Source organism: Shinella agrisoli, assembly GCF_046557955.1.
In the GTDB taxonomy this organism is placed as follows: Bacteria; Pseudomonadota; Alphaproteobacteria; order Rhizobiales; family Rhizobiaceae; genus Shinella.
In genome coordinates this window covers 109867-224080 of the sequence record NZ_JBJIEP010000004.1, presented here as the reverse complement: position 1 = coordinate 224080, position 114214 = coordinate 109867, and the positions used below count along the sequence as shown (strand labels likewise).

The following is a 114214-nucleotide window of genomic DNA, read 5'->3' as shown; positions in this document are numbered from 1 at the left end:
CGGCTGGCAGCTGCTCATGTGGCCGTGCTTCTGGTCTGCGGCGCTCGCCGCCAATGTCGCGGCGGCGGCCGGCACCTTCGACTGGCTGCGCTTCCTCGCCCATCTCCTGCTGTTCCTCGTCGGCGCCGTCGCCATGCGCGGCGCCGGCTGCACCTATAACGACCTCGTCGATCACGACATCGACCAGGCGGTCGCGCGCACCCGCTCGCGTCCGCTGCCGTCCGGCCGCGTCACGAGGCGGCAGGCGAAGGTCTTCATGGCGCTGCAGGCGCTCGCCGGCCTCCTCGTCCTCCTGCAGTTCAACCTCTTCACCATAGGGCTCGGCGTCGCCTCGCTGCTGATCGTCGCGGTCTATCCCTTCGCCAAGCGCTTCACCGACTGGCCGCAGTTCTTCCTCGGCATGGCCTTCTCCTGGGGCGCGCTGATGGGCTGGGCCGCCGAGTTCGGCAACGTGTCGGCCGCGGCGGTCGCGCTCTATGCCGCCGCGATCGCCTGGACGATCGGTTATGATACGATCTACGCCCACCAGGACAAGGAAGACGATGCGCTGATCGGCGTGCGTTCCACCGCGCGGCTGTTCGGCGAGAGGACGGCACGGTGGCTCGTCGGCCTTTACGGGCTGGCGGTCGTGCTCATCGCGCTCGCCTTCCTTCTCGCCGGCGTCGGCCTCGTCGCCTGGTTCGGCCTTGCCGCCGCCGCGCTCATGCTCGCCTGGCAGGTGAGGACGCTCGATATCGACGATCCGGTCCAGTGCCTCGCCCTGTTCAAGTTCAACCATGTCGTCGGCTTCAGCATCTTCCTGGCGCTTGCCGTCGCCATCCCCTTCGCCTGAAGCCAGGGTCCGTATTTAGACCGGGCGCTCGCCGGTGCGCCGCAGCGTCGCCGGGTGCAGCGCAAGCTCGAACCCCCGGCGCGGCGGGCGTGTGCGCGCCACGATCGCCGCGTCGGCCTTGCGGATATGGATGAGGAGGGTGGTGAGGAGCTTCGTCATCGTGGTCGTGTCCCTGCGTTCGTTCCGGCCCGGCCGTTTGTCGAACGCTCTTTCCCACGCCGGAGGGCGCGGCGATGTTCCGCGGGGAACAGGAACACGGAAAAGCCGGCCGCAGGGAACGGCCGGCTTTGCTGAGGTCTCGCCGTCGCGGCCTCAGCCGCGGGCGATGATCTCCCGGCCGTCGATCTTCATCTGGATGCCGAGCTTGCCCGTCGTGCGGCGCACGAGGAAGCGCGGGCGGCGGTCCGCGAAATAGGAATGGCGGCGGCGCGGCTTGGGGGGGCGGCTGCCGACCGTCAGGTGGTCGTCGAGCGGGCGGGCGATGCCGTCGGCCTCTACCATCAGCATGGGAATGCGATAGGCCTCCGACCAGCTGCGCCAGTCGGCGGCGATGTCGCAGAGGTCGTGCGCCACGAGCAGCGGAATGCAGAGGTCGGGATCGTCGTGATGCAGCTCGAGGGTGACGGTCACGTCGCCGTTGCCGTGGTCGATGGCGCGGGCGGCGACGCCCTTGAACGCGCGGGCCGGGAGCGCGATGGAAAGCGGCAGGCCGCTCGACGGCAGGACCTTGCGCAGGACGGCGCCGCGCTCGTCGAGGGTGATGGTGGCGTCGGTTCCTTCCGTACGCAGCTCGAACGTCACCTGCTGCGGGAAGCGCTTGGGATCGAGCCGGAGCGTGGTGCCGGCCCAGGCCGGCTTGGAAACGGTATTCAGCATGTCTTTCGCCCTTGTTTTCCTTGAGAGCCGGTTCGCGGTCTTCTCATCGGGACTTTGCGTCCTCTGGGGCGCAGGATAGGCGCGCCCCCTTCCATGCCGCTTAAAAATCGCGGTTAAGAAAACTTTGCAGTTCCTGATGGTTAGCAAAACCGCACGGGCTAGGGTTTAGGAGACGTGAACGCGGCCGGCGGCATTCGAGCCGCCGCACCGACAGGCCGGGACAAGCCTCGCGCGCGAGAATGCCGCCGATCGGCCCGCCGATGACCAGAAGGAATTGTTCCCCGATGCTGTCGACCTATACGAGCTACAACCTCATCGCGAGCGACATGCTCAAATCGCTGAACCGCACGGCGGCGGACGCGATCAATGCGCGGGAGGCGGCCTACTACAGGGAGAACATCGGCAAGGTCGGCTCGGTCGAAGAGTTCCTCGACGACTACCAGCTCTACTCCTATGCCATGAAGGCCTATGGCCTGGAGGAGATGACCTACGCCAAGGCCTTCATGCGCCAGGTGCTGGAAAGCGACCTTGCCGACGCCAACAGCTTCGTGAACAGGCTGACGGATACGCGCTACCGCGATTTCGCCACCGCCTTCAGCTTCTCGGCCTCGACGGCTGTGGCGCAGACCGAGGTGCAGCTCGACGAGATCATCGGCCTCTATTCCGCCACCGCCGCCAATGCGGGCGCGGCGATCAACGAGGAGACCCGCTACTACAACATCGTCATCGATACGGTGACGGGCGTCGACCAGCTCCTCAACAACGAGCGCCTGCGCAACTACATGTTCACGGCCTTCGGCATCGATCCGGGCACCTATTCGCGCGCGGCGATCCGCGGCGTGCTGACGAGCGACCTCGACGATCCGGCGAGCTATTTCAACACCGAGTTCGGGGCCAGGGCGACGGCCGCGCAGGCGGCCATACAGGCGGCGAACGAGGAACTGGCCGGGCTCGAATCCAACGATGCCAATGCGGCCCGCATCGCCGAACTCAAGGCGGAGATCAGCCGGCAGGCCGCCGTCATCGCGAATGTCGAAAAATACCGCATGCTGGCCGAGGCCTACACGTTCGAGACCGACGGCACGGCGATGGCGGGCACCGTTCAGGACGCCGCGCAGAAGCAGGGTACGAACGAGCTCTACACGCTCTCCAACCCGCGCGTGACCAGCGCGGCGGCGCTGCTGAACCAGGCGCATTTCGAGGAGAAGATCGCGAGCGTGACGACGGCGGACGAGCTCGTGGCGGATGCGCGGGTCGTCTCCTACCTCAAGGTCGCCTTCGATCTCGACAAGCTCTCCGTCGGCAGCATCACCCTGCGCAACATCATCACGAGCGATCCCGACCCGGACAATCCGAGCAGCTACATCAACCTGTTCGGCGGGGCCGACAAGGAGAAGTACGTCGCGCTGCGCGCCGCCTTCAACTTCCAGGAGGACGGCACGCTCTCGGCCGGCGACGCGGTGCAGACGGCCGAACAGACGGCGGCGACGGCCAGCAGCTACATGACCCGCTACAACGACAAGGACGACGAAGCCGACGCGCTGGCCATCTCGCGCTTCAAGGGGCAGATCGGCGCGGTGAAGACCGTGCAGGACTTTCTGGGCGAGGCGACCATCTACGACTTCGCGTTGAAGGCCTTCGGCCTCGACCCGGCCAAGGTCTCAACCCTGACGATCAAGAACGTGCTGAAGAGCGACCTCAACGATCCGAAGAGCTATGTGTACCAGCTTAAGGACGAACGCTTCGTCGAGCTGGCCAAGGCGTTCAATTTCGGGCCGGACGGCAACATCACGGCGCCGAAGCTGGCACAATCGGAGGCCGAGATCCTCGTCATGTCACGCGCCTACGTGACGGCGAAGTCCCGTTTCGGAACGGAGGACGACCGCACGCTGGCGGAGGAGGAGGCGAAATATTACTCCGTCCAGATGCAGAAGGTCGAAACGGTCGAGGAATTCCTGAGCGATCCCCGCCTCGTCGCCTTCGTGCTCACCGCGAACGGCATCGAGCCGGAAAGCGTCGATGCGGAGTTCATGGCGAAGATCTTCACCTCCGACCTCGACGATCCGCAGAGCTTCGTGAACCAGCAGGCCGACCGCGCCTATCGCAAGATCGTCGCCGCTTTCAACTTCAACGCCGAAGGCCTGGTCGAGCGGCCGGACGACGCGCAGATCCAGTCCCGGCGCGGCATCTACGAGACCCTCGACAGCCATGTGCGCCAGAAGCTGGAAGAGGAGGCGGGCACCGACAATGCCGGCGTGCGCCTCGCGCTCTATTTCGAGCGCAAGGCGGAGACGATCTCGAGCCCCTACGACATCCTGGCCGACGATGCGCTCTTCGAGGTCTTCAAGGTGCTCTACCAGCTGCCGGACGAGATCGGCAGCGCCGACATCGACGCCCAGGCCGACATGATCGAACGCTATCTGGAACTGGAGGACCTGCAGGATCCGGAAAAGGTCTCCAAGATGATCGTGAAGTTCTCCGTCCTCTACGACCTCGACAACCAGGCGACGGCCGATCCGGCCCTGTCGGTGCTCAGCGGTTCCGGCTCGTCCGGCATCAGCGCCGACGTCATGATGTCGCTGGCGCAGTTGCGCACGGGCGGGCGATAGCCTCAGGCGCTGACCACCTTGCCGGGGTTCATGATGCCGGCCGGGTCGAAGGCCCGTTTGACCCGCCGCATCAGGTCCATCTCGATCGGCTCGCGCACGGCGGCAAGCTCATCGCGCTTCAGCTGGCCGATGCCGTGCTCGGCGGAAATCGAGCCGCCGTATTTCAGCACGATGCCGTGCACGAGGCGGTTGATCTCCCGCCAGCGGCCAAGGAAGGCCTTCGTGTCCGCGCCCACGGGCTGCGAGATGTTGTAGTGGATGTTGCCGTCGCCCATGTGGCCGAAGGAGCAGATGCGCGCACCGGGGATCGCGGCCGTCACCGCCGCGTCCGCCTCCGCCATGAAATCCGCGATCGCCGAGACCGGCACGGAGACGTCGTGCTTGATCGAGCCGCCCTCCGGCTTCTGCGCCGGCGACATGCTTTCGCGCATGTGCCAGAGCGCCCTGCGCTGCTCTTCGCTGGCCGCGATCACCGCGTTTTCGACGAGCCCCGCCTCGATGCCCTCGGCAAGCAGCGCCTCCATCATGCGCCTTGCCGTCTCGGCCGCGTCCGAGGTCGAGATGTCGGCCAGCACGTACCAGTCGTGCCGGGAGGGCAGGGGATCGCGCACGCCCGGAATGTGGCGCTGGGTGAACTCGACGCCGAGGCGCGGCATCAGCTCGAAGCCGGTCAGCGCGGTGCCGCAGCGGGCCGAGGCGCGTTCGAAGAGGGCGAGGGCGTCCGTCACGGATGCGAGGCCGGCAAAGGCGACCTCGTGGCCGAGGGGGCGGGGGAAGAGCTTCAGCACCGCGCCGGTGATGACGCCGAGCGTGCCCTCCGCGCCGATGAAGAGGTCGCGCAGGTCGTAACCCGTATTGTCCTTCTTGAGCCGGCGCAGGCCGTTCCAGACCTCGCCGGTCGGCAGGACGACCTCGAGGCCGAGGCAGAGCTGGCGCATGTTGCCGTAGGCGAGCACGGCGGTGCCGCCGGCATTGGTGGAAAGGTTGCCGCCGATCTGGCAGGAGCCTTCTGAGCCGAGCGACAGGGGGAAGAGCCGGCCGGCATCCTCGGCCGCCTTCTGGACCTGCGCCAGCACGCAGCCGCCGTCGGCGACGAGGACGTTGCCGACCGGATCGACGTCGCGGATGCGGTTGAGGCGGGAGAGCGACAGCACGACATCCGCCGCCCCCTCGCGCGGCGCGGCCCCGCCGACATGGCCGGTATTGCCGCCCTGCGGCACGATGGCCGTGCGCGTCTCGGTAGCGAGGGCCAGGATTTTGGACACGTCCTCCACCGATTCCGGCCGCAGCACCAGCGGCGAGGTGCCGTGATAGAGCCCGCGGCTCTCGACGAGGTAGGGGGCGATGTCGCTTTGCTCGATGAGGGCATGGGCGGGGCCGGTGATCGCCGCGAAACGGGCGATGAGATCGGGGGGAAGCGTCGCCTGGACCATCTGCATTTCTCCTAGCTGCGGGGGGCGGCGGCGCGCTGCAGCCGGTCGTTGATCGCCTCGCCGAGGCCGGTCGAGGGGATGGGCGAGAAGGCGATGGACCGGGCGCCCGCCGCATCCGCCCGTTTCATGTAGCCGAAGAGATTTGCGGCCGCCTCGGCAAGATCGCCGGAGGGGCTGAGGTCCAGCACGAGCGCCGCCTCCGCCTCGCCGGGCAGCGCCTTGCCGCCGAAGCGGATCAGCACCTCGCCCGGCCGCACGCTCCTGGCGTCGAGCCGGACCGGCGCATCGGGCGCATAGTGCGAGGCGAGCATGCCGGGCGCCTCGATCGCCGCGCCCGCCTTGCCGCTGCGCGTGACCGGGCGGCCGGTGACGCGCTCGACCTCGGCGGCGTCGAGCCCGCCGGGCCTGAGCAGCCGGATCATCCCGTCCTCGACCTTGAGGATGGTCGATTCGAGCCCCACGGTCGCCGGGCCTGCGTCGAGCACCAGTTCCAGCCTGTCGCCGAAATCCTCGGCGACGTGCCGGGCGGTGGTCGGGCTGATGCGGCCGGACGTGTTGGCGCTCGGGGCCGCGAGCGGGCGGCCGAAGGCGCAAAGCAGGCGGCTGGCGAAGCCGGTCGGCACGCGGATGCCGACCGTGTCGAGCCCGGCGCGCGCCAGCGGATGGATGGGGCTTTCCGGGCGGACCGGCAGCACGAGCGTCAGCGGGCCGGGCCAGAAGGCCTCGGCGATCCGTCGCGACAAGGGATCGAAGACCGCGTGCCGTTCCGCCATGGCAAGGTCGGCCATGTGGCAGATCAGCGGATTGAAGCGCGGACGGCCCTTCATTTCGTAGATGCGGGTGATCGCCAGCGGATTGGTGGCATCGGCGGCAAGGCCGTAGACCGTCTCGGTCGGGATGGCGACCGGCACGCCGCGGCCGAGGGCCTCGCAGGCGCGCGCCAGCGCCGCCTGCCCATCCGTCCGTGTGTCCACGATCTGCGCCATGCCGCTTCTTCCGTTGTCCGGCGCCTCCTTTACAGGGCTTTGACGGCAGATGCCAAGAGCGCGCGCCGCTTTGCCTGGATGCGAGCGAGCGGATCAGACCCGCCGAAAGAGCGGCCTGTTGCGGGAGGATGAAAATCCCGCGCCCATGGGCGCGTCAGAGCGCGCGGATGGCCTGGCGCAGGGCCTCGTTGCGCGTGCCGAGCATCAGCACGTTCTTCATGGCGAGCTTCGGGTCGTCCGTGCGGAAGATCACGCCGTTGCCGCGCACCTTGCGGTCGATCTGCAGCCGCCCCTCTTCCTGCGTCGGCGCGATGGCGACGGCGAAATACATGCGCCCGGGCCTCTGCGAGATGCCGGCGAAGAACTGCTCCTCGTCGCCGATCTCGGCGAGGAAGTTGGCCATGTAGAAGGCCCATTGCACGTTCTCGAATTCGGCAAAGCGGGAATTGGCCACCGTGATGTGGCAGTAGCCGAGATGCGGCGTGCGCGCGAGCGTGCGATGGAAGATCAGCTTCGGAAACCGGATGGAATGGTGGAAGCCGTTGATGCGCTCATGGGTGACGCTGCCCGCCCGCTCGAGCTTGCGGCCCGTGCGCTCGGCGACCTCCTGGTCGCTGAGGTAGCGCTTTTCGCTCGGGCTCCAGGTGAGGCTGCGGTCGATCCGCCCGGTGCGCAGGAACTCGGTGTGGACGGCGGATTTGGGCGGGTTCGCGCGCTTGTAGGCGACGGCGTCGTAGTATCGGAATTTCGTCTGCTGCACGCCTTGGCACTCCATCCTCGCGCCCGGATCGAAAAAAGCTTATGGAAACGTCGTTAAGCATTCCTTTCCGTTGCGCTCCCTATTCCCGAGGGCGTGTTTTGTGGTCGCAATATGACAAGAGGGCAATCGTTGGGATCCGCCTGCCGAAAAGGTAGGCGGCCCGCTATAAAGTCGAGCACATCGCATTGAGATGTATGATGAAATTGCTGAGGCCCGGCATAGGCCCCTTCCTGATCGACTGTCGTCAAATCATGAAGTCATGTCGTTTTCCGACATGCCGGCCGCACATTCTTGCGCTTAGATGGACACACTCGAGGTGCCGCCCCAGAGGAGGGGCGGAGAATTGGGAAGCCGGTTGAAATCCGGCGCTGCCCCCGCAACGGTGTTGGAGCAAGGTGCAGCAGGAAGCCACTGGACGGGAGGTCTGGGAAGGCGCTGCATCCGGTCCCGCAAGGCACGGCCCCGAAAAGTCGTCCGGCTTTTTGGACAAGGTCATGACCCGCAAGGACGCTCCTCAGCCCGGAAACCAGCCTGGAGGAACGATCGTGACTGGCTGCGGCGGGCGGCCGGGAAACGTGCAGTCCGTGCGGCTCGCCCGCCCGGAGGCCGTCTCCTTCCGTGCGCCTCATCCCCAACTTGGATACCGAGGATCCGGCATGGACATTCGCAGCGACGTGCTCCGCAAGCTCAAGAACCGGCGCGACGGCTACAGCCTCGAGCAGGCCTTCTACATCGACCCCGACTATTACAGGCTCGACCTCGAGACGATCTGGTACCGCGACTGGCTGTTCATCGGCCATGACTGCGAGATCCCGAAGGCCGGCAACTATTTCACCGTGCAGGTCGGCGATTATCCCGTCGTCGTCACCCGCGACCGCGCGGGCACCATCCGCGCCCTGCACAATTCCTGCCGCCACCGCGGCTCGCGCGTCTGCACGCAGCACAAGGGCACCTCGGCCAAGCTCGTCTGTCCCTACCACCAGTGGACCTACGAGCTCGACGGATCCCTGCTTTTCGCCCGCCACATGGCGGAAGACTTCGACAAGAGCCAGCATGGCCTGAAGAAGATCCATTGCGAGACCGTCGGCGGCTACATCTTCATCTGCCTTGCAGACGAGGCGCCGGACTTCTCCGCCTTCCGCGCCACCGTCGAGCCCTATCTCGCCCGCCACCGCCTCGGCGAGACGAAGGTCGCCTTCGAAAGCACGATCGTCGAGAAGGGCAACTGGAAGCTCGTCTGGGAAAACAACCGCGAATGCTACCACTGCGCGGCAAACCACCCGGAGCTCTGCCGCACCTATCCCGAAGCGCCCACCGCGACCGGCGTGCAGGGCGCAAAGAACGACCCGGTGATCGCCGCGCACTGGGAAAAATGCGAGGCCGCGGGCCTGCCGAGCGAGTTCAGGATCTCGCCGATCGGCCAGTTCCGCGCGGCGCGCATGCCGCTCATCCAGGACGCGGAGAGCTATACGATGTCGGGCGCGCGCGCCGTCGCCCGCCCGCTTTCCAGCGACATCCTGGAAAGCCATATCGGCACCCTGCTGCTCTTCCATTATCCGACGACGTGGAATCACGTGCTCGCCGACCACGCCATCACCTTCCGCGTGCTGCCGCTCGGCCCGGAGCTCACGCAGGTCACCACCAAGTGGCTCGTCAACAAGGATGCGGTGGAGGGCGTCGACTACCGCCTCGACGAGCTCACCCACGTCTGGACCGAGACCAACGACCAGGACCGCCGGATCGTCGAGGAAAACGCCTTCGGCATCCGCTCGCCCGCCTACCAGCCCGGTCCGTATTCGGTCGAGGACGAGGGCGGCGTCATGCAGTTCGTCGAATGGTACGCCAACTTCATGGTCGAGCGGCTCGACGGCGCCAAGCAGCCGCTCTCGCGAGTCGCCTGACATGACGGCCGCCAGCCACTTCCGCCACTTCGACGAGCTCCAGCCGTGGAACGACCGCCAGCATCTCCTGGAATGCGTCGCCGCCACGGTGGAAACGGCGGACGTGATGACGTTCGCCTTCCGCTCGGACGGCGACAACTGGTTCCGGTACCTGCCGGGCCAGTACGTCACGCTGGAACTGCCGGTTCGCGAGGACGAGCCGGTATTCCGCACCTACACGCTGTCCTCGACGCCGTCCCGGCCCTTCTCCGTCGCCGTGACGGTGAAGGCGCAGAAGAATTCGATCGGCACGCGCTGGATGTTCGACAACCTGCGCCCCGGCATGAAGCTCAAGGCGTTCGGCCCGCTCGGCGACTTCTCCTTCGTGCGCTATCCGGGGGAGAAGTACCTGTTCATCTCGGCCGGCTCCGGCATCACGCCGATGGTGTCGATGACGCGCTGGATGGCCGATTGCGCCCCGCAGTCGGATGTCGCCTTCGTCTCCTGCGCCCGCAAGCCGGAGGACCTCCTGTTCAAGGCGGAGCTCGAATGTCTCGCCGCGCAGATGCCGAACCTTTCGCTCGGTTTCGTCGTGGAAAGCCACAATCCGCGCGACGGCTGGCATGGCCTTCGCGGCCGCATCGACGCCGCCCGGCTCACGCTGCTCGCGCCGGATTTCCGCGACCGCACCGTCTTCTGCTGCGGCCCGGAGCCCTTCATGCGCGGCGTGAAGGACATGCTGAAGGTCTGCGGCTTCGCCATGGACCGCTACCACGAGGAAAGCTTCCAGCCGGCGGCGGCGCCCGCGCCGGAGGAGATCGCCGTCCGTGCCGGCCCCGGCGAGGCGGATGCCGACGCCGTCGCCACCGTCACCTTCACCATGGCCGGCAAGGATGCGAAATGCCCGCCCGGACAGACGATCCTGCAGACGGCGCGCGCCGCGGGCGTGCGCATCGGGGCCGCCTGCGAAGGCGGCCTGTGCGGCACCTGCCGGGTGATGAAGGTCTCGGGCGAGGTCGAGATGCACCACAACGGCGGCATCCTCGACGACGAGATCGAGGAAGGCTACATCCTCGCCTGCTGCTCGCGGCCGATCGGGGACGTATCGATCGAGGCGTAAGGCAGGCGGTTCGATCGCCTCGCTTTAACCTCGCAACAAAAAGCCCCCGCACCGGCCGGTGACGGGGGCTTCAATGTGTCCGTCGGCGCCGGCCTCCCCACCGGTCAGTCCGCTTTCGCCCGCCGCGCCGGGAAGAGGATGACGTCGCGGATCGAGGGGGCGTTGGTGAGCAGCATGATCAGGCGGTCGACGCCGATGCCGAGGCCGCCGGCGGGCGGCATGCCCTGGTCGATGGCGTCCAGGAACTCGTCGTCGAGCTGCTTGTCCTTCTCGCCGCGCGCGTGCGCCTGCTCCAGCTGCTCGACCATGCGGGCGCGCTGCTCCTCCGGATCGTTGAGCTCGGAGAAGGCGTTGCCGAGCTCCCAGGTGTTGCAATAGGTCTCGAAGCGCTCGACGAGGCGCGGCTCGCCCGGCACCTCCTTGGCGAAGGGCGAGATGTCCTTCGGGAAATGGGTGACATGCGCCGGCTGGATCAGCGTCGGCTCGACCTTCTCCTCGAAGAGGAAGGCAAGGCACTCGCCCCAGGTCCAGTCCTTCTCCACCTCGAAGCCGGCGGCGCGCGCGGCGGCGCGGGCTTCCTCGTCCGTCCTGATCGCGAGGAAGTCGATGCCGGTCGTCTCCTTCACGGCGTCGGGCATCGGCACGCGGCGGAACGGCCCCTTGAAGGAGATCTGCTTGTCGCCGTAGGCAAACTCGGTCGAGCCGTGGATCTTCATCGCAAGCTCGGCGAAGAGGCGTTCCACGAGGTCCATGATGTCCTCGTAGTCGGCATAGGCCCAGTAGCACTCCATCATGGTGAACTCGGGATTGTGCCTTGTCGACACGCCCTCGTTGCGGAAGTTGCGGTTGATCTCGAACACCTTGTCGGTGAGCCCGGAGACCAGCGTGCGCTTCAGGTAGAGTTCCGGCGCGATGCGCAGGTACATGTCGAGCTTGAGCGTGTTGTGGTGGGTCTTGAAGGGCTCGGCCGTCGCCCCGCCGTAGACGGAGTGCAGCATGGGCGTCTCGACTTCCATGAAGCCGTCGTTCTCCATGAAGCGGCGGATGCCCGAGATGATCTTCGAGCGCTGCTGGAAGCGGAGCTTGGATTCCTCGTTGGTCATGATGTCGAGGTGGCGCTTGCGGTAGCGGATCTCGACGTCCGACACGCCGTGCCATTTCTCCGGCATCGGCAGCAGGGTCTTCGTCAGCATGACGATCTCTCGCGCGTTGATCGTCAGCTCGCCGCGCTTGGTGCGGCGCACGACGCCGGTGACGCCGATGATGTCGCCGAGGTCGATCATCGGCAAGAGCGCGCGGGCTTCCTCCGGCGTCGTGTCCTTGTGCGAGAAGATCTGGATCTTTCCGGAGGCGTCATGGATGTCCATGAACATGCCGGAATTGCGCGAGGAATAGACGCGGCCGGCGACCGTCACCACGTCGCCGCTCTCCGTGTCGGGTGCGAGGTCCTCGTATTTCGCGGCGAGCTCCGCATTGGTCATCGTGCGGTGGAAATGCGCCGGATAGACGTCGCCGACCGTCTGGCGCAGCTGGCCCAGCTTCTGGCGGCGGACTTCCGTCGGGTCGGAGGAAAGGGCGGTTTCGGTCTTCGTGTCGTTCATCTTTCGAACCCTGTTTCGGCTCTCGCCGTGCAATTAATTGCAAAATTCCTGCCGTGGCCACCCCCTTCACCCTGGCCCTCTCCCCGAGGGGAGAGGGGATCGGAGTGTGTTGCAGGCGCCATATTCCCCTTCTCCCCTCGGGGAGAAGGTGCCAGCAGGCGGATTAGGGGGACCCCCTTACTTGCCGCTGCCGGCCATCGAGACCACGACCTGCGCGGCGACCTTGAGGCGCTGGCGCACGACGGAGCGGCCGAGGATCGCCATCGAATCGAAGAGCGGCAGCGAGCGCGAGGAGCCCGAGACGGCGACGAAGAGCGGCGCGACGACCACCTTCAGCTTCTTGGCCAACCGGTCGGCGCTCGAGCGCAGCTCCGCCTCGATGCTCTCGACGGTCCATTCCGGCATCTTTTCGAGGTCCGCCTGCACCTGGTTGAGGATTTCCAGGATCTCTTCCGGCGTCGACTTCACCTTCGCGAAGGACTCCGGCGTCAGCCCGAGGTCGGACTTCAGCAGGAAGCCGGCGAGGTCCGGCAATTCGCCGAGCTTCGAGATGCGCGACTGCGAGAGCTTCAGGCCCTGGCGGATGCGGTCGTTCTCCATCGCCCAGTCGAGGACGCGCTTCATGAAGTCCTCTTCGGAAAGCTGCTCGCGCAGCCAGCGGCCGTTCAGCCAGTCGAGCTTCTGGATGTCGAAGATCGCGCCGGCCTTGGACAGGTTCTCCGGATCGAACTTTTCGGCAAGCTCGTCCATGGTCAGCAGTTCCTCGCCCTCGGATATCTGGATGAAGAACAGGCCGAGGAAGTTCATCAAGGCTTCCGGCAGGTAGCCGAGCGCGGAATAGTAGGAGATCGAGGTCGGGTTCTTGCGTTTCGACAGCTTCGACTTGTCGGCGTTGCGCATCAGCGACAGGTGCATGAAGACCGGTTCCTGCCAGCCGAAATAGCGGTAGAGCAGGATGTGCTTGGGGACCGAGGCGAGCCATTCCTCGCCGCGCGCCACATGGGTGATCTTCATCAGGTGGTCGTCGACGACGTTGGCCATGTGGTAGGTCGGCATGCCGTCGGCCTTGATCAGCACCTGCATGTCGACGCTTTCCCACGGGATTGACACGTCGCCGTAGACCCCGTCATGGAAGTCGCAGGACCCCTCGGTCGGGATCTTCATGCGCACGACATGCGGCTCGCCGGCCGCAACGCGCGCCGTCACCTCCTCGGCGGAGAGGCTGAGGCAGTGGCCGTCATAGCCCGGCGGCTTGCCGGCGGCGCGCTGGGCCTCGCGCATCTTCTCCAGCCGCTCCGGCGTGCAGAAACAGCGGAAGGCATGGCCCTTTTCCAGAAGCTCCTCGGCATAGGGCCAGTACATCGCCTTGCGGTCGGACTGGCGGTAGGGGCCGTAGGGGCCGCCGACATCCGGGCCCTCGGACCATTCGAGGCCACACCATTTCAGCGCGTCGAGCACCTTCTGCTCGAATTCCGGCGTCGAGCGCGTGGCGTCCGTGTCCTCGATGCGCAGGATGAAGGTGCCGTTGTTCTTCTTGGCGAAGAGATAGTTGAAGAGCGCGATATAGGCGGTGCCGACATGCGGCTCGCCGGTCGGGGAGGGTGCGATGCGTACGCGAACGCCGGATGCGGTTCCGGAAGTGCTCATGATATGGCCCGTCTTGACATGGTCTTACGCCCCCGGCCGGGGCTGCCGGCGGCGAGGGCGTCGCTTTTGGGAGGGAGAGCCCGGTTTTGCGCCGGACATGCGGCGGGAAGGGGCTTTCCGTTGGGCTGGGTGAGACCATATTCAGCCCGGCCCGTCAAGGGAAAGTCGCCCGCTACCGCACCGGCCAGACATAGAGCAGCGCCGGCACGCTGACGAGCACGATCAGCAGCGAGAGCGGCAGGCCGACGCGCGGATAGTCGGCGAACCTGTAGCCGCCCGGCCCCATCACCAGCGTGTTGCACTGGTGCCCGACGGGAGTGAGGAAGTCGCAGCCCGCGCCGATCGCCACCGCCATCAGGAAGGCTTCCGGCCTGTAGCCGAGTGCGCCCGCGAAGCTGGCGGCGATCGGCGCCATGACGAGCACGGTTGCGGCATTGTTGAGGAAGGGCGTCACCGCCATCGCCGTGACCAGGATGAGCGCGAGCGCGCCGAAGGGCGGCAGGTGCGCGGCGACGTCGCCGAGCCAGCCGGCGATGAGTTCGCTGGCGCCCGTCGTGCGCAGGCTGTCGGAGACGGGTATGAGGGCGGCGAGCATGACGAGGATCGGGCCGTCGAGCGCCGCATAGGCCTCGCGCAGCGGTACGGCGCGGAAGACCACCATGGCGACGGCGGCGGCGAAGAAGCCGGTCGCGACCGGCACGAGGCCGAGCGCGGTGGAGGCCATGGCGGCGATCAGGATCAAGACGGGGATGATCGCGCGGCGCGGCGCGCCGAGCAGGATCTCGCGCTGGGCAAGCGGAAGCAGGCCGAGTTCCGGCAGGAGCGCCGGCAGCGTGCGGTTGTCGCCCTGGACGACGATCATGTCGCCGGGGCGCAGGCGCACCTCCGAGAGCTTTTCGCGCAGGCGCTGGCCCTGCCGGCTGACGGCTAGCAGGTTTATGCCGTAGGAATGGAAGAGGGCGATGCTGCGCGCGGAAATGTCGATGAGACGGGAATCGTTGCCGACGACCGCCTCGACCGCGCTGATCTCGCCCGCTTCGCCGCGCCCGGCGCGGATCGGCTTGCCGGACAGCGTGAGGCCGGCCGCCGAGACGACCTTGTCGAGCGCGCCTGCCGTGCCCTCCATCAGGATCGTGTCCTTGGCGGCAAGCCGCACGTCCGGCAGCGGCGCGAGGTGGACATGGCCGCGGATGACGGCGGTCGCGATCACCTCGCCGTCCCCGTTGCGCAGCACGTCGTTCAGCGACCTGCCGACGGAGGGCGAGCCTTCCTCCACCGTCGCGTCGGAGGAATAGGCGGCTGCCTCCAGCGATTCCTCGATGCTGGCGCTCCTGTTCGTGCGCTCCGGCACGATGCGGTTGAAGAACAGCATGAAAAGGATGCCGAAGACCGTCAGCGCCGCGCCGACGGGCGTGAAGTCGAACATGGTGAAGCTCTCGCCGGCGATCTCCTGGCGCAGCCGCGAGACGACGATGTTGGGCGAGGTGCCGATCTGGGTCATCAGGCCGCCGAGCAGCGCGGCGAAGGCCATCGGCATCAGGAACTTCGAGGCCGGCGTGCCGGATTTCCTCGCGAACTGGAAGGCGAGCGGCATCATGATGGCGAGCGCGCCGATATTCTTGATGAAGGCCGAGAGCACCGCGACGGAGACGAGCAGCAGCGCAAGCTGGGCGCGCCCGGCGGTGAGGTTCGGGAAGAAGCGCTTGACCGCGATATTGACGATGCCGGACCGCGCGACGGCGGCGCTCACCATCAGCGCGCTGCCGACGATGATGACGATGTCGTCGGAAAAGCCGGAGAAGGCCCTGTCGAAGGGCACGATGCCGAGGCAGAGCGCCAGCAGCAGCGAACAGCAGGCGACGAGGTCGTAGCGGAACCTTCCCCATATGAACGCCGCCATCATCAAGGTGATGACGACGAAGGCGAAGGTCTGGTCAAGGGTCATGCTGTGGTCCGTGCGGCGGGACGATGCCTGGCTTGAATTCCGTCCGGGCCGTTCGGTTCCCGGCAAGCGGGCAAACCGTTCCTGATCTTCCGCGGAAGACGTCATCCGCGCGGAGATTTGCCAAGGGAAGGCTTGCCGTGTCAACCGGAGGCGGCGGAGAACGAGAGCGCGGGGATTTCCGCTCCCCGCGCCTGTCTCCGGCGGCTCTCGGGAAAACCGGCGGGACGAAGGTCCCGCCGGCCTGTTCTAGTGGGCCGCGCCCTTGCCCTTCTGCCGCGCGCGGCGGGAGAACATGTTCAGCACCTCGACGAGCGCCGAGAAGGCCATGGCGGCGTAGATGTAGCCCTTCGGCACGTGGAAGCCCATGCCTTCGGCGATCAGCGTCGTGCCGATCATCAGAAGGAAGGCGAGCGCCAGCATGACGATCGTCGGGTTCTTCTCGATGAAGTTGGCGAGCGGCGTTGCGGCCAGCAGCATGACCGTGACGGCGACGAGGACGGCGACCACCATGATCGGCAGGTGCGGCGTCATGCCGACGGCGGTGATGATGCTGTCGATCGAGAAGACGAGGTCGAGCAGCAGGATCTGGCCGATGGCCGAGGCGAAGGTCGTCGACGCCGTGCCGCCGACCATGTCTTCTTTATGGTCGACCGGGTCCACGTTGTGGTGGATCTCCTTCGTCGCCTTCCAGACGAGGAAGAGGCCGCCGGCGATCAGGATCATGTCCTTCCAGGAGAAGCCGTGACCAAAGGCCTCGAAGACCGGGGTGGTGAGCTGGACGATCCAGGCGACGGTGCCGAGCAGCGCAAGGCGCATGATCAGCGCCAGGCCGATGCCGATGCGGCGGGCCCGCACCCGGTGCTCGGCGGGCAGCTTGTTGGTCAGGATCGAGATGAAGATAAGGTTGTCGATACCGAGAACGACCTCCATCACGATCAGCGTGATGAGCGCGATCCAGGCGGCCGGGTCTTGCATGAGCGCAAGAATGCTGTCCATCCGGTCTTCCTCTCCATGAATACGGGTTGAGAATGGCCTTCCGTATTTATGCAGAATTCAACCGCTGGCAAGCTGGCCGGCCCGCCCGGCATGCGCATTTCACGATTTCGTCATCTCATCGGCGAGCGGCAGCCAGATTTCGATGCGGCCGAGGCCGGTTTCCGGGTCGAAATCCTCGCCGTAGAATTCCAGCATGTCGGGGAAGGCGGCGGCGGTCCGGCCGGAGACCGGCAGCCAGGTGCGGAAGGCCGCGTCCACCGTCGAGGGAATGCCGTTGACATGGCCCTGGTGCAAGAACATCGCCCAGCTCTGCGCCGGCACGGCGATCGTTTCGAGCTCGGCCGGCAGATCGTCGCACTTCGGCGCGCGCACCCCGGCGACGTAGCGGAAGCCGGGTTTTCCCTCAAGCACGGCGCACAGGCCGAAGGCCGTGTTGCCGACCTGGCCGGGGATGTGGCCGAAATAGTCGTTGAACTTCTGCCAGAGCGCCGGGATGCCGGCGGCCTTGCCGGGTGCGAAATCGGCGCCGAGGCCGACGATGGTGAAGGCATCGAGCGTTTCGATGCGGGGCGTGGACAGGCTGCTTTTCTCGAGAGCGGACATGCGGATAGGCTCCTGAAGGGTGAGGCCGGAAAGATCGCGCCGTGCGCGCAGGGTCTCCGGCGTCAGGCCGAATTCCTCGCGGAAGGCGCGGGTGAATGCCTCATGGGAGCCGTAGCCGGCATCGAGTGCGACGGTCAGGATGTTCCCGGCCCCGCCGGCAAGCTGGCGGGCGGCTTCCGAAAGGCGGCGCGCGCGCAGGTAGCGGTTGAGCGTCTGGCCGGTCATCTCGCTGAAGCGCCGGGAGAGGTGGTGGCGCGACATGCCGGCCATGCCGGCGATCTCGGACAGCGCGATTGCGCGGCCGAAATGGCTTTCGATGTACCAGATGGCCTTGGCAACGGGATGCATGGCGTCGGGGCTCCTCATGGACAGCCATCTTATGGCGTCCTTTCCGGCCCGTCACTTGATCGCGGTTGCGCGCATGGCGCAATCCGCGCGCAAATCCTCAAGGTTCTGCGCCGTAAGCGGCAAGGAACATGCGGATCGCCGAGACGACGTTCTTCTCGATGGCGGCCCTGGAAGGCACCTCCTCCATCGCGCCGAAGATGCGCGGCTTGAAGAGGCCGACCGTGGTGAGCTCGATGAACTGCTTGGCGGCCTGGGCGGTGTCGTCGCAGACGATGATGCCGGCGGCGGCCTGCCGGTCGAGATAGTCCTGCAGCACCGAGACGGGATTGATCGGCGTGGCGGAGAAGAAGCGGCTGCAAAGGGTCGGGAGGCGGTGGTTGGCGGCGATCACCATGCGCATGGCGCGGATCGTGTGGTCTGCCGTCATGTGCGTGGCGAAGAGCGTGCCGAACTCGTTCAGCGTCTCGGCAATCGGCTTGCGGCCGTCGAGGGCGTGCCGCACCGTCTCGGTGATCCTCCCGCGCTCGCGCTCGATCATGGAGCCGAACAGGTCTTCCTTGTTCTCGAAATAGACGTAGATCGTGCCCTTAGAGACGCCGGCCGCGCGCGTGATGTCGTTCATGCTGGCGGCCTCGAAGCCCTGCTCCATGAACACGCGCTTCGCCCCGTCGAGGATCTGCTCGCGCTTGGCGGGGTCTTCCCCGGCGGCGCGGCGGCCCGTATGCGGGGCGGCCGGTCTGTCTTCCGTCGTCTGCATTCCTGGTCCGAAACCTAGCGTCAACTATTTCGAACCGAGCGGTTCGATTTCCACTTGATATGCGGGAGAAACAGGATTATGTCAAATCGAACCGAACGGTTCAGTTCGAATTATTCACCCACAGGAATGGTGGCAAGCGTATGTCGACTTCCCATGGCGCCGGCACGGCGAAGGTTCGTCCGGTCAACGACGATTTCGAGGCCGGGACCGCGGAGGCGCAGCCGGCGACCACCGGGGAGGCGGTGCCCGCCGCCGCCCGGCCGGAAGGGAAGAAGGGGCGGCGGCGCCTGACGCTGCCGATCCTGGTGGCCGTGCTCCTGGCCGCCGGCGCCTGGTACGGCCATCAATGGTGGACGCACGGCCGCTTCATGATCTCGACGGACGACGCCTATATCGAGGGCGACATCGCCTCCATCTCCCCGAAGGTCTCCGGCTATGTCGCCGCCGTCAACGTCGTCGCCAACCAGGAGGTCAAGGCCGGCGATCCGCTCGTCACGCTGGAAGACGGCGACTACCGGCTTGCCCGGGAGCAGGCCGAGGCGCAGATCGCCACGCAGAAGCTGGCGCTCGACCGCATCGACGCGCAGATCGAGGGCGCCCGGGCGAGCCTTGCCCAGGCCGAGGCCCAGAAGACGGCCTATCAGGCGGCCCTCAAGGGCGCCGAGGTGGCCGAGAAGCGCGCCAAGGAACTGAACGCCAAGGCTATCGGCACCGCCGCCTCGCTCGACAGCGCCGGCGTTGCGCTCGACCAGGCCAGGGCCAACCTCGTCGGCGCGGACGCCAACATCGTCGCCGCGAAGGCGAACATCACGGTGCTCCAGGCGCAGCGCGCGGAAGCCGAAAGCGGCATCCGCACGCTGGAACTCGCCCGCGACAAGGCGGCGCGCGACCTCGGCTTCACCGTGCTGAAGGCGCCCTATGACGGCGTCGTCGGCAATGTCTCCGTGCAGGTCGGCGACCTCGTCTCGGCCGGCCAGCGCCTTGCCGCGCTCGTTCCGGTCAAGGACCTCTATGTCGAGGCCAACTTCAAGGAAACGCAGATCGCCCATCTCGTGCCCGGCTCCAAGGTGCACCTGCATGTCGACGCCTACGAGGACGACGACATCGTCGGCACCGTGCAGTCGATCGCCCCGGCCTCCGGATCGGTCTTCTCGTTGCTGCCGGCGGAGAACGCCACGGGCAACTTCACCAAGGTCACGCAGCGCGTGCCTGTCCGCATCGCCATCCCCAAGGCAGCGCTCGACGCCGGCAGGCTCCGGGCGGGCCTCAGCGTCGTCGTCGACGTCGACAGCCGCACGGCGCCCGCCGGCACGGCCATGGCCGCGACGGTCGAATAGAAAGCGAAGGAGCGCGGGCCATGGCCGCGACCGCTCAACCGGCAGCAGGCGCCCTGACGGCGGCGCCCGCGCAATCCGACAAGGTCCCCGTCCGCCGCGTCGTCGCGTTCTTCGCGATGGTCTTCGGCATGTTCATGTCGATCCTCGACATCCAGATCGTCTCCGCCTCGCTCGCCGAGATCCAGGCCGGCCTCGGCGCGGGCGCCGACGAGATCGCCTGGGTGCAGACCTCTTATCTCATCGCGGAGGTCATCATGATCCCGCTGTCGGGCACGCTGGCGCGCATCGTCTCCACGCGCGTGCTCTTCGCCTTCTCCGCCGCCGGCTTCACCATGGCGAGCGCGCTCGCCGCGACCGCCACGAACATCGACCAGATGATCGTCTACCGCGCCATCCAGGGTTTCATCGGCGGCGGCATGATCCCCTCGGTCTTCGCCGCCGCCTTCACCATCTTCCCGCCTTCGAAGCGTAGCGTCGTCTCGCCGATGATCGGCCTCGTGGCCACGCTCGCCCCGACGATCGGCCCGACGGTCGGCGGCTATCTCAGCCACGCCTTCTCCTGGCACTGGCTGTTCCTCGTCAACATCATCCCCGGCATCATCGTCACGGTGCTCGCCTGGAACCTCATCGACTTCGACAAGCCGGAACTCGGCCTGATGAAGCGCTTCGACTGGTGGGGCCTCGCCTCGATGGCGGTCTTCCTCGGCTCGCTCGAATACGTGCTGGAAGAGGGCAACAACAAGGACTGGTTCTCCGACGAGCACATCGTGATGGGCACGGTGGCGGTGGGTATCGGCGCCCTCGTCTTCTTCTGGCGGGCCTTGCGGGTGCCGTTCCCGGTGGTGGACCTGCGCGCCTTCGTCGACCGAAACTTCGCCTTCGGCTCGATTTTCTCCTTCACCATGGGCATCGGCCTTTACGGCCTCACCTATCTCTACCCGCTCTATCTCGGCCGCATCCGCGGCTACGATTCGCTGATGATCGGCGAGACCATGTTCGTCTCGGGCCTCGCCATGTTCTGCACGGCGCCGATCGCCGGCATGATGTCCTCGCGGCTCGATCCGCGCGTCATGATGATGATGGGCTTTGCCGGCTTCGCGCTCGGCACCTGGACGATGACGCAGCTGACGGCCGATTGGGATTTCTACGAGCTGCTCGTGCCGCAGATATTGCGCGGCGTCTCCTTGATGATCTGCATGGTGCCGATCAACAACGTGGCGCTCGGGACCCTGCCGCCGGACCGCATCCGCAACGCCTCCGGCCTCTTCAACCTGACGCGCAACCTCGGCGGGGCGGTGGGCCTTGCCGTCATCAACACGATCCTCACCCAGCGCTCGCAGGAGCATTACCTGCGCCTGTCCGAACATGTGCAGTGGGGCAACCATGAGGCCGTCGACCGGATGCGCGACATGGCGTCGAACTTCACCGCCCACGGCCTCGACGGCCCCACCATCGCCGTCAAGCAGATGGCCGGCATGGTGCAGCAGCAGGCCTACATCCTGTCCTTCATCGACATCTTCCTGCTGCTCACCTGCCTCTTCGCCTCGCTCGTCGTCTGCGTGCTGGCGATCCGCAAGCCGCAATCCGGCGTTGGCGGCGGCGGAGGGCACTGAGCCGGGCAGCCCTATACGGTCACGGTTCCGCTCATCACCGGCACGCAGGCGCCGCTGATCCGCGCGACATGCCGCTCGTCGATCCCGATGGAAATCAGGCTCGGCCGCTGCATGTCGATGCCCTGCGCCACCTTGAAGCACCGCGGCGCATCTTTCTCCAGCGCGGCGAGGAGGGCGCAGGTCGCGGCGGTGGCGCTGCCGGTTGCCGGATCCTCCGGCAGGCCATCGAAGGGCGCGAACATCCGGGCGGTGAAATCGACAGCGCCGTCGCCCTCCTGCAGTTCGCGGCAGTAGAGATAGATCGCGTCGGCACCGTCGGCCGGCAGGATGGCGGAAAACGCCGCCATGTCGGGCTTGGCGCGCCGCAGGGCCGCCCGGGTTGCGATTTCGACGACGATGAACGGCAGGCCGACCGAGGCGATGCACGGCTGATGGACGCCAAGCGCGATATCCGCCTCCGAGAGGGAAAGGCACGCGCCAATGCCTGCCGGCGGGAAGCTGCGGCCGGTGGAAAGGGCCTGCGGAGCCGTCAATTGAATCTGGTCGACCCGCCCGTGCTCGCGCAGGATCTTCGCATGCACCAGTCCGGCCGCCTCCTCGAAGACAAGTTCCTCGGCCGGTTCGGCGCCTTCCGCCGTTGCCAGAACATAGGCCGTGCCGACATTGGGGTGCCCGGCAAAGGGCACTTCCACGGCCGGCGTGAAGATGCGCACATGCGCCGTGTGCCGGTCGTCCTCGGGGGATAGGACAAAGGTCGTCTCGGAATAGTTGAACTCGCGGGCGATGGCCTGCATCTGCGCGTCGGTGAGGTGGTCGGCATCCAGCACGACCGCAAGCGGATTGCCGCCGAAGCGGGTCCGCGTGAAGACATCGAGCGTGTGGAAGGGCAGCTTCATCGTCCGTCTCCAAAGGCTTGGTGGTAGCAAGTTCGCCGGGACCGCTCAAGGCGGGGACCCGTTCGCGAATTTTTGATTTACGTACATCAAGAATTGCTCTAAGGGTCTCGCAAGGGAGGAGCGATGAGACCCACGGTTCACGACATTGCCGACAAGGCGGGCGTCAGCCTCGCCACCGTCGACCGGGTGCTCAACGGCCGGCCGGGCGTGCGCGGCGTCACGCGTGCCAGGGTCGAGGCGGCGATCGCCGCGCTCGGCTATGTGCGCGACGTGGCGGCGGCGAACCTTGCCAAGAGCCGCGTCTATCCCCTCGTCTTCATCCTGCCCGAGGGCGACAATCCCTTCATGCGCGGGCTGGAGGCGGAGGTACGCCGCGCCGGCCGGCATTCGGCGGCCGAGCGCACCCGCCTTTCCGTCGTCACGGTGCCGGCCTTCGATGCCGCCGCACTGGCGGCCGCCATCGACGCGGCCATTGCCGAGGCCGTTTCCGGCATCGCCGCCGTCGCGGTCGACGCGCCGGAGGTCTGGGCGGCGATCGGCCGGGCGCGCCAGGCCGGCATTCCCTTCGTCACGCTGGTGTCGGACCTCGAAGGCTCCGGCCGCGACCACTTCGTCGGCGTCGACAACATCGCCGCCGGCCGCACCGCCGGCAGCCTGATGGGCCGCTTCCTCGGCAGCCGGCAGGGGCCTGTCGCGGTGCTGGCCGGCTCGATGCGCGTGCGCGACCACGGCGAGCGCCTCGAAGGCTTCCTCGCCGCCATGTCGGCCATGCCCGCCGCCCGCGCCATCCTGCCCGTCCTGGAGGGGCAGGACGATCCGGACCTCTCCTTCTCTCTGATCGCCGATTGCCTGGCCTCGGTGCCGGACCTTGCTGGCATCTACAGCCTCGGCGCGGGCAACCGCGGCCTCATCGCGGCGCTCGCCGCCCACGGCGGCAGGGACATCTGCGTGATCGCGCACGAGCTGACGGCCGATACCCGCGCAGCGCTCGAAACCGGCATCATCGACGTGGTGCTCAACCAGGATGCCGGCCACGAGGTGCGCAGCGCCATCCGCGTGCTGCGTGCCAAGGCCGACGGCCTGCCGGTGATCGCCGCGCAGGAGCGCATCCGCCTCGACATCTTCATCAAGGACAACCTCCCGGCCGGCCCGGACGAGGACGAACAGCCCGGCAAGGGCGGCAACTAGGGAGACGCGCATGTATCTCGGGATCGACCTCGGCACCTCGGGCGTCAAGGCCATGCTGATCGATGACGGCCAGAGGGTCGTCGGCTCGGCGTCGAGCGGCGACGTCGGGACCGCCCGCCTCCATCCCGGCTGGTCCGAGCAGGATCCGGCCGACTGGATCCGGGCGAGCGAGGAGGCGGTCGCCGGCCTTCGCGCCGCCCATCCCGCCGAGTTTTCCGCCGTGCGCGGCATCGGCCTGTCCGGCCATATGCACGGTGCAACCCTCCTTGATGCGGACGACGCGGTGCTGCGTCCCTGCATCATGTGGAACGACACGCGCAGCCACCGCGAGGCCGCCGCGCTCGACGCCGACCCGCGCTTCCGCAGAATCACCGGCAACATCGTCTTTCCCGGCTTCACCGCGCCGAAGCTCGCCTGGGTGAGGAACAACGAGCCGGATGTCTTCGCCAGGGTCCGCCGGGTGCTGCTGCCGAAGGACTACCTGCGCCTCTGGCTCACCGGCGAGCACCTGTCGGAAATGTCGGATTCGGCCGGCACGTCCTGGCTCGACACCGGCGCGCGCAAATGGTCCGCCGAGCTTCTTGCCGCGACCGGCCTCGAAGAACGCCAGATGCCGGGCCTCGTGGAGGGCACGGAAGCCGCCGGCATCCTGCGGGCGGAACTCGCCGCCCGGTGGGGCCTTGGCGAGGGCGTCGTTGTCGCCGGCGGAGCGGGCGACAATGCGGCCTCGGCCTGCGGCATGGGCACGGTGCGGGAAGGCACGGCCTTCGTTTCGCTCGGCACGTCCGGCGTGCTCTTCGCCGCCAATGCCAGCTACCTGCCGAACCCGGAAAGCGCCGTGCATGCCTTCTGCCACGCGCTGCCCGGCACCTGGCATCAGATGGGCGTCATCCTTTCGGCGACCGATGCGCTCAACTGGCATTCGCGCGTCACCGGCGCCTCGGCCGCCGATCTTGCGGCAGAGCTCGGCGGGACGCTGAAGGCGCCATCCGGCGTCACCTTCCTGCCCTATCTTTCCGGCGAGCGCACACCGCACAACGACGCGGCCATCCGCGGCGCCTTCCTCGGCCTCGGCCACGAAAGCGGGCGCGCGGCGCTGACGCAGGCGGTGCTGGAAGGCGTGTCCTTCGCCATCCGCGACAGCCTGGAGGCGCTGAAATCCGCCGGCACGACGCTCTCGCGCGTCACCGCCATCGGCGGCGGCTCGCGCTCGCGCTACTGGCTAAAGTCGATCGCCACCGCGCTTTCCCTTCCCGTCGACCTGCCGGCGGACGGCGATTTCGGCGCGGCCTTCGGCGCCGCCCGGCTCGGCCTCATCGCCGCGACCGGGGTAAACCCGACGGACGTCCTCACCGCGCCCGCCACCGCCGAAACCGTCGAACCGGAGGCGGCGCTCGCCGCCGCCTACGAGGATGCCTACCAGCGCTACCGCCGCCTCTACCCGGCGATCCGCGCCGCCTACTGATCAAAAACACGCAAGAGGAGACACCCAATGGCCACCGGCTTCTTCGGCGATACGCCCAAGATAAGATATGAAGGTCCCGAGAGCACCAATCCGCTCGCCTTCCGCCACTACAACCCCGACGAGATCGTCATGGGCAAGCGCATGGAGGACCACCTGCGCTTCGCCGTCGCCTACTGGCACACCTTCGTCTGGCCGGGCGGCGACCCCTTCGGCGGGCAGACCTTCGAGCGTCCCTGGTTCGAGGATTCGATGCAGGCGGCGAAACTCAAGGCCGATGTCGCCTTCGAGTTCTTCCAACTGCTCGGCGTGCCCTTCTACTGCTTCCACGACGCGGACGTGCGCCCGGAGGGCCGGGACTTCGCCGAGAACACGAAGAACCTCAACGAGATCGTCGACTATTTCGAGAAGAAGCAGGCCGAGACGGGCGTGAAGCTGCTCTGGGGCACGGCGAACCTCTTCTCCAACCGCCGCTACATGGGCGGTGCCGCGACCAATCCGGATCCGGACGTCTTCGCCTTCGCCGCCGCGACCGTGAAGACCTGCATCGACGCGACGCAGCGCCTCGGCGGCCAGAACTACGTGCTGTGGGGCGGCCGCGAGGGCTACGAGACCCTGCTCAACACGAATATCGGCCAGGAGCTCGACCAGCTCGGCCGTTTCGTCAACATGGTCGTCGAATACAAGCACAAGATCGGCTTCAAGGGCGCCATCCTCATCGAGCCCAAGCCGCAGGAGCCGACCAAGCACCAGTACGACTACGATGTGGCGACCGTCTACGGCTTCCTCAGGAAGTACGGCCTGGAGAACGAGGTGAAGGTCAATATCGAGCAGGGCCACGCGATCCTCGCCGGCCATTCCTTCGAGCACGAGCTGGCGCTCGCCAACGCGCTCGGCATCTTCGGCTCGATCGACATGAACCGCAACGACTACCAGTCCGGCTGGGACACCGACCAGTTCCCCAACAACGTGCCGGAAATGGCGCTCGCCTTCTACCAGGTCCTTGCCGGCGGCGGTTTCACGACCGGCGGCACGAACTTCGACGCCAAGCTGCGCCGCCAGTCGATCGATCCGGAAGACCTGCTGATCGGCCATATCGGCGGCATGGACTGCTGCGCGCGCGGCCTGAAGGCCGCGGCGAGGATGATCGAGGACAAGGCGCTCTCCGGCCCGCTCGCCGAGCGCTATGCCGGCTGGCAGAAGCCCGAGGCGCAGAAGATCCTTTCCGGCGGCTCGTCGCTGGAGGACCTGGAGGCCTATGTGCGGAACGCCGGCATCAACCCGCAGCCGCGCTCCGGCAAGCAGGAGCTCCTGGAGAACGTGGTCAACCGCTACGTCTGAGCCCCGCGGACCATCGAGGCACGACGGGGCGCCTGCGAGGGCGCCCCCGACCGCTGTCGAAAAACCGTGCTCCTCCGCCATGGCCGAGCAGGGCGGCGGAAGGTTTTCGGGACTGCCTCAGCAGTCCGGGTGCACCGGTCAAGATGCGCCGTTTTTTCGCAAGTCCGCGCTCCCCGCCGCCGCCGTGGTGCGGCTCTGCGCGAAGATGACGACGCGGGCGGGCGAGATTTGCCGGCAAGCCGCCGTGCCTTTGCTTCCGGCGGCTTTTGGCTGTACTTCTCCTTACGTAGCGTAAGATATATTTCAGGATGTGCCGGGTAGTATTGTATCGGAGTTGTATTTAATGCTATATTTTATAACAATGAGCGGATACCGGACATAAATTCAACAGAAGCTTGATTTTTATCAATTTTGAAAAAGTAATCGGCCGCCATCTATATTGTTTGTTTACTCTCCCCTGCGAAAAAACTCCTCGGTCCGGCAGATGGAGACCTGATTCGGGGTTTCGTGTCGGCCGCCGTTGCAAGCACACGAGGATTTGCCCGATGTCAGCGCAGGATGCCAAGACCCAGCAGTTGAACGAACGCCTCCAGTTCGTCGATCTCGATACGGACCAGCGCGCCGCGCTGAAGCGGGCATTGCCGGCCATTTCCGCCTCGCTCGACGGCGCGCTGGACACCTTCTACCGCAAGGCGCGCGCGACGCCCGAGACGGCCCGCTTCTTCTCCTCGGAGGCGCATATCGAGAGCGCCAAGGGCCGGCAGGTCAAGCACTGGGAACTGATCGGGTCGGGCCGCTTCGACACGCAATATGTCGACGCCGTCACCATGATCGGGCGGACCCATGCCCGTCTCGGCCTGGAGCCGCGCTGGTATATCGGCGGCTATGCGCTGATCCTGGAGGCGATCGTCGAGAGCGTCATCACGAAGCATCTCGAAGGCTTCCTCTACCGCAAGAAGGCGGCGGCGCTGGGCGAGGAGATCACGGCCATCGTCAAGGCCGCGCTGGTCGACATGGACTATGCGATCTCGGTCTACCTCGAGGCGCTCCAGGAAGAGCGCGAGAAGGCGGAGGCCGCGCGGCAGGCGCTGAATGCCGAGCAGGAAGAGGCGCTCGGCGCCCTCGACGCTTCGCTCAACCGCCTTGCCGGCGGCGACCTGACCGCCGCCATCACCAGGCCGCTCGCCCCGCAGTTCGAGCGGCTGCGCTCCAACTTCAACGCCGCGATCGAGAAGCTCGACGACACGCTCGGCGCGATCGTCACCGCGGCGGAGGATGCGGCCGGCAATTCCGGCGAACTGGTGAACGCCACGGACGACATGGCGCGGCGCACCGAGCAGCAGGCGGCTTCGCTGGAGGAGACGGCGGCGGCCGTCGAGGAGATCACCACGATTTCCCGCGAGGCGGCCAGCCGCGCGGAAGAGGCGCGCCGCGTCGTCGGCAGCGCGACCGAGGAGGCGAGGCGCTCCGGCGCGGTCGTCGAGCAGGCGGTCTCGGCGATGAGCGCCATCGAGGACTCGTCGCGCAGGATCACCCAGATCATCGGCGTCATCGACCAGATCTCGTTCCAGACCAACCTGCTGGCGCTCAATGCCGGCGTCGAGGCGGCACGGGCCGGCGAGGCCGGCAAGGGCTTTGCGGTCGTGGCGCAGGAGGTGCGCGAGCTCGCGCAGAAATCCGCGGAGGCCGCCAAGGAGATCAAGGCGCTGATCGACAAGTCCTTCGAGGACGTGCTGCTCGGCGTTTCGCTGGTCAACAAGACCGGCGAGGCGCTGCACCATATCGGCGAGCAGGTCGTCAACATCAACGGGCATATCGACGCCATCGCCAATTCCGCCCGCGAGCAGTCGGCCGGCATCTCCGAGATCAACACCGCCGTCGGCAGCATGGACCAGATGACCCAGCAGAACGCCGCGATGGTCGAAGAAACCAACGCCGCCACGCACAATCTCATGCAGATCAGCACGACGCTGAAGAGCCTCGTCGACCGCTTCACCGTCTCGGCAACACGCGACCAGCGTGCGGCGAAGCCGGCGCAGCGGCGGTATGGGTGAGGGGCTATTCCCTCCCATCGACTTCTTCTCGCTGCAGGTTTGCCCCTCATCCTAACCCGCTCCCCGCAGGCGGGGAGAGGGGACGTGCCCACATAAACGCCGATAATTCGGGAAACCGGTCCGGCATGTTCCCTTCGCCCCGCCTGCGGGGAGAAGGTGGCCGGCAGGCCGGATGAGGGGCAGATGTATCGCGAGGCCATGCTTGGAAGAAGCGCGCCGCCTCCTCCGCCAATGACCTTACCGCTTCAAGAACCGCCGCGCCGGCGCGGACACCGAGTTGCGCACGATCAGGTCCGGCCGGAGCAGGATTTCCGTCTCGGCCGGTTCGCTGCCGGAAAGCAGTTCCAGGAGAAGCGCCATGGCGCTCTTGCCGATGGCGGTGCGGGGCTGGCGGATCGTGGTGAGCGAGGGCGTCATGAAGGTCGCCTGCGGCACGTCGTCGAAGCCCGTCACGGAAAAGTCGGCCGGAATGTCGTAGCCGCGCGCGCCGAGGCCGATCATCACGCCGATCGCGGTCTGGTCGTTGACGCACATGAACGCGCTCGGCAGCGTGTCGCGCATGAAGAGCTGTTCGAGCGCCAGCCGCCCGCTCTCGATCGTGCCGTCGCCCTCGACGACGATGCGCTCGCCGGGCGGCACGCCGGCCGCGTCGAGCCCCTCGTCATAGCCCTGGCGGCGGCGGCTGTAGGCGAGCCGCGTGCGCGAATCGCCGATGAAGGCGATCTTGCGGTGCCCCTCGGCGATCAGCAGGTCGACCGCCTTGCGCGCGCCCTCGATGTCGTCGACGCCGACATAGGCGATGCCGCCGTTGTAGACCGGCTCGAAGACGCCGACGCTCGGCGGCAGGCGCGCGGTCATGGTCTGGTGGCCGAAGGGCAGGATGCCGGTGAACAGGATCAGCCCCGCCGCCTGGTTGGAGTTCAGGAACTTCAGGTATTCGAGCCCGCGCTGCGGGTCGTTCTGCGTGTGGCCGATCAGGATGCCGTAGCCGTGCGCGCGCGCCTCGTTCTCAAGGCCGACGAGGATGTTGGAGAAGTTCGGGTCGCCGATGTCGGGGGCCACGACCAGGATCATGTTCGACCGGCCGAGACGCAGGCTGCGCGCCATCGCATTGGTCGTATATCCGGTGATGGCGATCGCCTGGTTGACCTTCAGCCGCGTCGAGTTCGCCACCTTCTCCGGCGTGTGGATCGCCCGCGAGACGGTCGCGATCGAGACCTGCGCGATGCGCGCGACGTCCTCGATCGTGGCAGGGCTGGGCGTCGACAAACTGGCTCTCACTCGGCGGTGGCAGTTCCGGCAGGGATGCCAAGCGGCTGCGTCCGGAATTGCTTGAAACAAACGAATTGCGGGGACACTACACAGACTGGCCCGAGGGTCAAACAGCGCTTGATAAAAATTGCTGACATCCAACAATGTAAACCTTTACATCAGCACTGTAAAGGTTTACATCATGCTCAAGCGGTCGAGGAGCCGCAGGGAGGAAATCATGAATCCGGACGCTGCCGACGGGGCTCCCGTCGTTCTTGCCGCCCGCCGCATCAGCAAGTCTTTCAGCGGCGTGCAGGTGCTGTTCAGCGTCAATTTCGAGCTGCGCGCCGGCGAGATCCACGCTCTCATGGGTGAGAACGGCGCCGGCAAGTCGACGCTCGTCAAGATCCTCTCCGGCTTCGAGCAGCCGACGTCCGGCGAGATCGTTCTCGACGGCCAGCCGGTGAAGCTGCCGCCGAACGGCCAGGCCGAGCAGCTCGGCATCGTCATCATCCACCAGGAATTCAACCTCGCCGAACACCTCACCGTCACCGAGAGCCTGTTCCTCGGCCGGGAAGTGACGCGCTACGGCGTGCTCGACCGCAAGTTCATGCGCGCCGAGACGCGCCGCGTGCTCGACCAGCTCGGCTCCCACGTCGACGAGAACGCGCTGATCAGCTCGCTGTCCATCGCCGACAAGCAGATGGTGGAGATCGCCAAGGCGATCAGCCGCGATGCGCGCATCATCTTCATGGACGAGCCGACCGCCGTCCTCTCCCGCGAGGAGACCAACTACCTCTTCCGCCAGGTGCGCAAGCTGCGCGAGAAGGGCACGTCCTTCGTCTTCGTCTCGCACAAGCTGGACGAGGTGATGGAGCTGACCGACCGCGTCACCGTGCTGCGCGACGGGCAATGGGTGAAGACCGCGCCGACCGGCATCCTCGACGGCGAGTCGATCGCCCAGCTCATGGTCGGGCGCGAACTGTCCAGCCTCTATCCCGCCAAGCAGGAGCCGAGCGTCGACGAGGAGGTGACGCTTTCGGTCGAGGGCCTTTCGACGCATTATGTGAAGGATGCGAGCTTCGAGGTCCGCAAGGGCGAGATCCTCGGCTTTTCCGGCCTGATCGGCTCGGGCCGCACGGAGCTGATGGAGGCGGTCGCCGGGCTGCGCCCGCGCACGGCGGGCGAGGTCTCGGTGCGCGGCGAGAGCGTGCCCTCCGGCGACGTGCATGCCGCCAACCGCGTCGGCATCGCCTACATGACCAAGGACCGCAAGCACAAGGGCCTGCTGCTCAACTCCCGCATGACGGCGAACCTCACGCTGCAATCGCTGGAGAAGCACGGAAGATACGGCTATCTCAGCCCGAAGAGCGAGGCGACCGCGCTGGAGCGCGCACGCCGGCGCTTCGACATCCGCGTGCGCGACGGGCGCGTCGTCGCCGGCCGTATGTCGGGCGGCAACCAGCAGAAGCTGCTGCTCGCCAAGGTCATGGAGACCGAGCCGGACGTCATCATCATCGACGAGCCGACGCGCGGCATCGATGTCGGCACCAAGCAGCAGATCTACCACTTCATCTCGGCGCTCGCCCGCGACGGCAAGTCGATCGTCGTCGTCTCCTCGGAGATGCCGGAGATCATCGGGCTGTGCACGCGCGTCGCCGTCATGCGGGAAGGGCGGATCGTCGGCATCCTCGAGGGCGAGGAGATCACCGAGCAGGAGATCATGCGCTATTCGGCGGGCCTGAAGAAGAAGACCGCCGCCTGAGCGCGACGCCGGGCGGCATTCGCAACGAATTCACGTCGGGGAAGAACATGACGGCAAGCGAAGACCTGGGCGAAACGAAGGCGAAGGGCCGGAGCTGGCGGGACGTCGACCTGAGGGCGGTCGCGCCCTTTGCGGCGCTCGCCCTGCTGCTCATCGTCGGGGCGCTGATAAACCCCAACTTCATCGGCCTCAACAACCTGGCGAACGTGGCGACGCGCAGCGCCTTCATCGCGATCATCGCGGTCGGGGCGACCTTCGTCATCTCCTCCGGCGACCTCGACCTTTCCGTCGGCTCCATGGTCGCCTTCGTCGCCTCGATCATGATCCTGTTCATGAATTCCGGCGCGATCGCCGATCCCTCGCTCATGCTGACCGCCGCCGTGGTGCTGACGGTCATCATCGGCGCCGGCTGCGGCCTTGCCAACGGCCTCATCACCACGGTCGGCAAGATCGAGCCCTTCATCGCCACGCTCGGCACGATGGGCATATACCGCGGCCTGACGACGTGGCTTTCCCAGGGCGGCGCGATCACGCTGCGCGAGCCGGAACTGCAGGCGCTCTACCGCCCGGCCTATTTCGGCCACCTCTTCGGCGTGCCGGTGCCGATCGTCGTCATCCTCGTCGTCACCGCCATTGCCGCCTTCGTCCTTTACCGCATGCGCTACGGCCGCCATGTCGTCGCCGTCGGCTCGAACCGGGACGTGGCGCGCTATTCGGGCATCCCCGTCGACCGGGTGCGCACCATCGCCTTCGTCATCCAGGGCCTGTGCGTCGCCATCGCCGTGCTGCTCTACGTGCCGCGCCTCGGCTCCACCTCCGCCACCACCGGCATTCTCTGGGAGTTGCAGGCGATCACCGCGGTCGTCGTCGGCGGCACGGCGCTGAAGGGCGGGGCGGGCCGCGTCTGGGGCACGATCTGTGGCGCCTTCATTCTCGAACTGGTCGGCAACATAATGCTGCTGTCCAACTTCATCAGCGAATATCTGATCGGGGCCATCCAGGGCGCGATCATCATCATTGCGATGCTCGTCCAGCGCTCGCTGGTGCGGAAGTCGTAAGTACAGCCGGGTTCACGGGTCCCCGGCCATGAAGGAAGACCTGCTTTTGGGAGGAAACTCATGCGCAAGAAACTACTGGGCCTGACGGTTGCGGCGCTCGCCGCCTTCACCGGCCTCGGCCACGCACAAGAACAGAAGAACGTGACGATCGGCGTCTCCATCCCGGCCGCCAGCCACGGCTGGACGGCGGGCGTGGTCTACCACGCCGAGCGCGTCGCCAAGCTCCTCATGGAGCGCCACGAGGGCCTCAACGTCATCGTCAAGACCTCGCCGGACCCGGCAAGCCAGGCCAACGCCGTGCAGGACCTCCAGACGCAGGGCATCGACGCGCTCGTCATCCTGCCGACCGACCCCGATCCGCTGGTCAACGCGATCAAGGAGATCAAGGACGGCGGCACCTTCGTCGCCCTCGTCGACCGCGCGCCGAGCGTCAACGACAACACGGTGCGCGACCTTTACGTCGCCGGCAACAACTTCGCGCTCGGCCAGACGGCGGGCGAATACATCAAGGCCACGACGCCGGACGCCGAGGTCGTCGTCATCCGCGGCATGCCGATCCCGATCGACCAGGAACGCCAGAACGGCTTCGACAAGGGCATCGAAGGCTCGAACGTCAAGGTCCTCGACCGCCAGTACGGCAACTGGAACCGCGACGACGCCTTCAAGGTCATGCAGGACTACCTGACCAAGTACCAGAAGATCGACGTCGTCTGGTGCCAGGACGACGACATGGCCGTCGGCGTCCTCCAGGCCATCGAGCAGGCCGGCCGCACGGACATCCAGTATGTCGTGGCCGGCGCCGGCTCGAAGGAGATGATCAAGAAGGTCATGGACGGCGACAAGATGATCCCGGTCGACGTGCTCTATCCGCCGGCGATGGTCGGCACCGCGCTCGAAATGACCGCCGCCAACTTCTACGGCCAGGTCCCGGTCCGTGGCGTCTACACCATCGACGCCACGCTGGTGACGAAGGACAACGCGAAGGACTTCTACTTCCCGGATTCCCCGTTCTGATCCGAAGACGAAGCGATCCGCCCGGGTTCTGCCCGGGCGGTTCGACGACGAAGCCCGCGCACCGCGCCTCCGTCGACAAGCCCGCGCACCTCAATTCCACCAATCCCGCATTTCCGCATTGCCCATCCTGCCAAAGGCCGTTAGCCTGCCACGCGCTGTGGTACGTACCGCAAAACTATCTTCGACTGGCCGCAGGAACGGCCGGATGCATGGGAGGAAGCCAAAGATGAAGACGATCAAGGGCCCCGGCCTGTTTCTCGCCCAGTTCGCCGGCGATGCCGCACCGTTCAACTCCTGGGACGCGATCACAAAATGGGCCGCCGACATCGGCTACAAGGGCGTGCAGGTGCCGACCTGGGACACCCGCCTCATCGACCTGAAGAAGGCGGCCGAGTCCAAGGCCTATTGCGACGAGTTCGCCGGCAAGGCGCGCGAGAACGGCGTCGAGGTCACCGAGCTTTCCACCCATCTCCAGGGCCAGCTCGTCGCCGTGCATCCCGCCTATGACGAGGCCTTCGACGGCTTTGCGGCGCCCGAAGTGCGCGGCAATCCCAAGGCGCGGCAGGAATGGGCGGTGGACCAGGTGAAGATGGCGCTGACGGCTTCGAGGAACCTCGGCCTTGATGCCATGGCGAGCTTTTCCGGCGCGCTCGCCTGGCCCTTCGTCTATCCCTGGCCGCAGCGCCCGGCCGGCCTCGTCGAGACGGCCTTCGACGAGCTCGCAAGGCGCTGGAAGCCGATCCTCGACCATGCCGAGGAGAACGGCGTCGACGTCTGCTACGAGATCCATCCCGGCGAGGACCTGCACGACGGCATCACCTACGAGATGTTCCTGGAGCGCACCGGCAACCATGCCCGCGCCTGCATGCTCTACGATCCCTCGCACTACGTCCTGCAGTGCCTCGACTATCTCGACAACATCGACATCTACAAGGACCGCATCCGCATGTTCCATGTGAAGGATGCCGAGTTCAACCCGACCGGCCGGCAGGGCGTCTACGGCGGCTACCAGGGCTGGGTGGACCGCGCCGGCCGCTTCCGCTCGCTCGGCGACGGCCAGGTCGATTTCGGCGCCGTCTTCTCCAAGATGGCCGCCAACGATTTCGCCGGCTGGGCCGTGGTCGAATGGGAATGCGCGCTCAAGCACCCGGAGGACGGCGCCCGCGAGGGGGCCGAGTTCGTCAAGGCGCACATCATCCGCGTGACGGAGAAGGCCTTCGACGATTTCGCCGATGCGGGTACGGACGAGGCGGCGAACCGGCGCATGCTGGGGCTGTGAGGGCTGCCCCGCACCCTGGCCCTCTCCCCGCAAGCGGGGAGAGGGGACTTGCCCCACGAACGGGCGTTGTTTGAGGAAAACCGTGCGTCCTATCCCCTTCGCCCCGCAGCCAAGGAGAAGGTGGCCGGCAGGCCGGATGAGGGGCATTTGCCCCACGATGAACTTTCAGGAGGAACACATATGGCAATCGAAGGAAGCACCAGCGAGACGCGGGAGCGCCGCATCCGGCTCGGCATGGTCGGCGGCGGCTCGGGCGCCTTCATCGGCGCGGTGCACCGCATCGCGGCCCGGCTGGACGACCATTACGAGCTTGTCGCCGGCGCGCTCTCGTCCTCGCCGGAAAAGGCCGCGCAGTCGGCGCGCGAGCTTGGTCTCGACCCCGCGCGCAGCTACGGCAGCTTCAAGGAGATGGCGATCCGCGAGGTCAAGCTGAAGAACGGCATCGAGGCGGTGGCGATCGTCACGCCGAACCACGTGCACTACGAGGCCGCGAAGGAGTTTTTGAAGCGCGGCATCCATGTCATCTGCGACAAGCCGCTGACCTCGACGCTTTCCGACGCCCGTAAGCTGAAGAAGCTGGCGGAGGAGAGCGACGCGCTCTTCGTGCTCACCCACAACTACACCGGCTATCCCATGGTCCGCCAGGCCCGCGAGATGGTCGCCAGCGGCGAGCTCGGCGCCATCCGCCTCGTGCAGATGGAATATCCGCAGGACTGGCTGACGGAGGACATCGAGAGCAGCGGCCAGAAGCAGGCCGCCTGGCGCACGGACCCGTCGAAGTCGGGCGCGGGCGGCTCGACCGGCGACATCGGCACCCATGCCTATAATCTCGGCTGCTTCGTTTCCGGCCTCGAGCTCGAGGAGCTCTCCGCCGATCTCGACAGCTTCGTGCCGGGCCGCCGGCTCGACGACAACGCCCATGTGATGCTGCGCTTCAAGGAGAAAGACGGGGTGCGCGCCAAGGGCACGCTCTGGTGCAGCCAGGTCGCGCCCGGCCACGAGAACGGCCTGAAGGTGCGCGTCTACGGCACCAAGGGGGGCCTGGAATGGGTGCAGGCTGACCCGAACTATCTCTGGTACACGCCGTTCGGCGAGCCGAAGCGGCTGATCACCCGCAACGGCGCGGGCGCCGGTGCGGCCGCCGGCCGCGTCAGCCGCGTGCCCTCCGGCCATCCGGAAGGCTATCTGGAAGGTTTTGCCAACATCTATTCGGAGGCCGCCCGCGCCATCTACGCCAAGCGCAACGGCGCCGAGGTCGATCCCGCCGTCACTTATCCGACGGTCGACGACGGCCTGAAAGGCATGCTCTTCGTCGATGCCTGCGTGCAGTCGTCGAAAAGGAACGGCGCCTGGGTGAAGGTCTGATTGTCGTAAAGGCGACCGGGTACCCGCCCCGGCGCGGCGGCCGGCTACCGCCTCAGGCGAAGATGCCGCCGAGGCGGATGACCAGTTTCTTGTCGAACAGCTGGCCGCGGCTGAACATCCAGCTCAGCGCATCCCGTGCGGTCCACGGCTGCTTGTAGGGGCGGGCGCTCGTCAGTGCCTCGAAGACGTCGCAGACGGTGGCGAGGCGGATTTCCTGGCTGAGCTCGCCGGCCGCAAGGCCGAGCGGATAGCCGCTGCCGTCCAGGGTTTCGTGATGGTACCGGCAGATGTCGAGGACGAGGTGGGACATGCCGCCCTGTTCCTTCAGCAGGCGATAGCCGACCTCGGGATGGTTGCGCACGAGGCGCCGTTCCTCCGCCTCCAGCCGGCCGGCCTTGTTGAGGATGGCGTTCGGCACCATGAGCTTGCCGACATCGTGCAAGAGGCCGGCGACGCCGAGTTCGCGCACCATGTCGTCCGCATAGCCGAGAGACCGTGCGAGCCGCATCATCAGTGCGCTCACCGCCAGCGAATGCACATAGGTTCCCTCGTCCTTCGTCTTGAGGCGCGTGACCTCCAGGAAGATTTCGGGCGAGGCGTCGATCCGGCTGGAGATTTCATCCGCGACGGGGTTGAGCGTGTCGGCCTGCAGCTGCCCGCGGCGCACCGCATCGAAGCTGCCGCGCAAGGCGCTCGTCGCCTGCACGACCGTCTCGGCGGTGCGCTTGCGCTCCTGCGCGCCGGCCGCCGGGCCGCCGGCCGCGTCGATGTCCATCATGCTCTTTTGCGGATTGACCAACGCGTAGGCCGCGGAGGTGGCGAGGATGGCGCGTATGGTCTCGTCGGACTGGACGAGGAAACGGCGCCCGGAAAATTCGGCGTCCGGGCATTCGACCGATTCGACGAACATGCCCTTGCGAACGAGATGCTTCGGAATTCGTCGTACCACGCGCCTGTCTCCTCCCAGGACGCGGGCATTCTACGGAACGATTTCCTAAGCTTTTGTTTAAGCAGGCGCTGCTTTAAGCTCTGCCCTGCGCGGGCAAGGCACGATGCGGCACGCGGAACCATCGCGATAGCCCTCGGCACCCTCTCTTCTGTCGTCATCCTCGGGCCTGACCCGAGGATCCACCCACCGGAAAACCCTCGCTTTCCAGCAAACCGCCCCGCGGTTTTCCCCGCCCCCGCAACCCGCCGCGGATACGCTGCCAGGCGTGGCAGTGAAGCGGAGTCGGCGCGGGGGGTGGGGAAAGGACGCGGACCCTCACGCGCCGGGCGTGCCTGTGCGGCACACCCCGTCCGAATGCCCTTCGAAAAACCACGGACGCAAATGCCGCGTGAACGATACTGCATGCCGCAGGCGTTGACTTTTCGCGCGGCCGCATTACTGCAACGTTGCAGAAGCGCCTGCGACGGCGCGCAGCACGTAAGGACCGGAAGCGCCCGATGATCGACCCCAAGACCCTTGCCGACCGTTTTCCCGGCGACTTCGTGTTCGGCGTGGCGACCGCCGCCTTCCAGGTCGAGGGCGCCTCGAAGGCGGACGGGCGCAAGCCGTCGATCTGGGACGCCTTCTCCAACATGCCGGGCCGCGTCCATGGCCGGCACAACGGCGATGTCGCCTGCGACCACTACAACCGCCTGGAGGAGGACCTCGACCTCATCGCCTCGCTCGGCGTTGCGGCCTATCGTTTCTCCATCGCCTGGCCGCGCATCGTTCCGGAAGGCACCGGCCCGGTGAACGAGAAGGGGCTGGATTTCTACGACCGCCTCGTCGACGGCCTCAAGGCGCGGGGCATCAAGGCCTTCGCCACGCTCTACCATTGGGATCTTCCGCTGATGCTCATGGGCGACGGCGGCTGGACGGCGCGGCAGACGGCCTATGCCTTCCAGCGCTATGCCAGGGCGGTGACCGCCCGGCTCGGCGACCGGCTGGATGCGGTGGCGACCTTCAACGAGCCCTGGTGCTCCGTCTGGCTGAGCCACCTCTACGGCATCCACGCGCCGGGCGAGCGCGACATGGACGCAGCGCTTCATGCGCTCCACTTCACCAATCTGGCACATGGTCTCGGCGTCGCCGCCGTCCGCTCCGAGCGGCCGTCGCTGCCGGTCGGCCTGGTGCTGAACGCCCATGCGATCTATCCGGGCAGCGACAGCCCGGCCGACCGGGCAGCCGCTGCCCGCGCCTTCGATTTCCACAACGGCGTCTTCTTCGGCCCCGTCTTCAAGGGCGAATATCCCGAAAGCTTCCTTGCCGCCCTCGGCCACCGCATGCCGGCGATCGAGCCCGGCGACATGGAGACGATCTCCCAGCCGCTCGACTGGTGGGGCCTCAACTACTACACGCCGATGCGCGTATCCCACGACCCGGCCGACGGTGCGGAATTTCCCGCCACCGTGCCCGCGCCGCCGGTCGCCGAGGCCAGGACCGACATCGGCTGGGAGGTTTTCGCCCCCGCGCTCGGCGACCTCGTCCGCAGGCTCAACGCCGACTACCCGCTGCCCCCGTGCTACATCACCGAGAACGGCGCCTGCTACAACATGGGCGTGGAGGGCGGGACGGTCGACGACCAGCCGCGGCTCGACTACATCGCCGACCACCTCGCCGTCACCGCCGGCCTCATCGCCGAGGGCTATCCGATGCGCGGCTATTTCGCCTGGAGCCTCATGGACAATTTCGAGTGGGCGGAAGGCTACAGGATGCGCTTCGGCATCGTGCACGTGGATTACGAGACGCAGGTGCGCACGGTGAAGAAGAGCGGCCATTGGTATGCGGCGCTCGCGGGCGAGTTCCCGAAGGGGAATCATCGGGCGGGGTGACCCCTTGGAAAATCGGAAGGAAAAGCGAGCCGCCGGCGTTTCGGAGCTTGCCCCTCACCCTGATCCTCTCCCCGCAAGCTCCGCCACCAGGATGCGTGATCCGGAAGGGGCACTATGGCCGGACTACTTTCCCAGATGCCGCTCCCCGCGCTTGCGGGCGAGGTTCATCTGCCTCTGCCGCTCGCGGAAGCGCCGGCGGTCCGCCTCGCTGCGCGTTGCGTGGCAATGCGGACAGGAGACGCCGGCCTCGTAGAGCGGCGAGGCAATCTCCTCTGCCGTCAGCGGGTGCCGGCAGGCGCGGCAGAGCTTGTGCTCGCCCTCTTCGAGGCCGTGGGTGACGGAGACGCGTTCGTCGAAGACGAAGCAGGCGCCTTCCCAAAGGCTCTCCTGCGGCGGCACCTCTTCCAAGTATTTCAGGATGCCGCCCTTGAGGTGGTAGACCTCCTCGAAGCCCTGTTCCTTCATGAAGGCGGTCGCCTTCTCGCAGCGGATGCCGCCGGTGCAGTACATGGCGATCTTCGGCTTGTTGTGCAGGCCGGTGTTCCGGCGCACCCAGTCCGGGAACTCGCGGAAGGTCTTCGTGTTCGGATCGACCGCGCCCTTGAACATGCCGATCGCCGTCTCGTAGTCGTTGCGCGTGTCGATGACGATGGTGTCGGGGTCCGAGATCAGCGCGTTCCAGTCCGCGGGCGCCACATAGGTGCCGACCGAGCGCGTGGGGTCGATGTCCTCGACGCCCATGGTGACGATCTCCTTCTTGAGCCGCACCTTCATGCGCAGGAAGGGCATCTCGCTCGCATGGCTCTCCTTGTGCTCCAGCCCCGAAAATTCCGGCTGGCTGCGCAGGAAGGAAAGCACGGCGCGCACGCCGGCGTCCGGCCCGGCGATCGTGCCGTTGATGCCCTCATGGGCGAGAAGCAGCGTGCCGCGCACGCCGTTGTCCTCGCAAAGCGCCTGCAAGGGCGCACGCAGGTCCGCAAAACGCGGAACCGAGACGAAATGGTAGAGCGCGGCGACGAGGAAGCCGCTGTCCTGTACTGGCGCCCGTGCTGGCGAAGGAATCTCGTTTGTCATGGCCGCCACATACAGCTTCGGCACATTTCAGGCAATGCGGCGCATGGTCCGGCCGCGGGCCGCTCAGGCAAGCTGGCGCAGGCTCGCGCCGCTGCTCATGCCGAGCGCCATCGACTGGTTGGAATACTGGCTTTCGCCGGTCACTTCCCGGCCCACCCAGTTCGGCAGCCGCGGCTCGTCGTGGATCGAGGAAAGCTCGACCTCGGCGATCACCAGGCCGCGATGGGTGCCCTCATAGACATCGACCTCCCAGACATGGCCCTCGTGCGGCACCCGGTAGCGCACCTTTTCGATCACGTTGCCGATCGCATGGCGCAGCATGTCCTCGGCCTCGTCGCGGTCGATATCGAACTCGTATTCGTCGCGAACGAGGGCCGTATGGCCGACTTTCAGGGTGATGCGCGCGTGTCCGTCGCCATAGATGCGAACCCGGAGAGACCGATCGTCCTGGGCCACCACGTAGGCCTGCCGTATGGCGATGCCTTCATCTGCGAAGGTGCGCCAGCGCTGGCCCGACACCAGGAACTTCCGCTCGATCTCTTTCGCCATAGGCACGCTTTCGCTGTTGGAGATGGGCTTGGGCGAGGGCAGACTACACACGATAAGTGTGTCATGACAAGTGCACGCATCATGCTTTAGGCTCGACACGATGGCGCGGACGCGGTATGCCGATCTCAATTCAATCGTTTTAAAAAGGTGGTGCCATGAGCGAGAAGAACGCCAAGCTCCTTTCCGTCCTGAAGCTGCAGCCGGTGGTGCCGGTGCTGATCGTCGAAGACGTCAAGACGGCCGTTCCGCTGGCGCGCGCGCTCGTGGCCGGCGGGCTGAAGGCGATCGAGATCACGCTGCGCACGACCGCCGCGCTGGAGGCGATCCGGGCGGTGGCGAACGAAGTCGAGGGCGCCGTCGCCGGTGCCGGCACGATCCTCAATGCCGCGCAGTTCGAGGCGGCGGCCGAGGCGGGCTCGCAGTTCATCGTCAGCCCCGGCACGACGCAGGAGCTGATCGAGGCGGCGGCCGATTCCGAAATCCCGCTTCTGCCGGGCGCGGCCACCGCGAGCGAGGTCATGGGCCTTCGCGAGGAGGGCTACGAGGTGCTGAAGTTCTTCCCGGCCGAGCAGGCGGGAGGCGCGGCCTATATCAAGGCGCTGTCCTCGCCGCTCGCCGGCACGCTGTTCTGCCCGACGGGCGGCATCTCGCTCGCCAATGCCCGCGATTACCTCTCGCTGCCCAACGTCGTCTGCGTCGGCGGCTCGTGGGTCGCGCCGAAGGACCTCGTCGCCAGGGGCGACTGGGCGGGCATCGAGAAGCTTGCCGCCGAAGCCGCCGCCCTGAAAGGCTGAGAAGGCCGACGTAATTGTCCGGCCCGCCGCCGGTCGCGGCGTCGCCGTCCGCGGCCGTTCTCCCCGTTATGCGTTTGTAATTTAGAATGGGCATTCCTATCTTGCCTTGCAGTCGGCAGGAGAAACGGAGACCGCCCATGTTTGACGCCAAGAAGTTGCTTGACCAGTTCCTCGGTTCCCAGGTGCCCGGCGCCGGCGGAACCGTGCGCGACCGCGCGGGCCAGGTCACCCAGCTCGCCAAGGACAACCCTCTTGCCACCATCGCCATCGCCGGCGTGCTGCTCGGCACGGGCGGCGGCCGCAAGGTCGCGGGTTCGGCGCTGAAGCTCGGCAGCCTCGCCGCCATCGCCGGCCTCGGCTACCAGGCCTACAAGAACTACAAGGCCGGCCAGAACCCGCAGGAGACCGCTCAGGCCGGCACGCCGGAGCTCCTGCCGCCGCCGGCCGATTCCGGCTTCAACCCGGAGGCCGTCAGCACCGACTTCGCCCTCGTCCTCGTGCGCGCCATGATCGCCGCCTCCCGCGCGGACGGCCATATCGACGATGCCGAGCGCGCCCGCATCGTGGACAAGCTGAAGGTTTCCGGCCTCGGCGAGGATGCCGCGCAGTTCCTCGAGGAGGAGCTCGCCAATCCGGTCGATCTCGACGCGATCATCGCGGCGGCGAAGACCGAGGAGCAGCGCGTGGAGCTCTACACCGCCTCGCGCCTCGCCATCGAGCCGGAGTCGCGCGCCGAGCGCGGTTACCTCGACCTGCTCGCCGGCCGCCTCGGCCTGCCGGATGCGCTGGTCGACCATATCGAGGCGACGGTCTCCGCGGCCAAGGTCCCGGCGTAGCGGGGGAGCGGCCGGCCGCCGCTTTCCGCATTGCCTGGAACCGCCCGCTGTTCTATGCCTTCGGCGGGACCGAAGGAGGAATTGATGCGCGATCTCAAAGACTGGAAGGGTTGTCCGCCGCCTGCGCCCGTCACGCTGGAAGGGCGCACCGTGCACATCGAGCCCTATGATCGCGCAAGGCATCTCCAGGCTCTCTGGAATGCCTTCGGCGGGCTGCAGATCAATGCGCTGCTGCGCTATTTCTCGCAGGACGATTTTGCCGGCATCGAGGATTTCGACGCCTGGTCGGAGGCGGTGATCAAGTCCGGCTGGGTGCGCGAGGTCATCGTCGACAAGGCCAGCGGCAAGGTCGTCGGCATGGCGCATTACATGCGCCCGGATCCGGCGAACGGCGTGGTCGAGATCGGCGGCATCGCCCACGGGAGCGGCATGTCCCGCTCGCCGCTCTCCACTGAGGCGCAGTATCTCCTGGCAAAGCATGTCTTCGAGGATCTCGGCTACCGCCGCTACGAGTGGAAGTGCCACGACGGCAACGAGGCGAGCAAGCGCACCGCCGCCCGCCTCGGCTTTACCTTCGAGGGCGTCTTCCGCCAGCACATGCTCTCCAAGGGCGAGAACCGCGACACCGCCTGGTTCTCGATCATCGACGGCGAATGGCCGGTCCTCGCCAAGGCGTTCGAGGCCTGGCTGTCTCCGGCGAACTTCGATGCGGCCGGCCGGCAGAAGCGCAAGCTGGAAGACATCCGTGCCGAGATCGCCAAGGCGGACCCGGCATGAGCGGGGCACCCGAACGCAAGGCGAAATCGCCGGCGCTGGCGGCGCTCCTCATCCTCATCGGCACGGGCGTGGCGTTCTACTTCCTGCCGCGCGTCATGATCGCGCTCGGCGACGTCTCGCCGTGGCTGGCAGGCATGTTCGGCACGCTGCTTGTACTCGGCTTCTTCCTGCTCTTCTGGCTGCGCTCGCGCTACCAGCGCAATCGCGAAGGTTAGCATTCAGCCGAATGCCCCGATGAACCGGATTTTGCCGGGATTTCTCTAGGCCTGCAGCGCGGCTCCGAGCAGGACCAGCCCCAGGACCATCACCAGCGCCGCGCCGCCGATCTCGATGGCGGTGCCGACGCGCACGGCCGCAGACCCGTTGCCGGCGAAGCGCACGGCCGCGCCCTTGGCGGTGACGGCGAGGGTGGCGAGGATGGAGACGGTGATGGCCGTGCCGATCGACATGGCGAGCACGGCGAGCATGCCGCCGAGATAGAGGCCGTTCAGGAGCGCGAAGCTCAACACGATGAGCGCGCCGGAGCAGGGACGCAGCCCCACGGCGACGATCGCCGACCAGGCCTCCCTGAGCGCGAAGCGCTCGCCCTTCAAAAGCGAGGGATCCGGCGCATGGGCATGGCCGCAGGTGGCGCAGACTTCACCGGCATGATGGTGATGATGATGGTGCGCGTGGTGGTGATGATGGTGATCGTCGCGGACCTCGACGGCCTGCGCGCCGAGCGCGGAGGCGCGGCGCTCGGCCGGCCGGAGCTTGCGGAAAAGCAACCAGGCGCCGAACAGTGCGATGAGGGCGTAGCTGCCGATCTCGAGCGCGCGGGTGGCGTCGGTCATCGAGATCGTCGTGCCGCGCAGGAACAGGTAGGCCGCGCCGACGAGCAGGATGGCGACGATGCCCTGGAGGATCGAGGAGAGGAATGAGAGGAGCACGCCGCGCTTCAGCTCCACCTCGTTCGCCAGCATGTAGGAGGAGATCACGGCCTTGCCGTGGCCGGGGCCGGCGGCGTGGAAGACGCCATAGGCGAAGGACAGCGCGACGAGCGTCGAGGCCGCCCACGGGTTCTCGCGCATTTCCTTCAGGGCGCCCGTCATCAGCCGGTAGAAGCCCTGCTGCTGGGCGTTGATCCAGGCGAACAGGCCGCCGAAGACGCCGGACGTGTTGAAACCCGGCTCCGCCGAGCCGATGCCGAGCGGCGACTGGGCATGGGCGAGGCCTGCGGTGAGAATGAAAGCAAGGGCGAGGACGAGTGCGAGGAGCACGCCTCTTTGCTTCAGGGCATCGGCATGGAACGCGCGGGTCAGCATGTCAGCTCCAGACGGGTGGCGAAGAGTTTCGACATGTCGGTGCCTGCCGGGTCGTTGAAGAAGGCTTCCGTCAGGCTGTCCTGGTTCTGGGCGAGCACCTCGTCCGGGTCGGGCCTGACGACCGCGCGCTTGCAGGCGGCGAACTTGTCGCCGACGGTGACGAGGTCGTCGTCCGAGGCGAAATCCATCGCCGCATACATGGTGGGGTCGTAGACGCCGAACGTCAGCTTGCCCTTGAGCGGCATGACCTCGCCCGGCTTGACGGTGAAGAACATCAGCAGCTGGCCGTCCTTGTAGTCGACGTTTATCGCGTCGGGCTTGGCGACCTTGATGGTTTTGCCGTCCTCGGTGATCGTCGTGTAGTAGCTGAACTCCTCCAGCGATTCGAGGACGGTCTTGCCGACCTCGGCGAGCTCGTCGGGGTCGAGCTCGGCATTGCTGTTCTTGTCGAAGTCCATGACGACGCTTGCGGAGAACATCTCGTCGAAACGCCAGACATTGCGCAGTTCGTTGACCGTGCCGTCCTCGCTCGCGACCACTTCGAGCCGCGCTTCCGCGAAGATATGCGGATGGGCGAAGGCCGCAGCCGGCGCGAGGAGGGCTGCTCCGGCAACGAGAAGGGGGAGGGCGCGCATCGGTTTCTATCCTCTCGGAGCGGCGTGGCGGTCTCGGGATTCGTCCGGTTCAATGTAACGCAAATGGGTCGGAATTGGGACTTTACTACGCCTCGATGCCGGGATTGCGACGGAACCAGCCGTGCAGGAAATCGACGAAGGTGCGGACCTTCGCCGGCAGGTAGCGGCGATGCGGGTAGATCGCGTAGATGCCGCGGTCGGTCGGCAGGTAGTCCTCGAGGATCGAGACGATCCGGCCGGAATCGAGGCAGGGGCGGGCGATGAAGGCCGGCACCTGCGCGACGCCGAGGCCGCTTGCCGCCGCGCGCACGGCCGCCGTCGGGCTGTTGACCTCGATATGGCCGCCGACCGGCACGCTGAAGCCGGCGCCCTTCTCGTCGACGAAGCGCCAGTTGCTGTGCGACTTGCCGTTGGTGTCGATGATGCAGGGCAGGCGGGCGAGATCGCTCGGATGGTTGATGGGGCCGGCGCGCTCCAGGAATTCCTCGGTCACGCAGATCTTCAGGAAGAAGTCGCCGAGCTTGCGGGCGATGAGGGCGGAATCCTCGAGCCGCGTGATGCGGATCGCCACATCGAACCCTTCCTCCACCAGGTCGACGAACCGGTCGTCGGAGACGATCTCCAGCGAGAGTTCCGGGTGCTGCCGGCCGAAGTCGATGAGCGACTGGCCGATGTCGGCGTCCACGAAGGTGCGCGGAGCGGAGACCTTCAGCTTGCCGCGCAGGTCCGTGTTCTTCTCGCGAACGAGATCGGCCAGGTTGTCGATCTCCTTCAGGATGTCGGAGGCGGTGCGGTAGTAGGTGTGGCCGGCCTCGGTCATCGAGAACTGGCGGGTCGTGCGGTTGAGCAGCAGCGTGCCCAGCTCGTCCTCCAGCTCCCGCACGTATTTGGACAGAAGCGCCTTCGAGCGGCCGGTCCTGCGCGAGGCGGCGGAAAAGCCTTCTGCATCGACGACGTCGATGAAGGCCCGAATTCGGGTCAATGTATCCATGTGTCCCCACTTGAACGATACGCCGCCGTGTCGCGGCGCGGGGTCCGGCGCCTGGGCCGCCGGACGCGGAAAGGATGCGTCAAAACCAGTTCCGCGAATGTCGTGGCTCGATGAATATTTTCAATAGTCGAACGCAAAAAACCTCTTGATTACGACAGCGATTCTTCTTATCTCCAGCCTTGCCCAAAGTCGCACGTGCCTGTGGGTGTCCGCCGACCCTCGATTTGGTGAGGATCATCGGTAAGGTACCTGGACCTAACCGCTCCAGTCGCTATCCCGGCCAACCGGGAAATGCGAGGACATCTTGAAGCAACGACGGTGCGGGCCTTTCTGGTGTCTCCCGGCTTTCCATCAGCCGGGGTTACTGAAGAGGCACACCTTCATTGCCGGACGTGCGGTCGGGTTCTCCCAACCAATCCAAGGCAGACAAAGCCGAATTGAAGCCTAGGCGGGCTTCGGTTCACCGTTCGCGCACGATGCGCATGCTTGGTTCCGGGGTCTCCACCGGCTGGTTCCAGAGCGTTGCCGCATCTGCCCTTTGTCCTCCGGGTTTTCCCGGAGCAACCTGGATATGGGGAATACCGAGATGGCATCTGCACGTATTATCGACTTCCTGAACACCCGACGTCCCGACGGCCCCTGCCTCGTGGTCGACCTCGATGTCGTGCGCGACAACTTCAAGGCCTTCCGCCATGCGCTGCCGGACAGCGCGATCTACTATGCCGTCAAGGCCAACCCGGCGCCGGAGATCCTGCGCCTTCTCGCCAGCATGGGCTCCAACTTCGATTGCGCGTCCGTCGCCGAAATCGAGATGGCGCTCGACGCCGGCGCGACCGCTTCGCGCATCTCCTTCGGCAACACGATCAAGAAGGAGCGCGACATCGCCCGTGCCCATGCGCTCGGCGTCTCGCTCTTCGCCGTCGACAGCCATGAGGAAGTCGAGAAGATCTCCCGCGCCGCACCCGGCGCGCGCGTGTTCTGCCGCGTGCTGACGGACGGCGAGGGCGCCGAATGGCCGCTGTCGCGCAAGTTCGGCTGCGTGCCGCAGATGGCCGTCGACGTGCTCGTCTACGCCCACCAGCTCGGCCTGACGTCCTACGGCGTGTCCTTCCATGTCGGCTCGCAGATGACGAAGCTCGACGCCTGGGATTCGGCGCTCGCCGATGCCAAGCGCGTCTTCGTCTCGCTTGCCAAGCAGGGCATCGAGCTGAAGATGGTCAACATGGGCGGCGGTTTCCCGACGAAGTACCTGCGCGACGTTCCGTCCGCTGAAGCCTATGGTCAGGCGATCTTCGGCGCGCTGAAGAAGCACTTCGGCAACCAGATCCCGGAGACCATCATCGAGCCGGGCCGCGGCATGGTCGGCAATGCGGGCGTGATCAAGGCGGAGGTCGTCCTCGTCTCGAAGAAGTCGGACAACGACAACCACCGCTGGGTCTTCCTCGACATCGGCAAGTTCGGCGGCCTTGCCGAGACCATGGACGAGGCGATCCGCTATCCGATCCGCACGCCGCGCGACGAGGACCGGATGGAGCCCTGCGTGCTCGCCGGCCCGACCTGCGATTCGGCCGACGTGCTCTACGAGAAGAACATGTATCCGCTGCCGGTCTCGCTGACGATCGGCGACGAGGTCCTGATCGAGGGCACGGGCGCTTACACGACGACCTACTCGGCGGTCGCCTTCAACGGCTTCGAGCCGCTCAAGGCCTACGTCATCTGACCGCCACGGCGCTCCCGTCCCTGCGGGAGCGCCACCCTCACACTTCATTCCGGATACCGTCTGAAACGGTTTTGAGTTCGGGAGGCCCAGAGATGGCCACTGTTCTTGATTCTGTCCGCGCGTTCTTCGCGCATGCCGCCTTCACCATCGACCGGGAGAACGCCGGCGACGTCGTCGCGCGCGAGCGCCTGCTCGACAGCGTCATGGGCGAGGCCCGCTTCCGCAAGTCCTCCGAAAAGCTGCGCCGCGGCCGCATGCCGGCGGAGGGCCTCGCGCTCGTCGCGCGCGATCCGGACGGCCACGTCATCGGCACGGTTCGCCTGTGGAATGTCGAGGCAGGGGTCGATTCGGACGGCAATGCCGTGCCGGCGCTGCTGCTCGGCCCGCTCGCCGTCGATTGCGCGCACGAGGGCAAGGGCATCGGCGGCGCGCTGATGCGGGCCGCGGTGACCGAGGCGCGCGACCGCGGCCACGGCGCGGTGCTGCTCGTCGGCGATCCGGAATATTACGAGCGTTTCGGCTTCTTCGCCGACAAGGCGCAGCATCTCGTCATGCCCGGCCCGTTCGCGCGCCGCCGGTTCCTCGCTTTGGAACTGAAGGACGGCTGGCTCGACGGCGCCGCCGGCGTGCTCGTCGCCAGCGGCCGCCGCCGCATGCCGGCCGGGCTGCCCAAGGCCGCCTGAAAGGGGCGCCGGCTACGGCCGGCTCCTCGTTCTTGATGCCTGTCATTGTTTTTATTAGGCAATCGTCAACATCTGTACGAATTCTGCGCCAATCCCGGTGCCGTTCCGCCTTCGTTTGATCCATCTCAAAGGAGGTCGTTTGCCCGTGGCTTCATAGTCGCCGCGCAAAGAGTCGCGACCGATGGAGAGACGACATGAACGGAAATGGGATGACGAAGCTTGCCGCCCTTGCGGCCGGCCTTATGCTGCTCGGCGGCCAGGCGCCGGCGGCGGACCTCGAAGAGCGCATGGCGCCGCCGGAGGCGACGACCGACTTCGCGGCGCAGAGCCCCTGGCAGATCCGCGTGCGCGGCCTCGGCGTCCTGACCAACGATTCCGGTTTCGTCGACGGGATTGCCGGCTCCGACCTTTCCTATTCGGACACGCTCGTCCCGGAACTCGACATTTCCTACTTCTTCACCGACAACATCGCCGCCGAGCTCATCCTCGGCACGACCTATGCGAATGTGAATGCGGACGGCTCTATCGCCGGCCTCGGCAAGGTGGGCAAGACGTGGCTCCTGCCGCCGACGCTGACCCTGCAATATCACTTCACCGATTTCGGCGCCTTCAAGCCCTATGTCGGCGCGGGCGTGAACTACACGCTCTTCTACAACCAGTCCGGCTCGGGCGCCTTCAGCGGCCTCGACGTCAAGAACAAGCTGGGTGCGGCGCTGCAGGTCGGCTTCGACTACATGCTGGACGAGCACTGGGGCGTGAACTTCGACGTGAAGAAGCTCTTCCTCGAGCCCGAATGGAAGGTGGACTTCAACGGCGCGCCGCTGACCGGCAAGGCCAAGCTGGATCCCTGGCTGGTCGGCGCCGGCATCACCTACCGCTTCTGAGGTCCGGCGCGGGGAAACCGCCCCGTCGTCCGCGGGGGACGGGGCGGGCCCTCCGGCAAGACCACGCTTCCGGTGGCGATGCGCCGCCACCGGAGCATTTGACAGACGGGCGGTGAATGCCTATGTGCGGGGCAGGGTGAGAGCCCCTGCCGTCCGCGAGCGCAAGCTTTGGTGAAGTCTCTCGATCAGACAATCGGTCTTCCAGCATCACGCATGCGAACCGGTGGCAATGCGGGCTCCCTCCGACAGATGCATGCAGATATTGGAGATCCGACATGCGTCCCTCATCGACGCCGCTTCCTTCCCTCGATGCCCTGAAAGATCAGGCAAGACGCCTGCGCAACCGGTTTGCGGACGACGGGCAGCCCGTTTCCCATTCCCGTGCGCTCGAACTCATCGCCGCGCAATACGGCTTTCGCGACTGGAATACGCTCCATGCCGCCGCGGGCAACCGGCCGCCGTTCAATCCGTGGATGCTCGGCTCGCGCGTGCGCGGCCACTACCTTGGACAGCCCTTCGACGCGGAGGTCATCGGTGTGCAGGCGTTGCCGAACCAGCCGGGCCGCTACCGCATGACGCTGCACTTCGACGAGCCGGTGGACGTGGTGACCTTCGAAAGCTTCTCCGCCTTCCGCCAGCGCGTCAGCTGCACGGTCGACGAGACGGGGCGGACGAGGGAGAAGACCTCGAACGGCCGGCCGCACCTCGAACTCGAATGGTAGGCTTCAGAACGAGCCGGAAAACCGCGCCGCGAGGCCGCCGACCCTGAAGCCGGCGGCCTCGTCCGTTTCGCGGCGTACGAGGTGGCTGTATTCGAGCGCCACCGTCGCGCCTTTGGCCAGCGTGTAGCTCAGCGTCGCCGTCGCTCCCGTCGTGCGGGTCTGGTAGTCGTAGTAGAGCCAGTCGCTGCGGGCCTGCTCATAGGCAAGGGCGAGCTTCAGCTTTTCCGTCAGCGCGGTCTCCAGGGCGAGGCCGACCGTGCGCACGTCCTCGCCGAGCGGGTCATCGATGTCGTCGAGCCGGATGTCGCGCGCAAACCTTGCCTTCAGCGCGGTGTCCCGCGACAGCTGCCAGCCGAGCTCCGCCTTCAGGAAGGGGCGCGTGCGGTCGACCGTCCCGCCGAGCCCGGGACTGTCCACGCCGACGATGCCGGCCTCCGCCATGAGCGTGACGCCGCCGGCGAGGGCGCGGCCATAAGCGAGCGAGCCGCGCAGCGTGCGGGCGGGAAGGCGCTCGAACCGCTCACGGTCGTCGGCGGGGATGCGGTTCGTGCGGTATTGCAGGGTGGCGCCCACCTCGCCACCGAGAAGCGGGCGGATATGGCCGCCCGTCAGCTCGAAGAGCCGGTTGCCGGCCTCCAGCCGCAGGCGCGGCAGGCCCCGCAGCGTGAAATCCGCCTTGCCGCGGTCAAGGTTCGACAGCGCGGCGGTCAGGCGGCTCTTGCCGTCCCAATGTTCCACGGCGAGGCCGGCGCTTGCCGCCGCGGCGATGTCGGCCTTGCGGTATCCGATCAGGAGGCCGGGCAGGGCAAGGAAGAGATCGCCGTCCCGCCGGTGCTCGATGCCGGCCTTGAGGGTGAGCTCGACGGCTTCGCCGAGGTCGCGCGCATAGCCGATCTCGACACCGGCCTTCCGCTCGTCCGCGAAACGGTAGCGGGCGATGCGCCGGACGCTCGCCGTCAACCCGTAGGCAAAGCGGGAATCCTCAAGGGCGAGGCTGCCGCGCAGGGCGATCTTCCCCTCGCTGAAAGGGGAGGCGAGGCCGGTCGTATCCCTAAAGACGTTCGATGTCCGGCCGCCGCCGAGGCTGTAATCAAGGGTTGAATCGGCATTTGCCGGGTTGCAGGCGGCAAGGGCGAAGAGGGCGCAAAGCAAGCCATGAAGGGGGCGCATCGGCATCTGATCCTGTCCGTTTCCGAAACAGAATCCTAGGGTTGCATGGTTAAAAATTCTCTCAATGGTTGATAATATCCCCAGTATTGCAATTTATTATATCTAAAGTTGTATCGGATTGAGGATTTGTTAAACTTGTCTACGTTATGGTTAACTCTTTGCTATGATTGGCAGATTTGGTTGAGTAAATCATGGCTTATATTACCTTTGATTGTGTACCGATAAGGTGCGCAACCAAAGGAGAGAGACCATGAACAAGACCCGCATCATTGCCATTGCAACCGTCATCGCATTCGCCGGCACCGGCCAGGCCTCGGCCGGCGGCCTGCTCGGCGGCATCGGCATCCTCAACGGCAACAAGACCAGGACAGGCGGCATCGTGATCGCCCCGAGCGTGGGTGTCGGCAACATCCTCAGCGACAACGACGGCAACAAGGTGCTGAACGGCGTGCTCAACGGCACCCTGTCAGGCATCCTCAACGGCAGCACCGTCGGCATCCTCGGCGGCGATTGCGGCTGCAAGAAGCGCAAGCACTGACCGCATTCCCTGCCCCTGCGGCCAGTGGCCCGGGAGAGCCTGGCTCTCCCGGGTTTTCGTGTTCAGGCGAGATTGAGCTGCCAGGAAACGCCGAAACGATCGTTGAGCCAGGCGAAGGCGCGGCTGAACCCATAGTCGTCGAGCGGCATCAGTTCACCGCCGCCATCGCCGAGCACGGCATGCAGCTCCCGGATGCGCGTTTCGGATTCGCATTCGACGAAGAAGGAGAAGGACGGCGTGAAGCTGAAGGCGTGCGATACGGGGCTGTCGATGCACATCACCGACTGGCGGCCGAGGCTGAAGCGGGCGCGCCGGACCGAGCCTTCCCTGCCGGCCTCGCCCGGCCCGTAGCGCTCCATCTCCTCGATGCGGCTTTCGGGGAAGAGGCCGACATAGAAGGTCATCGCCTCCTCGGCGCGGCCCTCGAACATCAGGCATGGGGTGATCGACGAAACCATGGCTGCCTCCCTCTCCGGTCGGCATTATCCGGCAAGGTCGATGACACCGCAATCGCCGGCTTCGCTGCCGAAGGCAAGGAGCTTGCCGTTGCGGCTCCAGGCCATGGAGGTGACGGCGCCCTTGCCGGGGCGGCGCAGCAGCGCCTCGCGGCCGTCGGCAAAGCGGGCGGCGAGCACCATGCCGTCCGAATAGCCGATCGCGACGACCTCTTCGGCCGGATGGCAGGCGACGGCCGTGACCATCACGTCGGCGCGGGTGCCGAGCTCCAGCGGCGGCTTGCCCATCGGGCCGTCCTTCGAGGCGAAGGGCCAGACGATGGCGGCCGGCGCACCGGAGGAGGCGAGCCACTTGCCCCTGGCGGACCAGGAGAGCGACTTCACCTTGGCGGGATAGCCGGTCATGCGCATGTGGCGGGTCTCCGCCCCGGGCTTGGTGTCGAGCTTCCAGCCGTGCAGGGCGTTTTCCTGCATGCTGGTGACGACGAAGCGGCCATCCGGCGAGAAGGTGACGCCGGTATGGGCGCCCTTCCATTCGAGATCGACGGGCGGGGCGGCCATGGCCGCCCAATGCAGCGAGACGCCGTTGTAGCGCGCCACGCCGAGACGCAGGCCCTTCGGCGCGAAGGCGATGCCCTCGGCGGAGCGCGCCTCGGAAAATTCCTTGATCGTGCCGTCCGCAAGCCGGACGCGCGCCGTGCGGCCTTCCGCAAAGCCGACCGCGCCCTGCGGGCCGGCGGCGACCACGGAGATCCACTTGCGCGGCACTTCGGCAAGAAGCGCCGCGGCGCCGTCGGCGACGATCCTGAGCACCTTGCCGTCCTCGCCGCCGGTGATCAGCGTATCGTTCGCCTCGTCGCGCACGCAGGCGAGCAGGCCGTCATGCGCTTCGGTGACCTTGTGGCCGTGATCGAGGCGATGGACGGCGCCGGAGGCGGAGGCGAAGAACGGCACGTCGCCGAGAAAGGCGGCCGCGACGACGTGGCCGTCGAGATCGAGGGGCGCGACCGTCGGCATTATCGGGTCTTTTCCATGCGCATGACGTCGTCCGAAAACCGCTTCGCACTTTTCGGCGTCATGCCTGCGCCTCGCACGCCTTGAAGGTGCGCTCGATCTTCTCGCGGTCGAGGTCGCGGCCGATGAAGACGAGGCGGCTTTCGCGCTTCTCGCCGTCCTTCCAGGCGCGCTGGTGGTCGCCCTCGACGATCATGTGCACGCCCTGCACGACATAGCGGTCGTCATCGCCGGCAAAGGCGATGATGCCCTTGAGGCGCAGGATGTTCGGGCCGTCCGTCTGGGTGATCTTCTGGATCCAGGGGAAGAAGCGGTCGGGGTTCATCTCCCCGCCGCGCAGCGAGATCGACTGCACCGTCACGTCATGGATCGGCGAGACGCCGTGGTCGTGGTGATGGTGGTCATGATCGTGATCGTGGTGGTGATGGTCGTGATCATGGTGATCGTGGCCATGATGGTGATGATGATGGTCGTGGTCGCAATCCGGTCCGCAGACATGGTCCGGATGGTCGTGGTCGAGGAAGTGCGGGTCGTTTTCCAGCGCCCGTTCCAGGTTGAACGCGCCCTGGTCGAGAACCTTGGTGAGGTCGATCTGCGAGCGGGTCGTGCGGTGGATGCGGGCGGAGGGGTTGATGACGCGCACCGTCGCCTCCACCTTGGCCAGCTCTTCCGGGCTGACGAGATCGGTCTTGTTGATGAGCACGACGTCGGCAAACGCGATCTGGTCCTCGGCCTCGCGGCTGTCCTTGAGGCGCAGCGGCAGGTGCTTGGCGTCGACGAGAGCGACGACGGCATCGAGCTCGGTCTTCTGGCGCACGTCGTCGTCCATGAAGAACGTCTGGGCGACCGGCACCGGATCGGCAAGGCCGGTGGTCTCGACGATGATGGCGTCGAAGCGGCCGGGGCGGCGCATCAGGCCTTCGACGACGCGGATGAGGTCGCCGCGCACGGTGCAGCAGATGCAGCCGTTGTTCATCTCGTAGATTTCCTCGTCCGATTCGACGATCAGGTCGTTGTCGATGCCGATCTCGCCGAACTCGTTGACGATGACGGCGTATTTCTTGCCGTGGTTGCCGGTGAGGATGCGGTTGAGCAGCGTCGTCTTGCCGGCGCCGAGATAGCCGGTGAGCACGGTGACGGGGATGGGCTTGGGGAGAGCTGTTTCGGTCATGGGAGCCTCGAAGGATGATCGGACCCAAGGTCCGTCGTTGCGACTGATATAGGAGATCGGACGGGTCAGCGCAAATGTCGATCGGCCCTAGCGAAGCGTATCCGCATCGAACGCGGCGACATCCTCGAGGAGGGCGACGAGGCCGCGCAGGACATGGGCCAGCAGCCGCTCGCCCTTTTCCGCCGTCGCGGCGGCGGCATCGCCCGCCACGCCCTTCGGGTTGAGGTCGGACATCTTCCAGCCGAAGGCGTGCGGGCCATAGGCGCGCAGATGGGCGAAGCGGGCGGCGAACTCCGCCTGCCGCGAGCCGAAGCGTTCCGCCTTGTCCATGCGCACGAGACCGGGATGAAGGGCGAGCATCACGGAGGTTTCGATGTCGCCGCCGTGGATGTCGATCGCCTTGTCCTGCGGGTCGATCCAGCCGGCCGGCTGGCCGAAGCGGGTCCAGGCGGTCGCAACGACGAGCATGCCGAAGCGCACGCGCGCCTCGGTCGCGACGATCGTCATCAGGGGCGAATTGCCGCCGTGGGCGTTGAGCAGCACGAGCTTGCGGATGCCGAAACGGTGCAGGTCCCCGGCGATGCGCAGCCAGCGTTCGATCGCCTGCGCATAGCCGAGCGAACGGGTGCCCGGCACGTCGAGGTGCTCGGGCGAATAGCCGACGGGCTCGGCGGGCAGGAAGGTGACGGGAAGGTGGGCCGGCAGGACCGCCATCAGCCGTTCGGCGATGCCCTCGGCGATCAGCGTGTCTGTTTCCAGCGGCAGGTGCGGGCCGTGCCCCTCGTGGGCGCCGAGCGGCAGGACGGCGATCCAGTCCGCGCGGTCCTCCGGCCCCAGCATGGGGTTGTTTTCGGTCCATCGCATCTTGGGATGCGCCATGGCGTGTCTCCGATCCTTACTTGCCGCCAGCCTCGATCCTCTGTCATACAAGGCCGCGCCCGCGATGCAAGGGCGGTCCAGGAGGCAGCGGATGGGCAAGAAGCACAAGGACGGCAAGGACGGGAAAAAGGCCAAGAAGAAGAAGTCGCACGAGGAGGTCTCGGGCGCGGGCCTTGCCGCCGCCGTCGTCAATGCGGCGCGCTCCATGCGCACGGTGCTTTCCCGCAACCTGCTCGCCACCGGCCTTTATGCCGGGCAGGACGGTGTGATCCTCGCGCTCGCGCAGGAGGGCGGGCTGACGGCCGGCGCGCTCGCCGCCCGCCTCGGCGTCAAGGCGCCGACCATGACGCGTACGATCGGGCGGCTGGAGGCGCAGGGCTTCGTCGAGCGCCGGCCGGACGAGGCGGACGGGCGCCTTACCGTCGTGCACCTCACCGAGGCCGGCCGCGCCTCCGTCGGCCACATCACCGAGGCCGGCCGGCTGAGCGAGCGGCAGGCGGCCGAAGGCCTCAGCGAGAAGGACGTGCGCCATCTCCTGAAGCTTCTGCGCACCGTGGACGAGAACCTGCACGCCGCGATGCCGGACGCGCCGCGCGGCAGCGAAAAGGCAGTTGCCGACGACATTTAAACTGTTTAAATAAACGGTTTTAAAGCCGCGTTGCTGCGCGTTGGCCGGGGAGGGGTCGTGGCACAGAAAATCAAGCTTTCCACCATCGCGGAGACGCTCGGCGTTTCCACGGCGACGGTATCGCTTGCGCTGAGGGACAGCCCGCTCGTGGCTGTCGCGACCCGCGACAGGATCAAGGAACAGGCGCGCGCGCTCGGCTATATCTACAACCGCCGCGCGGCGAGCCTCAGGACCTCCCGCTCCGGCATCATCGGCGTCGTCGTGCACGACATCATGAACCCGTTCTACGCGGAAATCCTCAAGGCCATCGAAAGCGAGCTGGATCGGGACCGGCAGACCTTCATCCTCTCCAACCACTACGATTCGGTCGAGAAGCAGCGCAATTTCGTCGAGACGCTGCTGCAGCTCGGCGGCGACGGCGTGATCATGTCGCCGGCGATCGGCACGCCGCCGGAGGACATCCGGCTCGCGGAGGACAACGGCATGCCGGCGATCCTGATCGCCCGCTCCATCGAGGGGCTGGACGTGCCGATCTTCCGCGGCGACGACAGCTACGGCATCTCGCTCGCCACCAACCACCTGATCGGCCTCGGCCACCGGGTCATCGCCATGGTGGGCGGCACGGACCAGACGTCGACCGGACGGGACCGCTACCAGGGCTATGTCAACGCGCTGCGCAAGGCGAACATCGAGGTGGACCCGGGCCTTCGCATCCCCGGTCCGCGCACCAAGCAGGGCGGCTTCGAGGCGGCGGTGCACTTCCTCTCGCTGCCGCAGAAGCCGACGGCGGCGGTCTGTTGGAACGACCTCGTGGCGATCGGCCTGATGAACGGCATCGCCCGCGCCGGCCTCGTGCCCGGCCGCGACGTCTCCGTCACCGGCTACGACGACCTCGAAGAGGCGGCGATCGCCACGCCCGCGCTCACCACCGTCTGGAACGGCCAGTCCGAGGTCGGGCGCAACGCCGCCCGCGCGCTGCTCGACAAGCTTTCGGGCAGCCACGAGCCGGACGGCATCCATCTCATCAAGCCCGAAATGCGCATCCGGCAATCCACCGGACCGCTGAAGCCGCATCCGGAAGGGTGAGGCATTTCCCAGAGCAGGAGGTTTCACCATGTCAGCCAAGACACGCATCCTCGTGCCGGGCACCATCCGCGAACGGGTGCTCGACCGTCTAGGAGAGGCATTCGACGTCGTGCGCATCGACAGGGCGGATCCGTCGCTTCTCGCCCGGTCGGAGGCGGCGAGCATCGCCGGCGCCGCCGTCTCCGGCGCCTTCGGCGCGGCGATGATCGAGCACCTGCCGGCGCTGGAGATCATCGCGAGCTTCGGTGTCGGCTATGACGAGGTGGACGTCGCCGCCGCCGCGGCGCGGGGCATAGCCGTCACCAATACGCCGGACGTCCTGAACGACGAGGTGGCCGATACCGCGATCGGCCTTCTCATCAATACCGTGCGCCGCTTCCCGCAGGCGGAGGCCTGGCTGCGCGAAGGACGCTGGAAGCGCGACGGCGCCTTTCCGCTGACGCCGCTCAGCCTGCGCGGCCGCAAGGCCGGCATCTACGGGCTCGGGCGTATCGGCCTTGCGATCGCCGAACGGCTGAAGGGGTTCGGCGTCGAGATCGCCTATCATACGCGCCGCCCCCGCGAGGGCGTGCCCTACGCGTACTACCCCTCGCTGATGGCGCTGGCGGAGGCTGTGGACACCCTGATCGCCATCGTGCCGAAGACGGACCAAACGCACAGGACGATCGATGCGGCGGTCCTGCGGGCGCTCGGGGCGAACGGCGTGCTGATCAATGTCGGGCGCGGCTGGACGGTCGACGAGGAGGCGCTGGCCGCGGCGCTGAGGGACGGGGTGATCGCCGCCGCCGGCCTCGACGTGTTCTATGACGAGCCGAACGTCCCGCAGGCGCTCATCGACCTGCCGAACGTCTCGCTGCTGCCGCATGTCGCTTCCGCGTCGGTCGCCACGCGCGACGCCATGGCCGACCTCGTGGCGGACAATCTTTTCGCCTGGTTCGGGCAGGGGGCGGCGCTGACGCCGGTGCCGGAGACGCCCTTTACGCGAAAAGCCGGCTAGGGGCCGGAAAGCCTTCGTTAACCCTTCGGCAAGCTTGCGGGCGCATGCTTCTTCCATCGAGTCGCTGACGAAGGAGAGCCCCATGAAGACGCTGACGATCGCCGTTCTCGCCGGTGCGGTGTCGCTGGGCCTCTGGAGCCTTGCCGCGCAGGAGGTTCCGGACGTCGATCCGGTGGTGTCCAACTCCATCCCCGCGCGGGCGGCAGGCCACAGCTATACGGTCTCCAACGTAGTGGCGAACACGGCCTGCCTTGCCGAACGGGGCAATCCCATTTCGAGCCGCAGCGCGCGGTTTGACGCCGGGGCCGATTGCGATGCCGTCTGGCCCGGCCTTTCCAAGGCGCGGACCTGGACCAGCAACGGCGACGGCACGGTCGTCGTCGCCGATGCGCAGGGCGAGGCGATCCTGACGGTCGTCGACGGCGACGGGCTCGCCTACGAGGCGGTCGAACCCGCCGACGCCATGATCACGATGATTTCCGCGGATTGACGGGTTACTCGGCCGCCGTGCGGTGCATCGCGCCCTGCTTGGCGGCGGCATAATCCCGCACGGCCTGGCCGAAGGCGGCGAAGAGCTTGTCGGAGGGCTGGTCGGAGCCGACCCAGTATTCCGGGTGCCACTGCACGCCGACCGCGAAGGCCTTGGCGCCGATGACGGACACGGCCTCGATCGTGCCGTCTTCCGCGACGGCTTCGACGGCAAGGCGCGGCGCGGTTTCGGCGATGGCCTGGCGGTGCAGCGAGTTCACCTGCACCTCGCCTGCGCCGAGCACCGAGGCAAGGCAGCTTCCCTCCTTGACGATGACCTTCTGGCGGATGCCGTAGGCGACGTCGAGCACCGGCGTGTCCGGCTTGCGGTGGTCCCAGATGCCAGGCTGTTCCTGGATCTCGTTGGCGAGCGTGCCGCCGAGCGCGACATTGAGCTCCTGGATGCCGCGGCAGATGGCGAGCAGCGGAATGCCGCGCTCCAGCGCCCGCTTGATGAGCGGCAGGCTGGTCGCGTCGCGCGCCGTGTCGTAGGGACCTTCCGCCTCAGTCGCTTCCTTGCCGTAGAGGGCAGGGTGAACGTTCGTGCGCGAGCCGCTGACCAGGAGCCCGTCGACCCGGTCGAGGATGCCGTCGAAATCGTTGTCGGCCTCGAGCGCCGGCACGAGGAAGACCGTGACGTCCGCGCCCTTGACGGCGGCGCGCACATACTGGTTCGGGGTGGCCTGCCAGACGTTGCCTTCGATCTCCCGGATATCGGCGGGAATGGCGACGACGGGTTTGGACATGATGGGCTCCGGAAAAGAAATAACAAATGAGGATTTGCTATCAAATCTGCCGCCAGTCAATTCCCCCTTTCCGGCCAAATGACGACGGAACGGCGGGTTCGGGCGGTATGGGCCGGCTTGCGACGGCAGGAGGGCTCACCAGTTTTCACGGGTCGGCAAGAGGCAAGCCGTTAACCATAAGACTGCAAACAGCGATTGCAACCCGCGATTTTCCTTGTCCAACGGCTGCGCAATACTCTGTCGCCTTCGAGTCAGGAAGTTGCGTGCCGAGGGTATGAAAGGTTGAGTCGCCCTCGCTCGGGACGCTTCTCCTGCAATATTGGGTTGAGCGCACCTTCCCTTGGTTGCGCAAGCGTGCGATAATGCGGGATCGTCCCCTTGTTATTGGGTAATTTCCCGAAATCATTCATTAAATTTTGGCCGGTAACCCTCGAACGTCATAGGGAGTGCCGAGTCCATGAGGGATAAGGGTCAGAACACACTGCCGGCCGATGTGTACCTGTCGTTCGTCAGTTCGCTGTATGGGAACCGCCAGACCCTTTTCGTGGGCATGATCTCGCATGTCATCACGTTCTCCTTCGTCTATGCCAAGACCAATGATCCGTTCTTCCTCGTCTGGAGCGCGCTCGTCGTCCTCATCTGGTCGCTGCGCGCCCACGGCATGCGCCGCTTCGACCGCACGGACAAGGGCGCGCTCGATACGGACGGCATCCGCTATTGGGAGAACTGGTACAATCTCGGCGCCGTCGGCACGACGCTCGCGCTGGGCACGGCCTGCTGCTACAGCCTGATCGTCAGCCGCGATGCGTTTGCGGAGATCGCCTGCATCTCGGTGACGCTCGCTACCATGGTTTCCGTCGTCGGCCGCAACTACGGCTCGCCGCGGGCCGTCAACTACATGGTCTTCTCCGCCTGCTTTCCGATCGTGGTCGGGTTTCTCGGCCTGCAGGACTTCTATCACGCGGTGCTCGCCTCCCTCGTCCTGCCCTTCGCGATGACGACGCGGTCGATGGCGAACGGCGTGCGCACCTTCCTCTACGAGAACGTGCTGGCCGCACGCGAGCTCGCGACCATCGCCGACCGCTTCGACACGGCGCTCAACAACATGCCGCACGGCCTGTTCATGCTGGACGCGGACCAGCGCATCCTCGTGGCGAACCGCCGGGCCTGCGAGCTGCTGCATCTCGGCAGCCAGGAGCGGCTGAAGGATTGTCATCTCGACGTGGTCCTGCGCTTCGGCGTGCGCAACACCTTCTTCAATGCCGAGCAGAGCCGGACGATCCTTCGCCGGCTCGAAGAGCTTCTGAAGGGCGAGCGCTCGCGCGCGCTGGTGCAGGTGACGGACGGGCTCTACCTCGAATTCACCGCCGCGCCCCGCGACAATGGCGGCGCCGTCCTCATCTTCGAGGACGTGACGGCACGCGTGCGGGCGGAGAAGAAGATCCTGCACATGGTGCGCTACGACAGCCTCACCGGCCTGCCGAACCGCACCTATTTCGCCGATCTCGTGCAGGAGGCGCTCGGCGAGCGCAGGAAGCCGGGTACGGTCGGCTTCATGGTGCTCGACGTCGACGACTTCAAGCATGTCAACGACATGAAGGGCCATGTCACCGGCGACCGGCTGCTTTGCGCCGTCGCCGAACGGCTGCGCCAGATTGCCGGCGACCAGGCGATCGCCGGCCGCCTGATGGGCGACGAGTTCATCCTGTTCTTCCCGAATGAGACGAACCGGCGCGACCTCGAAGTGCGCATGCGGCGGCTCCACGAGCAATTGCGCGGCACCTACGAATTCGACGGCATGACCCTCTTCGTCTCCTTCAGCGCGGGCTGCGTGACGGTGGCGAGCGACGATTTCCGGCTGGAGGAGATGCAGATCCGCGCCGATCTCGCGCTGTTCGAGACGAAGTCGCGCGTCAAGGGCGGCTTCACCGTCTTCGAGCAGGAGATGGATGCACGCTACATGGATCGCCAGAAGCTCAAGGACGACCTGCGCGAGGCGCTCGCCAACGATGCGCTGGCGGTCGCCTACCAGCCGATGTTCGTGCCGGACGGCTCACGCATCGAATGCTGCGAGGCGCTGTCGCGCTGGACGCATCCGGAGCGCGGTCCGGTGGCGCCGAACGTCTTCATCAGGATCGCCGAGGAGATGGGCATCGTCTCCGAGATCACGCGGTTCATGATCAACCGCGCCTGCGCCGACTGCTCGACCTGGCCGGCGCACATGAACGTGTCCGTGAACCTCTCCGTGCAGGACCTGCGCGGCACGGGCATCATCGAGATCGTTTCCGGGGCGCTGGAGGCGGCAGGGCTGGCGCCGCACCGCCTGCATCTCGAAGTCACCGAGAGCTGCCTCATGGAGGAACCGGTCAAGGTGCAGGCGATCCTGCAGGAGCTTCGCGCCCGCGGCATCACCATCGCCATCGACGATTTCGGCACCGGGTATTCGAGCCTCAGCTATCTCGATCAGCTTCCGCTCGACGTCATCAAGATCGACCGGTCCTTCGTGCGCAACATCGGAGAGGACCCGCGCCGCTTCAAGCTGCTGCGCGGCACCGTCAACCTGTCGCGCGAGCTCGGCCTGCGCATCGTCATCGAGGGCGTGGAGACGGAGGAGCAGCTCGCCCTCATCAACAAGTACCATTGCGCGGATCTCGTGCAGGGCTATGTGTTCGCGGCGCCCATGTCGCCCGATGCGCTGCGCGACCGCTACGAAAGCCTGGGCGGCAAACCGGACGAACCCCGCCGCCGCGGGCGCCGCGTCGCCTGACGCTTCATTTCCCGCTTTGTTCGACGGATGTATAAGTCCACACGATGTATCAGTTTATTCAAAATTAGCGTTAACCATATATTAAGGTTAATGAATGGTATTTTACACAAATTGTCTTATATCGATGATTATGAAGTCGGCGGCGGGGTGCGGCCGGCTTTTTCGATCAGGGGTATGGGGCAATGGCCAACGTGGAAACGGCGAACAATCGCTTTTCCGAAAAGCTTCTTGGGCTGCTCGACAAGGTGGAATACCGCCGTGTCGAAACAAGCGAGGACATGGAAGACATCGCTCGCATCCGCTACAAGGCCTACAAGGCCGGCAGCGTGATGCATCTGGCGGACGACTCGCCGCTTCTCATCGACGAGGTCGATTTCGACAGCCATGCCTATGTCTTCGGCATCTACTACGAGGAGCGTCTGATCTCGACGGTGCGCCTGCACCATGTGACGCCGGAGCATCGGGTCACGTCGTCGGGCAAGGTGTTCCCCGATGAGATCAAGGCTTTCCTGGATGCGGGCATGTCGCTGATCGATCCGGTTCGCCTTGCCGCCGATCCGGAAGTCTGGAGCGAGATGCCGGCGATCCCGTACCTGACGCTGCGCCTTGCGACGATGGCGGCGGACTATTTCGATGCCGACCGCGTCCTCCAGATGGTCAAGCCTGCCCATGCGGCCTTCTACAGGCGCGTCTTCGACGGCGATTTCGTCGCCTCGCCGAAAAGCAACCAGGGCAAGTTCATCATCGACCTGATGCTGATGGCGACGCGTTGCAGGGACGTGCGGTCCTCGCTCTATGCGCGCTTCCCGTTCTTCCAGTCGGAACCTTTCGAGCGGCGGATGCTGTTCGCCCGCGGCGACGAGATGCCGTTCAGCCCGCTGACGGTGCGGCCCACCGCCCGTCTCGCGGACACCCATCGCCGCGTGCAGATCTCCGGCGGCGCCTACGCCGGGTAGCCTTGCGTTTCGATGTCGCACGACGGGCCGGTTTCCCGCGAAACCGGCCCGTTCCGCTTGGGAAACGATACGGGGTGAAATCCGCGTTCCGCCTTGCCGTTGCGCTTTGCCGATCCATTGTGTATGGCCAGAAAGACGCGCTTTCGCGCTTGAGGGAATCGCCGGGCCGTTCTGGTCCCGGCCTGTTTTAGGCGCTCATCGGGTGGAGCTTTCCGGCTGGCGGGTGCGGCTGCTTAGGAGAAGGTGACTATGGCTGAACATCATGACGGACCGGTCGAGCTGGGCGCTCCGATGGACTATCGCGAGCACGAGAAGACCTACAACCTCTTCGTCAACGGCGCAAAATACGGCACGCTGTTCTGTGTGGCGCTGCTGATCGCCATGGCCGCCGGCTTCTTCACCAGCGCCGGCTTCTTCTCGAGCCTCCTGCTGCTCATCATTCTCAACGTCGCCGGATACTTCCTCCTGCGTTGACCTGAAAGCCGCATCTGCGGTTCGCTGCGACGCCGCCCGGCGTCGTGATCCAACACGGCCAGTCTCGGGGGGAGGACCACGGTTTGAGTCAGTGTGTTTTTGTCGCGCGGGAAAGCGATCCGGCCGAAGGCCGCGTCGCCGGTTCCGTCGAAACAGTCAAGAAAATGAAGGCATTGGGGCTCGACGTGCTGGTGGAGGCCGGCGCGGGCCTTGCCTCGCGTATCCTGGATGGCGACTACGAGGCCGCCGGTGCCCGCATCGTCGGCCCGCAGGAGGCGAATGCGGCGGACGTGATCCTCAAGGTCCGCCGTCCGACCCCGGCAGAGATCGCGACCTACAAGCCGGGCGCGATCGTCATCGCCACGATGGATCCCTACGGCAACGAGACGGCCATCGCCGAGATGGCCAAAGCCGGGCTGACGGCCTTCGCCATGGAACTGATGCCGCGCATCACGCGCGCCCAGTCGATGGACATCCTCTCCTCGCAGGCGAACCTTGCCGGCTATCAGGCCGTCATCGACGCCGCCCATGAATTCGACCGCGCCATGCCGATGATGATGACCGCCGCCGGCACCGTGCCGGCCGCCAAGGTCTTCGTCATGGGCGCGGGCGTCGCCGGCCTCCAGGCCATCGCCACGGCCCGCCGCCTCGGCGCGGCCGTCTCGGCGACGGACGTGCGCCCCGCCGCCAAGGAGCAGGTCGCCTCGCTCGGCGCCAAGTTCATCGCCGTCGAGGACGAGGAGTTCAAGGCGGCCGAGACCGCCGGCGGCTACGCCAAGGAAATGTCCGCCGCCTACCAGGCCAAGCAGGCGGCGCTCGTCGCCGACCATATCGCCAAGCAGGACATCGTCATCACGACGGCGCTGATCCCCGGCCGTCCGGCGCCGCGCCTTGTGACGCGCCAGATGCTGGCTTCGATGCGCACCGGTTCCGTCGCCGTCGACCTCGCGGTCGAGCGCGGCGGCAATATCGAGGGGTCCGAGGCGGGCAAGGTCGTCGAGGTCGAGGGCGTCAGGGTCATCGGCTATCTCAACGTGCCGGGCCGCATCGCGGCTTCCGCCTCGGCGCTCTACGCCAAGAACCTTCTCACCTTCCTGGAGACCATGGTCGACAAGGAGACGAAGTCGGTCTCGGTCAATGCCGAGGACGAACTGGTCAAGGCGACGATGCTGACCCATGGCGGGGCCGTGGTGCATCCGAACTTCGGCGGTGCCGCCGCTCATGAAGGGGAGGGCAAGTGATGGCGAACGAACTTCTGGACAAGGCGATCACCGATCTCGAACGCGCCGTCGAAGCCGTGCGCGCCGCATCGGAATATGTGCCGGACGCGGCCGCCGCCGCGGCGCACGGCGTTTCCGGCGGGGCGATCGATCCCTTCGTCTTCCGCCTGGCGATCTTCGTGCTGTCGATCTTCGTCGGCTACTACGTCGTCTGGTCGGTGACGCCGGCGCTGCACACGCCGCTGATGGCCGTCACCAACGCGATCTCCTCGGTCATCGTCGTCGGCGCGCTGCTCGCCGTCGGCATCTCGCTTTCGGGCGTTGCGACCGGCTTCGGCTTCGTCGCGCTGATCCTCGCCTCCGTTAACATCTTCGGCGGCTTCCTCGTCACCCAGCGCATGCTGGCGATGTACAAGAAAAAAGACAAGTGAGGCCGGCCCGATGAACGCAAACTTCGCAGCCTTCCTCTATCTCGTCTCGGGTGTCCTCTTCATCATGGCGCTGCGCGGCCTGTCGCATCCGACGACCAGCCGGCGCGGCAACATGCTCGGCATGATCGGCATGGGGATCGCCATCGGCACGACGCTGCTGCTGGCGACGCCCTCCTTCGGCGGCCTCGTGCTCATCGTGCTCGGCCTTGCCATCGGCGGCGGTGCGGGCGCCTATATCGCCCGCTCCATCCCGATGACCTCGATGCCGCAGCTCGTCGCCGGCTTCCACTCGCTCGTCGGCCTTGCCGCCGTGCTGGTGGCCGCGGCCGCGCTCTATTCGCCGGTCTCCTTCGGTATCGGCGAGGTGGGCGGCATCCACGGCCAGGCGCTCGTAGAAATGGCGCTCGGCGCGGCGATCGGCGCGATCACCTTCACCGGCTCGATCATAGCCTTCCTCAAGCTCGATGGGCGCATGTCCGGCAAGCCGATCATGCTGCCCTACCGGCACGTCATCAACATCGTGCTGGTGGCGCTGATCGTCTTCTTCATCGTCGGCCTGACGCTGTCGGAAAGCCATATGGACTTCTGGCTGATCGTCGTGCTCTCGCTGGCGCTCGGCGTCCTCATCATCGTGCCGATCGGCGGGGCGGACATGCCAGTGGTCGTCTCGATGCTCAACTCCTATTCGGGCTGGGCAGCGGCCGGCATCGGCTTCACGCTCGGCAACCTCGCGCTCATCATCACCGGCGCGCTGGTCGGCTCCTCGGGCGCGATCCTCTCCTACATCATGTGCAAGGGCATGAACCGCTCGTTCGTCTCCGTCATCCTCGGCGGCTTCGGCGGCGAGACGGCGGCAGCGGCGGACGACGGCATCCAGCGCACGGTCAAGCAGGGCTCGGCCGACGATGCGGCCTTCCTGATGGCCAACGCCTCCAAGGTCATCATCGTGCCGGGCTACGGCATGGCGGTGGCGCAGGCCCAGCACGCGCTGCGCGAGCTTGCCGACAAGCTGAAGGAACAGGGCGTCGAGGTGAAATACGCGATCCACCCGGTCGCGGGCCGCATGCCCGGCCACATGAACGTGCTGCTTGCCGAAGCGAACGTGCCCTATGACGAGGTGTTCGAACTGGAGGACATCAACTCGGAATTCGCCCAGGCGGACGTCGCCTATGTCATCGGCGCCAACGACGTGACGAACCCGGCCGCGCGCGACGACAAGTCCTCGCCGATCTACGGCATGCCGATCCTCGACGTCGACAAGGCCAAGACCTGCCTCTTCGTCAAGCGTTCGCTCGGCTCCGGCTATGCCGGCATCGACAACACGCTGTTCTACAAGGACGGCACGATGATGCTGCTGGGCGACGCCAAGAAGATGACGGAAGACATCGTCAAGGCGATGAACCACTGAGGCGAGGCCGGCCGGACAGCGCGTCGATAAAGAAAAGCCCGCGAGACGATCGCGGGCTTTTTGCATTCCGGGGCTTGCTGCCGGTCAGGCCGGCTGTGCGGTGCCGGCCCCGCGGGTGCGGGCGAGGCCCGACTTTGCCGGTGCGTAGTTCGGGTCGAGGCGCAGCGCCTGCGAATAGGACCGCGCGGCGCGCGTCATGTCGCCGCGGCGCTCGTAGATCAGCGCCTGGTTCGCCCAGGATTCGGCCAGCTTGCCGTCGAGGTTGATCGCGGTGTTGAAATCCTGGAAGGCGTTGTCGTCGTCGCCTTGCGCGGCGTAGGAGATGCCGCGGCCGTTATAGGGCTCGGCCGAGTTCGGCGAGAGCGAGATGGCCTTGGAGAAGTCCTCGATCGCCTTGTCGTGCTGGCGGCGTGCCTGGTAGATCAGGCCGCGGTTGTGATAGGCGCGCGGGTCGGTCGTATCGAGCTCGATGGCGCGGTTGAAGTCGCGGAACGCGTCGTCGAGGCGGCCGGCCTGGCGATAGAGGTTGCCGCGGCCGATATAGGCGACGTCATAATTCGGGTTGATCTGCAGCGCCATGTTGTAGTCGGCGGCCGCCTGCGCCTGGTCGCCCAGGCTGCGCTGGACGAGCGCGCGGTTGGCGTAAGCCTGGTAGAAGCGCGGGTTGAGCTCGATGGCGCGGTTGAAGTCGTCGAGCGCGCGGCGGTGCTGACCGGCGCGGCCATAGGCCGAGCCGCGGACGTTGTAGCCTTCCGGATCCTGCGGGTTGGCGGCGATCACCGCGGAGAGCGACGAGATGTTCTCCTCCGAGCCCTGGGCGCGCTCGACCTTCAGGACGTCCGTCGAGGTGGTCGACTGGCAGCCGGCGAGCAGCAGGGCGAGCGACGTGGCGGCGACGGCGGCCATCAGGGGGCGGCGAATGCGGGCGGACGGGGAGGAGGGACGATCGGTCGGGAACGCGATAGATGCAGCCATGTCCAAGTGCGGATCCTCAAAATGGGCTCGTCGCGCGTCATGCGCGAAGAATACGCTACGGCCTTGAAGGCAACTCCGGCGGAAGTGCGTAGCGGTTGCGCCCGAAGTTGCACGGGAAGCGTTTCACAAGAGTGAAAATCTTCCGGTCACGTCAAAAAAGGCGGCGGCGAATTCATCGCCCCCGCCCGGTCTTGCATCCGAAAACGTCGAAAAAACGACCGATCAGCGGGCGCCAGGACGGCCGCCGATGAGGCCTTCGCGCTGGGCGCGCTTGCGGGCCAGCTTGCGGACGCGACGAACAGCTTCTGCCTTTTCACGCGCACGCTTCTGCGACGGCTTTTCATAGTAGTCGCGCATCTTCATTTCACGGAAAATGCCTTCGCGCTGCATCTTCTTCTTGAGAGCGCGGAGAGCCTGATCAACGTTGTTGTCGCGGACAAGTACCTGCACGAGAATCCCGTTCCTTTGTTTGTTGCGCGCCCGGCGATTCCTTGAGGTCGTCAGGCAAAGAGATGACGTTCGCGCAGCCCGGAAGGCTGACGATTGGGGCGTCGGATACCAGATCGCTCGGAAGAAGTCCAGCCTGAAGCGCCCGGATGTTGAGGATATTTGCGTGGAAGCCTCGTAAAACCATCGCAAAACGCCGATGGGGATCATGTCGCATGTGGTACAAGGTACGCCTGAATGCGTCGCAAAGGATACGGCGCGCGGCGCCAAGATTTGCTTTCTATCGGGGCAGGAAACAGCCGGCGGCGCCGGCGAGACATCGAGGACTGGGAATGCGCAAATATTCGGTTTTCGCCGTCGCCCGCGAGGCGATGCGCGGCCACAAGGGGTGGGAGGCGCAATGGACCTCGCCCGAGCCGCGCAAGGAATACGACGTGATCATCGTCGGCGGCGGCGGCCACGGCCTGGGCGCGGCCTACTATCTTGCCAAGGAACACGGCATCACCAATGTCGCCGTGATCGAGAAGGGCTGGCTCGGCGGCGGCAATACCGGCCGCAACACCACGATCATCCGCTCGAACTATCTCTATGACGAGAGCATGGACATCTACGAGCACTCGCTGAAGCTCTGGGAGGGCCTCAGCCAGGACCTCAACTACAACGTCATGTATTCGCCGCGCGGCGTGATGATGCTGTCGCACAATGTCCACGACAAGCAGTCCTTCCAGCGGCACGTCCACGCCAACCGCCTCTACGGCATCGACAACGAATGGCTGACGCCGCAGCAGGCGAAGGAATACTGCCCGCCGCTCGACATCTCCGCGACCGCCCGCTACCCGATCAACGGCGCGGCCCTCCAGCGGCGCGGCGGCACCGCCCGCCACGACGCCGTCGCCTGGGGCTATGCCCGTGCGGCCTCGGACCGCGGCGTGCACATCATCCAGAACTGCGAGGTCAAGGGCATCCGCCGCGGGCCGGACGGGGCGGTGACGGGCGTCGAGACGTCGAGGGGCTTCATCGGCGCCAAGAAGATCGCCGTGTCGGCCTCCGGCCACAACTCGGTCATCCTGGCGATGGCCGACGTCAAGCTGCCGCTGCATTCCGTGCCGCTCCAGGCGCTCGTCTCCGAGCCGCTGAAGCCGATTTTCCCCTGCGTCGTCATGTCCAATTCGGTGCATGCCTATATCTCGCAGTCGGACAAGGGCGAGCTCGTCATCGGCGCGGGCACTGACCAGTACAATTCCTACTCCCAGACCGGGGGCCTGCAGATCATCACGCATACGCTGGACGCGATCTGCGAGCTCTTCCCGATGTTCCGCCGCGTCAAGATGATGCGCCAGTGGGGCGGCATCACCGACAATACGCCGGACCGCTCGGCGATCCAGGGCGTGACGCCGGTCCCGAACCTCTTCGTCAACTGCGGCTGGGGCACCGGCGGCTTCAAGGCGACACCGGGTTCGGCGCATCTCTTCGCCTACCTCATCGCCAAGGGCGAGCCGCACAGGCTGGCGGCCGGCCTGACGCTCGACCGCTTCCGCACCGGCCGCCTCATCGACGAGGCGGCGGCGGCGGCCGTGGCCCACTGATGAACGGCGCGCTCGTCGCCGGATTGCTGATGACGGCCGGCCTCGTGCCGGCCGGCGACATGATCCCCGGCGCAGGGGACTTTCGCTTTCAGACGATCCGCAAGGCGGCGGGCGAGGAGAATTGGCCCTTCATCGCCGAGAGCGGGATGCTGGGATGTGCGAAAGTGCTCGGCGAGCCGACGGTCTACTTCATTCCGGACGAAGCGGACCTCACCCGCGCTTTCCACATCGACGTCAACCTCTTTGCGATGAGCATCACCAATCTCGGCGTGCCAGACGTGCTGGCCCCCTACGACGACAACGCACAGCTGCTCCGTCGGCTTGTGCCCTTCGTCACCATGGGCCAGCGACTTTGCGACCAGGACCCGGGCACGCATGTGACGGGCCCAGAGCTTTAAACAGGTAGGAAACAATGCTGCTGATCTACTGCCCCTACTGCGAGGAAGAGCGCTCGGAGCTCGAGTTCCGCCACGGCGGCGACGCGCATATCGCCCGGCCGGCGAACATCGCGGACATCACCGACGAGGAATTCGAGGACTATTTCTTCCTGCGCGACAACCCCAAGGGCCTGATCTTCGAACGCTGGCGTCATATCCACGGCTGCGGGCGCTTCTTCAACGCGGCGCGCGACACGGTGAGCGACAAGTTCGTCATGAGCTACAAGGCCGGCGAGCCGAAACCCGACCTGCCGGGTGTCGCTCCCGCCACCGAAAAGACCGTCGAAACCTATGAAGCCACGGAAGGAACCGCGAAATGAGCGGCGCTAATCGCATTGCCGGTCAGGGCCGCCTGACGCCTGCCAGGACGGCGCGTTTCACATTCGACGGAAAGACCTACGAGGCGCTGGAGGGCGACACCGTCGCTTCCGCGCTCATCGCCAACGGCGTGCACCTCGTCGGCCGCTCGTTCAAGTACCATCGCCCGCGCGGCATCCTTTCCGCCGGGGCGGAGGAGCCGAACGCGCTGGTCGACGTCGCGCGCGATGCCGCCCGCCGCCAGCCGAACGTGCGCGCCACGGTGCAGGAAGTCTTCGACGGCATGAAGGTCTCCTCGCAGAACCGCTGGCCGTCGCTCGCCTTCGACGTCGGCGGCGTCAACAACCTCCTGTCGCCCTTCTTCGCCGCCGGCTTCTACTACAAGACCTTCATGTGGCCGAAGGCGGCCTGGGAGAAGCTCTACGAGCCCTTCATCCGCAGGGCCGCCGGCCTCGGCGTCACGCCGACGGAAGAGGATCCGGATCACTACGCCAACCGCTATGCCCACTGCGACGTGCTGGTGGCCGGAGCGGGCATCGCCGGTCTTTCCGCCGCGCTGGCCGCGGCCGAAGCCGGCGCGCGCGTCATCCTCGTCGACGAGCAGCCGGAAGCCGGCGGCGCGCTGCATTTCGATACGTCGGTCAGGATCGACGGCCAGAACGGCTACGACTGGGCGCAGGCGACGGCGGCGAAGCTGAAGGCGATGGAGAACGTCACCGTGCTCACCCGCACGACGGCCTTCGGCTACTACAACCACAACTTCGTCGGCCTCGTGGAGCGCGTGACGGATCACCTCGCCAGGCCGGACAGGAAGCTGCCGCGCGAGCGGCTGTGGCAGGTCCGCGCCAAGCGCGTCATCCTCGCCACCGGCTCCATCGAGCGGCACATGGTGTTCGCCAACAACGACCGGCCGGGCATCATGCTCGCCTCTGCCGCGCGCACCTATCTCAACCATTTCGGCGTCGCCGTCGGCCGCAAGGTGGGCGTCTACACGGCGAACGATTCGGCCTATGAGGCCGCCTTCGACCTGAAGCGCGCCGGCATCACCGTCGCCGCCATCGTCGACAGCCGTGAAAAGCCCGGCGAGGCGGTTCTGGCGGAAGCCCGCAAACTCGGCATCGAGGTGCTGGCCGGCCATTCGGTCGTCGACACCAAGGGCAAGCTCCGCGTCTCCTCCATGTCGGTCGCCCGCAACGGCGGCGGCTCCGCGCGATCTATCCCCGTCGATGCGCTATTGATGTCGGCCGGCTGGACGCCGTCCGTGCACCTCTTCTCGCAGTCGCGCGGCAAGGTCGCCTATGACGCGGCTACCGGCCGCTTCCTGCCGGGCACCTATGCGCAGGACTGCCTTTCGGTCGGCGCGTGCAACGGCACGGACGGGCTCCAGGCGACCATCGAGGAATCGCTTGCCGCAGGCGAGCTGATGGCGCGCGCCACCGGCCACGAGGGCGGCTCCAAGGTCGAGCTTTCCGGCGAGAACGCCTTCGAGTGGACCGGCGGCATGGCCGGCAGCGGCGAGGGCGCCGGCATCGACACGACGGTCAAGGCCTTCGTCGACTTCCAGAACGACGTCTGCGCCAAGGACATCCGCCTTGCCGTGCGCGAGGGCATGCACTCGATCGAGCACATCAAGCGCTTCACCACCAACGGCATGGCGACGGACCAGGGCAAGCTCTCCAACATCCACGGCCTTGCCATCGCCTCGGAAGTCTTGAACCGCGAGATTCCGAAGATCGGCCTCACCACCTTCCGCGCGCCCTATACGCCGGTGACCTTCGGCGCGCTGATCAGCCATTCGCGCGGCGAGCTGTTCGACCCGGCGCGCAAGACGCCGATGCACGGCTGGGAGGAGGCGCACGGCGCCGTCTTCGAGGATGTCGGCAACTGGAAGCGCGCCTGGTACTATCCGCGCGCGGGCGAGACCATGCACGACGCGGTCAACCGCGAATGCCGCACGGTGCGCAGCGCCGCCGGCCTCTTTGACGCCTCGACGCTCGGCAAGATCGAGGTCGTCGGCCCGGATGCGGCCACCTTCCTCAACCTCATGTACACGAATGCCTGGGACACGCTGAAGCCCGGCCGCTGCCGCTACGGCATCATGCTGCGCGAGGACGGCTTCGTCTACGACGACGGCGTCGTCGGGCGGCTGGCGGAAGACCGCTTCCACGTCACCACCACGACGGGCGGCGCGCCGCGCGTCATGCACCACATGGAGGACTACCTCCAGACGGAGTTCCCGCACCTCAAGGTCTGGCTGACCTCGACCACCGAGCAATGGGCGGTCATCGCCGTGCAGGGGCCGAAGGCGCGCGAGATCCTCGAACCGCTCGTCCAGGGCATCGACATCTCGAACGAGGCCTTCCCGCACATGAGCGTGCGCGAGGGGAAAATCTGCGGCGTGCCGACGCGGCTCTTCCGCATGTCGTTCACCGGCGAGGCGGGCTACGAGGTCAACGTGCCGGCCGACTACGGCGAGGCCGTCTGGGAGGCCATCTGGGCGCGCGCCGAACCGCTCGGCGCCTGCGCCTACGGCACCGAGACCATGCACGTGCTGCGCGCCGAGAAGGGCTACATCATCGTCGGCCAGGATACGGACGGCACGGTGACGCCCTACGATGCCGGCCTCGGCTGGGCCGTCTCCAAGAAGAAGACCGACTTCGTGGGCATCCGCGGCCTGAAGCGGCCGGATATCGTCAAGGAAGGCCGCAAGCAGCTCGTCGGCCTCCTCACCAAGGATCCGAAGGTGGTTCTGGAGGAGGGCGCGCAGATCGTCGCCGATCCGAACGAGCCGAAACCCATGAAGATGCTCGGCCACGTGACCTCGTCCTACTGGTCGGAAAACTGCGGCCGCTCGATCGCCCTGGCGCTCGTCGCCGGCGGACAGGCGCGCATGGGCCAGACGCTCTACGTGCCGATGCCCGACCGCACGATCGCGGTCGAGGTGAGCGACATGGTCTTCATCGACAAGGAAGGAGGACGCCTCAATGGCTGATCAAGCTCTTCGCAAGCCGGCGCTTGCCGGCCGCCACGGCGGCTCCGCCGGCGCGCGCGTCACGCCCGCCGCCCCCGCAACCCGCCTGTCGCTGCGTGCGGGCGAGGATGCCCTCGGCACGCTTTCGCTGGCCTTCGGCCTCGAATTGCCGCGCAGGCCCAAGACCTCGGCCTCCGTCAGCGGCCGCCACGCGCTCTGGCTCGGCCCGGACGAGTGGCTGCTGATCGACGAGAACGGGGCGGACCTGATGGGGATGGCCTCGGGCGTTTCGGCGCTGCATTCGGCGACGGACGTTTCCCACCGCAACACGGCGATCCTCGTTTCCGGGCCGGATGCGGCCGGGGCGATTTCCAGCGCCTGCCCGCTCGACCTCGGCAATGCGGCCTTCCCCGTCGGGGCCGCCGCGCGCACCGTGCTCGGCAAGATCGAGATCGTGCTGTTCCGTACTGGCGAGGAGGATTACCGGGTCGAGTGCTGGCGCTCCTTCTCGCCCTACGCCTTTGGCCTTCTCGTGGAAGGCGCGGAGGATGCCGGACTCTGATTTTGCTCAGAGAAAGCGGTAGAAGAACAAGGCTGCCTCCCGCGTGCCGGGGGACAGCCCTTCGTACAGGTGCCGGTCGTAGCCGCCGAGCACGAAACCCTGGCGCAGGTAGAACCGGCAGGCCGCGACATTGTTCGTCTGGGTCTCAAGCCGGATGCCGGGAAGGCCCTTCTGTCCCGCCCAGCTGAACGCCTGCTGCATGAGGCGTTGCGCGGCGCCGGTGCCGCGCCATTCCGCATCGACGGCGATGTCGTCGACAAAGGCGAAGTTGTTCCAGCCGGCGGAGAGCGAGATGTAGCCGACGGGCGTCTCGTCGCCGATGACGACGAAGAGCGCCTTGTCGTCGTCCGCGACATAGGCCTCCATCTCTTCCGGATCGAAGCCGTAGCCTTTGGGATAGGGCTCGACCGGGCGTGCGTGCGTCAGCCAGTCGCCCTCGAAGGGCGGGACGGCCTCGCGGGTCACGAGGAAGGAGAAGTCGCAGGCGGCGAGCACCGGCACGTCCTCCCGCGTGGCGGGACGGATCCTCATACGTTTTCCGGCCGGTCCTTGGGATCGAACTGGACGATGGTGATCCATTCGGCGGTCAGCGCGGGCTTGCGCTCGTCCTCGATCTCGACGGCGACGTTGTAGCGGATGGCCACCATGCCGGCGCCGCGGAAGCGGGCCTCGTCCAGCACGAAGCGGCCGCGCACGCGCGCGCCGCTCTTCACCGGCGTCATGAAGCGCACTTTCTCGAAACCGTAGTTGATGCCCATCGTCTGCTCGATGATGCGCGGCACGCAATCGAAGTTCATCGCCGAAAGCAGCGAGAGGGTGAGGAAACCATGGGCGATCGTGCCGCCGAACGGCGTTTCCGCCGCCGCGCGCTCTGGATCCGTATGGATGAACTGGTGATCCTGCGTCGCATCGGCAAAGCGGTCGATCATCGTTTGGTCGACGGTGAACCAGCGCGATACGCCGAGTTCGCTTCCGACAAGGGCTGGAACGTCTTTCAAATGGATGTTGGCTGGCATCTGGCTTTCCCGCCCGATCGGCGTCTCTTCTCAAGCAATTCCGGAGGCAGACCGCTTCGCATTTTTGCTGGAATTGCTCCAGAGGAAGGGAATGCCGGGGCAATGAACATCAGTACTTTTCGACAAAAATCTCCACCGTGCGCCCATGGAGCATGCCGGCCGCCGGGCGATTGACGGATAGCAGGCTCGTCCAGTCTTTTCCATCCGAAGGGGGCAGGACGAGGGCCTGCTCCCCGTGGGTGCGGTTTATGGCGATGGCAAGGCGGACGGTGCGCTGCTGCTGCAGGTCGGACGTTTTCAGGAGGACGAGCAGGGTTCCGGCGAGGGGAGCCTGCCAATCGGCGACCGTCATCGGGCTGCCATCCGGCGTCAGCCATTCGACATCGCCCGCGCCGCTGAGGAATGACGTTTCGCCGAGCGCGGGGAAGCGCTTGCGGATCGCCGAGAGCATGGACGCATGCTCGACCAGGCCTTCGTCCAGCGCATCCCAATGCATCCACGTGCTGGCGTTGTCCTGGCAGTAGGCATTGTTGTTGCCCCTCTGGCTGCGCCCGCCCTCGTCGCCCGCCGTCAGCATGATGGTGCCGCGGGACAGGAAGAGGCTCGAAAGCAGCGCTTTCACGTCGGCGCGGCGGGCCGAAAGCACCGCGCCGTCCGTCGTTTCTCCTTCCGCGCCGTTGTTCCAGGAATGGTTCTCGTCGTGGCCGTCGCGGTTGTCCTCGCCGTTCGCCTCGTTGTGCTTTACCGTGTGCGAGACGAGGTCCATCAGCGTGAAGCCGTCATGGGCAGCGAGGAAATTGACCGTGCGCGTCACCTCTCCGCCGTGGCGGGAGAAGATGTCGGAGGAGCCGGTGAAGGCGGTGGCGAAGGAGCCGAGCCGGTGGCTGTCGCCGCGCCAGAACATGCGCGTATCGTCGCGGAAACGGTCGTTCCACTCCAGGAAGGGAGGCGGGAAATTGCCGAGCTGGTAGCCGCCGGGCCCGATGTCCCAGGGCTCGGCGATGAGCACGCGGTCCTTCAGGAGCGGATCGTCGCAGATTTCGGAAAGCAGCGCGGCGCGGGCAGAAAAGCCGTCCGCGCCGCGGCCGAGGATCGTGGCGAGGTCGAAGCGGAAGCCGTCGACACCCGCATGGCGCACGAAATGGCGCAGGCTGTCGAGCACGAGCTGGCGGACGACCGGGTGCTCGCCGTCGATCGTGTTGCCGCAGCCGGTATCGTTGATCAGCTCGCCCGGCCGGTCCGGCACGTGGCGATAATAGCTGAGGTTGTCGAGGCCGCGCATGGAAAGCGTCGCGCCGTGGCGGTCGCTTTCCCCGGAATGGTTGAAGACGAGGTCGAGGATGACGCCGATGCCTTCCGCGCGCAGCGCGGCGACCGTGTCCGCCAGCTCCGCCATGCCGCCCGGCGCAAGGCGCGGGTCGAGCGCCATCAGCGCGATCGGGTTGTAGCCCCAGCTGTTGGAAAGGCCGAGCGGTGGCAGGTGGCGCTCGTCGATCCAGGCGACGATGGGCATCAGCTCGACCGCATCGACGCCGAGGCGCCCGAGGTGCGAAAGCACCGCGGGATGGGCGAGCGCGCCGATCGTACCGCGCATCGCTTCCGGTACGTCCGGATGCAGCATGGTGAATGCGCGGACAGCGATCTCGTAGATGAAGCCGCCGGGGCGAAAGAGCGGCGGCTTCACAACGACCGGCCGGTCGCGGGTGACGATGGCCTTCGGCACGATGTCCGCCGTCTCCGCGCCGAAACGGGCAAGGCGGCCGTCATGCACGAAGCGCCGGTCGAGCTCCCTGGCATAGGGATCGACGAGCAGCTTGGCGGGATCGAACCAGAGGCCGTGATCGGGCGAGTAGACGCCGTCGGCGCGAAAGCCGTAGCGCGTGCCGGCCGTCGCGCCTTCGACGAAGACGCGGTGGAAGCCGTTCTCGTCCCGCCCCATGGTGAGGCGGCAGAGCTCCTTGTCGCCCCCGTTGTCGAACAGGCAGAGTTCCACGCGGGAAGCATCGCGCGAATAGACCGCAAACTCCACCCCGTCCCCGGAGAGCGTGGCGCCCGGCGCGAAGGAAGGAGCGGTCAGCGCCATGTCAGGTGATCACGCTCGGTTCGGTCCGGCCGGTGCGGCTCCTGATGCCGGCGATCTCGTCGGCGACCGCGATGAGATCGGCAAGTGCCTCCTGCGTGTCGAGGTCGTGGCGGGCGGCGTCCGGCTCGAAACGCTCGATGTAGACGCGCAGCGTCGCGCCGGACGTGCCGGTGCCGGAGAGGCGGAAGACCACGCGCGAGCCGCCCTCGAAGAGGATGCGCACGCCCTGGTTCCTGCTGACGGACTGGTCGACCGGGTCGTTGTAGGCGAAATCGTCGGCGGTCTCGACCTTGAGGGCGCCGAAACTCTTGCCGGGAAGCGTTGCGAGCCGGTCGCGCAGGTTCGCCATCAGGCCGTTCGCTGCCTCGGTATCGACCTCCTCGTAGTCATGGCGGGAATAGTAGTTACGGCCGTAGGTCGCCCAGTGCTGCCGGACGATGTCGATGACGCTCTCCTTGCGCACGGCGAGGATGTTGAGCCAGAGCAGCACCGCCCACAGGCCGTCCTTCTCGCGCACATGGTTGGAGCCGGTGCCGGCGCTTTCCTCGCCGCAGATCGTGGCAAGGCCGGCGTCGAGCAGGTTGCCGAAGAACTTCCAGCCGGTCGGCGTCTCGTAGATGCCGATGCCGAGCTTTTCGGCCACCCGGTCGGCCGCCCCGCTCGTCGGCATGGAGCGGGCGATGCCGGCAAGGCCGGCGGAATAGCCGGGGGCGAGATGCGCATTGGCGGCAAGCAGGGCGAGGCTGTCGGAGGGGGTGACGAAGATGCCCTTGCCGATGATGAGGTTGCGGTCGCCGTCGCCGTCCGAGGCGGCGCCGAAGTCGGGGGCATCCTCGGCCATCATCGTCTCGTAGAGCGCGCGGGCATGGACGAGGTTCGGGTCGGGATGGTGGCCGCCGAAATCGGGCAGGGGCATGAAGTTCAGCACCGAGCCCTTGACGGCGCCGAGACGGTTTTCGAGGATTTCCTTGGCATAGGGGCCGGTGACGGCGCTCATCGCGTCGAAGACGATGCGGAAGCCGCCGGCAAGCAGGGCGCGGATGGCGGAAAAGTCGAAAAGCTCCTCCATCAGTTCGGCATAGTCGGCGACCGGGTCGATGACGGTGACCGTCATGCCCTCGACGTCCTGCGTGCCCTCGTGGTCGAGATTGACGTCCGGAACGTCGGCGATCCTGTAGCTGTCGATCGACTTGGTGCGGGCGAAGATTGCATCGGTGATCTTCTCCGGCGCCGGGCCGCCATTGCCGATATTGTACTTGATGCCGAAATCTTCCGTCGGGCCGCCGGGATTGTGGCTGGCCGACAGCACGATGCCGCCGAAGGCCTTGTACTTGCGGATGACGTTGGAGGCGGCGGGGGTGGAGAGGATGCCGCCGCGGCCGACGAGCACGCGGCCGAAGCCGTTGGCGGCGGCCATCTTGATGGCGAGCTGGATGACCTCGCGGTTGTAGAAGCGGCCATCGCCGCCGATCACCAGCGTCTCGCCCTCAAACCCTTCCAGCGAATCGAAGATCGACTGGATGAAATTCTCCGCATAGTTCTTCTGCTGGAAGACGGGGACCTTCTTGCGCAGGCCGGACGTGCCCGGCTTCTGGTCGGCATAGGGCGTGGTCGATACGGTGGTTATGGTCATCGGCTCATACTCGTCAAGAAAGATTGGCTCGCGAAAGCAGGCTGGAATAGAGGTCGGCGTAGCGCGCGGCGCTGTTTTCCCAGGAAACATCCGACTTCATGCCCTGGTTCTGGATGCGCGCCCAGACTTTCGGCTCGCGCCATGCCTTGAAGACGCGGCGCAACGCCTGGCGCAGGCCCTCGGCATCGATCGGCGTGAACTGGAAGCCCGTGGCGACGCGGGCGGAAAGGGCGGCTTCGTTGGCGTCGATTACCGTGTCGGCAAGGCCGCCGGTGCGCGCCACGATCGGAATGCAGCCGTAGCGCAGGCCGTAGAGCTGGGTGAGGCCGCAGGGCTCGAAACGGGACGGGATGAGGATCGCGTCGGCACCGGCCTGCATGAGATGCGACAGCGGCTCGTTGTAGCCGATGACGATGCCGATGCGGCCGCGATGGCGCGAGGCGGCGGCCAGCAGCGCGCCTTCCAGCCCCTGGTCGCCGGAGCCGAGCACCGCGAGCTTGCCGCCCTGCTGTACGATCCAGTCGGCGACCTCGGCGATGATGTCGATGCCCTTCTGCCAGGTGAGGCGGCTGATCACGCAGAAGACCGGCCCGTCATCCTGTTCGAGGTTGAAACGCTCTGCGACGGCCTTGCGGTTGACCGCGCGCTGCCTGAGCGAGCCGGCGGCGTAGGTGCGGACGATGTGCGTGTCGGTCTCGGGATTCCACACGGCGGTGTCGATGCCGTTGACGATGCCGGTGAGATCGGCGGCGCGGGCATTGATCAGCCCTTCGAGGCCCATGCCGTATTCGGGCGTCATGATCTCATGCGCGTAGGTGGGGCTGACCGTGGTGATCGACCAGGCGGTGCGCAGGCCGCCCTTCAGGAAGCCGACGTCGCCGTAATATTCGAGCCCGTCGACGGTGAAGGCCTCCGGCGGCAGGCCGAGCCCGTCGAAGATCTCCGCGCCGAACTGGCCCTGGAAGGCGAGGTTGTGGACGGTGACGATGGAGGGAATGTGCTGGAGGCCGGTGTAGCGCATGTAGACGGCCGTCATCGCCGCCTGCCAGTCATGGGCATGCACGATGTCCGGCCGCCAGTCCGGCAGGAGGCCGCGGGCGATTTCGGCGCCCGCGAAGGAAAGAGCGGCGAAGCGCTGCCAGTTGTCAGGGAAGTCCTTGCCGGTGGCATCGGTATACGGTCCGCCCGAACGGTCGAAGAAGCCCGGCGCATCCAGGACGAGGATATCGAGGCCCTGCGCGGCGGCGAGGATGCGGGCCGGCTCCCCGAGCAGGTCGTCGAAGGTGGCGACCGGCTCGACCTGCGCCAGACGCTGCATGACCGCGGGATAGCCGGGCATGAGCGTGCGCATGTGCACGCCATGCCCGGCGAGCGCGGTCGGCAATGCGCCGGCGACGTCGGCGAGGCCTCCCGTCTTGATGAGCGGGAATACTTCGGATGCCACCGAAAGGATCTTCATTTCCTGGCTAGAGCTCCAGCTTGTCGATCATGGACTGGGTGATGAGGCAGATTCCGTTCTCGGACCGGCGGAAGCGCCGGGCGTCGAGTTCCGGATCCTCCCCGACGACAAGGCCTTCCGGAATGATGACGCCGCGGTCGATGACGACGTTCCTCAGCTGGGCGCGCCGGCCGACCTTGACGTCCGGAAGGACTACGGCACCTTCAAGACGTGCATATGAATTGGCGCGCACGCCGGTGAACAGCAGGCTGCGGTACAGCGTCGAGCCGGAGATGATGCAGTCGCCGGAGACGAGCGAGGAGATCGCCGAGCCGCGGCGGTTCTCGTCGTCGTGCACGAACTTGGCCGGCGGCTTGATCTCGGCGAAGGTCCAGATCGGCCAGGAGCCGTCGTAGATGTCGAGCTCGGGGGTGATGTCCGTCAGGTCGATATTGGCCTGCCAGTAGGCGTCCACCGTCCCGACGTCGCGCCAGTAGGCCTCGCGCTCGAAGTCGGAGCGCACGCAGGAGGCGGTGAAGCGGTGGGCGACGGCTTTGCCGTGCTGGACGATATAGGGGATGATGTCCTTGCCGAAGTCGCGGCTGGACGTCGGGTCGGCCGCGTCGCGGCGCAGGAGGTCCATCAGGAACTTCGTGTGGAAGACGTAGATGCCCATGGACGCGAGCGCCATCTCGGGATTGCCCGGAATGCCCGGCGGATCGGCCGGCTTTTCCACGAAGGCGATGATCTCATCCTTCTCGTCCACATGCATGACGCCGAAGCCGGTCGCCTCCATGCGCGGGACCTCCAGGCAGCCGATCGTCACCTGGGCGCCGGAATCCACGTGCTGCTGGAGCATCAGCTCGTAGTCCATCTTGTAGATATGGTCGCCGGCGAGGATGACCATGTATTCGACGCCGTAGTCCTCGATGATGTCGATGTTCTGGTAGACGGCGTCGGCGGTGCCCTCGTACCACTGCGTTTCGGAGACGCGCTGGCTTGCCGGCAGGATGTCGAAGCTCTCGTTGCGTTCCGGGCGGAAGAAGTTCCAGCCGCGCTGCAGGTGCCGGATCAGGGAATGCGCCTTGTACTGGGTGGCGACGCCGATGCGGCGGATGCCGGAATTCAGCGCGTTGGAGAGGGCGAAATCGATGATGCGCGCCTTGCCGCCGAAATAGACGGCCGGCTTGGCGCGCCGGTCGGTCAGTTCCTTGAGGCGGCTGCCGCGGCCGCCGGCCAGAACGTAGGCCATCGCGTCACGGGCAAGGGGTTGATTGCGCTTCTGCTCCATTGGTGTCTCCTCCCGACTTTCCGATTATGCGTCCAGCTCGAGCATCAGCGTCGCCAGCGGCGGCAGCGTGATCATGGCTGCGATTCTTCCGTTTGCGTGTTTCGTGGCCTGGACCGCGCCGCCGTTCCCCTTGCCGCTGCCGCCGTAGATCTCGGCGTCGGTGTTGAGGATTTCCCGCCACCGCCCCTCCACCGGCAGCGGCACCCCGTAGTTCTCGCGGTAGACGGGGGTGAAATTGGTGACGACGGCGATCGGCTTTTCGCCCGGCGCCTTGCGCAGCCAGGCGAAGACAGAGTTGTCGCGGTCGTCGGCGATCAGCCACTCGAAGCCGTCGCCCTCGCAATCGCGGCCATGCAGCGCGGCCTTGCGCCGATAGGTGCCGTTGAGGTCGCGCACGAGGCGGCGCATGCCCTCGTGCAGCGGATATTCGAGCAGGTTCCAGTCGAGCGAGCGGGCCTCGCTCCACTCCTGCCATTGCGCGAATTCCTGGCCCATGAACAGGAGCTTCTTGCCGGGATAGCCCCACATGAAGCCGTAATAGGCCCTGAGGTTCGCGAACTTCTGCCAGTCGTCGCCCGTCATCTTGGCGATCAGCGAGCCCTTTCCGTGCACCACCTCGTCGTGGCTGAGCGGCAGGACGAAGTTCTCCGTGAAGGCGTAGATGAGGCCGAAGGTCATGTCGTTGTGGTGGAACTTGCGGTGCACCGGCTCGCGCGAAAGATATTGCAGCGTGTCGTGCATGAAGCCCATGTTCCACTTGAAGCCGAAGCCGAGGCCGCCCTCATGGACGGGATGGGAAACCTTCGGCCAGGAGGTGGATTCCTCGGCGATCGTCAGGATGCCGGGATGGGCGCCATAGACATGGCGGTTCATGGACTGGAGGAAGCGGACCGCCTCCAGGTTCTCGTTGCCGCCGTATTCGTTCGGGATCCACTCGCCGTGCTTGCGCGAATAGTCGAGATAGAGCATCGAGGCGACCGCATCGACGCGAAGGCCGTCGAGGTGGAACTTCTCCGCCCAGTAGAGCGCGTTGTTGATGAGGTAGGCGAGGACCTCGGCGCGGCCGAAATTGTAGATCGCCGTGTTCCAGTCGGGATGGTAGCCCTTGCGCGGGTCCTCGTGCTCGTAAAGGGCCGTGCCGTCGAACCAGCGCAATCCATGCTCGTCCGTCGGAAAATGCGCCGGCACCCAGTCGAGGATGACGCCGATGCCGACCTTGTGGCAGCCGTTGACGAAGCGGGCGAAGCCCTCCGGTTCGCCGAAGCGGGCGGTCGGCGAATAAAGGCCGGTCGTCTGGTAGCCCCAGGAGGGATCGAAAGGATATTCGGAGATCGGCAGGAACTCGATATGGGTGAAGCCCATGTCGACGCAATAGGGGATCAGCCGGTCGGCAAGCTCGTCCCAGGTGAGAAACGCTCCGTCCTCATGCCGTTGCCAGGAGCCGGCATGCACCTCGTAGATCGAGATCGGCTGGCGGCGGGCGTCGACGGAGGCCCAATGGGCAAGGTGCGCCTCGTCCTCCCACACCTGCTCGATCGGCCCGGTCGTCATCGACGCCGTGTTGGGGCGCAGCTCCGAGCGGCGGGCGAAGGGGTCGGCCTTCAGCGGCAGCAGTTCCCCGTTGATGCCGACGATCTCGTATTTGTAGGCGTGGCCCTCGGTGATGCCTGGCAGGAAGATTTCCCAGATGCCGGTGTCACGGCGCAGCCGCATCGGGTTGCGCCGGCCGTCCCAATCGTTGAAATTGCCGACGATGGAGACTCGCCTCGCATTCGGGGCCCAGACGGCGAAGTGGAAGCCGTCGATGCCGTCGAGCGTCATGGGATGGGCGCCCATCTTGTCGAAGAGGCGCAGGTGCGAGCCCTCGCGGATGTAATAGTCGTCCATGGGGCCGAGCACGGGGCCGAAGCTGTAGGGGTCGACGACCACCCATTCGCCGCCTTCGTTGCGGGCGCGGTAGCGGATTGGCTGGAACTTCCTGACGGACACCTCCCCGGCGAAGACGCCGGCGGGATCGAGCTGTCCGAGCACGCCGATTTCCTTGCCCGCCAGGGTTTCGGCGACCACCTCCTTCGCGCCGGGCAGGAAGCAGCGGGCGACATAGCTATCGCCGGCCGCATGCAGGCCGAGCACCGAGAAGGGATCGGGGTGCCGGCTTTCCAAGATCGCGTCGATGTCCGCCTTCGCCAGAAGTTCTAACGGTTGCTCCGTCGTGCCTTTTTTTGGCGGTGCGGTCATCAGGCTCTCCAGATTTCCTTGGCATATTGCCGGATGGTCCGATCCGACGAGAACCAGCCCATGCGGGCGGTGTTGCGTATGGTCTTGGAGTACCAGGACGCCTTGTCGTTCCAGATGGCGTCGACATCGCGCTGGGCCTTGGAATAGGCGTCGAAATCGGCCGCCACCATGAACCAGTCGTGATTGTAGATGCCGTCGACGAGGCCGGCGAAGCGGCCGCGATCATCGGGCGAGAAGACGCCGGAGGAAATGGCGGCGAGCGCCTGGGACAGTTCCCTCGATTGCTCGATGATGGCGCGGGGATTGTGCCCCTCGGCGCGGACCTTTGCGACTTCTTCGGCGGTCATGCCGAAAATCATGATGTTCTCCTCGCCGACCCAGTCGCGCATTTCGACATTGGCCCCGTCGAGCGTGCCGATGGTGAGCGCACCGTTCAACGCGAACTTCATGTTGCCGGTTCCCGACGCCTCCATGCCGGCGGTGGAAATCTGCTCGGAGAGGTCCGCGGCGGGCACCATGATCTCGGCGAGCGAGACGTTGTAGTTCGGCACGAAGACGACCTTCAGCAGGCCGCGCACGGCCGGGTCGTTGTTGATCACCCGCGCCACGTCGTTGGCGAGCTTGATGATCAGCTTGGCGTTGTGATAGCTCGGCGCCGCCTTGCCCGCGAAGAGCTTGACGCGCGGGACCCAGTCGAGCTCGGGATGCGAGCGGATCTGGTCGTAGAGCGCGACCGCCTCGATGATGTTGAGGAGCTGGCGCTTGTATTCGTGGATGCGCTTGATCTGGATGTCGAACATGGCGGCCGGATCGATGCGCACGCCCATGCGGCTTCCGACGAGATTGGCGAGGCGGTTCTTGTTCTCGCGCTTGATCGCCGCGAAACGTTCCTGGAAATCCCTGTCGTCGGCGAAGGCGTCGAGCGCCTTCAGCGCCTCGGCATCGTCCATGAAGGCATCGCCGATCGCTTCGCGGATCAGCTCGAACAGGCCCGGATTGCATTGCATCAGCCAGCGGCGGGGCGTGATGCCGTTGGTCTTGTTGTTGATGCGGTCCGGATAGAGCTTGTGCAGGTCGGCGAAGACCGTTTCCTTCATCAGCTCGGTGTGCAGCGCCGACACGCCGTTGATCGAATGGGAGCCGACGAAGGCGAGGTTGCCCATGCGCACGCGCCGTTCGCCCGACTCCTCGATCAGCGAGATGTTGCGGATGCGCTGGTCCTCGAAACCCTTCTCCCTGCGGGCCTCGACGAGGATCTTCGCGTTGATCGCGTAGACGATCTGCATATGGCGCGGCAGCAGCCGCTCGAACAGCGGCACCGGCCAGCTTTCCAGCGCTTCGGGCAGAAGCGTGTGGTTGGTATAGGAGAACGTGCGGCGCGCGATGTCCCAGGCCGTGTCGAATTCGAGGCCGTGCACGTCGGTGAGGAGCCGCACGAGCTCGGCGACCGAGACGGCCGGGTGCGTGTCGTTGAGCTGGATGGCGACCGCATCGGGCAGGGACGTGAAGTCCGGATACTGCTGGAGATGGCGGCGCAGGATGTCCTGCAGCGAGGCGGAGGAGAAGAAGAACTCCTGGCGCAGGCGCAGCTCCTGGCCGGCGGGCGTGGCGTCGGCCGGATAGAGCACGCGCGTCAGGCTTTCGGCCTTGTTGCTCTCGCGCAGCGCGCCGATGTGATCGCCGGCGTTGAAGGCGTCGAGCAGGATGGGATCGATCGGATTCGCGGCCCACAGGCGCAGCGTGTTGACGCGTTTGGCCCGCCAGCCGACGGCCGGCGTGTCGTAGGCGGTGGCGATGACGCGTTCGGCCGGCTTCCAGACGAAGCGCTGCTTGTCCTCGCCGATGCTGATCGTCTCGACGGAACCGCCGAAGCCGATCTCGTAGGAGCTTTCGCGGCGCTCGAACTCCCACGGGTTGCCGTGGGCGAGCCAGGTTTCCGGCAGCTCCACCTGCCAGCCGTCCGCCATCTGCTGGCGGAAGAGGCCGTGCACGTAGCGGATGCCGTAGCCGTAGGCCGGCACGTCCACCGTCGCCATGCTTTCGATGAAACAGGCGGCAAGCCTGCCGAGGCCGCCGTTGCCGAGCGCGGCATCCGGCTCCAGCTCGGCGATGATGTCGAGGTCGACGCCGAGAGAGGCCAGCGCATGGCGCATCTCGTCGAGGATGCCGATATTCGTCATGGCGTCGCGCATCAGGCGGCCGATGAGGAATTCGAGCGAGAGATAGTAGACCCGCTTCGATCCCGTGGAATAGGTGCGGCGGGTGGAGTCCATCCACTTGTCGGTGATGCGGTCGCGGGCAACGAGGATCGCCGCCGTCAGCCAGTCATGCGGCTTGGCGACCTTCGGGTCCTTGCCGATGCGGTATTTGAGGCGTTCGAGGAGTTCGGTTGCAAGCTGTTCGCGGTCCGATGACCGGGGGGCGGGCGCGAGGTCGTTGTTGGTTACCCGGTTCATCATCGGTGAGCCTTGCCCCCTCGCATTTGCCTGCGTTCGTTCTGGCGAAAATCGCGTTTAAATCAATTTATGCATCTATCCGAAGCGCTTGCAATATGCCTTTTCGAGAAAGGAAGCGTGCATTTTCGGCATGGCTGATAAACCGGAACAATACAGAAAAACCCGCTGCACCAGGGTGCAGCGGGCGGATGGCGACGGGTGCGTTGCGCGCGCTTAATGGGTCAGACGGGACGCCACGTCGGCAGCGCTTTTGCCGATCGCCTCGAAGGCGGAGACGAGGGCTGCCATGTCGTCGGCCTCGTAGTAGTCCGAGGTGGAGGTGGCGCAGCTCTTCAGGAGCGTCTGGCCGCGCTCCGGGGCCATGAAGGCGACCGTATAGACCCGGACGCCGGCGTCCTTGGCCTCCTTGCAGGAAGCCAGGGTATCGTTATCGGACTTCTTGGCGTAGGCGTCGCTCGACTTACCGTCATAGTGGGTGTTTTCACCGTCCGTCATGAAGACGATGAACTTGAGCGGCGCCAGGCCACTCTTCCTGTTATGTGCGCCGATTTCGGTTTCCTTGGACGCATCCTCGGGAGCCAGCTTCTCGACAGCCTTGGCGAAGGCCCGGTGCGAATCCGTTCCGCCGGTCGGCTGCTCGGGCAAGGCGTTGACGTAGGTGATCGCGCCGCCCGTTCCCCAGTTCAATTCCGTTTCCTTCTGCATCACGTCGTTGTAGGAGACTGCGCCGGTGCGCACGTACTGCTGCCTGGGGTCGATCGTATTCAGCACGCCGACGAGGCTCGTGACGGCCATCTTCAAGGCGGCGATCTTTCGCACGTAGCAAGGGGTCGTCGCCCTGATCGACTGACCCCAGTTGCTTGATGTCCAATTCTGGCAAGGAACGGTCCTGCTGGCGATCTCATCGGTCTTGAAGGACATGGAGCCGGACCTGTCCAGCACGAGGAACATCGAGATCGCGTTCTTCGATCCCGTCGCGCTTTCGGCCGTTCCCTTCGCCGAGACCGTCGCCGAGGTCTGTCCGAGCAGCCGCGTCAGGGCGTTGAACTGGACGGTGTAGCTGCTGGTGATGGTGACCTTGAAGGACTTGCCCTCGCCTGCCTTGGCCGTCTCCTCGACGTTGACAGTAGCGGCTGCGCCGCCGGGTTGCGCGCCGTCGGCCTGAGGGCCGCTCATCTGCGTCTTGAAGAAGGACAGGGCGATGGCCTTCGCATCGTTGACGCTCTTCTTGTCGTTTGACAGGGCGGAGGCGGCGGCAAGGGCGGCCGAGTCGACCGCATCCTGAAGCTCGGCCTTGGCCAGGACCATGTTGGTGAGGTCCATGGCTACGCCGCCTGCCGCCAGCATGACCGGAAACGCAAAGGCCGTCATCATCGCGAAATTGCCGCTGCGGTCCCCCAGGAAGCGGGTAACCAGTGACCGTTTTTCCGTCTTCGTCGTCATGAGACTTCACCCACCGTCGTCGTACTGTTGGGCTGAAGCTACCAGCGAAGTCTTATTCAACGGTTCGGATGCGTAGTATAGTTTTCGTAAAATTGCGCCGGTCCCGAAATTCCGGCTTGTGCGGTTGTTCCCAAACGGGATTTCACGCCGTCTGGCGGACCGGAACGACGTCGACGGCCTGGGTCGTCTTGTGCTGGCCGTAGCCCTTGAGAACGCCGATGACCGGCGCCACGTCGGCATAGTCGCGGCCGTAGGCGACGACGATGTGGTCGGTGCCGGCGGGAATGTCGTTGGTCGGGTCGAGCTCCATCCAGCCGTTCACCCGGCCGCACCAGTAGCGCACCCAGGCATGCATGGCGTCGGCTCCCTCCAGCCGCTCCTTGCCCGGCGGCGGGATGGTGCGCAGGAAGCCGCTGACGTAGCCGGCCGGAATGCCGAGGCTTCTCAGCGCCACGATCATCACATGGGCGAAGTCCTGGCAGACGCCGCGCTTCAGCCTGAAAGCCTCGCGCGGTGTCGTGTCGACGCTGGTCGCCTTCGGATCATAGGTGAAATCCTTGTGGATGCGCGCGCAGATGGCCGTCGCGATCGCGCGGATCGTCATGTCGGGCTTTGCGGTCTCGCGGGCGTATTCGGCGATCTCTGGGCAATCCTTCAGGCGCGGGCTCGGGCCGGTGAAGTGGTGCGGAGAGCCGGCGTCGAGCGACCAGTAGCCGGCGATGTCTTCCGGCAGGTCGGCGACACGCGGCGAGAAGTCGGCCGCAGGTTCCGGCATGTCGACATGAACGCGCGCCTGCATGCGGATGTCCAGCCGGTCGTGCGGACTGCGGAAAAGGATGGAACTCATCGGGTTTTCGAAGAAGTCGTGATGGTCGACCCGTTCGCCTGGGCTGGGCGAGACGCTCACCGTGCCGGCGACGAGCCGCTGGCGCCCGCCGATGGAGAGCGGCAGCACGCGCACGATATGCCGGCCGCCCGAAACCGGCGTGTCGTAGAGGTAGCCGATATGGAGGTTGACATCGTAGAGCATGTTCCGGCGCCTGCCTCCCGCTCAGCTCAGATAGGTCTGCGCGAGAATGTCGGAAAGCCGTTCGAGCTCCGTCTCGAAGCGCTTGTAGACCCCATCCGTCATCGTTTCCGGCGTCAACACCGCCAGCCCCGCATGAAGCCGCATGGCCTCGCGGTAGAAGGGCGACATCTGGCCGTTGGCATAGGCGTTCGGCAGTTGCTCGACCTCGTTCTTGATCTCGTTCAGCTGGTAGAGGATCGAGCGCGGGTTGAGCGGATCGAGCGCCAGGAGGTCGGTGACCGTGAGGCGTGCCGTCGCCACGTTGTAGCGGCGGCGGTGGGTCATCACGCTGTCGCCGATCTCCAGCAGCATGTCGAGCGCGCCGTCCGGCGCGTCCTCGCCGGACATGTGGCCGAGCAGGCGGGTCATGTGCAGGCCGCGCTCCAGATAGCGGCCGATCGACAGGAAGCGCCAGCCGGTGAAGCGGTACATGTTCTCGTGCACGAGGCCGGCGAAGCCCGCGAGCTTGCGCAAAAGCACGGTCATGGCGCGCGTCGCGTCGTCGCCCGGCTGGACGGAGACGTGGAAGCGGCGGGCGGTCTTGGACAGGTCGGTGAGCGCCAGCCAGCCGTCCGGCGAGAAGCGGTCGCGGATGTTGCTGGCGGAGAAGACGGCGCTGTCGATATTGCGGATGAGGCTGGTCGGCACGGCTTCCGACGTGTCGATGTCGAGCGCGTCGAGATAGTCGCTGACGTCCTTCAGGAGCGGCTGTTCGGGATCGGCATATTCGGCATAGCGGCCGTGCCAGGCGCGCAGGATGCGCAGCGCGCCCTCCGCCCGCTCGATATAGCGGCCGAGCCAGAAGAGGTTGTCGGCCGCGCGGCTCGGCAGGCTGCCGGGCATGTTGCGGGTGAAGACCTCCTCGGCCGGCAGCAGCGTCGTGCGCTCGACGGGCTTACGGCTGACGATCCACACGTCGGCGGCCGAGCCGCCTTCCTGCATGGCGATGGCCGCGACGTTGTCGCCCGCGCCGATGCGGGCGAAGCCGCCGGGCATGATCTGCCAGCCGTCGCGCGTGCGCGCGGCGAAGACGCGCAGCGACATCGGCCGCGGCACGAGCTTGCCGTCCACCCAGGCGGGCGTGGTGGAGAGCGTCACCGCCTCCTGGCCGACCAGCTTGGTGCCGTCGGTCGCCAGCCACTCGGCGATCGACTGCCTTGCCGTGTCGCGCAGCGTCGCGCCGAGCACGGACTGTCCGTTGTCGTCGAAGAAGGGACGGGTGGAATAGGCGGGGCCGATGACCATGCGCTCGATGTTGGCAGCGACATGCTCCCGCTCGCCCTTCTGGCCGCACCACCAGGTGGCGACCGACGGCAGGATCTGCTCCTGGCCGAGAAGCTGCCGACAGATGTTCGGCAGGAAGGCGAGCATGGCGCGCGTCTCGACGACGCCGGCGCCGAGGGCGTTGACGATGCTGACCGAGCCGGAGCGCAAGGCCTCGACGATGCCCGGCGTGCCGATATGGGAGTTCTGGTTGAGTTCCAGCGGATCGGCGAAGGCGGCGTCGAGGCGGCGCCAGAGCACGCCGACGGGCTTGAGCCCCGCCACCGTGCGCACCATCACCTTGCCGCCGACGACCGTCAGGTCCTCGCCTTCGAGCAGCATGAAGCCGAGGTAGCGGGCGATGTAGGCGTGCTCGAAATAGGTCTCGTTGGCAAGGCCGGGGGTGAGGACGGCGATACGGTCCTCGGGCGACTTGTTGGCCTGGAGCGTGTTGCGGAAGGCTCCGAAGAAGCCCGCAAGGCGGTGGGCGTGGGTTTCCGCATAGACGTCGGAGAAGGCGCGCGTCGTCGCCACGCGGTTCTCCAGCGCGAAGCCGGCGCCGGAGGGCGCCTGCGTGCGATCCGAGAGCACCCACCAGTTGCCGTCCGGGCCGCGGCCGATCTCGAAGGAGACGAAGTGCAGGAAGCGGCCGCCGGCAGGCTGCACGCCGACGAGCGGGCGCAGGAATTCGCCGTTGGAGGCGATGAGGGCCGGCGGCAGCAGGCCGTTGGCGACGAGCTCGTTCCTGCCGTAGATGTCGGCGACGACCGCCTCCAGGAGCTCGGCGCGCTGGATCAGGCCGCGCGACAGGCTTTCCCACTCGTCCTCATCGATGAGCACCGGAATGTGGGAGAGCGGCCAGGGGCGCTCGGTGCTCGCCTCCTTGCCGTAGGCGCGGTAGAAGACGCCGGCGTCGCGCAGGTACCGGTCGGCGCGGGCGAAGCGGCCGGCAAGCTCGGCCTCGTCCATGCGCCCGAGCGCCGCCAGGAAATGCCGCCAGACGGGGCGCACCTCGCCGTGCGTGTCGACCATCTCGTCGGCAACGCCGGAAAGCGGCGCATAGGCGCGCGACGGCGTTCGCGCCGCGTCCGCCCCGATACGCCCTGCCTCCACGCTGGTGGTCTTCAATCCGCATACTCCTGCCGGAGGCTAGATTCCGGGCGGCCGGCGCAGATCCAGCGTCAGCGGAAAATCCGCCGGCGGTGTCTCCGGCCAAAGCGTATAGCCGCCCGCCCTGTGCCCCCATGGCTCGAACCGCGCCAGCCGGCGTGCTTCGGCCTCGTTGCCGTTTACCGGAAAGGTTTCATAGTTGCGTCCGCCCGGATGGGCAACGTGATAAATGCAGCCTCCGACCGCTCTTCGCGACCATGTATCATAAATATCAAATGTAAGCGGCGTGTTGACGGGCAGCACCGGATGGAGGCCGGAGGCCGGCTGCCAGGCCTTGTAGCGCACGCCGGCGACCGACACGCCCTTCGTGCCCGTCTGCTTGAGCGGCACGGGCCTGCCGTTGCAGGCGACGGCGTAGCGTTCCGGATTGGTGGTCTCCAGCCTCACCTGGAGCCGCTCGACGGACGAATCGACGTAGCGCACTGTGCCGCCGATCGCGCCCTGTTCGCCCATGACATGCCAGGGCTCCAGCGCCTGCCGGAGCTCCAGACCGGCGCCCTCATACTCGACCTCGCCGCAGAAGGGGAAGCGGAATTCGAGCTGGGCGGCGAACCATTCCGGGCGGAGGTCGAAGCCGTTCGCCTTGAGGTCCGCGAGCACGTCGAGGAAGTCCTGCCAGACATAGTGCGGCAGCATGAAGCGGTCGTGCAGCGTGGTGCCCCAGCGCACGAAGCCTCCCGCCGCCGGGTTCAGCCAGAAGCGGGCGATGAGCGCACGGATGAGGAGTTGCTGGGCAAGGCTCATGCGGGCATTCGGCGGCATCTCGAAGCCGCGGAACTCGACAAGGCCGAGCCGGCCGGTGGGGCCGTCCGGCGAGAAGAGCTTGTCGATGCAGATTTCCGAGCGGTGCGTGTTGCCGGTGACGTCGACGAGCAGGTTGCGGAAGAGGCGGTCGACGAGCCAGGGCAGGGGCGGCGCGCCCTGGCCGGGAGCGGGCACCTGCGCGAGCGCGATCTCCAGCTCGTAGAGCGAATCGTGCCGGGCCTCGTCGATGCGCGGCGCCTGGCTGGTCGGGCCGATGAAGAGGCCGGAGAAGAGATAGGAGAGCGAGGGATGGCGCTGCCAGTGCAGCACGAGGCTCTTCAGGAGGTCCGGGCGTCGCAGGAAAGGGCTGTCGTTCGGGCTCCTGCCGCCGACGACCACGTGGTTGCCGCCGCCGGTGCCGGTGTGACGGCCGTCGATCATGAACTTGTCGGCGCCGAGACGCGACTGGTGCGCCTCCTCGTAGACCGCGCTGGTGATGTCGACGCATTCGTCCCAGGTGGAGGCCGGATGGATGTTGACCTCGATGACGCCCGGATCGGGCGCGACACGGATGACGTTGATGCGCTCGTCATGCGGCGGAGCATAGCCCTCGATATGGACGGGCAGCCCTAGGGCCGCGGCCGCGCGCTCGGCGGCGCTCACCAGTTCCAGGTAGTCCTCGACCCGCTCGACGGGGGGCATGAAGATGCAGAGCCGGCCGTCGCGCGCCTCCACGCTCATGGCCGTCCGCACCGCGCCGACGATGTCGCTGCGGACCTGCTCGACACGGGCCTGGCCCGCTTCGCTCGGCTGGAACGATGCCTCGGCAAGCGCGCGGCCGGCTTTCGCGAAATCCGGCAGAGGGTCTTTGTCCTCGGACGGGTCGGACGGATTGATGTAAGGATAGCTGGAGGGCGGAAGATGGGGCAGCGAGCCGAGCGGCAGCCGATAGCCGACCGGACTGTCGCCGGGGACGAGGAAAATCCTGCCGCGGCGCGTGCTCCATCTCTCGCTGATCCAGCGCCGGTCGCCTGCGCGCGCATTCCAGGCCTGCACCGGCAGGATATAGCCGGTCGGCGCGGTCAGGCCGCGCTCGAAGACGCGGGCGATGCGGTTGCGCTCTTCCGGATCCTCCAGCTTCGAGTTCGACGGATCGACATTCTCCGGCAGGTTGCCTTCCTTGACGATCCACTCGGCGGGATCCTCGTAGGCCGGCTGCACCATGTCCGCGTCGATGCCGAGTTCCCCGGCGATGCCCGCCAGGACCGCCCGGGCGTCGGTTTGCCCGACATCCGCCTCGCCGCCTTCCTCGGCGATGAGGTCCGGGTCGTGCCAGATCGGCTTGCCGTCGCGCCGCCAGTAGAGCGAGAAGGTCCAGCGCGGCAGACTTTCGCCCGGATACCACTTGCCCTGGCCGTAATGCAGGAAGCCGCCGGGTGCGAAACGCTCGCGAAGCCGGCGGATGAGCCGGTCGGCCTTCTCGCGCTTGGTCGGGCCGACGGCTTCGGTGTTCCATTCCTCCGATTCGAAGTCGTCGATGGAAACGAAGGTCGGTTCGCCCCCCATGGTGAGGCGGACGTCGTTCTCCGCGAGCACGCCATCGACCTTGCGGCCGAGCGCGTTCAGAGCCTCCCAGCTCTCGTCGGAGAAGGGCTTGGTGATGCGCGGATGCTCGGCGACGCGCATCACCCGCATCACGAAGTCGAATCCGGTGTTCGCCGTGCCGTAATAGCCGCCGGTGATCGGCGCGGCGTTGCGGTAGTGCGGGGTGGCGGCGAGCGGGATGTGGCTTTCACCCGTGAGCAGGCCGGAGGTCGGGTCGAGGCCGATCCAGCCGGCGCCGGGAATATAGACCTCGCACCAGGCATGGAGGTCCGTGAAATCGACATCGGTTCCGGATGGACCGTCGAGCGCCTTGAGGTCCGGGGCGAGCTGGATGAGGTAGCCGGAGACGAAGCGGGCGGCGAAACCGAGATTGCGCAGGATCTGCACGAGCAGCCAGCTCGAATCGCGGCAGGAGCCCCTGGCGATCGTCAGCGTCTCTTCCGGCGCCTGTACGCCGGGCTCCATGCGGATGACGTAGCCGATCTCCTGCTGGAGCCGCGCGTTGAGGCCGACCACCATGTCGACCGTGCGCTGGCGCGACCGGTCGACGGTCTTCAGGAAGGCTTCGAGGGCGGGCGTCAGCGGCTCGGGCGCGCGGTAGATCTTGAGGTCTTCGCGCAGGTCCTCGGGATAGTCGAAGGGCCAGTGCTCGGCCTCTTCCTCCACGAAGAAGTCGAACGGATTGTAGACCGTCATGTCCGCGACGAGGTCGACCTCGATCTTCAGCTCGGTCACCGGATCGGGAAAGACGTAGCGGGCGAGATAGTTGCCGTAGGGGTCCTGCTGGAGGTTCACGAAATGGTTTCCGGGCGAGATCTTCAGCGAATGGCTGATGACCTTGGTCTTGGAATGCGCTGCCGGCTTCAGCCGGATGATCTGGGGTCCGAGACGGACCGGGTTGTCGTACCTGTAATGGGTGAGGTGGTAGATACCGGCCTTGATCGACATACGCTCTCTTGTTCCCCTCGGTGACGGTCTCGTGCCGCCATCGCGGGGAGTTTGTGCAATGCGAAGAGAGATTGCAAGCGGGAATGGCGCGGGGTGCCGGCAGCCTCCCGCGCCCCGCCGTCGCGGCGATCAGCGCGTCGTGGAAACCAGCGAGAAATAGGCGCCCTGCGGGTCGAGGCAATTGAGGATCCAGGCGCCGCCGGGCACCTCCATCGGCCCCATCACGATGCTGCCGCCGCCATCCGTGACCCGCTTTCCGGCCGCATCGAGGCCTTCGACCACGAAGTAATAGCCCCAATTGGGCGGAGCGGGCGAGCCGGGCGGGTTCGTCATCATGCCGCCGATGGCCTCGCCTCCCCGCACGGCAAAGGTCTGGTAGGTCCCCATGCCGCCTTCCGACATGTCGATGGCCTGGTCCTTCGTCCAGCCGAAGGTCCTGGAATAGAAGTCCCAGGCGGTGTCGAGGTCGCCGGCCATCAGCTCGTTCCAGCCGACATGGCCGGGCGTCATCATGGCGGGCTGCTGCGGACCCTGGTCCTCGGTGAAGAAGAGCGAGAAGACGGCGCCGTGCGGATCGGCGGCGACGGCGAAGCGGCCGATGCCGGGAATATCCTCCGGCTGCCGATGGATCAGGCCGCCATTGGCGGCGATGTCCCGCGCCGTCGCCTCGATGTCGTCCGTGAAGATGTAGCCGATCCAGGACGGCGGCATGCCTTGCGCCTCGGCGGGAAGCGTCATCATGCCCGCGACCTGGTTCTCGCCGGCATAGGCGAGGGTATAGTCCATGCCCGGCATGCCGGAATCACGCGTCGACCAGCCGACGACCGAGCCGTAGAAGCGCTCGGCGGCGGGCAGGTCCGTCGTCATCAGTTCGTACCAGCAGAACTTGCCGTAGTCCTTGTGCATCGGTTCCTCCTCGTTTTCTCGTTGGCGCTGCAACGGATGATTCAGTCGCAGCAGGCGTGCGCCTTCTGCGCATCCGCATATTCGTCCTTGCGCTTGACGAAGCTGAGCGTGCCGGTCTCGTTGCGGCCCTTCGGCGCGCGGTCGAGGATCATCAGCGTCCCCAGGATCTCCTCGCCGCCGCGGGCATAGTCCGAATAGGTATGGTAGACCGTGCCGTCCTCGTCCTTGAAGAAGGCGCTGAGGCCGGGAAGCTCGTCATGCGCATCGGCGGCGGCGGTCTCGCGGTAATTGTACATGACCTTGCCGCTGGCCAGTTCCTCCCTGGTGAAGGAGACATGGTAGTCGAAGTTGAAGTCGCTGCCGTAGGAGGAGAACCAGGGGAATTTCCAGTTCATGCGCTTCTTGTAGGCCAGAAGCTTTTCCAGCGGCGCGCGGGAGACGGCGATCATCGTCACGTCGTGATTGTTGAGATGCGGCAGCATGCCGTCGATATGGTCCGCCATGAAGGAGCAGCCGGGGCATCCGGCCTCCCAGTCGGGACCGTACATGAAGTGATAGACGATGAGCTGGCTGCGGCCGTCGAACAGCTCCGCCAGCGTCTTGCGGCCTTCGGGCGTGTCGAAGGCATAGGCCTTGTCGACCTTGACCCAGGGCAGGGCGAGGCGTTCGGCACGCACCTTGTCGCGCAGCTTCGTCTCTTCCTTTTCCAGGGCGAGCAGCGCCTTGCGCGCGGCCAGCCAATCCTCCCGGGATACGATCTCATGGTTCGGTCTCATGCTCGCAACTCCTCCTTCACGGGCTTTCGGGAAAATAAGTTGGTATCAACATTTATCGCCCGTGTCAAAGCAGGCCCGGTCGCCCGAAGAGGAAGATAGGGGAGATGTGCCGGATGGAAAGGGCGCGGACCAGCCGCCGCGCCCGCCAGCGGCGATTATTCCGGCAGGATGCGCACGGCGCCCTTATCGGCACTGGCGGCGAAGGCGGCATAGGCCTTCAGCGCCGTGGTGACGTTGCGCTTGCGCGGGGCGGCCGGCTTCCAGCCCAGCCTATCCTGCTCGGCGCGGCGGACGGCAAGCTCGTCCTCGGAAACCGCAAGGTTGATCGTGCGGTTCGGGATGTCGATCTCGATGATGTCGCCCTGGCGCACGAGGCCGATGGCGCCGCCCTGCGCCGCTTCCGGCGAGGCATGGCCGATGGAGAGGCCCGAGGTGCCGCCGGAGAAGCGGCCGTCGGTGATGAGCGCGCAGGCCTTTCCGAGACCCTTCGACTTCAGGTAGCTCGTCGGATAGAGCATTTCCTGCATGCCGGGGCCGCCCTTCGGGCCTTCATAGCGGATGACGACGACGTCGCCGGCCTTCACCTCGCCGCTCAGGATGCCCTTCACGGCCGCATCCTGGCTTTCGAAGACGACGGCCGGTCCGGAGAACTTCAGGATCGATTCATCGACGCCGGCGGTCTTCACGATGCAGCCGTCGAGCGCGATGTTGCCGGACAGGACGGCAAGGCCGCCGTCCTTGGAGAACGGATGTTCGACGGAGCGGATGACGCCCTTTTCGCCGTCCGTATCGAGATCGTCCCAGCGGGACGCCTGGCTGAAGGCGACCTGGGTGGGGATGCCGCCCGGCGCGGCGCGGAAGAAGGTGCGCACCGTCTCCGAGTTCGTGCGGGTGATGTCCCAGCGGTCGATGGCGTCGCCGAGCGTTTCGGCATGCACGGTCGGCGTGTCGCGGTGGATGAGGCCGCCGCGGTCGAGCTCGCCGAGGATGCGCATGATGCCGCCGGCGCGGTGCACGTCCTCCATGTGGACGTCCTGCTTGGCGGGCGCGACCTTGGAAAGGCACGGCACCTTGCGCGACAGGCGGTCGATGTCTTCCATGGTGAAATCGACGCCGCCCTCGTAGGCGGCCGCCAGGATGTGCAGGACCGTGTTGGTCGAGCCGCCCATGGCGATGTCGAGCGACATGGCGTTCTCGAAGGCCTTCTTGTTGGCGATGGTGCGCGGCAGCACGCTCTCGTCGTTCTGCTCGTAATAGCGGCGGGCGAGGTCGACGATCAGGTGGCCGGCCTCGACGAAGAGGCGCTTGCGGTCGGCATGCGTGGCGAGCGTCGAGCCGTTGCCCGGCAGCGACAGGCCGAGGGCTTCGGTCAGACAGTTCATCGAGTTGGCCGTGAACATGCCGGAGCAGGAGCCGCAGGTCGGGCAGGCGGAGCGCTCGATGGCCTTGACGTCCTCGTCGGAGACCTTGTCGTCGGCGGCGGCGACCATGGCGTCGACGAGGTCGAGCGCATGGGTCTTGCCGTGCAGCACGACCTTGCCGGCCTCCATCGGGCCGCCGGAGACGAAGACGGCCGGGATGTTGAGCCGCATGGCGGCATTCAGCATGCCGGGCGTGATCTTGTCGCAGTTCGAGATGCAGACCATGGCGTCGGCGCAGTGCGCGTTGACCATGTATTCGACCGAGTCGGCGATGATCTCGCGGCTCGGCAGCGAATAGAGCATGCCGTCATGGCCCATGGCGATGCCGTCGTCGACGGCGATCGTGTTGAATTCCTTGGCGACGCCGCCGGCCGCCTCGATCTCGCGCGCGACGAGCTGGCCGAGGTCCTTCAGATGCACGTGGCCGGGCACGAACTGGGTGAAGGAGTTCACCACCGCAATGATCGGCTTGCCGAAATCCGAATCCTTCATGCCGGTCGCGCGCCAGAGGCCGCGGGCACCGGCCATGTTGCGGCCGTGGGTGGTAGTTCGGGAGCGATATGCGGGCATGGTCGAATTCCTTGAGATCGGGCGTGGTCCGCATATGGCCCCTGAATGGCCGGATTGCGAGCCTCACGGGGTTCCCTAGCGCAAAACGCCCCCCGCGTCACGAAAGGAATGACGTTTTTTTGACGGTGCGGCGCAATTTCGTTGCCGTTGGTCCAGGCGAGACATGACCGTTGTCGGCACAATGCATTCGTGCGATGGTCCGCGCCATGATCGGCACAGGGCATGTTCTTGCGGAAACCGGTGCGGAAGGCGCCGAGGCGGCGCTCGACAAGAGCCCGCTCTATCTGCGCATCCGCGACGTGCTGGCCGAGGCGATTTCCGCCGGACGCCTGCCGAAAGGGGCGCTGCTGCTCGAGGGACCTGTCGCGACGGTCTTCGCCTCCACGCGCACGCCCGTCCGCCAGGCTTTTGCGCTTCTGGAGACCGCGGGGCTGATCCGCCGCTTCGATGGCCGCGGCTTCTTGGTGGGGCAGGGGCGGGGCGGACCGAAGCGGGTGACGCTGACGGCCGGGATGCTGGGTCTCGACGAGGAAGCGCCGGTCCTGCGCAAGGCGCCGGCCTGGGAGGCGATCTACGAGAGCCTGGAGCGGGAGATGGTCCACCTCTCCGTCTTCGGCCGCCACCGGATCAACGAGGTGGAACTGGCGCGGGCCCGCGGCGTCGGGCGGCAGGTGGCGCGCGATGCGCTGACCCGGCTGGAGGCGCTCGGCATCCTGGAGAAGGACGAGCGGATGCGCTGGACGCTCGTGCCGCTCGACGAGCAGCGCATGCGCGACCTTCACGACATACGCATCGCGCTGGAGCCCATGGCGCTGACGCAGGCCGCCCCCTTCATCCCGCCTGCCGAACGCCGGGCGATGACGGAGCGGCTGGAAGAGGCGCTGGCGGCCTATCCGGACCTTTCCGTGGAGGCGATGGACGATCTCGAAACGGACCTGCACATAACCTGCCTCGGCTACTGCCCGAACCGCGAACTGCTGATCTCGCTGCGCCGCGCCCGCTTCATGCTGAACGTCAGCAAGCACATCATCGGCGTCTCGCACCGCATGCCGGCCGACGAGCCCTTCATCGCCGAGCATCTCGCCGTTTTCCGGGCGCTGGACGTGGAGGACAATTCACGGGCCGTCGAGACACTGCGCCACCACATCTCCGTGTCCCTGCCCAAGGTCATCGGGCGTGTCGCAGAACTGCGGGCGGCGCACCGGCCAGACATGCCGGCCTATGCGGCGCCCGTCGCGCGCTGATCAGGTGATCGCGCCGACCTGCCAGGGCACGAATTCGTTGTCGCCGTAGTCGAAGGACTCGCTGGCGGTCTTGCGGCCGGAGGCGGTCTCGATGACGAATTCGAAGATGCGGCGGCCGGCCTCCTCGATCGTTTCGGTACCGTCAACGATCGTGCCGCAATTGATGTCCATGTCCTCCCGGATATGCTCGTACATCGGCGTGTTGGTGGCGATCTTGATGCACGGCGCCGGCTTGTAGCCCGAGACCGAGCCGCGGCCCGTGGTGAAGGCGACGAGGTTGCAGCCGCCTGCGATCTGGCCGGTCACCGCGGCGGGGTCATAGCCGGGCGTATCCATGAAGACGAAGCCGGATTCGGTCACCTCCTCGGCATATTCGTAGACGGCGTTGAGCGGCATGGAGCCGCCCTTGGCAACGGCGCCAAGCGACTTTTCGAGGATGGTCGTGAGGCCGCCCGCCTTGTTGCCGTGCGAAGGGTTGTTGTTGAGCTCGGCGTCGTTCCTTGCCGTGTAGTCGCGCCACCAGTCGATGCGGGCGAGCAGCTTTTCCGCCACCTCAGGCCGGGCGGCCCTGCGGGTGAGCAGGTGCTCGGCGCCGTAGATCTCCGGCGTTTCGGACAGCACGGTCGTCGCGCCCTCCTTCACCAGGAGGTCGGAGGCGACGCCGAGGGCGGGGTTGGCAGATATGCCGGAATAGCCGTCCGAGCCGCCGCATTCGAGCGCGAGCTTGATGCCGGAGAGCGGCAGCACGGTGCGGCGGGTGCGGCCGACGTCGGGCAGCATGTCGTCGATCATCTCGCAGGCCGCCTCGATCGTCTTCCTCGTCCCGCCCTGGTTCTGGATCATCATCGTGCGGAAGGTCTTTCCTTCCTCCAGCCCGGCCTCCGCGACGAGTGGGCCGTACTGGAAGGTCTCGCAGCCGAGACCGATCATCAGGATGCCGCCGAAATTCGGATTGCGGGCATAGCCCTTGAAGGTGCGGGTGAGGATGCGCCCGCCCTCGGACCTGAGGTTCAGCGCGCAGCCGCCGCCGTAGGTGAGCGCCACCACGCCGTCGATATTGTCATGCCCGGCCTCGCGGAACCTGCGGGCATAGTGCTCGGCGACGTAGCGCGAGACGGTGGCGGAACAGTTCACCGTGGAGAGGATGCCGATATAGTTGCGCGTGCCGATGCGCCCGTTGCCGCGGTCGTAGCCCTCGAAGGTGCGCCGCTCGGCGGCCGGCACCATGACGGGCGGGGCGTTGTCGACGCAGAATTCGTGTTCCAGCGCGACGTCGCGGATGGCGAGGTTCTGCAGGTGCACGTGCTCGCCCGGGCGGATCGCCTTCGTCGCATGGCCGATGACCTGGCCGTATTTCAGCACGGGCGCACCCTCCGCGATCGGTGCGATCGCCACCTTGTGCCCGCGCGGGATGCGCTCGACCGCCGCAATGCCGTCAAAGAGGGTCCGGCCGGCATCGACATTGGCGGGAACGACACCGACATTGTCCTTCGGGTTGAGGACGAGCACGACGGGAGGATGGGCGAGCATGGCGGCTCCTGCGGTTGGGACGGCGCATTATGCACTCTGTCGGCAAAAGTCAATATAACGAATCGCGGGCGCCTTTGAACCGAAGGCCCTTGGTCTTTGCCATCAACGTGCCGTGGCGAGGCATGACGAAGCGCTGGACGCGCATCGCGAACTGCTCGATGCGCCGCGCCTGCGCGACGGGGCGCGGGCGGAAGCCTGTTCGCGCAACATTTTCGATCTTGATCTTGCCGCACGCGACCTTTCCAGCCGGATGGGCGGGGCCGGCGACACCTGGGACAAGGTGGAGCAACCCCGTTTGGCGCCATGCGGACGGCAGCTTCGCCGAGTGGTGAGCCGGCCGCTCTTTCGCTAAGCCTGGCACCCGCCGACTTTTCCTTTCGGCTTCTGTAGACGGAACCGCCGCAAGCCCCTATGTCATACGGGCACATCACAAAGGAGAGGATCATGCGTCCCATTTCCGGTTTCATCGTCGCCGCGCTTGCGGTCCTGGCGCTCGCAGGCTGCAGCACGACGGCTGCGGACAACACGACCTATGCCCGTCCGCCGGCCTCGGAAGGCGGGGTCCGGATTCCGCTGAACTGATCGATCCGATCGCGGAATGCAGAAGGCCGGCCCGTGGCGAACGGGCCGGCCTTCTGCATTCGAGGGACAGGGCTCAGTGGCTGTCGGCCATGCGCGCGGCATCGATGGCGGCGGACTGCTCGAAGCGGACGCCGTTGAAGAAGGCGTTCAGGACGACGGCAACGATCGAGGCGAGCACGATGCCCGATTCGATGATCGGGTGGATGGCATGCGGCATCCACATCAGGTAGTTCGGCGCGAGCAGCGGGATGAGGCCGAAACCGACGGACACGGCAACCACGAAGAGATTGTTGCGCGAGGACTTGAAGTCGACCGTCGAGAGGATGCGCACGCCCGTCGCCGCGACCATGCCGAACATGACGATGCCCGCGCCGCCGAGGACGAAGGTCGGCACGGCTTCCACGAGCGCGCCCATCTTCGGGATGAGGCCGAGCACGATCATGATGATGCCGCCGGCGACGCACACATAGCGGCTCTTGACGCCGGTGACGCCGACGAGGCCGACATTCTGCGAGAAGCTCGTATAGGGGAAGGTGTTGAAGAGGCCGCCGATCATCGTGCCGATGCCGTCGACGCGCAGGCCTGCCGTCAGGTGCTGCTGCGAGATGTTCTTGCCGGTGATCTCGCCGAGCGCGAGGAACATGCCGGTCGATTCGATCATGACGACGATCATCACGAGCGTCATGGTGGCGATGAGGACCGGGTCGAAGATCGGCATGCCGAAGCGCAGCGGGGTGACGACGGCGAACCAGCCGGCGTCGGCAACGCGGTCGAAATGCATCATGCCGAGGACCGACGCGGCGATGCAGCCGATGACGACACCGCTCAGCACCGCGATGTTGCTGATCAGGCCGCGGCCGAAGCGGGCGATGAGAAGGATGGACACGAGCACCAGGGCCGAAAGGGCGATGTGGCTCGGCTCGGCATAGACCGGATTGGAAACGGTCGGCGCGATCGCAAAGCCGTCCGGGACGGCCGGGCCGCCCGTCTCGGCGAGCGTCTTCATCCGGGCAAGCCATTCGGCATGGGCCGGGTCGACCAGTTTGGGCGCGGTGGGGCCGAAGGGATTGCCGAAGGTCCAGTTTATGCCCACGCGCATCAGCGACACGCCGATGACGAGGATGATGGTGCCCGTCACCACGGGCGGGAAGAAGCGCAGCAGCCGACCCATGAGAGGGGCGAGCAGCAGGGCGACGAAGCCGGCCCCTATGATGGCGCCGAAGATCATGCGCGCGCCCTCCGTGCCGGGCACCATGGTCGCCATTGACACCATCGGGCCGACCGAGGCGAAGGTCACGCCCATCATGACGGGCAGGCGGATGCCGACATGGCGGCCGAAGCCGAGCGACTGGATGATGGTGACGAGGCCGCAGACGAAGAGGTCGGCGGAAATCAGGAACGCGACGTCCTGAGGGCTGAGCTGCAGGGCCCGGCCGACGATGAGCGGAACCGCGACGGCGCCGCCGTACATGACGAGTACGTGTTGAATGCCCAGCGTCGCAAGCCTGCCTGCCGGCAGCTTCTCGTCCACCGGGTGTATGCCGGATGTGTCGCTCATGGATACTCCTCCCATCCCATCGACCGTCCAAACGCCCGTCCTCCAACGGGGTGCGCCATCTTTGGTATGGTGACAGAAGGTCGCAAGTATAGCTCCGGAATAAACACTTTACGGTTTACCGGGGTAATCATGCGATGGAAGCGCGCCATGCATCGCCCGTTGCCGGGATTTGGCTGGTATTTCACCCGCTTGGCGCCGATTTCCAACCCGGTGCGCGACTGAAACAGACCGCCATTTGATCGCAACACCCCCATGCCGTCAACTGTTTCCTGCGCGGCATATGTGTATTGCCGCAAATCCACCTGAAACGGCGGAGCAGGTGAAAAAAGGTGCAGCATAGCCGAAAAAGCAAAAGGCCCTCCGGGAACCGGAAGGCCTTGGAATTCGAATGGTGGGCGTGACAAGGATCGAACTTGTGACCCCTACGATGTCAACGTAGTGCTCTCCCGCTGAGCTACACGCCCATCCGATGCGGCGCATAGACCACAAAACCTCCGGCGACGTCAATAGGCTTTTTGAAGCTTTTTTCGTGCGCAGATTTTGCGGTCTTTTCCGGGTCTTAGGCGGCGAGCATCTTGTTGACCTCTTCGACGAGATCGCGCAGGTGGAACGGCTTGGAAAGGACCTTTGCGTCCTTCGGCGCCTTGGAATCCGGGTTCAGCGCCACGGCGGCAAAACCGGTGATGAACATGACCTTCAGGTCCGGGTCGAGTTCGGTGGCGCGGCGCGCCAGCTCGATCCCGTCCATCTCCGGCATCACGATATCGGTGAGGAGAAGCGAGAAGGGTTCTTCGCGAAGCCGGTCGTAGGCGCTGGCGCCGTTGTCATAGGAAAGCACCTGGTAGCCCGCCTTTTCGAGCGCCTTTACCAGAAAGCGGCGCATGTCGTTGTCGTCTTCGGCGAGGAGAATCTTGGGTGTCATGGAATTCGGGAACCATTGCTAAAGGTTGTCTGCCCGCGGACGGGCGGTTCTGTTAAGGAATCGCATTCCGGTAAATATCCGGTGAATGGGGCAGGACAAGCCCTTATCCCTCGTTTCTCAGTATGGACACGGGGTAAGGCCGCTGGCAACATGAGCGGCGCAATGACTTTCAGGCATGGTAAAGGACGGCAATGGCGGAGGCCTTGAGCGAAAACAGCCACTTCGAAGTGCTTGAGCCGGTTTCGCAGAGCGTGCCCCTCGTCTTCAATTCGCCGCATAGCGGGCGCCGTTATCCACAGGACTTCCTCGAACGCTCGCGTCTCGACGCGCTTGGCATCCGCCGTTCGGAAGACCACTATGTCGACGAGCTCTTCTCCGTCGCCCCGGCGCTCGGCGCACCCATGCTGATCGCGCATTTCCCGCGCGCCTGGCTCGACGTCAACCGTGAGCCCTACGAGCTCGACCCGCGCATGTTCGAGGGCATCCTGCCGCCCTACGCCAATATCAGCTCCATCCGCGTCGCCGGCGGGCTGGGCACGGTGCCGCGGGTCGTGGCGGAGAACATGGAGATCTACAAGCACCGCTTTCCGGTGGAAGAGGCGCTGGAACGGGTCGAGACGGTCTACAAGCCCTATCATGCGTGCCTGCGCCGCCTCGTCGTGCGCACGCATGTGAGCTTCGGCTTCGCCGTGCTCATCGACTGCCATTCCATGCCGGGCAACATCCGGGTGTCCGGAACGGCCGTGCGGCCGGATTTCATCATCGGCGACCGCTACGGCACCAGCGCCTCCGGCGAACTGTCGCGCGTGGCGATGCGCCTGCTCGAGGACATGGGCTTTTCCGTCGTGCGCAACAAGCCTTATGCGGGCGGCTTCATCACCGAACATTACGGCCGGCCGGCCAAGGGCCTGCACGCCTTGCAGATCGAAGTGAACCGCGGCCTCTATGTCGACGAGGCGACGCTGGCGAAGAAGCCGGATTTCGCGGTGCTGCAGACGGCGATCTCCGCTTTCCTGCAGGACTTTTCCGACCATGTCGAGGAATATGCCGCGGATAGGGCGCTCGCCGCCGAATAGGCCCGGGTCCCCGTCAAAAAAAACCGCGCTTGGGGCGCGGTTAAGTCTAGGGAGGAAACACCCAAGGAGGGTATTACAGTCACGAATGACTGCAAGGAAAGGGTAATGTTGCGCTGCACAAATGTCAAGCGCAAATGCGAAGCCGATTTGCGGTCCGTCAAGACGTCCTCCCGCGCTCCCGGCGCGGCAACTTTCCTGCCCCTCCGGTTCCGTTTTGGCGGCCGATGCAGTATGGAGGGCGTTCCGCAATCCCCTCCGAGAGATCCCCATGCAGCCCGACCGCGCCTTCTTCGACCTCCTTGCCGACGCCGCGAGGAAGGAAACCCTGCCGCGCTTTCGCGTCGGCGCCGACGTCGTCAACAAGGAGGCCATCGGCTTCGACCCCGTGACGGAGGGGGATCGCGCGGCGGAAGCCGCCATCCGCGCGTTGATCGAGCAGCATTTTCCCGATCACGGCATTCTCGGCGAAGAGCACGGTTCTGTCGGTCTCGACCGTGAATATGTCTGGGTCATCGATCCGATCGACGGCACGCGCGCCTTCATCTCCGGCGTGCCCGTCTGGGGTACGCTGATCGGGCTCTACCGCAACGGCGAGGCGGTCATGGGGCTCGTCGACCAGCCGTTTACCGGCGAGCGCTATTTCGCGGACGGAAAGGCGGCCCACTATGCCGGTCCGGACGGCAGCAAGGTGCTTTCGACGCGGCCGTGCAACAGCCTGTCGGACGCGATCATGTTCACGACGTCGCCGCATCTCTTCACCAACAGCCGCAAGACGCGCTTCGAGGCGGTGCAGGACAAGGTGCGGCTCTTCCGCTACGGCGTCGACTGCTACGCCTATGCGCTGCTCGCGGCCGGCCATGTGGACCTCGTCGTCGAGTGCGAGCTGAAGCCCTATGACGTCGGCGGCCTCATCCCGGTCATCGAGCAGGCGGGCGGCATCATCACCAATTGGGATGGCGGGCCGGCGGAGATGGGCGGCGAGATCATCGCGGCCGGCAGCCGCAAGGTCTATGAGGAGGCGTTGGCCCTGCTGAGGGCCTGATCCCGCGACGGTCACGCGCCGAGGCTGGTTTCCTCGGCGTCGCTGCCGGGAATGAAGGCGTCGATCGCGGCGAGCGCCTGCATGCGGTAGCGGTCGGCCTCCTGGAAGAGCTCGTGGCGCGCGCCGTCGATCTCGATGAGGCGGGCCGCGCGGAAAATGCGGGCGAGGTCACCGATCGCCTTGCGCGGCACCAGCACATCCGCCGTCGGGCAGAGCAGCAGGGTGGGGATGCGGATGCGCGTCAGGTGATCCTGGTGGGTCACGCGTGCCATGGCACCCAGCGTCTCGTTCAGCCAGCGCGCGGTCGGCCAGCCCACGGAGAGCTCCGGATGTTCGGCATATATGGCGGCGTTGCGGGCAAAGCGGCGCGCGTCGGAGGTCACGACGTTGCGTGCGAACTCCAGCGGGGGATCCCCCCTGCGGAAGGTGCGGTTGCCGAGGCCGGTCAGCGAGGCGAGCCGTGCGACGATGGCGATCTTGCGCTGGCTCATCGGCTGGCCGGCCAGGGCGACGAAGGGCGCGGCAAGCACCATGCGCTCGATGCGGTTCTCGAGCTCCGGCGCCAGGGAAAGGGCGACCAGCGCACCCGTCGAATGGGCGACGATGAAGAAGGGCAGGCGCGCGTCCGGCAGCACGATCCTTTCGAGGAACAGCGAAAGATCGGCTTCGTAGTCGGAAAAGCGGGCGACATGGCCGGCGCGGTTGCCGGCTATGAGCCGGCCGGAACCGGCCTGGCCGCGCCAGTCGAACGTGGCGACCCACAGGCCGCGGGCGGTCAGGTCGTTGATCGTCTCGAAATATTTCTCGATGCACTCGCTGCGGCCCTGCAGCAGCACGACCGTGCCCTTCGCCTCGCGCTCGCGGGAGCGGAACACGGCATAGCGGATCCTCACGCCGCCGCGGCCCTCCAGAAAGCCGGCAAAATGGTTCTCCGGAACGGGATTGTCGGCGGTGGCGTAGAGGATGGAATCCATCGGGCGGCGGGTCTCGGCGTTGGCATCCGATGGATAGGCGCTGGTTCCGGTGCCGTCAAAGAAAAAAGCCGGATGCATGTGGCACGGGGGTGGCAACACATGCAGTCCGGCGCAATTTGACCGAGGAGGAAGGGACGTTGCACCCCGGTCGTCGAAAGTGGTCGCTTCCGATGCTGCCGTTTTAGCAGGGTCAAGCTGAACGTTGTCCGAAGCGGCCGTTCATCCGCCGTTCATCTGGAAAATTTCCCCGGCGGCGGGAATTCCCCGTTTCGAGCCCCCTTGAACAGCCAAAATCCCATTCCCATCTCATCGTCACGGGCGCCGAAAGGGTCCGTCGAGGTTTCCGCCGCCTGAAAGGGGCGGGAGCCGGATGAACCGGGCCGCACCCTTGGAAATCAGGTGCCGCCTCAAGAAGGACCGCAACCGTTGCTCTAAAGGAGGACACCATGCGTCACGTCGATTTCTCCCCCCTCTACCGTTCCACGGTCGGCTTCGACCGCCTCTTCACCATGCTCGACAGCCTCGGCCAGCCTGACCAGGGTCAGAGCTACCCGCCCTACAACATCGAACGCACCGGCGAGAACACCTACCGTATAACCATGGCGGTCGCCGGTTTCGACGAGAGCGAACTGTCGATCGAGGCGCGTGAACATGCGCTCACGGTCAAGGGCGAGAAGAAGGACGAAACGTCCGACGAAAGCCGGTATCTCTACCGCGGCATTGCAAAGCGCGCCTTCGAGCGCCGCTTCCAGCTCGCCGACCATGTGGAAGTGCGCGCCGCTTCGCTGAAGAACGGCCTTCTCCACATCGACCTCCTTCGCGAGATCCCGGAAGCCATGAAGCCGCGCCGCATCGAGATCGCGTCCGTCGGTCGCGAATCGAAGCAGATCGAAGCGCAGACCAACTGATCCGCTTCGCTCGGAAAGGAAAGAGGGCGGTGCCGCAAGGCGCCGCCTTTTTCTTTGCCTTGGCTTTGCTTCCCGTCGGCCCTTGGGGCAGGCGCCGAGGCGCCCTTCGTTGCGATCAAAGGTCCGAGAGGAACGTGTCGACGTCCGCTTCCGTGGTGGCGAAGCTGGTGACGAGCCGGATGAGCGTCTCGTCCTCGCGCATGGTCGCCCTCAGCCCGGGGCCGGCGGGCCAGTCGTAGAAGACGGCGCCCTTGTCCTGCAATCCTCGCATCGCGTCGTTACGGATGACGACGAACAGTTCGTTCGAGCCGGTCGGCCAAGCAAGGCGCGCCTTTTCGGAGGCGGCGAGGCCGGCGGCAAGGCGGTTCGCCATGCCGTTGGCGTGGCGGGCGAGATCGAGCCACAGGCCGTCCCGGAAATAGGCGTCGAACTGGGCGGCGACGAAGCGGGATTTCGAGAAGAGCTGGGCGGAGCGCTTGCGCAGATAATGCATCTGCCGCGCCCTGCCAGGATCGAAGAGCACCAGCGCTTCGGCGCACCAGCAGCCGTTCTTCGTGCCGCCGAAGGAGAGGATGTCGACGCCGCGCTTCCAGGTCATGTCCGCCGGCGTCGCGCCGAGGTGGACGAGCGCATTGGCGAAGCGGGCGCCGTCCATGTGGAGCGGCAGGCCGGCCTGTTTCACGACATCCGAAAGGGCGGAGATTTCTTCGAGCGTATAGGCGGTGCCCGCTTCCGTCGCCTGGGTGATGGTGACGGCCATCGGCTGGCCGCCATGCACGAAATCCGGCGGGAAACGGCCGATGGCGGCGGAAAGGGCGGCCGGCGAAAGCTTGCCGGCAGGCCCGTCGATCGGCACGAGCTTCGAGCCGGTGGCGAAGAATTCCGGTGCGTTGCACTCATCGACATTCACATGGGCTTCGCGGTGGCAGAAGACCTGCCCGCCCGGCCGGTTGACGCTGGCGAGCGCCAGCGCGTTCGCCGCCGTGCCCGTGCCGACGAAGAAGACGGCGACATCGCGCTCGAAAACCTCCGAAAAGGTCTTTTCCACATGCTTGTCGAGGTCGCTCGTGCCGTAGGCCGAGGCAAAGCCGGCGGCAGCCTCCACAAGGCTCCTTGCGATGTCGGGATGGGCGCCCGCCCAGTTGTCGGAGGCGAAAAACATGCGGTTTCCAGTGCGAATGAAGGCTTCGGAAGGACCATAATGGAGAAACGATGGCGATCAATCGCCGCAATCGGCCCAACGTGGCTTTCTCCGGAAAATGAAAGGAACGGAAACAAAGCGCCGAAAGCTGGTAATTAAATTTCAAGCCTTAGATGGCGCGGGCAATTTTTCTTCATGACATGGTGATTATTTGGCATGATGGCCTTGCGGGCCAGGGTCGTTTCTGGCATAGAGCCCATGAAATAGGACAGGCTTGCTGTCCTATTTCGGTCAGGAGACCGAAGCAGCATCTTCCGCGGTCTGGCGAAGATGCCGAAAGCGGCGGCGGGCGGCGGAGCAATTCCCAAAGGCCCGGTCGCCCCGACGGTCCCGATGAACATACCGGATCGGCCGTCGTTTCGCGGCGGATCAGGGTCACGAAGCAGACGCCCGGCGGCCGGCTTGCCGGAAGGCAACGGCGGTCACACGGGCGAAAACGAATGTCCGCAATATGCGGGCCTACGGAGGGAAGACATGATGGAGAAGACCCAAGCACATGATTTGCGGCAGACCCGGGCGCAGATGACTGCGACGGGCGCCAAAACGCGCGCTTCCACCCCGGGCCTGCCGAAAAAACAAGGACTCTATGATCCGCGCAACGAACGCGATGCCTGCGGCGTCGGCTTCGTGGCGCATCTGAAGGGCAGGAAGTCGCACCAGATCGTCAAGGACGGGCTCTTCATGCTCGAGAACCTGACGCATCGCGGCGCTGTCGGTGCCGACCCGCTGATGGGTGACGGCGCGGGCATTCTCGTACAGATTCCGGACCGCTTCTTCCGCGAGGAGATGGCAAAGCAGGGCGTCACCCTGCCGAAGGCGGGCGAATACGCCGTCGGCCACATCTTCATGCCGCAGGACGAGACGCTGGTCGACTATTTCAAGAAGGTCATCGCGGACGTCGTTGCCGAAGAGGGGCAGGTGCTCATCGGCTTCCGCGACGTGCCGGTCGACAATTCCTCGCTCTCCAAGGCACCGGAAATCGCCGCCACCGAGCCGCGGCATGTCCAGGTGTTCATCGGCGCGGGCCGCGACGCCGCGACGAACGACGAGTTCGAGCGCCGGCTCTTCACCCTGCGCAAGGTGATCTCAAACCGCATCTACGACGAATACGAAGGCGAGGAGAGCGGCTTCTACCCGGTCTCGCTCTCCTCGACCACGATCGTCTACAAGGGCATGTTCCTCGCCTATCAGGTGGGCGCGTACTACAAGGACCTCGCCGATCCGCGCTTCGAATCGGCCGTCGCCCTCGTGCACCAGCGCTTCTCCACCAACACCTTCCCGTCATGGAAGCTCGCGCATCCCTACCGCATGGTCGCACACAACGGCGAGATCAACACGCTGCGCGGCAACGTCAACTGGATGGCGGCGCGCCAGGCGTCCGTCTCCTCGCCGCTCTTCGGCGACGACATCACCAAGCTCTGGCCGATCTCCTACGAGGGCCAGTCGGATACGGCCTGTTTCGACAACGCGCTCGAGTTCCTCGTGCGCGGCGGCTACTCCATGGCGCACGCCGTGATGATGCTGATCCCGGAGGCCTGGGCCGGCAACCAGCTGATGAGCCCCGAGCGCAAGGCCTTCTACGAGTATCACGCCGCCCTCATGGAGCCGTGGGACGGCCCCGCCGCGGTTGCCTTCACCGACGGCCGCCAGATCGGCGCGACGCTCGACCGCAACGGCCTGCGCCCCGCCCGCTACCTCGTCACCGACGACGACCGCGTCATCCTCGCCTCCGAAGCCGGCACGCTGCCGGTCAAGGAGGAGAGCATCGTCAGAAAGTGGCGTCTACAGCCAGGCAAGATGCTGCTCATCGACATGGAGGAGGGGCGCATCATCTCCGACGAGGAGGTGAAGTCCGCGCTCGCCGCCAAGCACCCCTACCGCGAATGGCTGGACAACACCCAGATCATCCTGGAAGACCTCGGCCCGGTCGAGCCGCGGGCGCTGCGCCGCGACGTGTCGCTGCGCGACCGCCAGCAGGCCTTCGGCTACACCCAGGAGGACACGCGGCTGCTGATGTCGCCGATGGCGACGACGGGCCAGGAGGCGATCGGCTCCATGGGGACGGACACGCCGATCTCGGCCATGTCCAACAAGCCGAAGCTGCTCTATACCTATTTCAAGCAGAACTTCGCGCAGGTGACGAACCCGCCCATCGACCCGATCCGCGAGGAACTGGTCATGAGCCTCGTCTCCTTCATCGGCCCGCGCCCCAATATCCTCGACCATCGCGGCGCGGCGAAGGCCAAGCGCATGGAGGTGCGCCAGCCGATCCTCACCAACGGCGACCTCGAGAAGATCCGCTCCATCGGCCATGTCGAGGACCGTTTCGACACCAAGACGCTGGACTTCACCTATGACGTCTCGCGCGGCGCCGACGGCATGCCGGAAATGCTCGACCGGCTGTGCGAGCGCGCCGAGCACGCCGTCAGGAGCGGCTACAACATCATCGTGCTCTCCGACCGCCAGATCGGGCCGGACCGCGTGGCGATCCCGGCGCTGCTGGCCACGGCCGCCGTGCACCATCACCTGATCCGCAAGGGGCTTCGCACCTCCGTCGGCCTCGTCGTCGAATCCGGCGAGCCGCGCGAAGTGCACCATTTCTGTCTTCTCGCCGGTTACGGCGCCGAGGCGATCAATCCGTACCTGGCCTTCGACACGCTCACCGACATGCACAAGCGCGGCGAGTTCCCCAAGGAGGTCGATGCGGAGGAAGTGGTCTACCGCTACATCAAGGCGATCGGCAAGGGCATCCTGAAGGTCATGTCCAAGATGGGCATCTCGACCTACCAGTCCTATTGCGGCGCGCAGATCTTCGACGCGATCGGCCTGTCGTCCGAGCTGGTCGACAAGTATTTCTTCGGCACGGCCACGACCATCGAGGGCATCGGCCTCGAGGAGATCGCGAAGGAGACCTTCGTCCGCCACAAGGCCGCCTTCGGCCGCGACCCGCTGCTCGCCAACACGCTCGACATCGGCGGCGAATATGCCTACCGCATGCGCGGCGAGGAGCATGCCTGGACGCCGGATGTCGTCGCCTCGCTCCAGCACGCGGTGCGCGGCAACGCAGCCGAGCGCTACAAGGAATTCGCCGCGCTGGTGAACGCCTCCTCGTTGCGGATGAACACGATCCGCGGCCTCTTCTCGATCAAGAGCGCGGAGGCCGCCGGCCGCAAGCCGATCCCGATCGACGAGGTCGAGCCGGCGGCGGAGATCGTCAAGCGCTTCTCCACCGGGGCGATGTCCTTCGGCTCGATTTCCCGCGAGGCGCACACGACGCTCGCGATCGCCATGAACCGGATCGGCGGCAAGTCGAACACCGGCGAGGGCGGCGAGGAGGCCGACCGCTACCTGCCGCTGCCGGACGGTTCGACGAACCCGGAGCGCTCTGCGATCAAGCAGATCGCGTCAGGCCGCTTCGGCGTGACGACCGAATACCTGGTCAACGCGGACATGCTGCAGATCAAGGTCGCGCAGGGCGCCAAGCCCGGCGAGGGCGGCCAGCTGCCCGGCCATAAGGTGGATGCGACGGTCGCCAAGACGCGTCACTCGACGCCGGGCGTCGGCCTCATCTCGCCGCCGCCGCACCACGACATCTACTCGATCGAGGACCTGGCGCAGCTCATCTACGACCTGAAGAACGTCAATCCCGAGGCCGACATCTCGGTCAAGCTCGTCTCGGAGGTCGGTGTCGGCACGGTCGCCGCCGGCGTCGCCAAGGCGCGCGCCGACCATATCACCATCGCCGGCTTCGACGGCGGCACGGGCGCCTCGCCGCTCACCTCGCTGAAGCATGCCGGCTCCCCGTGGGAGATCGGCCTTGCCGAGACCCACCAGACGCTCGTGCTCAACAAGCTGCGTTCGCGCGTCGCGCTGCAGGTCGACGGCGGCCTCAAGACCGGCCGTGACGTCGTCATCGGCGCCCTGCTCGGCGCGGACGAGTTCGGCTTCGCAACGGCGCCGCTGATCGCGGCGGGCTGCATCATGATGCGCAAGTGTCATCTCAACACCTGTCCGGTGGGGGTCGCGACGCAGGATCCGGTTCTGCGCAAGCGCTTCAAGGGCACGCCCGAGCACGTCATCAACTACTTCTTCTTCGTGGCCGAAGAGGTGCGCGAGATCCTGGCTTCGCTCGGCGTGCGCTCGCTGAACGAGATCATCGGCGCCTCGGAACTGCTCGAGAAGGAGAGGATGATCTCGCACTGGAAGGCCAACGGCCTCGACTTCTCGCGCATCTTCCACAAGGTCGATGCGCCGAAGGAGGCGACCTACTGGACCGAGCGCCAGGATCATCCGATCCAGGATATCCTCGACCGCAGGCTGATCGAGGAGGCCAAGCCCGCGCTGGAAAAGAAGACGCCCGTCGCCTTCGAGGTCGATATCAAGAACGTCGACCGCTCCGCCGGCGCGATGCTCTCGGGCGAAGTCGCCAAGCGCTACGGCTTCAAGGGCCTGAAGGACGATACGATCTCGGTGAAGCTCAACGGCACGGCCGGCCAGTCCTTCGGCGCCTTCCTTGCCCGCGGCATCACCTTCGACCTCATCGGCGCGGGCAACGACTATGTCGGCAAGGGCCTTTCCGGCGGGCGCATCATCGTGCGTCCCCCGGCCGGGAACAGGGCGGTGCCGCACGAATCGATCATCGTCGGCAACACGGTGCTCTACGGGGCGATCTCCGGGGAATGCTACTTCAACGGCGTGGCCGGCGAGCGTTTTGCCGTGCGCAATTCCGGTGCGGTCGCCGTCGTCGAGGGCGTCGGGGACCATGGCTGCGAGTACATGACGGGCGGCGTGGTCGTCGTCATCGGCCAGACTGGCCGCAACTTCGCGGCCGGCATGTCGGGCGGCGTCGCCTATGTGTTGGACGAGGCCGGCGATTTCGCCCGCCGCTGCAACATGGCGATGGTCGAGCTGGAGCCGGTGCCGGAAGAGGACGACATGCTGGAGAAGCTGCACCACCACGGCGGCGACCTCATGCACAAGGGCAGGGTGGACGTGTCCGACGACATGACGCGCCACGACGAGGAGCGGCTTTACCAGCTCGTCTCGAACCACCTGCACTATACGGGCTCGCCGCGGGCCAGGGAGATTCTCGACAACTGGGCCGAGTATCGTCCGAAATTCCGCAAGGTGATGCCGGTCGAGTACCGCCGCGCCCTCGAAGAGATGGAGCGCATGAGGATGGGTATCGCTGCCGAATAGGCGGCTGTGAAAGCCCCTCATCCGCCTTCTCCCCGCTTGCGGGGAGAAGGCGGATGAGGGGCACCCCCTCGACCTATGCTTGCTGCGGGCAGTCCCGTTTTGCGCCCGAGGCGCTCGTTGGAAACGCTATAAGATTCAGGATAATACAATGGGCAAGGTTACTGGTTTCATGGAAATCGACCGGCAGGTGGCGAAGTATCAGCCGGCCTCCGACCGCATCCGCCATTTCCGCGAGTTCACCATCCCCATGTCGGACGCCGAGGTGCAGAAGCAGGCCGCGCGCTGCATGGACTGCGGCATTCCCTATTGCCACGGCCCGACCGGCTGTCCGGTGCACAA

The 114214-nt window shown here is 66.2% G+C and carries 94 protein-coding genes, 1 tRNA gene, 1 pseudogene and 1 riboswitch (2 of these 97 running past the window's edge); of the genes and pseudogenes, 48 read left to right on the top strand and 48 right to left on the bottom strand.

Annotated features, from left to right (window positions below; all coding sequences use genetic code 11):
- On the top strand, positions 1–832 hold the 3' portion of the coding sequence (ubiA, locus tag ACIIOY_RS05135) for a 4-hydroxybenzoate octaprenyltransferase (protein WP_411033549.1). 122 nt of this gene lie to the left of the window's left edge; the window shows 832 of its 954 coding nt (coding positions 123–954); its start codon lies beyond the left edge, outside the window; its stop codon occupies positions 830–832.
- 15 nt (positions 833–847) lie between these two features.
- Here ubiA and ACIIOY_RS05130 read toward each other — a convergent pair whose 3' ends face one another.
- Both ACIIOY_RS05130 and ACIIOY_RS05125 read right to left on the bottom strand, forming a co-directional pair.
- Positions 848–991, bottom strand: coding sequence for a hypothetical protein (locus ACIIOY_RS05130; RefSeq protein ID WP_411033548.1), 144 nt, complete (start codon positions 989–991; stop codon positions 848–850).
- 153 nt (positions 992–1144) lie between these two features.
- Positions 1145–1708: a DUF6101 family protein gene (locus ACIIOY_RS05125; protein ID WP_411033547.1), complete on the bottom strand. Its 564-nt coding sequence runs from the start codon at positions 1706–1708 to the stop codon at positions 1145–1147.
- A gap of 284 nt (positions 1709–1992) precedes the next feature.
- Between ACIIOY_RS05125 and ACIIOY_RS05120 the strand changes: the two genes are divergently transcribed.
- Positions 1993–4317, top strand: a complete 2325-nt coding sequence (locus ACIIOY_RS05120; RefSeq protein ID WP_411033546.1) for a DUF1217 domain-containing protein — start codon at positions 1993–1995, stop codon at positions 4315–4317.
- A 2-nt stretch (positions 4318–4319) separates the two neighbouring features.
- On the opposite strand, the gene ACIIOY_RS05115 is transcribed toward ACIIOY_RS05120, so the two are convergent.
- The 3 genes from ACIIOY_RS05115 to ACIIOY_RS05105 form a co-directional block, all read right to left on the bottom strand.
- Complete coding sequence (locus ACIIOY_RS05115) at positions 4320–5750, bottom strand: FAD-binding oxidoreductase (RefSeq protein WP_411033545.1); 1431 nt, start codon at positions 5748–5750, stop codon at positions 4320–4322.
- A gap of 11 nt (positions 5751–5761) precedes the next feature.
- Positions 5762–6736 (bottom strand): L-threonylcarbamoyladenylate synthase, encoded by a 975-nt coding sequence (locus ACIIOY_RS05110; RefSeq protein WP_411033544.1) that lies wholly within the window; start codon positions 6734–6736, stop codon positions 5762–5764.
- 154 nt (positions 6737–6890) lie between these two features.
- Complete coding sequence (locus ACIIOY_RS05105; RefSeq protein ID WP_411033543.1) at positions 6891–7496, bottom strand: DUF6656 family protein; 606 nt, start codon at positions 7494–7496, stop codon at positions 6891–6893.
- Positions 7497–7793: 297 nt separating this feature from the next.
- Positions 7794–8045, top strand: a riboswitch (cobalamin riboswitch).
- A 107-nt stretch (positions 8046–8152) separates the two neighbouring features.
- Between ACIIOY_RS05105 and ACIIOY_RS05100 the strand changes: the two genes are divergently transcribed.
- Complete coding sequence (locus ACIIOY_RS05100; protein ID WP_411033542.1) at positions 8153–9397, top strand: aromatic ring-hydroxylating oxygenase subunit alpha; 1245 nt, start codon at positions 8153–8155, stop codon at positions 9395–9397.
- Between the two features lies 1 nt (position 9398).
- Positions 9399–10496: an FAD-binding oxidoreductase gene (locus tag ACIIOY_RS05095; protein WP_411033541.1), complete on the top strand. Its 1098-nt coding sequence runs from the start codon at positions 9399–9401 to the stop codon at positions 10494–10496.
- Between the two features lie 104 nt (positions 10497–10600).
- On the opposite strand, the gene lysS is transcribed toward ACIIOY_RS05095, so the two are convergent.
- The 6 genes from lysS to ACIIOY_RS05065 form a co-directional block, all read right to left on the bottom strand.
- Positions 10601–12097: a lysine--tRNA ligase gene (gene lysS, locus ACIIOY_RS05090; protein WP_411033540.1), complete on the bottom strand. Its 1497-nt coding sequence runs from the start codon at positions 12095–12097 to the stop codon at positions 10601–10603.
- A 177-nt stretch (positions 12098–12274) separates the two neighbouring features.
- Positions 12275–13744: a glutamate--tRNA ligase gene (gene gltX, locus ACIIOY_RS05085; protein ID WP_411033539.1), complete on the bottom strand. Its 1470-nt coding sequence runs from the start codon at positions 13742–13744 to the stop codon at positions 12275–12277.
- A gap of 172 nt (positions 13745–13916) precedes the next feature.
- Positions 13917–15689: an SLC13 family permease gene (locus ACIIOY_RS05080; RefSeq protein WP_411033538.1), complete on the bottom strand. Its 1773-nt coding sequence runs from the start codon at positions 15687–15689 to the stop codon at positions 13917–13919.
- A 246-nt stretch (positions 15690–15935) separates the two neighbouring features.
- Positions 15936–16685, bottom strand: coding sequence for a TerC family protein (locus ACIIOY_RS05075; protein ID WP_411033537.1), 750 nt, complete (start codon positions 16683–16685; stop codon positions 15936–15938).
- Between the two features lie 99 nt (positions 16686–16784).
- A complete protein-coding gene (locus ACIIOY_RS05070; protein WP_411033536.1) occupies positions 16785–17654 on the bottom strand; it encodes an AraC family transcriptional regulator in 870 nt (289 codons plus the stop codon).
- Between the two features lie 79 nt (positions 17655–17733).
- Positions 17734–18393, bottom strand: a complete 660-nt coding sequence (locus ACIIOY_RS05065; protein ID WP_411033535.1) for a TetR/AcrR family transcriptional regulator — start codon at positions 18391–18393, stop codon at positions 17734–17736.
- Positions 18394–18533: 140 nt separating this feature from the next.
- On the opposite strand from ACIIOY_RS05065, the gene ACIIOY_RS05060 reads away from it, so the two are divergent.
- Positions 18534–19730, top strand: a complete 1197-nt coding sequence (locus ACIIOY_RS05060) for an HlyD family secretion protein (protein ID WP_411033534.1) — start codon at positions 18534–18536, stop codon at positions 19728–19730.
- 20 nt (positions 19731–19750) lie between these two features.
- Complete coding sequence (locus ACIIOY_RS05055; RefSeq protein ID WP_411033533.1) at positions 19751–21343, top strand: DHA2 family efflux MFS transporter permease subunit; 1593 nt, start codon at positions 19751–19753, stop codon at positions 21341–21343.
- Between the two features lie 11 nt (positions 21344–21354).
- Here ACIIOY_RS05055 and ACIIOY_RS05050 read toward each other — a convergent pair whose 3' ends face one another.
- On the bottom strand, positions 21355–22239 hold the full coding sequence (locus tag ACIIOY_RS05050; RefSeq protein WP_411033532.1) for a PhzF family phenazine biosynthesis protein: 885 nt from the start codon (positions 22237–22239) through the stop codon (positions 21355–21357).
- A 123-nt stretch (positions 22240–22362) separates the two neighbouring features.
- Here ACIIOY_RS05050 and ACIIOY_RS05045 point away from each other — a divergent pair, with 123 nt between their 5' ends.
- The 4 genes from ACIIOY_RS05045 to ACIIOY_RS05030 all read left to right on the top strand — a co-directional run bounded on the left by ACIIOY_RS05045 (position 22363) and on the right by ACIIOY_RS05030 (position 28284).
- A complete protein-coding gene (locus tag ACIIOY_RS05045) occupies positions 22363–23427 on the top strand; it encodes a LacI family DNA-binding transcriptional regulator (protein ID WP_411033531.1) in 1065 nt (354 codons plus the stop codon).
- A gap of 10 nt (positions 23428–23437) precedes the next feature.
- Entirely contained in the window at positions 23438–24892 is a 1455-nt protein-coding gene (gene xylB / locus ACIIOY_RS05040; protein WP_411033530.1) for a xylulokinase, read from the top strand.
- Positions 24893–24919: 27 nt separating this feature from the next.
- Positions 24920–26230: a xylose isomerase gene (gene xylA / locus ACIIOY_RS05035; RefSeq protein WP_411033529.1), complete on the top strand. Its 1311-nt coding sequence runs from the start codon at positions 24920–24922 to the stop codon at positions 26228–26230.
- Between the two features lie 545 nt (positions 26231–26775).
- Positions 26776–28284 carry a methyl-accepting chemotaxis protein gene (locus ACIIOY_RS05030; protein ID WP_411033528.1) on the top strand — a complete coding sequence of 503 codons (1509 nt, stop codon included), beginning with the start codon at positions 26776–26778 and terminating at the stop codon, positions 28282–28284.
- A gap of 237 nt (positions 28285–28521) precedes the next feature.
- Here the strand turns inward: ACIIOY_RS05030 and ACIIOY_RS05025 are convergent, their stop codons facing one another.
- Complete coding sequence (locus ACIIOY_RS05025; RefSeq protein ID WP_411033527.1) at positions 28522–29553, bottom strand: LacI family DNA-binding transcriptional regulator; 1032 nt, start codon at positions 29551–29553, stop codon at positions 28522–28524.
- Positions 29554–29773: 220 nt separating this feature from the next.
- Between ACIIOY_RS05025 and ACIIOY_RS05020 the strand changes: the two genes are divergently transcribed.
- The 5 genes from ACIIOY_RS05020 (at position 29774) to ACIIOY_RS05000 (ending at position 36016) form a co-directional block, all read left to right on the top strand.
- Positions 29774–31300, top strand: coding sequence for a sugar ABC transporter ATP-binding protein (locus ACIIOY_RS05020; RefSeq protein ID WP_411033526.1), 1527 nt, complete (start codon positions 29774–29776; stop codon positions 31298–31300).
- Positions 31301–31347: 47 nt separating this feature from the next.
- On the top strand, positions 31348–32358 hold the full coding sequence (locus tag ACIIOY_RS05015) for an ABC transporter permease (protein WP_411033525.1): 1011 nt from the start codon (positions 31348–31350) through the stop codon (positions 32356–32358).
- Positions 32359–32418: 60 nt separating this feature from the next.
- Positions 32419–33372: a substrate-binding domain-containing protein gene (locus ACIIOY_RS05010; RefSeq protein ID WP_411033524.1), complete on the top strand. Its 954-nt coding sequence runs from the start codon at positions 32419–32421 to the stop codon at positions 33370–33372.
- Positions 33373–33598: 226 nt separating this feature from the next.
- A complete protein-coding gene (locus tag ACIIOY_RS05005) occupies positions 33599–34651 on the top strand; it encodes a sugar phosphate isomerase/epimerase family protein (RefSeq protein ID WP_411033523.1) in 1053 nt (350 codons plus the stop codon).
- A gap of 180 nt (positions 34652–34831) precedes the next feature.
- Positions 34832–36016 carry a Gfo/Idh/MocA family protein gene (locus tag ACIIOY_RS05000; protein WP_411033522.1) on the top strand — a complete coding sequence of 395 codons (1185 nt, stop codon included), beginning with the start codon at positions 34832–34834 and terminating at the stop codon, positions 36014–36016.
- 52 nt (positions 36017–36068) lie between these two features.
- On the opposite strand, the gene ACIIOY_RS04995 is transcribed toward ACIIOY_RS05000, so the two are convergent.
- Positions 36069–36965 carry an HD-GYP domain-containing protein gene (locus ACIIOY_RS04995; protein ID WP_411033521.1) on the bottom strand — a complete coding sequence of 299 codons (897 nt, stop codon included), beginning with the start codon at positions 36963–36965 and terminating at the stop codon, positions 36069–36071.
- 497 nt (positions 36966–37462) lie between these two features.
- On the opposite strand from ACIIOY_RS04995, the gene ACIIOY_RS04990 reads away from it, so the two are divergent.
- Positions 37463–38836: a GH1 family beta-glucosidase gene (locus ACIIOY_RS04990; RefSeq protein ID WP_411033520.1), complete on the top strand. Its 1374-nt coding sequence runs from the start codon at positions 37463–37465 to the stop codon at positions 38834–38836.
- A 123-nt stretch (positions 38837–38959) separates the two neighbouring features.
- Here the strand turns inward: ACIIOY_RS04990 and trhO are convergent, their stop codons facing one another.
- Positions 38960–39910: an oxygen-dependent tRNA uridine(34) hydroxylase TrhO gene (gene trhO, locus ACIIOY_RS04985; protein WP_411033519.1), complete on the bottom strand. Its 951-nt coding sequence runs from the start codon at positions 39908–39910 to the stop codon at positions 38960–38962.
- Positions 39911–39973: 63 nt separating this feature from the next.
- Complete coding sequence (locus ACIIOY_RS04980; RefSeq protein ID WP_411033518.1) at positions 39974–40459, bottom strand: CYTH domain-containing protein; 486 nt, start codon at positions 40457–40459, stop codon at positions 39974–39976.
- A gap of 155 nt (positions 40460–40614) precedes the next feature.
- On the opposite strand from ACIIOY_RS04980, the gene ACIIOY_RS04975 reads away from it, so the two are divergent.
- The 4 genes from ACIIOY_RS04975 (at position 40615) to ACIIOY_RS04960 (ending at position 43081) form a co-directional block, all read left to right on the top strand.
- Positions 40615–41253, top strand: a complete 639-nt coding sequence (locus ACIIOY_RS04975; protein ID WP_411033517.1) for a 2-dehydro-3-deoxy-phosphogluconate aldolase — start codon at positions 40615–40617, stop codon at positions 41251–41253.
- Between the two features lie 137 nt (positions 41254–41390).
- Complete coding sequence (locus ACIIOY_RS04970; protein ID WP_411033516.1) at positions 41391–42089, top strand: tellurite resistance TerB family protein; 699 nt, start codon at positions 41391–41393, stop codon at positions 42087–42089.
- Between the two features lie 84 nt (positions 42090–42173).
- Complete coding sequence (locus tag ACIIOY_RS04965) at positions 42174–42866, top strand: GNAT family N-acetyltransferase (protein ID WP_411033515.1); 693 nt, start codon at positions 42174–42176, stop codon at positions 42864–42866.
- A complete protein-coding gene (locus tag ACIIOY_RS04960) occupies positions 42863–43081 on the top strand; it encodes a hypothetical protein (RefSeq protein WP_411033514.1) in 219 nt (72 codons plus the stop codon). Before ACIIOY_RS04965 ends, ACIIOY_RS04960 begins: the two co-directional genes overlap by 4 nt.
- Positions 43082–43126: 45 nt before the next feature.
- Here the strand turns inward: ACIIOY_RS04960 and ACIIOY_RS04955 are convergent, their stop codons facing one another.
- The 3 genes from ACIIOY_RS04955 to ACIIOY_RS04945 form a co-directional block, all read right to left on the bottom strand.
- On the bottom strand, positions 43127–44170 hold the full coding sequence (locus ACIIOY_RS04955) for a nickel/cobalt transporter (RefSeq protein WP_411033513.1): 1044 nt from the start codon (positions 44168–44170) through the stop codon (positions 43127–43129).
- Complete coding sequence (locus tag ACIIOY_RS04950) at positions 44164–44805, bottom strand: DUF1007 family protein (RefSeq protein ID WP_411033512.1); 642 nt, start codon at positions 44803–44805, stop codon at positions 44164–44166. The genes ACIIOY_RS04955 and ACIIOY_RS04950 overlap by 7 nt, the downstream gene beginning before the upstream one ends.
- Before the next feature lie 85 nt (positions 44806–44890).
- Entirely contained in the window at positions 44891–45796 is a 906-nt protein-coding gene (locus ACIIOY_RS04945; protein ID WP_411033511.1) for a LysR family transcriptional regulator, read from the bottom strand.
- A gap of 586 nt (positions 45797–46382) precedes the next feature.
- Here ACIIOY_RS04945 and odc2 point away from each other — a divergent pair.
- The 4 genes from odc2 to ACIIOY_RS04925 all read left to right on the top strand — a co-directional run bounded on the left by odc2 (position 46383) and on the right by ACIIOY_RS04925 (position 49805).
- Positions 46383–47516, top strand: a complete 1134-nt coding sequence (gene odc2, locus ACIIOY_RS04940; RefSeq protein WP_411033510.1) for an ornithine/lysine decarboxylase — start codon at positions 46383–46385, stop codon at positions 47514–47516.
- Between the two features lie 92 nt (positions 47517–47608).
- Entirely contained in the window at positions 47609–48199 is a 591-nt protein-coding gene (locus ACIIOY_RS04935) for a GNAT family N-acetyltransferase (RefSeq protein ID WP_411033509.1), read from the top strand.
- Between the two features lie 209 nt (positions 48200–48408).
- Positions 48409–49083: an OmpW/AlkL family protein gene (locus ACIIOY_RS04930; RefSeq protein WP_411033508.1), complete on the top strand. Its 675-nt coding sequence runs from the start codon at positions 48409–48411 to the stop codon at positions 49081–49083.
- Positions 49084–49358: 275 nt separating this feature from the next.
- Positions 49359–49805: a glyoxalase superfamily protein gene (locus ACIIOY_RS04925; protein WP_411033507.1), complete on the top strand. Its 447-nt coding sequence runs from the start codon at positions 49359–49361 to the stop codon at positions 49803–49805.
- Between the two features lie 3 nt (positions 49806–49808).
- Here the strand turns inward: ACIIOY_RS04925 and ACIIOY_RS04920 are convergent, their stop codons facing one another.
- Positions 49809–50975, bottom strand: a complete 1167-nt coding sequence (locus ACIIOY_RS04920) for an outer membrane beta-barrel protein (RefSeq protein WP_411033506.1) — start codon at positions 50973–50975, stop codon at positions 49809–49811.
- 250 nt (positions 50976–51225) lie between these two features.
- Here ACIIOY_RS04920 and ACIIOY_RS04915 point away from each other — a divergent pair, with 250 nt between their 5' ends.
- Positions 51226–51513: a hypothetical protein gene (locus ACIIOY_RS04915; RefSeq protein ID WP_411033505.1), complete on the top strand. Its 288-nt coding sequence runs from the start codon at positions 51226–51228 to the stop codon at positions 51511–51513.
- A gap of 62 nt (positions 51514–51575) precedes the next feature.
- Here ACIIOY_RS04915 and ACIIOY_RS04910 read toward each other — a convergent pair whose 3' ends face one another.
- From ACIIOY_RS04910 to ACIIOY_RS04895, 4 genes are all read right to left on the bottom strand, one after another.
- On the bottom strand, positions 51576–51971 hold the full coding sequence (locus ACIIOY_RS04910; protein ID WP_411033504.1) for a VOC family protein: 396 nt from the start codon (positions 51969–51971) through the stop codon (positions 51576–51578).
- 24 nt (positions 51972–51995) lie between these two features.
- Positions 51996–52985, bottom strand: a complete 990-nt coding sequence (locus tag ACIIOY_RS04905; protein ID WP_411033503.1) for a WD40 repeat domain-containing protein — start codon at positions 52983–52985, stop codon at positions 51996–51998.
- A gap of 58 nt (positions 52986–53043) precedes the next feature.
- Complete coding sequence (locus ACIIOY_RS04900; RefSeq protein WP_411033502.1) at positions 53044–54153, bottom strand: CobW family GTP-binding protein; 1110 nt, start codon at positions 54151–54153, stop codon at positions 53044–53046.
- A gap of 87 nt (positions 54154–54240) precedes the next feature.
- A complete protein-coding gene (locus ACIIOY_RS04895; RefSeq protein ID WP_411033501.1) occupies positions 54241–55032 on the bottom strand; it encodes a creatininase family protein in 792 nt (263 codons plus the stop codon).
- 91 nt (positions 55033–55123) lie between these two features.
- On the opposite strand from ACIIOY_RS04895, the gene ACIIOY_RS04890 reads away from it, so the two are divergent.
- The 4 genes from ACIIOY_RS04890 (at position 55124) to ACIIOY_RS04875 (ending at position 58233) form a co-directional block, all read left to right on the top strand.
- Positions 55124–55660 carry a MarR family winged helix-turn-helix transcriptional regulator gene (locus ACIIOY_RS04890; RefSeq protein ID WP_411033500.1) on the top strand — a complete coding sequence of 179 codons (537 nt, stop codon included), beginning with the start codon at positions 55124–55126 and terminating at the stop codon, positions 55658–55660.
- A 57-nt stretch (positions 55661–55717) separates the two neighbouring features.
- Complete coding sequence (locus ACIIOY_RS04885; protein ID WP_411033499.1) at positions 55718–56746, top strand: LacI family DNA-binding transcriptional regulator; 1029 nt, start codon at positions 55718–55720, stop codon at positions 56744–56746.
- Positions 56747–56774: 28 nt separating this feature from the next.
- Entirely contained in the window at positions 56775–57743 is a 969-nt protein-coding gene (locus tag ACIIOY_RS04880; RefSeq protein ID WP_411033498.1) for a 2-hydroxyacid dehydrogenase, read from the top strand.
- An 82-nt stretch (positions 57744–57825) separates the two neighbouring features.
- Positions 57826–58233 (top strand): hypothetical protein, encoded by a 408-nt coding sequence (locus tag ACIIOY_RS04875; RefSeq protein ID WP_411033497.1) that lies wholly within the window; start codon positions 57826–57828, stop codon positions 58231–58233.
- A 4-nt stretch (positions 58234–58237) separates the two neighbouring features.
- On the opposite strand, the gene ACIIOY_RS04870 is transcribed toward ACIIOY_RS04875, so the two are convergent.
- Entirely contained in the window at positions 58238–59017 is a 780-nt protein-coding gene (locus tag ACIIOY_RS04870) for a gamma-glutamyl-gamma-aminobutyrate hydrolase family protein (RefSeq protein WP_411033496.1), read from the bottom strand.
- A 457-nt stretch (positions 59018–59474) separates the two neighbouring features.
- Here ACIIOY_RS04870 and ACIIOY_RS04865 point away from each other — a divergent pair, with 457 nt between their 5' ends.
- The 6 genes from ACIIOY_RS04865 (at position 59475) to ACIIOY_RS04840 (ending at position 66273) form a co-directional block, all read left to right on the top strand.
- Positions 59475–61784 (top strand): putative bifunctional diguanylate cyclase/phosphodiesterase, encoded by a 2310-nt coding sequence (locus tag ACIIOY_RS04865; protein WP_411033495.1) that lies wholly within the window; start codon positions 59475–59477, stop codon positions 61782–61784.
- 182 nt (positions 61785–61966) lie between these two features.
- On the top strand, positions 61967–62740 hold the full coding sequence (locus ACIIOY_RS04860) for an N-acyl amino acid synthase FeeM domain-containing protein (RefSeq protein WP_411033494.1): 774 nt from the start codon (positions 61967–61969) through the stop codon (positions 62738–62740).
- Positions 62741–62989: 249 nt separating this feature from the next.
- On the top strand, positions 62990–63214 hold the full coding sequence (locus tag ACIIOY_RS04855) for an aa3-type cytochrome c oxidase subunit IV (protein WP_411033493.1): 225 nt from the start codon (positions 62990–62992) through the stop codon (positions 63212–63214).
- Between the two features lie 83 nt (positions 63215–63297).
- Positions 63298–64455, top strand: a complete 1158-nt coding sequence (locus tag ACIIOY_RS04850; RefSeq protein WP_411033492.1) for a Re/Si-specific NAD(P)(+) transhydrogenase subunit alpha — start codon at positions 63298–63300, stop codon at positions 64453–64455.
- Entirely contained in the window at positions 64455–64865 is a 411-nt protein-coding gene (locus ACIIOY_RS04845) for an NAD(P) transhydrogenase subunit alpha part 2 (protein WP_272806564.1), read from the top strand. The genes ACIIOY_RS04850 and ACIIOY_RS04845 overlap by 1 nt, the downstream gene beginning before the upstream one ends.
- 10 nt (positions 64866–64875) lie before the next feature.
- Positions 64876–66273, top strand: coding sequence for an NAD(P)(+) transhydrogenase (Re/Si-specific) subunit beta (locus ACIIOY_RS04840; protein ID WP_411033491.1), 1398 nt, complete (start codon positions 64876–64878; stop codon positions 66271–66273).
- 84 nt (positions 66274–66357) lie between these two features.
- On the opposite strand, the gene ACIIOY_RS04835 is transcribed toward ACIIOY_RS04840, so the two are convergent.
- The gene (locus ACIIOY_RS04835) at positions 66358–67248 is read right to left on the bottom strand and encodes a tetratricopeptide repeat protein (RefSeq protein ID WP_411033490.1); all 891 of its coding nucleotides are present in this window, start codon (positions 67246–67248) and stop codon (positions 66358–66360) included.
- 222 nt (positions 67249–67470) lie between these two features.
- Positions 67471–67698: a 30S ribosomal protein S21 gene (gene rpsU / locus ACIIOY_RS04830; RefSeq protein WP_119256642.1), complete on the bottom strand. Its 228-nt coding sequence runs from the start codon at positions 67696–67698 to the stop codon at positions 67471–67473.
- A 329-nt stretch (positions 67699–68027) separates the two neighbouring features.
- Here rpsU and ACIIOY_RS04825 point away from each other — a divergent pair, with 329 nt between their 5' ends.
- Genes ACIIOY_RS04825 through ACIIOY_RS04805 form a run of 5 tightly spaced genes read left to right on the top strand, consistent with a single transcriptional unit; the run spans position 68028 to position 73569 of the window.
- A complete protein-coding gene (locus tag ACIIOY_RS04825) occupies positions 68028–69281 on the top strand; it encodes a sarcosine oxidase subunit beta family protein (RefSeq protein ID WP_411033489.1) in 1254 nt (417 codons plus the stop codon).
- Entirely contained in the window at positions 69281–69679 is a 399-nt protein-coding gene (locus ACIIOY_RS04820) for a hypothetical protein (protein WP_411033488.1), read from the top strand. The genes ACIIOY_RS04825 and ACIIOY_RS04820 overlap by 1 nt, the downstream gene beginning before the upstream one ends.
- A 14-nt stretch (positions 69680–69693) precedes the next feature.
- A complete protein-coding gene (locus ACIIOY_RS04815) occupies positions 69694–70038 on the top strand; it encodes a sarcosine oxidase subunit delta (RefSeq protein WP_411033487.1) in 345 nt (114 codons plus the stop codon).
- Positions 70035–73028: a sarcosine oxidase subunit alpha gene (locus ACIIOY_RS04810; RefSeq protein ID WP_411033486.1), complete on the top strand. Its 2994-nt coding sequence runs from the start codon at positions 70035–70037 to the stop codon at positions 73026–73028. Before ACIIOY_RS04815 ends, ACIIOY_RS04810 begins: the two co-directional genes overlap by 4 nt.
- On the top strand, positions 73021–73569 hold the full coding sequence (locus ACIIOY_RS04805) for a sarcosine oxidase subunit gamma (protein ID WP_411033485.1): 549 nt from the start codon (positions 73021–73023) through the stop codon (positions 73567–73569). Before ACIIOY_RS04810 ends, ACIIOY_RS04805 begins: the two co-directional genes overlap by 8 nt.
- Before the next feature lie 6 nt (positions 73570–73575).
- Here the strand turns inward: ACIIOY_RS04805 and ACIIOY_RS04800 are convergent, their stop codons facing one another.
- The 15 genes from ACIIOY_RS04800 to ilvD form a co-directional block, all read right to left on the bottom strand.
- A complete protein-coding gene (locus ACIIOY_RS04800; RefSeq protein WP_411033484.1) occupies positions 73576–74100 on the bottom strand; it encodes a GNAT family N-acetyltransferase in 525 nt (174 codons plus the stop codon).
- Positions 74097–74585: a MaoC family dehydratase gene (locus tag ACIIOY_RS04795; RefSeq protein WP_411033483.1), complete on the bottom strand. Its 489-nt coding sequence runs from the start codon at positions 74583–74585 to the stop codon at positions 74097–74099. The genes ACIIOY_RS04800 and ACIIOY_RS04795 overlap by 4 nt, the downstream gene beginning before the upstream one ends.
- A gap of 109 nt (positions 74586–74694) precedes the next feature.
- Entirely contained in the window at positions 74695–76668 is a 1974-nt protein-coding gene (gene glgX / locus ACIIOY_RS04790; RefSeq protein ID WP_411033482.1) for a glycogen debranching protein GlgX, read from the bottom strand.
- A 1-nt stretch (position 76669) separates the two neighbouring features.
- The gene (locus ACIIOY_RS04785; protein ID WP_411033481.1) at positions 76670–78301 is read right to left on the bottom strand and encodes an alpha-D-glucose phosphate-specific phosphoglucomutase; all 1632 of its coding nucleotides are present in this window, start codon (positions 78299–78301) and stop codon (positions 76670–76672) included.
- A 13-nt stretch (positions 78302–78314) separates the two neighbouring features.
- Positions 78315–79760 (bottom strand): glycogen synthase GlgA, encoded by a 1446-nt coding sequence (gene glgA, locus ACIIOY_RS04780; RefSeq protein ID WP_411033480.1) that lies wholly within the window; start codon positions 79758–79760, stop codon positions 78315–78317.
- Positions 79761–79767: 7 nt separating this feature from the next.
- On the bottom strand, positions 79768–81030 hold the full coding sequence (gene glgC, locus ACIIOY_RS04775) for a glucose-1-phosphate adenylyltransferase (protein ID WP_411033479.1): 1263 nt from the start codon (positions 81028–81030) through the stop codon (positions 79768–79770).
- Between the two features lie 24 nt (positions 81031–81054).
- Complete coding sequence (glgB, locus tag ACIIOY_RS04770) at positions 81055–83268, bottom strand: 1,4-alpha-glucan branching protein GlgB (RefSeq protein WP_411033478.1); 2214 nt, start codon at positions 83266–83268, stop codon at positions 81055–81057.
- Positions 83268–85727 (bottom strand): glycogen/starch/alpha-glucan phosphorylase, encoded by a 2460-nt coding sequence (locus tag ACIIOY_RS04765; RefSeq protein ID WP_411033477.1) that lies wholly within the window; start codon positions 85725–85727, stop codon positions 83268–83270. Before ACIIOY_RS04765 ends, glgB begins: the two co-directional genes overlap by 1 nt.
- 210 nt (positions 85728–85937) lie before the next feature.
- On the bottom strand, positions 85938–87167 hold the full coding sequence (locus tag ACIIOY_RS04760) for a vWA domain-containing protein (RefSeq protein ID WP_411033476.1): 1230 nt from the start codon (positions 87165–87167) through the stop codon (positions 85938–85940).
- Positions 87168–87309: 142 nt separating this feature from the next.
- A complete protein-coding gene (locus ACIIOY_RS04755; protein WP_411033475.1) occupies positions 87310–88197 on the bottom strand; it encodes a transglutaminase family protein in 888 nt (295 codons plus the stop codon).
- 21 nt (positions 88198–88218) lie between these two features.
- Complete coding sequence (locus ACIIOY_RS04750; RefSeq protein ID WP_411033658.1) at positions 88219–90612, bottom strand: circularly permuted type 2 ATP-grasp protein; 2394 nt, start codon at positions 90610–90612, stop codon at positions 88219–88221.
- A 36-nt stretch (positions 90613–90648) separates the two neighbouring features.
- Positions 90649–93966 carry a transglutaminase family protein gene (locus ACIIOY_RS04745; protein ID WP_411033474.1) on the bottom strand — a complete coding sequence of 1106 codons (3318 nt, stop codon included), beginning with the start codon at positions 93964–93966 and terminating at the stop codon, positions 90649–90651.
- Positions 93967–94095: 129 nt separating this feature from the next.
- Positions 94096–94872 carry a VOC family protein gene (locus ACIIOY_RS04740; protein WP_411033473.1) on the bottom strand — a complete coding sequence of 259 codons (777 nt, stop codon included), beginning with the start codon at positions 94870–94872 and terminating at the stop codon, positions 94096–94098.
- Positions 94873–94913: 41 nt separating this feature from the next.
- Positions 94914–95648, bottom strand: a complete 735-nt coding sequence (locus tag ACIIOY_RS04735) for a DUF899 domain-containing protein (protein ID WP_411033472.1) — start codon at positions 95646–95648, stop codon at positions 94914–94916.
- 155 nt (positions 95649–95803) lie between these two features.
- Positions 95804–97639 (bottom strand): dihydroxy-acid dehydratase, encoded by a 1836-nt coding sequence (ilvD, locus tag ACIIOY_RS04730; protein ID WP_411033471.1) that lies wholly within the window; start codon positions 97637–97639, stop codon positions 95804–95806.
- Between the two features lie 206 nt (positions 97640–97845).
- Here ilvD and ACIIOY_RS04725 point away from each other — a divergent pair, with 206 nt between their 5' ends.
- A complete protein-coding gene (locus tag ACIIOY_RS04725; protein ID WP_411033470.1) occupies positions 97846–98883 on the top strand; it encodes a GntR family transcriptional regulator in 1038 nt (345 codons plus the stop codon).
- Here ACIIOY_RS04725 and ACIIOY_RS04720 read toward each other — a convergent pair whose 3' ends face one another.
- Complete coding sequence (locus ACIIOY_RS04720; RefSeq protein ID WP_411033469.1) at positions 98884–100413, bottom strand: UxaA family hydrolase; 1530 nt, start codon at positions 100411–100413, stop codon at positions 98884–98886.
- Positions 100414–100525: 112 nt separating this feature from the next.
- Here ACIIOY_RS04720 and ACIIOY_RS04715 point away from each other — a divergent pair, with 112 nt between their 5' ends.
- Both ACIIOY_RS04715 and ACIIOY_RS04710 read left to right on the top strand, forming a co-directional pair.
- Positions 100526–100765 carry a hypothetical protein gene (locus ACIIOY_RS04715; RefSeq protein ID WP_411033468.1) on the top strand — a complete coding sequence of 80 codons (240 nt, stop codon included), beginning with the start codon at positions 100526–100528 and terminating at the stop codon, positions 100763–100765.
- A gap of 92 nt (positions 100766–100857) precedes the next feature.
- Positions 100858–100995 carry a hypothetical protein gene (locus ACIIOY_RS04710; RefSeq protein WP_411033467.1) on the top strand — a complete coding sequence of 46 codons (138 nt, stop codon included), beginning with the start codon at positions 100858–100860 and terminating at the stop codon, positions 100993–100995.
- Between the two features lie 73 nt (positions 100996–101068).
- On the opposite strand, the gene ACIIOY_RS04705 is transcribed toward ACIIOY_RS04710, so the two are convergent.
- The 3 genes from ACIIOY_RS04705 to cpdR1 all read right to left on the bottom strand — a co-directional run bounded on the left by ACIIOY_RS04705 (position 101069) and on the right by cpdR1 (position 103475).
- Complete coding sequence (locus tag ACIIOY_RS04705) at positions 101069–102553, bottom strand: nucleobase:cation symporter-2 family protein (RefSeq protein WP_411033466.1); 1485 nt, start codon at positions 102551–102553, stop codon at positions 101069–101071.
- A 389-nt stretch (positions 102554–102942) separates the two neighbouring features.
- Positions 102943–103017 (bottom strand) — tRNA-Val (locus tag ACIIOY_RS04700).
- Positions 103018–103112: 95 nt separating this feature from the next.
- Positions 103113–103475 (bottom strand): response regulator CpdR1, encoded by a 363-nt coding sequence (gene cpdR1, locus ACIIOY_RS04695; protein ID WP_023512679.1) that lies wholly within the window; start codon positions 103473–103475, stop codon positions 103113–103115.
- 191 nt (positions 103476–103666) lie between these two features.
- Here cpdR1 and ACIIOY_RS04690 point away from each other — a divergent pair, with 191 nt between their 5' ends.
- Positions 103667–104551, top strand: a complete 885-nt coding sequence (locus tag ACIIOY_RS04690) for an N-formylglutamate amidohydrolase (protein WP_411033465.1) — start codon at positions 103667–103669, stop codon at positions 104549–104551.
- 268 nt (positions 104552–104819) lie between these two features.
- Complete coding sequence (gene hisN, locus ACIIOY_RS04685; protein WP_411033464.1) at positions 104820–105593, top strand: histidinol-phosphatase; 774 nt, start codon at positions 104820–104822, stop codon at positions 105591–105593.
- Between the two features lie 11 nt (positions 105594–105604).
- Here the strand turns inward: hisN and ACIIOY_RS04680 are convergent, their stop codons facing one another.
- Positions 105605–106567 carry an alpha/beta fold hydrolase gene (locus ACIIOY_RS04680; protein ID WP_411033463.1) on the bottom strand — a complete coding sequence of 321 codons (963 nt, stop codon included), beginning with the start codon at positions 106565–106567 and terminating at the stop codon, positions 105605–105607.
- 446 nt (positions 106568–107013) lie between these two features.
- Between ACIIOY_RS04680 and ACIIOY_RS04675 the strand changes: the two genes are divergently transcribed.
- Entirely contained in the window at positions 107014–107475 is a 462-nt protein-coding gene (locus ACIIOY_RS04675; protein ID WP_411033462.1) for an Hsp20 family protein, read from the top strand.
- 115 nt (positions 107476–107590) lie between these two features.
- Here the strand turns inward: ACIIOY_RS04675 and ACIIOY_RS04670 are convergent, their stop codons facing one another.
- Positions 107591–108637 carry a threonine aldolase family protein gene (locus ACIIOY_RS04670; RefSeq protein ID WP_411033461.1) on the bottom strand — a complete coding sequence of 349 codons (1047 nt, stop codon included), beginning with the start codon at positions 108635–108637 and terminating at the stop codon, positions 107591–107593.
- A 591-nt stretch (positions 108638–109228) separates the two neighbouring features.
- Here ACIIOY_RS04670 and gltB point away from each other — a divergent pair.
- Positions 109229–113875: pseudogene (gene gltB, locus ACIIOY_RS04665) on the top strand (glutamate synthase large subunit); the annotation flags it as partial.
- 148 nt (positions 113876–114023) lie between these two features.
- A protein-coding gene (locus ACIIOY_RS04660; RefSeq protein WP_411033460.1) for a glutamate synthase subunit beta crosses the window boundary here: on the top strand, positions 114024–114214 show its 5' end (the start). 1267 nt of this gene lie beyond the right edge of the window; only the first 191 of its 1458 coding nucleotides appear in the window; it begins with the start codon at positions 114024–114026; its stop codon lies off the right edge, out of view.

Excerpts from the sequence above, each read along its gene's own strand:
- ACIIOY_RS04970 (WP_411033516.1), top strand. The coding sequence starts at position 41,391 with ATGTTTGACGCCAAGAAGTTGCTTGACCAGTTCCTCGGTTCCCAGGTG.
- ACIIOY_RS04795 (WP_411033483.1), bottom strand. The coding sequence starts at position 74,585 with ATGCCAGCCAACATCCATTTGAAAGACGTTCCAGCCCTTGTCGGAAGC.
- ACIIOY_RS04910 (WP_411033504.1), bottom strand. The coding sequence starts at position 51,971 with ATGGTTTCGTCGATCACCCCATGCCTGATGTTCGAGGGCCGCGCCGAG.
- ACIIOY_RS04960 (WP_411033514.1), top strand. The coding sequence starts at position 42,863 with ATGAGCGGGGCACCCGAACGCAAGGCGAAATCGCCGGCGCTGGCGGCG.
- ACIIOY_RS04915 (WP_411033505.1), top strand. The coding sequence starts at position 51,226 with ATGAACAAGACCCGCATCATTGCCATTGCAACCGTCATCGCATTCGCC.
- ACIIOY_RS05120 (WP_411033546.1), top strand. The coding sequence starts at position 1,993 with ATGCTGTCGACCTATACGAGCTACAACCTCATCGCGAGCGACATGCTC.
- glgB (WP_411033478.1), bottom strand. The coding sequence starts at position 83,268 with ATGACCGCACCGCCAAAAAAAGGCACGACGGAGCAACCGTTAGAACTT.
- ACIIOY_RS05075 (WP_411033537.1), bottom strand. The coding sequence starts at position 16,685 with ATGGACAGCATTCTTGCGCTCATGCAAGACCCGGCCGCCTGGATCGCG.
- xylB (WP_411033530.1), top strand. The coding sequence starts at position 23,438 with ATGTATCTCGGGATCGACCTCGGCACCTCGGGCGTCAAGGCCATGCTG.
- ACIIOY_RS04670 (WP_411033461.1), bottom strand. The coding sequence starts at position 108,637 with ATGTTTTTCGCCTCCGACAACTGGGCGGGCGCCCATCCCGACATCGCA.
- ACIIOY_RS04865 (WP_411033495.1), top strand. The coding sequence starts at position 59,475 with ATGAGGGATAAGGGTCAGAACACACTGCCGGCCGATGTGTACCTGTCG.
- ACIIOY_RS04820 (WP_411033488.1), top strand. The coding sequence starts at position 69,281 with ATGAACGGCGCGCTCGTCGCCGGATTGCTGATGACGGCCGGCCTCGTG.
- ACIIOY_RS04935 (WP_411033509.1), top strand. The coding sequence starts at position 47,609 with ATGGCCACTGTTCTTGATTCTGTCCGCGCGTTCTTCGCGCATGCCGCC.
- ACIIOY_RS04745 (WP_411033474.1), bottom strand. The coding sequence starts at position 93,966 with ATGTCGATCAAGGCCGGTATCTACCACCTCACCCATTACAGGTACGAC.
- ACIIOY_RS04950 (WP_411033512.1), bottom strand. The coding sequence starts at position 44,805 with ATGCGCGCCCTCCCCCTTCTCGTTGCCGGAGCAGCCCTCCTCGCGCCG.
- gltX (WP_411033539.1), bottom strand. The coding sequence starts at position 13,744 with ATGAGCACTTCCGGAACCGCATCCGGCGTTCGCGTACGCATCGCACCC.
- ACIIOY_RS04855 (WP_411033493.1), top strand. The coding sequence starts at position 62,990 with ATGGCTGAACATCATGACGGACCGGTCGAGCTGGGCGCTCCGATGGAC.
- ACIIOY_RS05065 (WP_411033535.1), bottom strand. The coding sequence starts at position 18,393 with ATGCAGACGACGGAAGACAGACCGGCCGCCCCGCATACGGGCCGCCGC.
- ACIIOY_RS04975 (WP_411033517.1), top strand. The coding sequence starts at position 40,615 with ATGAGCGAGAAGAACGCCAAGCTCCTTTCCGTCCTGAAGCTGCAGCCG.
- ACIIOY_RS04905 (WP_411033503.1), bottom strand. The coding sequence starts at position 52,985 with ATGCCGACGGTCGCGCCCCTCGATCTCGACGGCCACGTCGTCGCGGCC.
- ACIIOY_RS05020 (WP_411033526.1), top strand. The coding sequence starts at position 29,774 with ATGAATCCGGACGCTGCCGACGGGGCTCCCGTCGTTCTTGCCGCCCGC.
- ACIIOY_RS04815 (WP_411033487.1), top strand. The coding sequence starts at position 69,694 with ATGCTGCTGATCTACTGCCCCTACTGCGAGGAAGAGCGCTCGGAGCTC.
- ACIIOY_RS05100 (WP_411033542.1), top strand. The coding sequence starts at position 8,153 with ATGGACATTCGCAGCGACGTGCTCCGCAAGCTCAAGAACCGGCGCGAC.
- ACIIOY_RS04925 (WP_411033507.1), top strand. The coding sequence starts at position 49,359 with ATGCGTCCCTCATCGACGCCGCTTCCTTCCCTCGATGCCCTGAAAGAT.
- ACIIOY_RS04870 (WP_411033496.1), bottom strand. The coding sequence starts at position 59,017 with ATGTCCAAACCCGTCGTCGCCATTCCCGCCGATATCCGGGAGATCGAA.
- ACIIOY_RS04675 (WP_411033462.1), top strand. The coding sequence starts at position 107,014 with ATGCGTCACGTCGATTTCTCCCCCCTCTACCGTTCCACGGTCGGCTTC.
- ACIIOY_RS05115 (WP_411033545.1), bottom strand. The coding sequence starts at position 5,750 with ATGGTCCAGGCGACGCTTCCCCCCGATCTCATCGCCCGTTTCGCGGCG.
- ACIIOY_RS04725 (WP_411033470.1), top strand. The coding sequence starts at position 97,846 with ATGATCGGCACAGGGCATGTTCTTGCGGAAACCGGTGCGGAAGGCGCC.
- ACIIOY_RS05030 (WP_411033528.1), top strand. The coding sequence starts at position 26,776 with ATGTCAGCGCAGGATGCCAAGACCCAGCAGTTGAACGAACGCCTCCAG.
- ACIIOY_RS04945 (WP_411033511.1), bottom strand. The coding sequence starts at position 45,796 with ATGGATACATTGACCCGAATTCGGGCCTTCATCGACGTCGTCGATGCA.
- ACIIOY_RS04895 (WP_411033501.1), bottom strand. The coding sequence starts at position 55,032 with ATGGCGCATCCCAAGATGCGATGGACCGAAAACAACCCCATGCTGGGG.
- glgA (WP_411033480.1), bottom strand. The coding sequence starts at position 79,760 with ATGAAGATCCTTTCGGTGGCATCCGAAGTATTCCCGCTCATCAAGACG.
- ACIIOY_RS04735 (WP_411033472.1), bottom strand. The coding sequence starts at position 95,648 with ATGAGACCGAACCATGAGATCGTATCCCGGGAGGATTGGCTGGCCGCG.
- ACIIOY_RS04690 (WP_411033465.1), top strand. The coding sequence starts at position 103,667 with ATGGCGGAGGCCTTGAGCGAAAACAGCCACTTCGAAGTGCTTGAGCCG.
- ACIIOY_RS04755 (WP_411033475.1), bottom strand. The coding sequence starts at position 88,197 with ATGCTCTACGATGTCAACCTCCATATCGGCTACCTCTACGACACGCCG.
- ACIIOY_RS04880 (WP_411033498.1), top strand. The coding sequence starts at position 56,775 with ATGTCAGCCAAGACACGCATCCTCGTGCCGGGCACCATCCGCGAACGG.
- ACIIOY_RS04965 (WP_411033515.1), top strand. The coding sequence starts at position 42,174 with ATGCGCGATCTCAAAGACTGGAAGGGTTGTCCGCCGCCTGCGCCCGTC.
- ACIIOY_RS04890 (WP_411033500.1), top strand. The coding sequence starts at position 55,124 with ATGGGCAAGAAGCACAAGGACGGCAAGGACGGGAAAAAGGCCAAGAAG.
- ACIIOY_RS05005 (WP_411033523.1), top strand. The coding sequence starts at position 33,599 with ATGAAGACGATCAAGGGCCCCGGCCTGTTTCTCGCCCAGTTCGCCGGC.
- ACIIOY_RS05045 (WP_411033531.1), top strand. The coding sequence starts at position 22,363 with ATGAGACCCACGGTTCACGACATTGCCGACAAGGCGGGCGTCAGCCTC.
- ACIIOY_RS04720 (WP_411033469.1), bottom strand. The coding sequence starts at position 100,413 with ATGCTCGCCCATCCTCCCGTCGTGCTCGTCCTCAACCCGAAGGACAAT.
- ACIIOY_RS05080 (WP_411033538.1), bottom strand. The coding sequence starts at position 15,689 with ATGACCCTTGACCAGACCTTCGCCTTCGTCGTCATCACCTTGATGATG.
- ACIIOY_RS05110 (WP_411033544.1), bottom strand. The coding sequence starts at position 6,736 with ATGGCGCAGATCGTGGACACACGGACGGATGGGCAGGCGGCGCTGGCG.
- ACIIOY_RS04955 (WP_411033513.1), bottom strand. The coding sequence starts at position 44,170 with ATGCTGACCCGCGCGTTCCATGCCGATGCCCTGAAGCAAAGAGGCGTG.
- ACIIOY_RS04900 (WP_411033502.1), bottom strand. The coding sequence starts at position 54,153 with ATGACCGAAACAGCTCTCCCCAAGCCCATCCCCGTCACCGTGCTCACC.
- ACIIOY_RS04860 (WP_411033494.1), top strand. The coding sequence starts at position 61,967 with ATGGCCAACGTGGAAACGGCGAACAATCGCTTTTCCGAAAAGCTTCTT.
- ACIIOY_RS04740 (WP_411033473.1), bottom strand. The coding sequence starts at position 94,872 with ATGCACAAGGACTACGGCAAGTTCTGCTGGTACGAACTGATGACGACG.
- ACIIOY_RS04810 (WP_411033486.1), top strand. The coding sequence starts at position 70,035 with ATGAGCGGCGCTAATCGCATTGCCGGTCAGGGCCGCCTGACGCCTGCC.
- ACIIOY_RS04710 (WP_411033467.1), top strand. The coding sequence starts at position 100,858 with ATGCGTCCCATTTCCGGTTTCATCGTCGCCGCGCTTGCGGTCCTGGCG.
- ACIIOY_RS04875 (WP_411033497.1), top strand. The coding sequence starts at position 57,826 with ATGAAGACGCTGACGATCGCCGTTCTCGCCGGTGCGGTGTCGCTGGGC.
- ACIIOY_RS05055 (WP_411033533.1), top strand. The coding sequence starts at position 19,751 with ATGGCCGCGACCGCTCAACCGGCAGCAGGCGCCCTGACGGCGGCGCCC.
- ACIIOY_RS05070 (WP_411033536.1), bottom strand. The coding sequence starts at position 17,654 with ATGAGGAGCCCCGACGCCATGCATCCCGTTGCCAAGGCCATCTGGTAC.
- cpdR1 (WP_023512679.1), bottom strand. The coding sequence starts at position 103,475 with ATGACACCCAAGATTCTCCTCGCCGAAGACGACAACGACATGCGCCGC.
- glgC (WP_411033479.1), bottom strand. The coding sequence starts at position 81,030 with ATGGAGCAGAAGCGCAATCAACCCCTTGCCCGTGACGCGATGGCCTAC.
- ACIIOY_RS05125 (WP_411033547.1), bottom strand. The coding sequence starts at position 1,708 with ATGCTGAATACCGTTTCCAAGCCGGCCTGGGCCGGCACCACGCTCCGG.
- ACIIOY_RS04840 (WP_411033491.1), top strand. The coding sequence starts at position 64,876 with ATGAACGCAAACTTCGCAGCCTTCCTCTATCTCGTCTCGGGTGTCCTC.
- ACIIOY_RS04800 (WP_411033484.1), bottom strand. The coding sequence starts at position 74,100 with ATGAGGATCCGTCCCGCCACGCGGGAGGACGTGCCGGTGCTCGCCGCC.
- xylA (WP_411033529.1), top strand. The coding sequence starts at position 24,920 with ATGGCCACCGGCTTCTTCGGCGATACGCCCAAGATAAGATATGAAGGT.
- ACIIOY_RS05060 (WP_411033534.1), top strand. The coding sequence starts at position 18,534 with ATGTCGACTTCCCATGGCGCCGGCACGGCGAAGGTTCGTCCGGTCAAC.
- ACIIOY_RS04835 (WP_411033490.1), bottom strand. The coding sequence starts at position 67,248 with ATGGCTGCATCTATCGCGTTCCCGACCGATCGTCCCTCCTCCCCGTCC.
- ACIIOY_RS05095 (WP_411033541.1), top strand. The coding sequence starts at position 9,399 with ATGACGGCCGCCAGCCACTTCCGCCACTTCGACGAGCTCCAGCCGTGG.
- ACIIOY_RS05015 (WP_411033525.1), top strand. The coding sequence starts at position 31,348 with ATGACGGCAAGCGAAGACCTGGGCGAAACGAAGGCGAAGGGCCGGAGC.
- ilvD (WP_411033471.1), bottom strand. The coding sequence starts at position 97,639 with ATGCCCGCATATCGCTCCCGAACTACCACCCACGGCCGCAACATGGCC.
- ACIIOY_RS05000 (WP_411033522.1), top strand. The coding sequence starts at position 34,832 with ATGGCAATCGAAGGAAGCACCAGCGAGACGCGGGAGCGCCGCATCCGG.
- ACIIOY_RS04825 (WP_411033489.1), top strand. The coding sequence starts at position 68,028 with ATGCGCAAATATTCGGTTTTCGCCGTCGCCCGCGAGGCGATGCGCGGC.
- hisN (WP_411033464.1), top strand. The coding sequence starts at position 104,820 with ATGCAGCCCGACCGCGCCTTCTTCGACCTCCTTGCCGACGCCGCGAGG.
- ACIIOY_RS04680 (WP_411033463.1), bottom strand. The coding sequence starts at position 106,567 with ATGGATTCCATCCTCTACGCCACCGCCGACAATCCCGTTCCGGAGAAC.
- ACIIOY_RS05050 (WP_411033532.1), bottom strand. The coding sequence starts at position 22,239 with ATGAAGCTGCCCTTCCACACGCTCGATGTCTTCACGCGGACCCGCTTC.
- ACIIOY_RS04705 (WP_411033466.1), bottom strand. The coding sequence starts at position 102,553 with ATGAGCGACACATCCGGCATACACCCGGTGGACGAGAAGCTGCCGGCA.
- ACIIOY_RS04805 (WP_411033485.1), top strand. The coding sequence starts at position 73,021 with ATGGCTGATCAAGCTCTTCGCAAGCCGGCGCTTGCCGGCCGCCACGGC.
- ACIIOY_RS05010 (WP_411033524.1), top strand. The coding sequence starts at position 32,419 with ATGCGCAAGAAACTACTGGGCCTGACGGTTGCGGCGCTCGCCGCCTTC.
- ACIIOY_RS04845 (WP_272806564.1), top strand. The coding sequence starts at position 64,455 with ATGGCGAACGAACTTCTGGACAAGGCGATCACCGATCTCGAACGCGCC.
- ACIIOY_RS04930 (WP_411033508.1), top strand. The coding sequence starts at position 48,409 with ATGACGAAGCTTGCCGCCCTTGCGGCCGGCCTTATGCTGCTCGGCGGC.
- lysS (WP_411033540.1), bottom strand. The coding sequence starts at position 12,097 with ATGAACGACACGAAGACCGAAACCGCCCTTTCCTCCGACCCGACGGAA.
- ACIIOY_RS04785 (WP_411033481.1), bottom strand. The coding sequence starts at position 78,301 with ATGACCATAACCACCGTATCGACCACGCCCTATGCCGACCAGAAGCCG.
- ACIIOY_RS05130 (WP_411033548.1), bottom strand. The coding sequence starts at position 991 with ATGACGAAGCTCCTCACCACCCTCCTCATCCATATCCGCAAGGCCGAC.
- ACIIOY_RS04765 (WP_411033477.1), bottom strand. The coding sequence starts at position 85,727 with ATGATGAACCGGGTAACCAACAACGACCTCGCGCCCGCCCCCCGGTCA.
- trhO (WP_411033519.1), bottom strand. The coding sequence starts at position 39,910 with ATGACAAACGAGATTCCTTCGCCAGCACGGGCGCCAGTACAGGACAGC.
- ACIIOY_RS04980 (WP_411033518.1), bottom strand. The coding sequence starts at position 40,459 with ATGGCGAAAGAGATCGAGCGGAAGTTCCTGGTGTCGGGCCAGCGCTGG.
- ACIIOY_RS04760 (WP_411033476.1), bottom strand. The coding sequence starts at position 87,167 with ATGACGACGAAGACGGAAAAACGGTCACTGGTTACCCGCTTCCTGGGG.
- ACIIOY_RS04920 (WP_411033506.1), bottom strand. The coding sequence starts at position 50,975 with ATGCGCCCCCTTCATGGCTTGCTTTGCGCCCTCTTCGCCCTTGCCGCC.
- glgX (WP_411033482.1), bottom strand. The coding sequence starts at position 76,668 with ATGGCGCTGACCGCTCCTTCCTTCGCGCCGGGCGCCACGCTCTCCGGG.
- ACIIOY_RS04990 (WP_411033520.1), top strand. The coding sequence starts at position 37,463 with ATGATCGACCCCAAGACCCTTGCCGACCGTTTTCCCGGCGACTTCGTG.
- odc2 (WP_411033510.1), top strand. The coding sequence starts at position 46,383 with ATGGCATCTGCACGTATTATCGACTTCCTGAACACCCGACGTCCCGAC.